This is a genomic window from Herbaspirillum sp. FG34 (assembly GCF_057809315.1).
The window spans coordinates 1-98,750 of record NZ_JBMDJS010000017.1; the positions used below are offsets into that span (position 1 = coordinate 1).

Consider the following 98,750-nt stretch of genomic DNA (forward strand, 5'->3'; position numbering starts at 1 on the left):
GGGGCGAACTATAGCAATGCCCTCCACACCACGCAAGCACTTTTTGAAAAATAATCGAAAATAATTTAGCAAGAGCGCTCCACGCGCTTTCACGATCCGCTCAAGGCCCTTTACCGGCGCCGGTTCCAGCCGATATGAAGAAATGCGAAATCATTCAGAAAAAAGGGCCGCCCTGACGGGCGGCCCTTTTTACAACCTCAAAAGAGAAGTGATCAAGCGTTCTTGAACACCGCTGGTCGCTTTTCCAGGAAGGCTTTCATGCCCTCCTTCTGATCTTCGGTCGCAAAGCAACTATAGAAGAGCGCCCTTTCATACTTCATCCCCTCCGACAAGGTCGTCTCATAGGCCCGGTTGACCGAGTCCTTCACCATCATGGCCACCTGCCGCGGCATCTCGGTAATGGTCACCGCTGCGGCCATGGCTTCATCCATCAGCTTGTCGGCCGGGACGATGCGCGAAACCAACCCGGCGCGCTCAGCCTCCTGGGCATCCATCATCCGGGCAGTCAGCGCCAGGTCCATGGCCTTGGACTTGGACACCGCCCGCGGCAGGCGCTGCGTACCGCCCGCCCCCGGGATGATCCCCAGCTTGATCTCCGGTTGGCCGAACTTGGCATTGTCGGCAGCGATGATGAAGTCACACATCATCGCCAGCTCACAGCCGCCACCCAGCGCATAACCCGCCACTGCCGCAATCACCGGCTTGCGGATGCGACGCAGGGTCTCCCAGTTGCGGGTGATGAATTCGCCGTTGAAGACATCCATATAGTCAAACCCGGCCATCACGCTGATATCGGCCCCGGCCGCAAAGGCCTTTTCGCTGCCGGTCACGATGATGCAGCCGATCTCGTCCTGAGCATCAAAGGCCAGCAAGGCCGTACCGAGCTCGCTCATCAGGTCGTCGCTGAGCGCATTGAGCGCCTTGGGACGGTTCAGGCGAATCAGGCCAACCTTGTCATGGGTCTCGACCAGGATGTTCTCAAAGCTCATAGTGGGTCTCCTTCTTATGAATGAATCGGCAATCCGTCCGGGCGTGGCAGCCACGGCACGGCAAAGCGCAAGAATAAGCCAAAAATAATGCGTCGGTCCGACCTGGCGCAATGACTGGCAAGAATTTCATGCGGGCAAGGCACCACGGGGCTATATTGGAGTCATCCCCTTGGCGCCACCGGCGCCTTCCCTATGTCTATAAAAGGAGGCCTTCATGTTCAAGACCATACTCGTGCCCACCGACGGCTCGGACCGCTCGGAAAAGGCCATTGCCACCGCCGTCGACTACGCCAGGAACAGCGGTGCCCGCATCATCGGCATCTCGGTGGCCGAGCCCTACCCCTTCTCGCCGCTGGCCGAAAGCTCGATGGCCATCGATCCCGCCTTGTATGAAGAAAACGTCAAGACCCTGGCCACACAGCACATCAAGCGCATCGAGGACGCCGCAGCGGCCGCTGGCGTACCCTGCCAGACCGAGATCGTGATGTCCTTCAATCCCGATGAAGAGATCATCAAGGCCGCGCAGCTCCATGGCTGCGACGCCATCTTCATGGCCTCCCATGGTCGCAGCGGACTGTCGCGCATCTTCCTGGGCAGCAAGACCCAAAAGGTACTGACCCACTCGACCATTCCGGTGCTGGTGCTGCGCTGATCCGGCCTCCCTCAGCAAGAAAAGCCTGATCCCTCGACAGGATCAGGCTTTTCTTTTGTTTTCTTGCCGAAGAGAAACCAGGAAAATCAGTTACCCCCGCGCGGCACCATGCCCTTGGGCAGCAACACCCACATCATGCCGCGCTGCTTCATGGCGCCGGCGCGATCCTCGGCTTCGTCGCCAAAGCCCCAGAAATAGTCAGCCCGCACCACGCCACGGATGGCACCACCCGTATCCTGGGCCACCACCAGGCGCTGCAACGGACGGTCACTGTTGGGCAAGGTGGTCGAGAGGAATACCGGCGCACCCAGCGGCACATGCTGCGGATCGATCGCAATCGAGCGCTGCGGCGTCAGCGGGATGCCTTGCGCGCCCTTGGGCCCCTTGGAGGGGTCCGGCAACTTCTCTTCCTTGAAGAAGACGTAGCTGGGGTTGGCATTGAGCAACTCTTCCTTGCGCGAGGGATTGGCGCGTACCCAGGCCTTGATGTTCTGGGCCGATGCCTGCGACAGCTCCATCTCGCCCTTGTCCACCAGATAGCGTCCGATCGACTTGTAGGGACGGCCATTCTGGTCCGCGTAAGCCAGGCGGATGGTCTCGCGCGACTCCGGCAGATAGACGCGGCCGGAACCCTGCACCTGCAGGAAGAAGGCCTCTACCGGATCATCCACCCAGACGATTTCCTTGCCGGCCAGACTATTACCCTGCATCAACTCGGCGCGGGTCGGGTAAGGCACGACCTTGCGTCCTACCACCTTGCCGCGCAGCCGCAGGTTCTTCAATTCGGGATAGACGCCGGCCATGTCGATGGTCAGCAGGTCGTCCGGCGCCTGGTACAGCGGGGTCTGATAAGGCCCGCTACGACGACGCGAACCACGCAGCAGCGGCTCGTAATAGCCGGTCACCAGTCCGGTATCGGTGCCATCGGGATTGAACAGTTGCCAGGGGGTGAAATAGGTCTCGAAATACTGGCGCAGGAAACCCAGGTCATTGGCATTGACCTGCTGGGCTGCGGCACAGGCTGCACGCCACTCAGGCTTGCGGATCATCACCGAGCAGGAGGACTGCACCGCCGGCCAGGCTTCGCGCAGGTCGTCGTTGTTCCAGCCGGGCAATTGTTCGAAGGTCGCGGCGCGCATGGCCGGCCCCGGCTGAGCGACCGGCCTGGGCGCAGGCTGGCCGGGGGGTGGCGTGGTCAGCGGGGTGGTCTGGCAGGCTGCCAGCAGGACGGCGACCGAGACCGCCATTGCGGGTACACTGAGGCGCCGCAGCGCCGAAAGCTTGGCAAAACGATTCAATGACATCGGAGACAAATTCATGTTGTGGTTGATCCTGGAGGCTTGCGCCGCCTTCTTCGCCCTGGTTTTCATCGTCTGGTGGACCATGTTCTCAGGTCGCAAGGAACACAATGGCCGCCCCGTCAGCGCCAGACAAAAAGAGCAGCAGAAACGACAGCAAGCGCGAGAGACGACAGACAACGACCCGCGCTGAAAAATCCGTCGCCCGGTTTCAGGAAGGAAAATTCAGTGCAAAGTGCGCGGCAGCGACAGCACGAACTCGGGAATGCGCACGTCGAACTGCTCGCCGTCCTCGGCCACGCAAAAATATTCACCATACATGCTGCCCTGGGGGGTCTTGAGCGAGGTCCCGCTGGTGTATTCGAACTGCTCCCCCGGCTGCAGGAAGGGCTGGTGCCCGACCACGCCCAGCCCGCGCACTTCCTGCACGTGGTTGTTGGCGTCGGTGATGACCCAGTGGCGCGAGATCAGTTGTGCCGGGACGGTACCGCTGTTGACGATGCTGATCGCATAGGCGAACACGTAGTGCGAACGCGATGGATCGGATTGTTCCTCCAGGTACTGGGTCTTGACCATCACCGTGAACTCATACGCTGCCATGGGATTTCCTGTGTTGTTGCCGTGTTGTGAAGGGAGTTGCCACCGCGCCTGCCCCTGGGGCATCCGCGCGACCACCCCGGATTGCACACGAATTCAGCAAGCAGCGCAAGCCGATGCGTTTCGTGTGATCCCCTGGAGGCTGGGTCGCCAGCTCATCGGCCGGTCCGGTGCGCAGCACAGCAAGGTAGAATAGCGGTTTTGCCGCCTCCGCGCCTGTGCCCGGAGGGCAAGCGTCGATTCAGCCATCCTTTCTTTACAGCCATGCCGACCTACCGTATCGCTCCCAGCATTCTCTCCGCCGATTTTGCCCGCCTGGGTGAAGAAGTCCGCAATGTCGTCGCCGCCGGCGCCGATTTCATCCACTTCGACGTGATGGACAACCACTATGTCCCCAACCTGACCATCGGCCCGCTGGTGTGCGAAGCCATCCGCCCGCACGTGCAGGTGCCCATCGACGTGCACCTGATGGTCAAGCCCGTGGACCGCATCATCCCCGACTTCGCCAAGGCCGGCGCCAACCTCATCACCTTCCACCCGGAAGCCTCCGAGCACATCGACCGCTCCCTGCAACTGATCCGCGACAACGGCTGCAAGGCCGGCCTGGTGTTCAACCCCGGCACACCGCTGCACTACCTGGACCACGTGATGGACAAGCTGGACATGGTCCTGATCATGTCCGTCAACCCCGGTTTCGGCGGCCAGTCCTTCATTCCGGAAGCCCTGAAGAAGATCGCCGAAGTGCGCCGTCGCATCGATGAATCCGGCCGCGACATCCTGCTGGAAGTCGATGGCGGCATCAAGGTCGAGAACATCGCCGCCGCCGCCCGCGCCGGTGCAGACACCTTTGTCGCCGGTTCGGCCATCTTCGGCAAACCGGACTACAAGGCCGTCATCGACGCCATGCGCGCCGAACTGGCCCAAGTCTGATCTCCCCCCTTCGCCAGACGCACAAACTACGAGGTTTCCAGGGCATATGAAGAATCTGACCAATATCAAGGCCGCCATCATCGACCTCGACGGTACCATGCTGGATACGGCGGCCGACTTCCATGTAGCGGTCAACCGCATGCGTGAAGAATTGGGACTGACGCCCCTGTCCCAGGAAACCATCGTCAACTTCGTCGGCAAGGGCACCGAGAACCTGATCCGCCGCGTGCTGGCCGTGGATTATGCCGAGGATGAGGCGGCGCAGTACTTCCAGCAGGCGCTCGATAGCTATACCGAGCACTACCTGGCCATCAACGGTGACTATTCCTCGCTCTACCCGGGCGTGGTCGAGGGCCTGCAAGCCCTGCGCGGCAAGGGCCTGCGCCTGGCCTGCGTGACCAACAAGCCGCTGGCCTTCGCCGTGCCGCTGCTGCAGAAGAAGGGCCTGCGCGACTTCTTCGAGATCGTCTATGGCGGCGATTCCTTCCCGAAGAAGAAGCCCGATCCCATGCCCTTGCTGAAGGTCTGTGAGGATTTCGCCCTGGCACCGGCACAGGTGGTGGCCATCGGCGACTCCAGCAACGATGCCCAGGCCGCCCGCGCGGCGGGATGCCGTGTCCTGAATGTTCCGTATGGATACAACCACGGTGAATCTATACACGACGTCGATTCGGATGGTATAGTTTCGACGCTTGTAGAAGCAGCGCAGCAAATCTCGGTGGACTGACACCCTGTCAGCTCACCGGTCGATAGACCGAAGATCCAACCGCGACCCCACATCAATGTTTCGCAACAACAAACGTACCGCTCAACCGACAGCCGCCCCTGAGGCCTGGCTGTGGCGACGCTGGCAATTCCAGGCTCTGTAAATGACGCCTGGACCTGGCCGCTCCTGCGCGCCGGGACGTTTGTTGTAGTACCCGCATCCCCCCGTATTTCCCTTAACGACACCGCTGACGAGAGTCCGCAGCTGTCCACGGTCATCGTGTGCATCGCGCATTGCGCCTGCGCACCGCCGGTGGGCAGGCCCGCGTACCCTACAATGGCGGTCTGGAGTGAAACATGACCGAACTCGAATTCAAATCGCTGGCCGCCGAAGGCTATAACCGCATCCCCCTGATCGCCGAAGCCTTCGCCGACCTGGAAACGCCGCTCACGCTCTATCTCAAGCTGGCCCAGAGCCACAACACCGGCAAGAACACCTTCCTGCTGGAGTCCGTGGTGGGGGGCGAGCGCTTCGGCCGCTATTCCTTCATCGGCCTGCCTGCCTCGACCAAGATCCGCTGCAGCGGCAAGCAGATCGAAGTGCTGAAGAATGACGTGGTGATCGAAACCGCCGAAGGCAATGCGCTGGAATTCATCGCCCAGTACCAGTCCCGCTTCAAGGTCGCCATCCGCCCCGGCATGCCGCGCTTCTGCGGCGGCCTGGCCGGCTACTTCGGCTATGACGCCGTGCGCTACATCGAAAAGCGCCTGGAAGACAGCGCGCCCAAGGACACCCTGGGCCTGCCCGACATCCAGTTGCTGCTGACCGAAGAGCTGGCCGTCATCGACAATCTCTCGGGCAAGCTCTACCTGATCGTCTACGCCGACCCCAGCCAGCCGGAAGCCTTCTCCCGTGGCCGCCAGCGCCTGCGCGACCTGCGCGCCATGCTGCGACGACCGGCCGATGCGCCCGTCACCACCGGTTCGGTGCGTACCGAGACCATCCGCGAATTCCCCAAGGACGAATATCTGAAAGCCGTGGCCCGCGCCAAGGAATACGTGATGGCCGGCGACCTGATGCAGGTGCAGATCGGCCAGCGTCTGAAGAAATCCTATGTGGATTCGCCGCTGATGCTGTACCGCGCACTGCGCTCGCTGAACCCCTCGCCTTACATGTACTTCTACAACTTCGGCGACATGCAGATCGTCGGCGCCTCGCCCGAAATTCTGGTGCGCAACGAATCCATCGGTGAAGGCCAGAAGAAGATCACCATCCGCCCGCTGGCCGGCACCCGCCCGCGCGGCTCCACCATCGAGCGCGATGAACAGCTGGCCCGCGAACTGCTGGCCGATCCCAAGGAAATCGCCGAACACGTGATGCTCATCGACCTGGCCCGCAACGACATCGGCCGCATCGCTACCACCGGCAGCGTCAAGGTCACCGACCAGATGGTGATCGAAAAATATTCCCACGTGCAGCACATCGTCTCCAACGTCGAGGGCATCCTGAAACCCGGCATGTCCAATCTGGATGTGCTCAAGGCCACCTTCCCCGCGGGTACCCTGTCGGGCGCCCCCAAGGTGCGCGCGATGGAAATCATCGATGAACTGGAACCGACCAAGCGCGGCATCTATGGTGGCGCCTGCGGCTATCTCTCCTTCGGCGGCGAGATGGATGTGGCCATTGCCATCCGTACCGGCGTCATCAAGGATGGCACGCTGTATGTGCAGGCCGCTGCCGGCATCGTGGCCGACTCGGTGCCGGAAATGGAATGGGAAGAAACCGAAAACAAGGCGCGTGCCGTGCTGCGCGCTGCTGAACAAGTGCAAGATGGCCTGGACGGAGAAATCTAAATGCTGCTGATGATCGACAACTACGACTCCTTCACCTACAACCTGGTGCAATACTTCGGCGAGCTGGGCGAAGAGGTGCTGACCATCCGCAATGACGAGATCACGCTGGATGACATCAAGAAGCTCAACCCCGAACGCATCTGCCTCTCCCCCGGCCCCTGCAGCCCGAAGGAAGCCGGCATCTGCGTGGATCTGCTCAAGGAATTTTCCGGCAAGCTGCCCATCCTGGGCGTCTGCCTGGGCCATCAGGCCATCGGTGAAGCCTTCGGCGGCAACATCATCCGCGCCAAGCAGGTCATGCACGGCAAGACTTCCAGGATCGCGCACACTGGCGTGGGCGTCTTCAAGGACCTGCCCACGCCTTACACGGTGATCCGCTACCACTCGCTGGCCATCGAACGCGCCACCCTGCCGGATTGTCTGGAAGTGACCGCCTGGACTGACGATGGCGAGATCATGGGCGTGCGCCACAAGGAGTTCGATCTGCAAGGCGTGCAGTTCCACCCCGAGTCCATCCTCTCCGAGCACGGCCACGCCCTGCTCAAGAACTTCCTGAGCGGCAGCGCCCACGGCTGAGACCATCACACAAGACGAGACACAACATGCCCATCACTCCGCAAGAAGCGCTGCTGCGCTGTATCGAACATCGCGAAATCTTCCACGATGAAATGCTGACCCTGTTCCGCCAGATCATGAGCGGCGAGATGTCGCCGGTGATGATCGCGGCCCTCACCATGGGCCTGCGCGTGAAGAAGGAAAGCATCGGCGAGATCGCCGCCGCCGCGCAGGTCATGCGCGAATTCGCTACCAAGGTGCCGATGGCCGACACCACCGGCCTGCTCGACATCGTCGGCACCGGCGGCGATGGCGCGCATACCTTCAATATCTCCACGGCTTCCATGTTCGTGGCCGCTGCCGCCGGTGCGCGCGTGGCCAAGCATGGCGGGCGCAGCGTATCGTCCTCGTCCGGCAGCGCCGACGTGCTCGAAGCCCTGGGGGCAGACATCAACCTGCAACCCGAGCAGGTGGCGCAATCGATCGCCCAGACCGGCATCGGATTCATGTTCGCCCCCAACCACCACGCCGCCATGAAGCACGCCGCGCCGGTTCGCAAGGAGCTGGGCGTGCGCACCATCTTCAACATCCTCGGTCCGCTGACCAATCCGGCCGGCGCACCCAATATCCTCATGGGCGTGTTCCACCCCGATCTGGTGGGCATCCAGGTACGCGTGCTGCAACGCCTGGGCGCACAGCATGCCATCGTGGTCTGGGGTCGAGACAACCTCGACGAAGTCACGCTGGGCGGCGCCACCATGGTGGGCGAACTGGTCAACGGCGAGATCCGCGAATATGAGATCCATCCGGAAGACTTTGGCCTGTCCATGTTTGCCAGCCGCAACTTGCAGGTCGGCAATGCCACCGAATCGAAGGAGAAGATCTTCGAAGCCCTGCGCGGGGAACCCGGTCCGGTGCACGACATCGTCGTCATCAATGCTGCCACCGCCCTGTACGCGGCAGGTGTGGCGCCCTCCATTGCCGAGGGGTTGGCCACTGCGCGCGCCACCATCGCCTCGGGCGCTGCCCGTGCCAAGCTGGACCAGTTCGTGCAGGTCACGCGCCAGCTCGGCGGCAAACACTGAAACCGACAAGGAGCCCCATGTCAGACATTCTCAACAAGATCCTCGACGTCAAGGCCGAGGAAGTGCGCCTGGCCAAGAAGCAGCGCGACCTCGCCAGCCTGCGCCGCGATGTGGAAACCGACAGCGAATTGCGCTCCGAACTGCGCAACTTCGAAGAGAGCCTGCGCGGCAAGATCGCCAGCGGTCAGGCCGGCGTGATTGCCGAAGTCAAGAAGGCCTCGCCCTCCAAGGGTGTAATCCGTCCCGACTTCAAGCCGGCCGAGATCGCCGTGAGCTATGCCGAACATGGCGCGGCCTGCCTGTCGGTACTGACCGATGAACAATTCTTCCAGGGCTCGCCGGACTACCTCAAGGCGGCGCGCGCCGCATGTGCCCTGCCGGTGCTGCGCAAGGATTTCATGATGGATCATTACCAGATCTATCAGGCCCGCTCCTGGGGGGCGGACGCCATCCTGCTGATCGTGGCCGCACTGGACCATGGCCTGATGGCCGACATGGAAGCCTGCGCCCATGAGCTGGGCATGAGCGTACTGGTGGAAGTCCATGACCAGGCCGAACTGGAAGCCGCCTTGAAACTGAAGACACGTCTGTTGGGCATCAACAACCGCAACCTGCGCACCTTCGAGACCACGCTGGACACCACCCTGAACCTGCTGCCGCGCATCCCCCCGGAAAAGCTGGTGGTCACCGAATCAGCCATCGCCACGCCTGACGACGTCAAGCGCATGCGCGACGCCGACGTGCATGCCTTCCTGGTCGGTGAAGCCTTCATGCGTGCGCCGGAGCCGGGCGTAGAGCTGGCACGCCTGTTCGCCTGATTGCCTCGCTCACGAAAAAACCTCGCCCGGTGCAAACCGGAGCGAGGTTTTTTTCGTCCTGAGCGTGACGGGCCCGGCAGCGATCAAGCCGAGAAACCACCATCGATCATCAGGTTGGCGCCGGTGATGTAGCCCGATTCCGGACCTGCCAGATAAGCCACGAAACTGGCAATTTCCTCAGCCTTGCCATAGCGCGGCAGTGCCATCAAGCCAGTCAGGGACGTAGCAAAGTCGCTGTTGGCCGGATTCATGTCGGTATCGACCGGACCGGGCTGGACATTGTTGACGGTGATGCCGCGCGGCCCCAGGTCGCGGGCCAAGCCCTTGGTCAAGCCGACCAACGCCGACTTGCTCATGGCATACACGGCGCCGCCGGCAAAGGGGATGCGGTCGGCGTTGGTGCTGCCAATGCTGATGACGCGGCCACCTTCGCCCATGTAGCGCACGGCCGCCTGGGTGGCCACGACGACACTGCGCACGTTCACGGCCAGGGTGCGGTCCAGGTCTTCCAGCTTGAAATCATCGATGGGGCCCATTGCCAGCACGCCGGCATTGTTGACCAGGATATCGAGGCGGCCGAAGGTCTCGGCGGCCAGGCGGATGGCTTGCTGCAGGGCGGTGGCATCCGAGCTGTCGGCCTGGATCGCCAGGGCGCGGCCACCGCCGGCTTCCACGCGGGAGACCAGGGCTTGCGCCTTCTCCGGCGAAGTGACATAGGTGAAGGCGACGGTGGCGCCTTCGGCGGCCAGGCGCTGCACGATGGCCGCGCCGATGCCGCGCGAACCGCCTTGCACGAAGGCAACCTTGGAGGCCAAGGTGGAGGCGGATGCGGCGGCGGTCTGGATTTGCTTGTTCATGATCTTGCTCCTTGAAAGTGATGGATTGGCCCCTTCGGCCTGCAGCGGGGTGCTGCTGTGTGCGTCCGGGTTGAAGCAAGTATCGGCGTTTGATTATGTGGCGACTAGCTGGCAATCCCTATCTTCTTTTTAAACCAATGGTTTAGAATCAAGTGATGGAAACCATGACCAGCATCGAATGCTTCGTCGCTGCAGCCCACGCCGGCAGCTTTTCAGCGGCGGCACGCCAGCTCGGACTGACCTCGGCGGCGGTGGGCAAGAACGTCGCACGGCTGGAGACTTCACTGGGCGTGCGACTGTTTCACCGCAGCACCCGCAAGCTCTCGCTGACCGAAGCGGGCGAACGCTTCCTGCAGGAAGTGGGGGGCGGCCTGCAAGCCATCCGCAGTGCCGTGGCCAATCTTGCCAGCGCCGGCGGGCAGCCGGCCGGCACGCTCAAGGTCAGCATGGGGACAGGTTTCGGGCGGCAATACATCGTGCCCTTGTTGGGAGAATTTCTGGGACGCTATCCGGGCATCCAGCCGGACTGGCATTTCGAGAACCGCTCGGTGGATCTCATCACCGAAGGCTTCGATGCCGCCATCGCCGGCGGCACCGAGTTGTCGCCGGGCGTGGTGGCGCGCGAGTTGGCCCCGGCGCATCGGGTGCTGCTGGCCTCGCCCGCCTACCTGGAGACACATCCCGCCTTGCGCTCGCCCGCCGACCTGGCCGAGCATGCGGGCATCCTGATCCGCTCGCCGCAGACGGGACGCGTGCGGCCCTTTTCGCTACGCGACCACGGCGGCCAGCAGGCCCCGGTGACGCTGCAGCAACGCATGACCATGAGCGATGCCAATGCGGCCTGCGAAGTGGCAGAAGCGGGTCTTGGCATCACGCTGGTGTCGATGCCGCATGCCCTGCTCTATCTGGACCGTGGCACGCTGGTGCGGGTACTGCCGGACTGGTACGTGGATACCGGCATGCTCTCGCTCTACTTCACCGCAGCGCGGCTGCTGCCGGCCAAGACGCGGGTATTCGTCGATTTCGTGGTCGAGCACTTCCGCCGCGAGCGCCTGGCGGAGCGCTTTTCGGCGCACCGCTGAAGGCGCGCCAGCGCAGTTCAGCGCTTGCCTTGCGCAGCGCGCATGCCGCCACCGATATTGCTGCCGGCGTCTCGTGCCAAGCCGCGATAGCCCATCACCGAGATCAATGTCACTACACCGGCCATCGCAAAGGCCCACTGGAAATCGCCCAGCGTGAAATGCGCGCCGCTGGCATCGATCTCCTCGCCCCGCAGCGCCGCCGCGATCCGCAAGGCCAGCGCACCGAAGGCGATGCCCATGCCGATGGTCATCTGCTGCGCCACGCTCCAGAGCGTGCTGGCCGAGGATTTGCGGGCATCGCTGATATCCGCATAGGCCAGCGTGGCCAAGGTAGAGAACTGCATCGAACGCGACAGGCCATAGCAGAAGATCACCCCCAGGATCACCGGCAGCGGCGTGCCTGGCGTGAGCAAGCCGCAGGCGATGATGAGGCAACCCGCCATCGCTGCGTTATTGACCGCCACGCTGCGAAAACCGAAGCGCTGCAGGATGCGCGTGGTGAACGCCTTCATGCCAAGGTTGCCGAGCGCAGTGGCCAGCAGCAGCAAACCCGATTGGAACGCCGTCAGGCCGAAACCGATCTGGAACATCAGCGGCATCAGGTAAGGCACCGCATCCACGCCGATACGCGTGAGCGAACCGGTCAGCACCGTCACCGAATAGGTCGGGATACGCAGGCTGGAAAAATCCAGCAGCGGATGTTCGATGCGCTGCATGTGGCGCCACGCACAGTAGCCGAGCATCACGCCCAGCGCCACGAAGCCGAGCGCCACCTTGATGTTGGATTCCATATGGCTGGCGATCTCGGTACCATACAGCAGCGAAGTCAGCGCCGCCCCCGAGAGCAGGAAACCGATCACATCCAGCGGCCGCTTGCTGTGACCATGTTCATTGCGCACCACCCGCATCACGGCAATGAAGGCAGCAATCCCGAACGGGACGTTCATCAGGAAGATCCAGTGCCACGACGCATAGGTGGTGATGAAGCCACCAATCGAAGGCCCCACTACCGGTGCCACGATCGCCGGCCAGGTGATGGTGGCGATGGCTTTCATCAGCCTGTCCTTGCCGGTGCTGCGCACCACGATCATGCGCCCGACCGGCACCATCATTGCTCCACCCAACCCTTGCAGCACACGCGCGGCGGTGAACTGCCACACATTCTGCGAGTAACCGCACAGCACGGATGCCAGCGTGAAGATGGCAATGGCCATGCCGAATACGGTGCGCGAACCGAAGCGATCGGCCACCCAGCCACTGATGGGAATGAAGACGGCCAGGGTCAGCATGTAAGCCGTCATGCCCAGGCTCAGTTCATTGGGTCCGACCCCGAAGGATTGCGCCATCTGCGGCAAGGCAGTGGCGATGATGGTGGTATCGAGATACTCCATGAAGAAGGTCGCCGCCACGATATAGGGCAGCATGCGCACACGTGCGTCGGACAGCTTGTTGTCGTTGGTTCCCACGTTCTCTGCCTCTGCTTTTCTGGTCGCCCATGCGAAACGCCGGCATATGCCGGCGCTTTGCTTGGAGAAATGATTTAACCCATTTATATCAATAGAATCTGAGCAGGTGCATCAACAACTGCACCACGATGATGCCGCCGATCAGCCCGCCACCGAAATACACGATCACGCCCAGCAGCATGTTGGTGCGGCGCTGTTCAGTCAGGAGCTTGCGGATCAGTTCGGTATTGTGCGACTGGCCTTCGCCTTCGGTATAGCGCGTCAGCGCCTGGTGCGCCAGGCGCGGCAGTTCGGGCAGCAGGCGGCTGTAGCGCGGCACTTCCACCTTGAGCTGTTCGACGAACCCGCGCCAGCCGATCTGCTCGCTCATCCAGCGTTCGAGATACGGCTTGGCTGTCTTCCACAGATCCAGGTCGGGATCGAGCTGGCGGCCCAGTCCTTCGACATTGAGCAGGGTCTTCTGCAGCAGCACCAGTTGCGGCTGCACTTCCACGTTGAAACGGCGCGAGGTCTGGAACAGGCGCAGCAACACCTGGCCGAAGGAAATGTCCTTCAGGGGACGATCGAAGATCGGTTCGCAGCAAGCACGTACTGCCGCTTCCAGCTCATCGACGCGGGTATCCTTGGGGGCCCAGCCGGATTCGATGTGGGCCTCGGCCACGCGCTTGTAGTCGCGACGGAAGAAGGCCAGGAAATTCTGCGACAGGTAATCCTTGTCGAAATCATTGAGCGTGCCGACGATGCCGAAGTCCAGCGCGATATAGCGACCAAAGCTCTCCGGCGCCACCGACACCAGGATGTTGCCGGGGTGCATGTCGGCATGGAAGAAGCCATCGCGAAACACCTGGGTGAAGAAAATCTCCACGCCATCGCGCGAGAGCTTGGACAGATCGACCCCTTCGGCGCGCAGGCGCTCGGTCTGCGAAATGGGGATGCCAATCATGCGCTCCATGACGATGACCGAAGGTGAACAATAATCCCAATACATCTCCGGCACCATCAACAACGTCGACTCGGCGAAGTTGCGGCGCAGCTGGCTGGCGTTGGCGGCCTCGCGCATGAGGTCCAGTTCATCGTGCAGATACTTGTCGAACTCACCCACCACTTCCTTGGCCTTCAGGCGGCGGCCATCGGCCCACAGGCGCTCCAGCCAGTCGGCGGCCACGTGCATCAGGCCGATGTCATGGTCGATGATGTCGCGCATGCCGGGGCGCAGCACCTTGACGGCAACTTGCTTGCCATCCTTCAAGGTGGCGAAGTGGACCTGGGCAATCGAGGCCGAGGCCACCGGAGTGCGCTCGAAGCTGGCGAAGAGCTGGTCCGGATGCGCACCCAGCGACTTCTCGATCTGCTTGATCGCCAATTCCGAATCGAAGGGCGGCACGCGGTCCTGCAACAGGGTCAGCTCATTGGCGATATCGGGCGGCATCAGGTCGCGCCGGGTCGAGAGCACCTGGCCGAACTTGATGAAGATGGGGCCGAGGTCTTCCAGCGCACGGCGCAAACGCTCACCGCGCGGCGCAGACAGATCGCGCCAGAAAAAGATGCGGTTGGTGATGCGGGCGATGCGCGGCGGCGCGAATTCGGAGGCGATGATTTCATCCAGACCATAGAGAATGGCCACACGGATGATCTTGAGCAGACGCAGGGAACGCAGCAGCATTTAACGACGCTCCAGTTTCTCGATGCGCTTGGACAGGCGTTCCAGGTCGTCACGCAGGCGCACGACATCGGCGGAAAAGTCCTGCAACTGGCGGGGGCGGATCAGCATCGGTTGTTCTTCCAGGAAATACTCGGCAAGGTTTTCGGTCAGCTTGCGGCCGCTGGTGCGGGCGGTCTCGAACAGGTCGCGCGCACCGGAGACGATGCGGGTGGCGGCGACATCGCCGAGCACGCGGGAGAGATCATCCTCGGCATCCCAGCGCAGCTTCTGGCTCAGTTGAGAAATCGCATTGGCGAAGTCGGCATCGCCTTCCAGCTTGACGTAGGAAACCGCGCGCTCGCGGTTGGCGGCAATGAGCGGCAGGTCGGAGAGCTTCAGGCGGATGGTGACATCGGCCACGGCAGCAGCCGGCACCTCCTGCAGGTAGCCGTCAGCGGTGACGCTCAAGCGCAGCTGCATGACACCGGTATCGATGCAGGCCACCTTGCCGGCATGGGTGATGAGCGTCTCGCGCGCCCACGGTTCCTGTGCCAGCAGGTGGTTGATCACTGCCGCGGCAGGTTTCATCGGATCGAGGCCGGAGGCAAGAGTGGACGGATCGGGCAGCACGGACATGGATTCCAGAATCGGGGTGGATCAGAGCGGGTCGAACTGACCCGGTTGACTGCGTTGGAGGGCAAGCAATTCCCCTCCACAAAAACAAAACCGCCCGCAAAAACCGGGCGGTTTCAAGTGTACCAGCTTGGCGCCCCGGCAAGGTCCGGGCACTGCAGCTTGCTTGATCCAGCGCGCCTTCGGCACACCTCAAACCTGCTGGATACCGGCCAGCACCCAACCACCGCTGCCGTTGAGCGGCTTGGAGAGGTTCCAGATCTCGGCGAAGGGTTCGGCCGAGGCATCCGGCGCTTCCTTGATGAGGCCCTGGAAGCGGACCGTGGCCAGGTAATCGAAGGCCATGGTCTCGATGCCCAGCAGTTGCGCATCGAGCTGCACGACATCGGTGGCATTGGGCGCGGCCCCCCGTTCGGTCAACTGCATGCGCAGTTCGGCGAACATCTCGGGCGTGGTGAACTCGCGGATATCGTTGACATCGGCGCGGTCCCAGGCGGCCTGCAGGCGAATGAAATAGGTCTTGGCATTGCGCACGAAGCCGGCCGTATCGAAGCCTTCCGGAATACCCCACTGCTGGATCTGTACCGGCTGGGCCGTCGCGCCGTAGCCGCTGCCTTGCAGGGCGGTGGGCGGCGGGTTGATGTCGCGCAGGCCGGAACCGATTTCCGGGGTGGCCCCGGCGGCGCTGCCGATGGGACTGACGCGCGGCATCGGTGCGGCATAGGCCGGATTGTTGTTCTGCGCCTCACGACCACGGGCGAACAGGCGGATCAGGAAGATCACCGCCGCGCACAGCAGCGCGATCGTCAAGAGCGAGCCCAACATGCCGCCGAGCGCGCCACCAATACCGAAGTGCGACATCAGCGCACCGAGACCGAAGCCCAGCAACGCACCGCCCAGCATATTGCGCCAGGGACTGGCGGGCCTGGGCATGGGCGCGCTTTGCGGTGTGGCGGCAGGCGCCGAAGGACGATAGGGTGTGGCCGACGGCTGGTTGTAGGAGGGAGAGGACGGCGCCGCCTGGCGTGAGTAATGGGAGGATTGCTTGCCGAAGGAACCGCCACCGCCCAGGCGCCGCGCCTCGGCGGGCGACATGATGAGCGACAGCGATGTGATCGACAACAGCAGTGCGAGCAGTATTTTTTTCATGGCCTTGCCTCTTGTGGATGATGCCGGAGCAACGGGCCGTCGAGGGAGAACGTATCCGCAGATCCGGAGCAATCATTGTCGCCGGGCAGAATTAAGCCAGCCTTAATGCTGCTGCGCCCAGCATTCATTACATCTTAATGCCCGTATGCAGCGCGGCCACACCGGCAGTCAGGTTGAAGTACTGCACGCGGTCCAGTCCGGCCTGTTCCATCATCTGCTTCAGGGTTTCCTGGTCGGGGTGCATGCGGATCGATTCAGCCAGGTAGCGATAGCTGTCGGCATCGTTGGCGACCTTCTTGCCCAGCCACGGCAGGACCGAGAAGGAATAGACGTCATAGGGTTTCTTGAGCGGCTCCCAGACCTTGGAGAATTCCAGCACCAGCAGCTTGCCGCCAGGTTTCAGTACGCGGCGCATTTCAGCCAGGGCGGCATCCTTGTGGGTCATGTTGCGCAGGCCGAAGGCCACCGAGACGCGGTCGAAATAATTGTCCGGGAAGGGCAGCTTCTCCGCATCGCACAGCATGGTGGGCGTGACGATGCCCTTGTTGAGCAGACGATCACGGCCCACGCGCAACATGGATTCATTGATGTCGGTGAGCCAGACTTCGCCGCTCGGACCGGCCTGCCTGGCGAAGACCTTGGAGAGGTCACCGGTGCCACCGGCGATGTCGAGCACCTTGAAGCCCGGACGCACGCCGGCCTGGGCGATGGTGAAGGCTTTCCAGATGCGGTGCAGGCCCGCCGACATGAAGTCGTTCATCACATCGTACTTGGCAGCGACGGAGTGGAACACTTCCGCGACCTTGCGGACCTTCTCTTCTTCTTTGACGGTTTCGTAACCGAAATGGGTGGTGTTGGTCATGGCTGGGCCTGTAACAATGAAGACGACATTATAAGAGACGGGCCCGCGCAGAGCTTGCCCTGGATCAGCAGGAGGCGCTACGGATCAGCGCAGTTCAGTGCGCATGGCCACAAGCATGGCCACCGCTGGCCTCGGGCTGATGATCGCGCCCGCTGTCGCGCGTGAAGCCGGCCGCTTCCAGCTTTTGCAGATAGGCTTCCCACATCGCGGCCTGGTCACGGCCGAGCTGGTAGAGGTAATCCCAGGTGAAGATGCCGCTGGCATGGCCGTCCGAGAACAGCGGTTTGACGCCGTAGTTGCCGACCGGTTCGATACCGTGGATCTCGACATCGCGCTTGCCGGTCTGCAGCACTTCCTGACCCGGCCCGTGGCCGCGCACTTCGGCCGAAGGCGAATAGACGCGCATCAGTTCGAAGGGCAGGGAAAACATCACGCCGTCATCGAACTCGACTTCGACCACGCGCGAGCGCTTGCGCACCTTGAAGGACACCGGAACCGGAGAAGACGGGGCGCTCATGGGCTCTCCCTTGAAATTCGTAAGAAGAAATGCAAACCCGGCCGGAGCTGTCCAGGCCGGGCTTGCGCAGTAGCTTGCAGATCAGGCCGTCAGACCTGCTGCATCGAGCTGCTGGCGCACCGCTTCGCGCAATTGCGGCAGCAGCGCGCGACGCGCGTCGAGGCTGACAGCATCGGCCGCACGGCGTGGCTCGGCCCAGACCGGGCTGGGGAAATGACGATCATCGGTAAAGCGCGGAATCACGTGCCAGTGCACGTGCGGCGTCATGTTGCCCAGCGTGGCCAGGTTGACCTTCTCGGGCTGCATCACTTCGCGCTGTGCGGCCTCGACCGCCCACACCGCATTGGCCATGCGGGTGCGCTGCGCCGGGGCGAGGTCGGTCATTTCCTTGACGTGCTCGCTGCAGATCACGCGGCAGAAGCCCGGGTAATCCGGCTCATCGACCAGCACTACCCGGAACTCGGGATGGCGCCACAGCACTTCGCCGCCGTCACCGGCGCACAGTTCGCAGGCAGGAATCTGGCTCATCGTCAGCGCCTCCGCTTACACCAGGATACGTTCGATGCCGCCATTGTTGGCGCGCTCGACGTATTCCGGCATCCAGTTCTCGCCCAGCAGATGACGCGCCATCTCGACCACGATGTAGTCGGCAGTGGTGCCGGCATCCTCGTTGTAGCGCGACAGGCCCTGGAAGCAGGACGGGCAGGAGGTCAAAATCTTGACGTCGCCGGTGAAGCCATCGGCGCGGACCTTGTCGCTGCCCTTCTTCATTTCCTCTTCCTTGCGGAAGCGGACCTGGGTCGAGACATCCGGACGCGAGACACCGAAGGTGCCCGACTCGCCGCAGCAGCGATCGTTCTTCTCGATCTTCTGCGCGTCCACCGTGGTGATGAGCGAGTTGACGGTCTTCAGCGGATCCTGCTGTTTCATCGGGCTGTGGCAGGGGTCGTGGTACATGTAGCGGGTACCGGTCACGCCTTCGAGCTTGACGCCCTTCTCCAGCAGATATTCGTGGATGTCGATGATGCGGCAGCCGGGGAAGATCTTTTCGAATTCATAGCCCTGCAACTGGTCGTAGCAGGTGCCGCAGGAGACCACGACGGTCTTGATGTCGAGGTAGTTCAGCGTATTGGCCATGCGATGGAACAGCACGCGGTTGTCGGTGATGATCTTCTCGCCCTTTTCGAAGTCGCCGGTGCCGCGTTGCGGATAACCGCAGCACAGGTAGCCCGGCGGCAGCACCGTCTGCACGCCCACGTTCCACAACATCGCTTGCGTGGCCAGACCGACCTGCGAGAACAAACGCTCCGAACCGCAACCCGGGAAGTAGAACACCGCCTCCGTATCGGCCGTGGTGGTCTTGGGATTGCGGATGATGGGGACGATCTTGTCATCCTCGATATCCAGCAAGGCGCGCGCGGTCTTCTTGGGCAGGTTGCCCGGCATCTTCTTGTTGATGAAGTGGATCACCTGCTCCTTGATCGGCGCCTTGCCGACGGTGGCTGCAGGTTTCTGGGTCTGCTTCTTGGCAAACTTCTTCAACAGGTCATTGCCCAGGCGCTGCGCCTTGAAGCCCCACTGCGTCATCACCTTGCGGGTGGCGTTGATGGTGGCCGGGTCGGTGGCGTTCAAGAAGAACATGGCCGCGTTGGTACCGGCATTGAAGGACTTCTTGCCCATCTTGCGCAAGAGGTTGCGCATGTTCATCGAGACATCGCCGAAGTCGATATCGACCGGGCAAGGCGTGACGCACTTGTGGCAGACAGTGCAGTGGTCGGCCACGTCTTCGAACTCTTCCCAATGCTTGATGGAGACGCCGCGACGGGTCTGCTCTTCGTAGAGGAAGGCTTCCACCAGCAACGAGGTCGCCAGGATCTTGTTGCGCGGCGAGTACAGCAGGTTGGCGCGCGGCACGTGGGTCGAGCAGACCGGCTTGCACTTGCCGCAACGCAGGCAGTCCTTGACGCTGCTGGCAATCGCACCGATGTCGCTCTGCTGCATGATCAGCGATTCGTGGCCCATCAAACCGAATGAAGGCGTGTAGGCGTTGGACAGGTCGGCTTCCATGCCGGGCAGGTTCAGGAGCTTGCCCTTGTTGAAGCGGCCTTCGGGGTCCACACGCTTCTTGTATTCGCGGAATTCGCCGATCTCGTCTTCGGTCAGGAATTCCAGCTTGGTGATGCCGATGCCGTGCTCGCCCGAGATGACGCCATTGAGCGAGCGGGCCAGCTTCATGATGCGCGCCACGGCGACGTGGGCATCCTGCAGCATCTCGTAATGATCGGAATTGACCGGGATGTTGGTGTGCACGTTGCCGTCACCCGCGTGCATGTGCAGCGCCACGAACACGCGGCCGCGCAGCACGCGCTTGTGGATGGCCTGGCATTCTTCGAGGATCAGCTTGAAGGCCGCGCCCGAGAAGATCTGGCGCAGTTGCGCACGCACTTCCTGCTTCCAGGAGATGCGCACGGTGCGGTCCTGCACCACGTGGAAGACGGCGGCTTCGGGCTGGTCGATCAGGCGCTGCTCGAACACCGGCAGCATCTTTTCCAGGCCCAGTGCGGCCAGTTCGCCCTTGGCTTCACCCAGTGGCTTGTCGAGATTGGCCAGCAAGTAGGACCAGCGCGCATGGGTCTGCTCCAGCAGGCTTTCGGCCTGGTGGACGCGGTCTTCCAGCATTTCGGCGGCGGGGATGTCGTCACCCTCGGCGTCATCGCTCTTGCCCAGCGGCAGGTTGCCCTTGACGAAGAAGCTGTCCAGTTCGGCCAGCAGTTGCAGCTTGTTCTTGATCGACAGTTCGATGTTGATGCGCTCGATGCCGTCGGTGTATTCGCCCATGCGGTTCAGCGGAATCACCACGTCTTCGTTGATCTTGAAGGCGTTGGTGTGCTTGGCGATGGCGGCGGTACGCGAGCGGTCCAGCCAGAATTTCTTGCGCGCTTCCGGGCTCACGGCGATGAAGCCTTCGCCCACGCGGTTGTTGGCCATGCGGATCACTTCCGAGGCGGCGGCCGCGACGGCGTTTTCGTCGTCACCCACGATGTCGCCGATGAGCACCATCTTGGGCAGCACGCCGCGCTTGGACTTGGTGGCATAGCCGACCGCGCGCAGGTAGCGCTCGTCCAAGTGTTCCAAGCCGGCCAGGATGGCGCCGCCCTTTTTGGTTTCGGCGTCCAGGTAATCCTTGATTTCGACGATCGAGGGAATCGCGTCGCGCGCCTGGCCGAAGAACTCCAGGCAGACCGTGCGGGTCTGCTTGGGCATCTTGTGCAGGATCCAGCGCGCCGAGGTGATCAGGCCATCGCAACCTTCCTTCTGCACGCCGGGCAGGCCCGAGAGGAACTTGTCGGTGACGTCCTTGCCCAGGCCTTCCTTGCGGAATTTCTTGCCGGAGATTTCCAGGATCTCGGTCTTGAAGACTTCGGTCTTCTGGCCCTTTTCGCCGGGATGCGACCACTCCAGCTTGAAGCGCGCCACTTCCACGTCGTGGATCTTGCCCAGGTTGTGGTCCAGGCGGGTCACTTCCAGCCAGTCGCCTTGCGGATCGACCATGCGCCAGCTGGCCAGGTTGTCCAGGGCGGTGCCCCACAGCACGGCCTTCTTGCCGCCGGCGTTCATGGCGACGTTGCCGCCGATGCAGGAGGCTTCAGCAGACGTCGGGTCCACGGCGAAGACGAAACCGGCCTTTTCAGCCGCATCCGAGACGCGCTTGGTGACCACGCCCGCGCCCGAATAGATCGTGGCGTAGGGCTTGTCCAGGCCGGGCAGCATGGTCATTTCGACCGCGCCCAGCTGTTCCAGCTTTTCGGTATTGATGACAGCCGACAGGGGCGTGAGCGGAATGGCGCCGCCGGTATAACCGGTGCCGCCGCCGCGCGGGATGATGGTCAGGCCCAGTTCGATACAGGCCTTGACCAGGCCGGCCATCTCGTCTTCGCTGTCCGGGGTCAGCACCACGAAGGGGTACTCGACGCGCCAGTCGGTAGCGTCAGTGACGTGCGAGACGCGCGAGAGGCCGTCGAACTTGATGTTGTCGCGGGCGGTATAGCGGCCCAGCACCTTGGTGGCGCGGCGGCGCAAATCGTAGGTCTGGCGGAATTCTTCGGCGAAATCGCCAATGGCCTTCTTGGCCGCCTTGAGCAAGGCTTCCACGCTGGCGCTGCGGCGCTGGGCCTCGGCGTCGCCGGATTCGGCCAGGTCGGTGGCCAGGCGGCGCTTGTCGACTTCGCCCAGGCGATGGTTCAGCGCCTCAATCAGGGCGGCGCGGCGCTTGGGGTTGTCCAGCAGGTCGTCCTGCAGGTAGGGATTGCGGCGGACCACCCAGATGTCGCCCAATACTTCATACAGCATGCGCGCCGAGCGACCGGTCTGGCGCTTGCCGCGCAGCTCGTCCAGCAGGGACCAGGAGGCTTCGCCCAACAACCGGATCACGATCTCGCGATCGGAGAAGGAAGTGTAGTTGTAAGGGATTTCGCGCAAGCGCGGGGTCGCGGCGCCATGCGGCGCGTCTGTAAGCAAAGCCTGGATCTGTGCGGGGGCGTTCATCGATGTATGAGGTAAATCTGCTGCCGGAGGTGCATTTTAGCCTATTGGCAAAACTCGCGATGCCCGGCCCCGGGTTTCGGCCAGGTCTGCAAAGCCCCGGGCGGCGATAGGCTCCCCCAATTGAATTTATAAATACAATCAATTTCTATAATTTGATTGTAAAAATCTATAATTCATCTCATCCACACAGCCATCAGGGACATGCCCTGACCCCATCCCCTCAAGGAGGACCCCATGTTGCAGACCCTGATGACCGAATTCCTGGAAAACCTGGCCCTCACCCTGGCCGACTATGCCCAATGCAAGGCCTGACCCGGGCCCGGACGACTTAGCAAGGAGATCACCATGCACACTGCCATTCTCAACGAAGATACCGGCCTGGCCATGAAGCTCAAGACCCGCCACCTGGCCGTGCTGGGCGTGACGGCGACCTTCCTGGCCATTCGCCTGGTCGAGAGCCTGGTCCCGACTTTGGCAGGATGATTCACCTGCCTGTCTGAAAACCGGCCGGGGCGCCCTTGCGGCGCCTTTTCCTTCATCTTTCTCGGAAATCTACGCCAACCAGGCCCCCAACTTGTGCCAGAACCCGTCCGGCACGTTCAGCAGCAGCCAGGTCATGAGCACATAGCGGATGAACTTGCCGATGGCCATATAGAACACCGAAGGCCAGAATGGCAGGCGCAGCCAGCCGGCCAGGGTGCAGATGGGGTCGCCGATGCCGGGCAGCCAGGCCAGCAGCATGGTCTTGGCACCGAAGCGTTCCAGCCAGTGGAACCAGCGCGAGGCGCGCTCCTTGGCGAAAGCCCGCTTGGCCCCATACCCCATCCAGTAATCGACGATGCCGCCCAGGGTGTTGCCGAAGGTTGCCACCAGAATCACCGGCCAGAACATCTCCGGACTGGCCTTGATGACGGCAAAGACCGCCGGTTCCGAACCCAGTGGCAGCAAGGTGGCCGAAATGAAGCTGATCAGGAATACCGAGGTCAGGCCCACAGTGGGAATGGCGAGGATGTTGAGCAGCCAGAGAACGGCGGATTCGATCATGCAGATGGCAGGTAGGTGGAGAACTGGCCGCAACCAGGGAGGAAACTTGCCATCCGTCAAGCCCGGTTGAATGGCGCAGGGTGCATTCTAGCTGGTGCCGCAGTGCTTGATTTCAAGAATGGGAGAAACATTCATATCTCTCCTCGAATCTTCCCTTGACCTTGCACGCTTGGCCTTGCCTGGCCCGGCTCCCTTATAATGCCCAGTTCCCCTGGCCCGGACCGGCGACCAGCCAGCCTGGCCCACGGGGAATCCCAAGCGGCTTACCCAGCCTTTATTTCCTTTACCTGATTGCGATATGACCGCGCCTGAACCCGCTGCTGCTCGCCTGACTTCACTTCATTGATGACCAACATGAGTAACGATTATCTGAAAAAGATCCTGACCGCCCGCGTCTACGACGTCGCCCAAGAAACCCCGCTGGAACTGGCGAATACGCTGTCGCAAAGGATTGATAATCGAATTTACTTCAAGCGTGAAGACATGCAGAGCGTGTTCAGCTTCAAGCTGCGCGGCGCGTACAACAAGATGGCCCACCTGAGTCCGCCGCAACTGAAGCGCGGCGTCATCTGCGCCTCGGCCGGCAACCACGCCCAGGGTGTGGCCCTTTCCGCAGCGCGCCTGGGTTGCCGGGCGGTGATCGTCATGCCCACCACCACCCCGCAGGTGAAGATCGATGCCGTCAAGGCGCGCGGCGGTGAAGTGGTGCTCTTCGGTGATTCCTTCACGGATGCCTACGAACACGCGCTGACGCTGGAAAAGAAACAGAAACTGACCTTCGTGCACCCCTTCGACGATCCCTACGTGATCGCCGGTCAGGGCACGGTGGGCATGGAAATCCTGCGCCAGCACCCGGAACCGATCCACGCCATCTTCGTGGCCATCGGCGGGGGCGGTCTGATCGCGGGCGTGGCCTCCTACGTCAAGGCGGTGCGCCCGGACATCAAGATCATCGGCGTGCAAACCACCGACTCCGACGCCATGGCGCGCAGCCTCAAGGCCGGTCGCCGGGTGGCACTGCCGGACGTGGGCCTGTTCTCGGATGGCACGGCCGTCAAGCTGGTGGGTGAAGAAACCTTCCGCATCGCCAGGGAGCTGGTGGACGAGATCATCATCGTCGACACCGATGCCGTCTGCACCGCCATCAAGGACATCTTCCAGGATACCCGCAGCATCGTCGAACCCGCCGGTGCACTGGCCGTGGCCGGTGCCAAGGCGTACGTGGAGCGCGCAAAGGCCAGCAAGAAGCCGATCAAGGGCGAATCCTTGATCACCATCGCCTGCGGCGCCAACATGAACTTCGACCGCCTGCGCTTCGTGGCCGAAATGGCCGACAACGGCGAGGCCCGTGAAGCGGTCTTCGCCGTCACCATTCCGGAAGAACGCGGCAGCTTCCGCCGCTTCTGCGAAACCGTGGGACCGCGCAACGTCACCGAGTTCAACTACCGCATCAGCGATGCCAGGGCAGCGCACGTCTTCGTCGGTATCCAGGTCTCGGCAGCGGACGAGGCCGGCAAGATCGCGCGCAATTTCGAGAAGGCCGGTTTTGGCGTGCTCGACCTGACCCATGATGAGCTGGCCAAGGTCCACATCCGTCACCTGGTGGGCGGCAAGAGTGAACTGGCGGGCGATGAGTTGCTTTATCGCTTCGAATTCCCGGAGCGTCCGGGCGCGCTGATGAAGTTCCTCTCCAGCATGAACCCGGGCTGGAACATCAGCCTGTTCCACTACCGCAACCAGGGCGGCGATGTCGGCCGCATCCTGATCGGCCTGCAAGTGCCCAAGAAGGAAATGAAGGAATTCCGCGCCTTCCTGGCCCAGTTGGGCTATCGCCACTGGGACGAAACCAAAAACCCGCTGTACAAGCTCTTCCTCGGCTGATCAACGCCGACGCCGCGCGCCCTGTCAACGGCGCGCGGCGGCAACATCACAGAACGTCACCCGCAGCACCGCAGGAGTATTCACATGGACCATACCACCCCGTCCGCATCCATCGTCGGCCATACGCCGGAAAGCTCGCCCCTGGGCAAGAGCTCGGCATATCCGACCCATTACGATCCCAGCCTGCTGTTTCCGATTGCGCGCGCGCCCAAGCGCGCCGAATTGCAGATCAGCGGTACCCTGCCCTTCTTCGGTGCCGACTTCTGGACCGCCTATGAAATCTCCTGGCTGAACCTGCGCGGCAAACCCCAGATTGCCATCGCCACTTTCATGGTGCCGGCCGATTCGCCCAACATCATCGAATCGAAGTCCTTCAAGCTCTATCTGAATTCATTCAATCAGGAACGTCTGGAAAGTGCCCAGCAGCTGGTTGAAAAGCTGCGCACCGATCTCTCGGCCGCCGCGGGTGCCAGCGTGCAGGTGACGCTGACGGAATCGTCGCAGTTCGGCCAGTTGCAGTTCGGCGAACTCTCGGGCCTGCTGCTGGACCGCCTCGATGTGGAAATCGAACCGACCACTACGGGCGCCCATCCCGATGGCAGCCTGCTGCGCGCCAATACAGAGGAAGCCACGGTGGAAGAGACGCTGGTGTCACACCTGCTCAAGTCCAACTGCCCGGTGACCAGCCAGCCCGATTGGGGCAGCGTGCAGATCCAGTACGTGGGCGCGCCCATCGACCAGGAGCGGCTGCTGAAGTACATCATCGGCTTCCGTGAGCACAATGAATTCCACGAGCAATGCGTGGAACGCATCTTCACCGACATCCTGCGCCACTGCAAACCGCAGAAGCTGGCGGTCTATGCCCGCTACACCCGGCGCGGCGGGCTGGACATCAACCCCTGGCGCAGCAATTTCTCCAGCGCCAAGCCGCCTTCGCAATTGCGCAACGCGCGCCAGTAAGGCCCCTGCTCGCAGCGGCCCGTACGCCGCACAGCGTCAGCAAATTGTTACCAGATCCTACCGGAGGCCAGATCGTCGTCTTTCGGCGATAGCGATGGCTCTTGTGATTTGGTAACATTTTGCTTTTCAGCAAGACGCATTTTGCGGGATATTTTTGCCATCCTGTCTGTCCATCCTTTGCGGATGAGCTGGTGAGCGACTCGCCTTTCCGGTCGCCCAGACTCGTCTTCATCCGTTCCTGCGTCATTTCCCGGTCGCCGCGTTTTTTGCATTTCCGTTCATCATAATCATGAAAATCACCCCCCAGCCCCGGCGCCAGGCCGCTTCCTTCACTTTTGGCGCGATGCTGCGTCAAGCGACGCTCCTGTGTGCCGCCACCCTGGCCGTGGCGCCTGCCGCCCACGCCGAAGGCAACCAGGACAGCCTCTGGCAACAAACCAAGGACCACGCCGCCAACATCTGGGACCAGGGCGATGGCGCCATCTACCTGTCCGGCGTGGCCCATCATGGCCGCAGCACCTATACCCGCGAGAAGCTCAATGAGCTCAACGAGCACGCCTGGGGCCTGGGCTATGGCAAGACCCTGCGCAACGAGCAGGGCAATGATGAATCCCTGTACGGCTTCGTCCTCAAGGATTCGCACCGTCATCCGCAATACATGGCCGGCTACGCCTATGAATGGGTGTTTCCGATCGCCAAGACCGGGCTGGAACTGGGCCTGGGCGGTACCGCCATGCTGATGAGCCGCCAGGATTACTTCCACAGCGTGCCCTTCCCGGTGCCGCTGCCGCTGGCTTCCATCGGCACCCGCAAGGGCAAGATCATGTTCGCCTACGTGCCGCGCCTGTCGGCCAACAAGAACAACGGCGACGTGCTGCTGATCTTCGGCCGCATCGAAATGTAAATCCAGCATGCGCCACCTGCGCGCCGGACAGCCTCATCGCAGCCCCGGCGCGCACTTCGTCACCAAGCATCACGGCATCCTGTCCATTGAGGCAGGTGTTGCCAACAATCATCGACCTTCAGTCAACAACTCGCGGCAATTCACGGTTCTCTGCCCGAAATCCCCTCCTGTTCAGCGCTTTCAAAGCCTTACGCCATCGGCAAAGAAGCCTATAATCCTGCTCAAAGCTTCAGTCCGTAGCAATTCCTTGAGCGTCATGACTAATCTCGCAAAAATCCTGTCTCCAGAAAACGTGGTTCTGGATCTGGAAGTCTCCAGCAAAAAAAGAGCTTTCGAACAAGCCGGCCTGACCTTCGAAAACAACAGCGGCATCGCCCGCTCCACCGTTTCCGAAAACCTGTTCGCACGAGAGCGTCTCGGTTCGACCGGACTGGGTCATGGCGTGGCCGTGCCGCACGGTCGCATCAAGGGCCTGAAGGCACCGCTGGCGTTGTTCATGCGCCTGGCCGCGCCGATTCCCTTCGAGTCGCCCGATGGCCAACCGGTCAAGCTGCTGGTGTTCCTGCTCATTCCTGACAATGTGACGCAGCAACATCTGGAAATCCTCTCGGAAATCGCCGAGATGTTTTCCGATGATGCCTTCCGCAACGAACTGACCATCGAGTCCGATCCCGCCGTGGTGCATGCCCGCATCGTGACCTGGCAGACTTCGATGGAAAAAGCCGGCTGAGGTCGACGCAGCCCCGCTGCATCCCCCCGGCGGCCTTGCCGCATCCCACCCTGTCTGCAGATCCGGATCTCCATGCCCAACTATTCCGCGTTGTCGATTCAGCAGTTATACGAAGAAAACCGAGAGTCCCTGCAACTGGGCTGGTTTGCTGGTTTCCCCGGCGGCGAACGGCTGATCTCGGGCGATGCCGTCTCGGCCTCGGACCAGGTCGGCCACCTCAACCTGATCCACCCGGGTCGCCTGCAAGTCTTCGGCCATCAGGAAATCGAGTACTACAACCGTCTGTCCAACACCTCGCGCGCCTACCAGACGGCCGAGCTGGTGGCCGGCGAACCGCCTGCCTTCATCATCGCGCAGGGCCTGTCGACCCCGCCCGATATCCTGGCGGTATGCGACGAAAAGAGCATCCCGCTGTTTTCCACGCCGCTGCCCGCGGCACAGGTGATCGACTACCTGCGCGTGTATCTGTCCAAGAAACTGGCGCAGCAGATCACCATGCACGGCGTGTTCATGGATGTGCTCGGTGTGGGCGTGCTCATCACCGGGGAATCCGGCCTGGGCAAGAGCGAACTGGGGCTGGAACTGATTTCACGCAGCCATGGCCTGGTGGCCGATGATGCGGTGGAGTTCGCCCGCATCGCCCCCAACATGATCGAGGGTCGTTGTCCGCCGTTGCTGGCCAATCTGCTGGAAGTGCGCGGTCTGGGCCTCCTGGACATCAAGGCCATCTTTGGCGAGACCGCCGTGCGTCGCAAGATGCGCCTGAAGTTGATCGTGCACCTGGTCCGCCGCAGCACGCTGGAAGAAAACTACGAACGCCTGCCGCTGGATGCGCAATACGAAGAAGTGCTGGGCCTGCCCATCCGCAAGGTGGTCATTCCGGTTGCGGCCGGCCGCAACATCGCGGTGCTACTGGAAGCTGCCGTGCGCAATACCATCCTGCAACTGCGCGGCATCGATACCTTGAAGGAATTCATCGAACGCCAGCGCCGCGCCATGAACGGCGAATAAGCCGCCCCCCGGAAATGCCCGCCCGACGGGCATTTCCCGCCAACCGAGAAAAATTGTCCGGCGCGTTTGTCATCTTCCTGTCGCCACGCATGCACGGACGATGCGTTATGATGGGCGCCATGCGAATCGTTCTTATCACCGGCATTTCCGGCTCCGGCAAATCGGTAGCACTGCACGTGCTGGAAGACGCCGGCTATTTCTGTGTCGACAACCTGCCGCCCTCGCTGCTGTGCGACCTGGTGCGCACCCGCATCCGGGAAGGCGCCAGCATGCTGGCCGTGGCCACCGATGCGCGCAGTGCCGACTCCCTGGCCACCCTGCGCACTGACATCGAGCAGTTGCGCGCCGATGGTCACGATGTCAAGGTGGTCTTCCTGACAGCCTCCGACGAAACCCTCATCACCCGCTTCTCCGAGACCCGCCGCAGCCATCCGCTGTCGCATCGCCTGGTGCCGGGCCGCAATCCGGCCGATCGCCTGACTCTGACCGAGTGCATCGCGGTGGAAAAGGAAATGCTGGGCGACCTGCAAAACATCGGCCTGGTGATGGATACCTCGCAGCTCAGTTCCAACAAGCTGCGCCGCTGGATCAAGGAACTGGTGGATCTGGAACGCTCGCCGCTGACGCTGTTGATCGAATCCTTCGCCTTCAAGCACGGCCTGCCGCTGGATGCCGACCTGGTCTTCGACGTGCGCATGCTGCCCAACCCGCACTACGACGCCGAGCTGCGCCCGCTGACCGGGCGCGATGCACCGGTGATCGACTTCCTGGCCGCCGACCCGGAGGTGGCCGACATGTTCAACGACATCCGCGGCTTCGTCGAAAAGTGGCTGCCCTCCTTCAAGAATGACAACCGCAGCTATCTCACGGTCGCCATCGGCTGTACCGGTGGCCAGCATCGCTCGGTCTATCTGGCCGAACAACTGGCCAGTCACTTCCGCGCCACTGAACAGGTGGTGTGCAGGCATCGGCAACTGAACTGACAGGAGCGAGCTGCTGAACTGTCAGCAGCTCGACACTGAAGTGTCAGGTAGCGGGAGCACGACTGTCAGGTGAACTGTTCAGGTAGTGGCCAGGAGATCATCCGACCGCAAGACCCCCAGCAAGAGTTTCTTGACCGGCGCCGGCAAGGGCGCACCGGCCAGCTTGCGCGCCGGGTACCACACCAGGCCGCGCTCGGCGATGCCATGGCTACGGTGCTTCAGAGCCACCTGGAAGGGTGCGACATGCAGCTTGAAGTGCGTGAAGACGTGCGAGAACGGTTGCAGCTTGCGGCAGCCGTCCAGTTCACCGTAGGGCGCCACCAGCGTGCGCACGGCGGTGTCGAAGTGTTCGGCATTGCCCACGCCGATTTCCGGCAGGGACAGCAGTCCGCCCCAGATACCGCTGTCGGGGCGCTGCTCCAGCAACACGTCTTCTCCCTGGGTGATGACCAGCATCACCGTTTCCTTTTCCGGCACGGCCTTCTTCGGTTTGCTCACCGGCAGTTCGCTCACGCGGTCCTCGGCCAGCGCCACGCAGCGTGTGGCCAGCGGGCAGCGCGGGCAGGCCGGCTTGCCGCGCACGCACAGGGTCGCGCCCAGGTCCATCAGACCCTGGGTGTAGGACTCGATATGCTCATCTGGCAGCAGTGCCACGGCACGCAGCCAGAGCTGGTCTTCGATGGGCTTGGCACCGGGATAGCCATCGATGCCGAACACCCGCGCAAAGACGCGCTTGACGTTGCCATCGAGGATGGCCGCGCGCCGACCATAGGAAAAGGCAGCGATGGCCGCCGCCGTCGAGCGACCGATGCCGGGCAGGTCGGCCAGCAGGTCGGGATCGTCGGGAAAGCGTCCACCGTATTCGGCCACCACGCGCTGCGCACACTTGTGCAAGTTGCGCGCGCGGGTGTAGTAGCCCAGGCCGCTCCAGAGCGCCATCACGTCTTCGGACGGTGCGGCAGCCAGTGTGAAGACATCCGGGCAGCGTTCCAGGAACCGCTGGTAATAGGCAATGACGGCAGCCACCTGGGTCTGCTGCAACATGATCTCGGAGAGCCACACGCGATAGGCATCGCGCGTGTTCTGCCAAGGCAGCTTGTGACGGCCATGCTGCTTCTGCCAGGCGATGACTGCCGCCGAAAAGGAGGGGTCTTCATATTCTGCGGCGGCGGATTGGCCGGCAGCCGCCTGCTTGCGGCGCGCTTGGACGAGTCCCTTCATTTCTGGCAACTCACGCAATAAAAGGTGGAGCGCTGGCCCTGCTTGATCTGGCGGATCGGCGCAGCGCAGATGCGGCAGGGTTCGCCGGTACGGTTGTAGACGAAATAATTCTGCTGGAAGTAGCCCGACTGCCCGTTGACCGCGATGAAGTCGCGCAGCGTGCTGCCGCCCTGCTCGATGGCCGCCGCCAGCGTCTCGCGGATGGCCTCGGCCAGACGTTCGTAGCGCACCAGGCTGATCTTGCCGGCAGGCGTCTTGGGATGGATGCGCGCCTTGAAGAGACTTTCGGAAGCGTAGATATTGCCCACGCCGACCACGATGTCGCCGGCCAGCAGCACCTGCTTGATGGGGGCGCTGCGTCCGCGCGTCTGATTGAACAGTGCGCGGGCGCTGAACTGCTCTTCCAGCGGCTCCACACCCAGGCCGCGTAGCAGCAGGTGCTCCTCGATGTCGCCCTCGGCCAGGTCGTGCCAGAGGATGGCGCCGAAGCGGCGCGGATCGGTCATGCGCATGACCTGGCCGCCGACTTCGAGATCGAAGTGGTCATGCTTTTGCGGTGCGATGCCCGGCGGCAGGATGCGCAGATGGCCGGACATGCCCAGATGCACGATGAGCGTGCCATGGTCGAAATGGATCAGCAGATACTTGCCGCGCCGGCCGGTGCTGCGGATCACGCGCCCGGCCAGGAGGGCATGCAGTCCCGCAGGGAAGGGCCAGCGCAGGCCGGTATGGCGCAGCACGACGCCGCTGACGGTCCGCCCCTCCAGATGGGGGGCGACCCCGCGGCGGGTGACTTCGACTTCTGGTAATTCAGGCATGGGCTTGCGGATCGCGGTGATCCCGAGGACGAGCAGGAAGCTGCATATGATAATGCACTTGTCGAAATCAAGACCTGAAGCCTCCTGTGCAATCTGCGTGCAAGCTGTGTGCAGAAGCTTGTCAAAGATGGATTACACTGCGCTATCGGCGCGGTCAGCAACGCCACGGTTGTTGCGCGTAAAATCGAACCTCTTCGAATCGTCAGGATGACATCTTGAAAAAAACCATCGCCCTCCTCACCAGTTCCCTGCTGCTGACTGCCTGTTCAAGCTTCCAGCAGCCCGGCGACAAGGAGACCCCCCAGGCGGCCCAGGACCAGAAGACGGCTTCGGCCAAGGCTGCCCATCGCAAGAAGGCGGCCAAGGCCAAGGTCCAGCCGCAGGAAGACGCGCTGCCCGCCGTAGCGCTGAGCGAGGACATCCTCTACAAAGTGCTGACCGCCGAGATCGCCTTCCAGCGCGGTCAGTGGCAATCGGCCTACGTGACCATGCTGGCGGCCGCCCAGCAGACGCGCGACCCGCGCCTGGCCAAGCGCGCCGCCGAAATGGCCGTGGCCGCGCGCCAGCCCAGCGAAGCCCTGGTGGCCGTGCGCCTGTGGACCGAACTGGCCCCGCATTCGGATGAAGCCCTGCAAAATTACCTGGGGCTGATCATGCTCTCGGACAGCATCGACGAGATCGAGCCGCTGCTGAACCAGCGCCTGGCCGACGCCGCCCCGCAGGCGCGCGGCCCGATGCTGCTGCAGATCCAGCGCCTGCTGTCCCGCGCCAAGGACAAACAGGCCGGTTACACCATCCTGCAAAACATCAGCAAGCCCTACGGCGATCTGATGGAAACCCACCTGGCCCTGGCCCAGGGCGCCTTCAGCATGGGCGATGGCAGCACCGCCCAGCGCGAAGCCGCTGCCGCCATGAAGATCAAGCCCGATTCGGAACTGGCCGTGCTCACCGCCGCCCAGGTCGCCTCCAACAACAAGGATGCGACCAGGCTGGTGACGGACTTCCTGCGCAAGTATCCCGATGCCCGCGAAGTGCGGGTCGCCTATGCGCGCAGCCTGGTCGAGCAGAAGGACTACAAGAAGGCCCGCAGCCAGTTCGAGACCCTGTTGAAGGAAGACAGCGAAGACGCCACCACCCTGTTCGCCCTGGGTGTGCTCTCGGCCCAGACCGATCAGTTGAAGGATGCCGAATACTATCTGCAGCGCTACCTGCAAGTACTCTCGGCCCAGCCCGAGGAAGACCGCGACCCCAGCCAGGCGCTGCTGCTGCTCTCGCGCATCGCCGAGGAGCGGCGTGACCTGGATTCGGCCCTGCGCTATCTGGACCAGGCCGAACCGGGAACCGATGGCTATGTCAACATCCAGGTGCGACGCGCCCAGTTGCTGGCCCGCAAGAACGACATCGAAGGCGCCCGCAAGGCGCTGGAAGATGCCCAGGCCGAATCGACCAACGACGGCGAGCAATTGCAGCTGATGCTGGCCGAGTCCAGCCTCTTGCGCGATGCCAACCGCAACCAGGAAGCGGCCGACGTGCTCAAGGCCGGCCTGCAGCGCTTCCCCAACAATACCGACCTGCTCTATGACTATTCCATGGTCCTGGAAAAGCTGGGCCAGTACGACGAGATGGAAAAGCAGCTGCGCCGCGTCATGCAGCTGGCACCGGGCAACCAGCATGCCTACAATGCCCTGGGCTACTCGCTGGCCGATCGCAACATCCGTCTGCCCGAAGCGCTGGAGCTGATCCAGAAGGCCGCCGACCTGGCACCGGACGATGCCTTCATCGCCGACAGCCTGGGCTGGGTGCTGTTCCGCCTGGGCCGCATGCAGGAGGCCGAGACCCAGATGCGCCACGCCTATGCCTTGCGGGCGGATGTGGAGATCGGCGTGCACCTGGGTGAAGTCCTGTGGACCAATGGCAAGCAGGACGAAGCACGCAAGATTTGGCGCGAAGTCAGCCTCAAGGAACCTGGCAATGAAGTCCTGAAAAGCACGCTGGCGCGTCTGAATGTGAAGTTATGAGCAAAACACGCGCTTTCCAGAGGGGGGCTGCCCTCTGTCTGGTCGCTCTGCTGGGCGGTTGCGCCACGGTATCCCGGGATGCGGTCTCCCCTGGCGCGACCGCACCGGCCTACCAGAGCAGCATCGAGATCGATGGCCGTATCTCGGTACAGTACGAACAGGATGAGCGTCCGCAATCCCTGCATGGCAGCTTCTTCTGGAAGCAGACCCCGCGGGAGCTGAACTTGGAGATGTTCTCGCCGCTGGGCCAGACGGTGGCCACCATCAACGTCAAGCCCGGCATCGCCACGCTGGTGCAGTCGGGCCGAGCACCGCAGGTGGCCGCCGATGTGGATGCGCTGGCCGCGCAATCGCTGGGCTGGCCGCTGCCGGTCTCCGGCATGCGCCAGTGGCTGCAGGGCAGCGGCATCGATGCCAACGGCAAGCCCTTCGTGGCCAGGGCGGGCGAGAACGACGCCAGCTTCACCACCCGTGATGGCTGGCGCGTCACCTATGCCAACTGGGAAAGCGATGCCGCCAGCGGCCAGACGCGGCCCAAGCGCATCGACCTGACCCGTAATACCACGCAGGCCGGCAAGGTGGCGATCCGCATCGCCATCGACGGCTGGAAGAAACCCTGAGAGCCCTGAGCCCCAGCCCTTCATCCAGCCCGCTCCTCAACTGAAGAATCCGTACCAAGCATGACCACCACCCTCACCGCCTGCCCGGCGCCGGCCAAGCTCAACCTGTTCCTGCACGTGACCGGTCGTCGTGCGGACGGCTATCACCTGCTGCAATCGGCCTTCCAGCTCATCGACCGTTGCGACACGCTCGACTTCAGTCTGCGTGAGGATGGGCAGATCCGCCGTACCAATGAGGTCGCCGGCGTGCCCGAGCAATCCGACCTGGTCATCCGCGCCGCGCACCTGCTGCGCCAGGCCAGCGGCCAGCCGCACCTGGGCGCCGACATCACGGTGCACAAGCTGCTGCCCATGGGCGGCGGTGTCGGTGGCGGTTCTTCCGATGCGGCCACGACGCTGCTGGTCTTGAATCATCTATGGAAATGCGGCTACAATCGCGCCTCGCTGATGGAGATGGGCTTGAAGCTGGGTGCCGATGTTCCCTTCTTCCTGTTCGGTCGCAATGCTTTCGCCGAAGGTGTGGGCGAAGAATTGTCGGCACTGCGTACGGCAGAGTGCTGGTATGTGGTGATCGAGCCGGGCGTATCTGTTCCAACTTCGATAATTTTTTCTTCAAAGTTGTTGACAAGGGATACGCAACCCGTCAGAATAACGGACTTTCCTGATGCGACGAAACAAGTTGCTTCCAGCTTCGGGAAGAACGATCTGGAAATGGTGGCAAGTGCACATTTCCCCGAAGTGGCAGCGGCAGTCGAGTGGCTGGGCAAATTCGGGAGTGCAAGGATGACCGGATCTGGCGCCTGTGTGTTTTGTGCATTCGAACACGAACATGAGGCAGACGAAGTGCTCAAGCAGTTGCCTTCGCGCTGGATCGGCTGGAAAGCCAAAGCGATGCAGGAACATCCTCTCGCCCATTTAGTGCAGTCGTGATAAAGAATTGAAATTGAGAATTGGTTTGACGAAGACGCAGCGCCTGATGATGAGCGCGCCGGCACGGCAAACAGCAAGTTGCGTAGGGGAATCGCCAAGCTGGTTAAGGCACCGGATTTTGATTCCGGCATTCCAAGGTTCGAATCCTTGTTCCCCTGCCATTTAATTCGGACAGGCCTTTCATTGAGGCCCGGGTCCAGTCAGAAAAATAAGCCGTCAATGTGAGACCGAACAAGTCAAGCATTGTCGGCTTTTCGACTTTTTAACGATTGCATTCAGGGATACCCACATGGCACTTGAGAACCTGATGGTTTTTACGGGCAACGCCAACCCCGAACTGGCGCGCGGCGTCGCTGAGAAACTCGGTATCCCGCTGGGCAAGGCCAACGTTTCCAAGTTCTCCGACGGCGAAGTCATGGTCGAGATCAATGAAAACGTTCGCGGCAAGGACGTCTTCGTGCTGCAGTCCACCTGCGCACCGACCAATGACAACCTGATGGAAATCATGATCATGGTCGACGCCTTGAAGCGCGCATCGGCCGGTCGCATCACTGCCGCCATCCCCTACTTCGGCTATGCCCGCCAGGACCGCCGCCCGCGTTCGGCGCGGGTTGCCATCTCGGCCAAGGTCGTGGCCAACATGCTGCAGGAAGCCGGCGTCGAGCGCGTCCTGATCATGGATCTGCACGCAGACCAGATCCAGGGCTTCTTCGATATCCCGGTGGACAACATCTACGCCTCGCCGATCCTGCTGGGTGACCTGGTCAACAAGAACTACGACGACCTGCTGGTCGTTTCGCCCGACGTGGGCGGCGTGGTGCGCGCCCGTGCGCTGGCCAAGCGTCTGAACTGCGACCTGGCCATCATCGACAAGCGTCGTCCCAAGGCCAACGTCTCCGAAGTGATGAACATCATCGGTGAAGTCGAAGGCCGCAACTGCGTCATCATGGATGACATGGTCGATACCGCCGGCACCCTGACCAAGGCTGCTGAAGTGTTGAAGGAACGCGGTGCCAAGAAGGTCGTGGCTTACTGTACACACCCGGTGCTGTCGGGTCCGGCGATCGAGCGCATTGCCAATTCGCCGCTGGATGAACTGGTCGTTACCGACACCATTCCGCTCTCGCCTGCTGCACGCGGCTGCCCGAAGGTGCGTCAGCTGACCTGCGCCGACCTGCTGGCCGAGACCTTCAAGCGCATCACCAAGGGTGACTCGGTGATGTCGCTGTTTGCTGAATAAGATTTTGCATTCGCCTCGCTGCGTTTTTTCGTAGCGAGGTTTTTTCGTATTCCCTGGTCGCGGGGAATATTCATCTCACGGGGCAACCGTCCATGGAATGATTCCACGACGAGCTCCGCCAACATTGGAGTTATCAAATGAAAGTCATCGCCTTTCCGCGTAATGAACAGGGCACCGGAGCGAGCCGCCGCCTGCGTCGCGCGGGTCAAACCCCGGGTATCGTCTACGGTGGCACCGCTGCCCCGACCAACATCGCTGTTGACCACAACGCGCTGTACCACGCCCTGAAGAAGGAAACCTTCCACTCGTCCATCCTGGACCTGGAAATCGACGGCAAGGTCGAGCAAGTGCTGCTGCGTGACTTCCAAGTCCACGCGTTCAAGCAACTGGTCCTGCACGTTGACTTCCAACGCGTGGATGCTTCCCAGAAGCTGCACACCAAGGTGCCCCTGCACTTCGTGAACGCTGAAATCTCGCCGGCCGTCAAGCTGCACGCCGGCATCATCAGCCACGTCGCGGCCGAACTGGACGTGACCTGCCTGCCGAAGAACCTGCCTGAGTTCATCGAAGTCGACCTGGCCAAGCTGGACGTCGGTCAATCGATCCACCTGGCTGACCTGAAGCTGCCCAACGGCGTGACCGCCGTGACCCAGGAAAACCTGACCATCGCCACCGCCACCGTGCCGGCTGGTCAAGTGGCCGCTGAAGGTGAAGCTGCTGCAGGCGGCGCTGAAGAAGCCAAGTAATTCGCTTTTTCCGCTGCAAGAAAAAACCCGCCAATTTGCGTTGGCGGGTTTTTTTCGTCTGGCGTGATGGCGACAGGCATCGTCGCATCCAATCAGCGGCCCTTCAGGGTCAGCCAGGCCTTGCGCAGACGCAGCACCGCCACCGGCTTGCCCAGCATCTTGAGGCTGACCTGCGGCGCGCTATCGGACTTGAGCCTGACGCTGAACTCCATGAGTTCATCACGACGGAAGGCGTGGACACGTACGGTGTCGTTCAGGCGATAACGGGCCAGCAAACCGTCAGGTCCCGAGGCCGGTACGCGCAGGCCATCGATGGCCACCAGCTTGTCGCCCGCCGACAGTCCGGCCTGCATCGCCGGCCCGCCTTCATACACGGCGGCCAGCTTGGCATCGCCCCCTTCCTTGCCGATACGCGCACCGAGCCATGGTCTGGCATCGGCCGGCAGGCTGGCTTCATAGGCCACGCCGAAGGCAGGCAGCAGATCCTCCAGCGGCACGTCCTCGGTGCCATGGATGTGGCGGTCATGGAAGCGCTTCAGATCGGCACCGCTCAACTCCTCCATCAGGGCCAGAATCTCATCTTCCGGAACACCCTGCGCCTTGCCGTTGTAGAAGTCGCGCCCATAACGCGCCCACAGGCCGCGCATCACATCATCCAGCGAGCGTCGCCCACGGGTCTGGCTACGAATGCTCAGGTCCAGCCCCAATGCCACCAGCGAACCCTTGGTGTAGTAGCTGACGACGGAATTGCTGGCATTCTCATCCTGGCGGTAATACTTCACCCAGGCATCGAAACTGGACTCGGCCACGCTCTGCTTCTTGCGCCCGGTCCCGCGCAACACGCCGGTGACGGTCTTGCCGAGCAGCTTGAGGTAATTGTCGATATCGATGACACCGGTGCGCACCAGGAACAGATCGTCGTAATAACTGGTGAAACCCTCGAAGAGCCACAGCAGCGAAGTATAGTTTTCCTGGCGCAGGTCGTAGGGAGCGAACACTGCGGGCTTGATGCGCTTGACGTTCCAGGTGTGGAAATACTCATGGCTGCACAGGCCGAGGTAAGTGCGGTAGCCATCGGTCTGCTCCGGCTTGCCCTTGACCGGCAGGTCGGCGCGCGAGCAGATCAGTGCGGTCGATGCACGGTGCTCAAGACCGCCGTAGCCATCGCCCACGGCCAGCGTCATGAAGACGTAGCGATCCATGGGCGCACGCTTGCTGCGCGGCTCGAAGAAGGCGATCTGGGCCTCGCAGATCTTCTTGAGGTCGTCGCACAGGCGAGCCATGTCGAGATTGGGGACGCGGCCCGTGATGACCACATCATGTGGCACGCCATGGGCCTGGAAGGTGGCCAATGCGAAGTCACCGATTTCTACCGGATGATCGATCAGTGCATCGTAGTTCGGTGCGACGTAAGTCCCGAAACCATAGCGCTTGGCCTTGAGTTCCGGCATGGCCGTGGCCACGCGCCAGCGCTTGAAGTCCTCCCCTTCCGGACGGACGATATCGACCACCTGCTCACCATCCTCGAAACCATGCGCGGCCAGAAAGACGCTGGTGCCATTGAAGAAGCCATGCGTACGGTCCAGGTGGGCCGTGCGCACCGACAAGTCCCAGGCATACACCTGATAGTGCAGCGTGAGCGCGCCCTTGCAGGGGGCGGCTTGCCAGGTGTGCTTGTCCAGCTTCTTCACTGCCACCTTGCGGCCATTGGATTGACCACGCAGTTGCACAATGTTCTTGCCGAACTCGCGGATCATGTAGCTGCCCGGAATCCAGGCCGGCAGCGAGAACAGCTGCCCGTCGGCGGCCGGCGCATCGACCGTGATGCTGACGTCGTAAAGGTGGGAAGCTGGATCGAGGGACGTGATGCTATAACGGATCGGAGTTGCCATTGCGATGTGCGTAGGAGTGGTGCCGACGTGCGGCGATGGGCCATTTTACACGCGCCGCCGCACCGCATGGGACGCTGGCCGGGGGACGAAAAAAAACCCGGACCGACTTGCGTCGTTCCGGGTCCAGAGTCACACAAACTTTCCGCACTACTTTTTAAACCATATAAACCATATAAATCATATAAAACATATAAATCATATGAAACATCCGGCGCGCATCGCCGGGGCAGCCAAGCGCATCAGCGCGGCAGCAGCGAAGAACCCATCAGGAACTCATCGACTGCACGTGCGCACTGGCGGCCTTCGCGGATCGCCCACACCACCAGCGACTGGCCACGACGCATGTCACCGGCCGCAAAGACCTTGTCCACCGAAGTCTTGTAGCAGCCTTCGCCATCGGTAGTGGCCTTGGCATTGCCGCGCGCATCCTTCTCGACGCCGAAGGCATCCAGTACCTGCTGCACCGGCGAGACGAAGCCCATGGCCAGCAGCACCAGGTCAGCCTTGATCTCGAATTCCGAATCGGGTACTTCGACCATCTTGCCGTCCTTGAACTCGACACGTGCGGCGATCAGCTTCTCGACCTTGCCGCCCTTGCCTTCCAGGCGCTTGGTGGTCACTGCGAAGTCACGTGCGCAACCTTCCTCGTGGGAGGAAGAGGTACGCAGCTTGATCGGCCAGTAAGGCCAGACCAGCGGCTTGTTTTCGGACTCCGGCGGTTGCGGCATCAGTTCGAACTGGGTCACCGAGGCAGCACCATGACGGTTGGAGGTACCGACGCAATCGGAGCCGGTGTCGCCACCGCCGATGACGACCACGTTCTTGCCGGTGGCCATGATCTGGCTCTTGAGCTTGTCGCCGGCATTGACCTTGTTCTGCAGCGGCAGGAAATCCATGGCGAAATGCACGCCCTTCAGTTCGCGGCCCGGCACCGGCAGGTCACGCGGGGACTCTGCACCACCGGCGATGACGACGGCATCGAATTCCTTCTTCAGTTCTTCGGGAGTGACGGATTCCTTGGACCAGTTGTTGACGGTCTCGGGGAATTCCTTGCCGACGAAAACGCCGGTACGGAAGCTCACGCCTTCGGCCTTCATCTGTTCCACGCGCAGGTCGATGTGCGACTTTTCCATCTTGAAGTCGGGGATGCCATAACGCAGCAGGCCGCCGACGCGGTCATTCTTTTCGAACACGGTCACGTCGTGACCGGCGCGCGCCAGTTGCTGGGCAGCGGCCAGGCCGGCAGGACCGGAGCCGACCACGGCAACTTTCTTGCCGGTCTTGACCGCAGCAGGTTGCGGCACGACCCAGCCGTTTTCCCAGCCCTTGTCGATGATGAAGTGCTCGATCGACTTGATGCCCACGGCGTCGTTGTTGATGCCCAGGGTGCAGGCGGCTTCGCAGGGTGCCGGGCAGATGCGGCCGGTGAACTCGGGGAAGTTGTTGGTCTGGTGCAGGGTGTCCAGGGCTTCCTTGTAGTTGCCGCGATAAACCAGGTCATTCCAGTCGGGAATGATGTTGTTGACCGGGCAGCCGTTGTTGCAGAAGGGGATGCCGCAGTCCATGCAGCGCGCGCCCTGGATCTTGGCGTCGGCGTCGCTGAGGTGCAGGACGAATTCCTTGTAATGCTTGGTACGCGCGGCAGGTGCCTCGCTGGCCTCTTTCAGGCGCTGGTACTCCATGAAACCGGTTGCTTTTCCCATTTTCCTCTCACATTCTCGCTAAGGATGCGGCGGGCTGCGCTCTCACTCTCGGTGGCGCCACGCCCGCCGGCGTGCTTGATTGATTAGTCCGATCACTGCCTGAAGATCAGGCGGCGACCTTTTCCTTCTTCGTTTCGGCAGCGGCGGCCAGTTCGGCCAGCGCACGCTTGTACTCGGTCGGGAACACCTTGACGAACTTGGCGCGCGACGCTGCCCAGTTATCCAGCAGGTAGCGCGCACGCGTGCTGCCGGTGTACTTGAAGTGGCGTTCAATCAAGCCGCGCAGGATGGCTTCGTCGGTCTGGCGTTCGCCACCACGCAGCAGGCTGTGCCAGATGTTGCGGCCCAGGGTCTGCTCCTGTTCGGTGTCGGACAAGACCTTTTCCAGGCTGACCATGGCGGTATTGCACTTGCCGGCGAAGTCACCTTCCGGGTCATACACGTAGGCGATACCACCCGACATACCGGCAGCGAAGTTGCGGCCGGTATTGCCCAGCACCACCACGGTGCCACCGGTCATGTATTCGCAACCGTGGTCGCCCGTGCCTTCCACCACCGCAGTGGCGCCGGAGTTGCGCACGGCGAAACGCTCGCCGGCCACGCCGTTGATGAAGGCTTCACCACTGATGGCGCCGTACAGGACGGTATTGCCGGAGATCATGTTGTCCACGGCACGGCCACGGAACTCGGTGTTGGGACGCACGATGATGCGGCCACCCGACAAGCCCTTGCCGACGTAGTCGTTGCCTTCGCCGACCAGGTCCAGGGTCACGCCCTTGGCCAGGAAGGCGCCAGCGGACTGGCCTGCGGTGCCTTGCAGCTGGATGTGGATGGTGTCGTCCGGCAGGCCTTCGTCGCCGTAACGCTTGGCCACTTCACCCGAGAGCATGGCGCCGACGGTGCGGTTGAGGTTCTTGATCGGGGAGATGAAGGAAACCTTCTCGCCCTTCTCCAGCGCGATCTTCGCTTGTGCGATCAGCTTGTGGTCCAGCGCCTTGTCCAGACCGTGGTCTTGCACGTCGGTGTGGTACACCGGCAGCTTCGACTCGGGCTGATGGAAGATGCGGCTGAAGTCCAGGCCCTTGGCCTTCCAGTGCGCGATTGCCTTGGAACGGTCCAGCAGGTCGGCACGGCCGATCAGGTCATCGAACTTGCGGATGCCCAGTTGCGCCATGATCTGGCGCGCTTCTTCAGCGATGAAGAAGAAGAAGTTGACCACGTGTTCCGGCTTGCCGGAGAACTTGGCACGCAGCACCGGATCTTGCGTGGCCACGCCCACCGGGCAGGTGTTCAGGTGGCACTTGCGCATCATGATGCAGCCTTCGACCACCAGCGGTGCGGTGGCGAAACCGAATTCGTCCGCGCCCAGCATGGCGCCGATGACGACGTCGCGGCCGGTCTTCATCTGGCCGTCAGCCTGCACGCGGATACGGTTGCGCAGGCCGTTCAGGACCAGGGTCTGCTGAGTTTCGGCCAGGCCCAGTTCCCACGGGGAACCGGCATGCTTGATCGAGGACAGCGGCGAAGCACCGGTACCGCCATCGTGACCGGCGATGACCACGTGATCCGACTTGGCCTTGGCCACGCCGGCAGCGACGGTACCGACACCCACTTCGGAGACCAGCTTGACCGAGATGGAAGCGCGCGGGTTGACGTTCTTCAGGTCGTGGATCAGCTGGGCCAGATCCTCGATGGAGTAGATGTCATGGTGCGGCGGCGGCGAGATCAGACCCACGCCCGGCACCGACACGCGCAGCTTGGCGATGTATTCCGAGACCTTGTGGCCGGGCAGCTGGCCGCCTTCGCCGGGCTTGGCGCCCTGGGCCATCTTGATCTGGATCTGGTCGGCCGAGATCAGGTATTCGGCGGACACGCCGAAACGGCCCGACGCCACCTGCTTGATGCGCGAACGCAGCGAGTCGCCTTCTTGCAGCGGGATGTCGACTTCGATGTGTTCCTTGCCGATTTCCGACGCCAGGGTCGCACCTTGCTTGATGGGGATGCCCTTCAACTCGTTGCGATAACGGTTGACGTCTTCACCACCTTCGCCGGTGTTGGACTTGCCACCGATACGGTTCATGGCGATGGCCAGCGTGGCGTGGGCTTCGGTCGAGATCGAGCCCAGCGACATGGCGCCGGTGGCAAAACGCTTGACGATTTCCTTGGCCGGTTCCACTTCATCGATCGAGATCGCCTTGGACGGGTCGATCTTGAACTCGAACAGGCCGCGTAGCGTCATGTGGCGCTTGGACTGGTCGTTGATGATCTGGGCGTATTCCTTGTAGGTGTTGTAGCTGTTCGAACGGGTCGAATGCTGCAGTTTGGCGATCGCATCCGGAGTCCACATGTGCTCTTCGCCACGGATACGGAAGGCGTATTCGCCACCGGCATCCAGTGCGTTGGCCAGCACCGGGTCGGCGCTGAAGGCAGCGGTATGCAGGCGCAGCGCTTCTTCGGCCACTTCGAACACGCCGATGCCTTCGACGTTGGAGGCGGTACCCTTGAAGTACTTGTCCACCAGGGCCTTGGACAGGCCGATGGCTTCGAAGATCTGCGCGCCGCAGTAGGACATGTAGGTCGAGATGCCCATCTTGGACATGACCTTCAGCAAGCCCTTGCCGACTGCCTTCTGGAAGTTGTAGATGGCCTTCTCAGGCGAGAGGTCGCCCGGCAGACCCTTGGCCAGATCGGCCAGCGTATCCATCGCCAGGTACGGGTGGATCGCTTCGGCGCCATAGCCTGCCAGCAGGGCGAAGTGGTGCGTTTCGCGGGCCGAGCCGGTTTCCACCACCAGGCCGGTGGAGGTACGCAGGCCCTTGCTGACCAGGTGCTGGTGGATGGCCGAAGTGGCCAGCAGTGCCGGGATCGGCAGCTGGTCGGCATCGACCTTGCGGTCCGAGATGATCAGGATGTTGTGGCCCGACTTGACCGCATCGACGGCCTTGGCGCACAGCGAGGCCAGGCGGGCTTCGATGCCTTCCTTGCCCCAGGCGACCGGATAGCAGATGTTCAGTTCGTAGGACTTGAACTTGCCGCCGCTGTGCGCGCTGATGTTGCGCAGCTTGGCGATATCGTCATAGTCCAGCACCGGCTGCGACACTTCCAGGCGCATCGGCGGGTTGATGTTGTTGGTGTCCAGCAGGTTGGGCTTGGGACCGATGAAGGACACCAGCGACATGACCAGCGCTTCGCGGATCGGGTCGATCGGCGGGTTGGTCACCTGCGCGAACAGCTGGCGGAAGTAGTTGTAGAGCGGCTTGTTCTTGTTGGACATGACCGCCAGCGGCGAGTCATTGCCCATGGAGCCGATGGCTTCCTCGCCACCGCTGGCCATGGGGGCCATCAGGAACTTGACGTCTTCCTGGGTGTAGCCGAAGACCTGCTGCAGGTCCAGCAGCTTCAGGGACGAGGACGGCTGGCGCGGCTCTTCCTTCAACTCATCGAGCTTGACGCGCACCGAGTTGATCCACTGCTTGTAGGGCTTGGCGTTGGCGTAGGTGTCCTTCAATTCCTTGTCGTCGATGATGCGGCCGGCGTCCAGGTCGATCAGGAACATCTTGCCCGGCTGCAGGCGCCACTTCTGGATGATCTTGGACTCGGGAATCGGCAGCACGCCGGATTCGGAAGCCATCACCACCAGGTCGTCATCGGTGACGATGTAGCGGGCCGGACGCAGGCCGTTGCGGTCCAGGGTGCCGCCGATGTGGCGACCGTCGGTGAAGGCCAGCGCAGCGGGGCCGTCCCACGGTTCCATCATGGCGGCGTGGTATTCGTAGAAGGCGCGGCGGTTGTCGTCCATCGAGGTGTGGTTTTCCCAGGCTTCGGGGACCATCATCATCATCGCCTGCGGCAGCGGATAGCCGGCCATGACCAGCAGTTCCAGCGCGTTGTCGAAGCTGGCGGTGTCGGACTGGCCTTCATAGATCAGCGGGAACAGCTTCTTCAGGTCCGAACCCAGCACGGCAGACTGCATCACGCCTTCGCGGGCGCGCATCCAGTTGAAGTTGCCCTTGACGGTGTTGATTTCACCGTTGTGGGCGATCAGGCGGTACGGGTGGGCCAACGGCCATTCCGGGAAGGTGTTGGTGGAGAAGCGCTGGTGCACCAGGGCCAGCGCGGAGACGCAGCGCTCGTCCTGCAGATCCTTGTAGTACACGCCGACCTGGTCGGCCAGCAGCAGGCCCTTGTAGACCACGGTGCGGGCCGACATCGAGGGCACGAAGAATTCCTTGCCGTGCAACAGGTTCAGCGCCTGGATGGCGTGGCCGGACGACTTGCGGATCACGTACAGCTTGCGTTCCAGCGCATCGGTGACCATCACGTCCGGACCACGGCCGATGAAGATCTGGCGGATCACCGGCTCTTTTTCGCGCACGGTGGGCGACATCGGCATGTCGCGGTCCACCGGCACATCGCGCCAGCCCAGCACGATCTGGCCTTCGGCCAGCACCGCGCGTTCGATTTCCTGTTCACAGGCAATGCGGGAAGCGTTTTCCTTGGGCAGGAAGATCATGCCCACGCCGTATTCACCGGGCGGCGGCAGGTCCACGCCCTGCCTGGCCATCTCTTCACGGTAATACTGGTCGGGGATCTGGATCAGGATACCGGCACCGTCGCCCATCAACGCGTCGGCACCGACGGCGCCCCGGTGATCCAGGTTCTTCAGGATGAGCAAACCCTGGTCAACGATGGAATGAGTTTTCTTGCCCTTGATGTGGGCGATGAAACCGACGCCACAGGCGTCATGTTCATTTGCTGGGTCGTAAAGGCCTTGCGCGTGCATAACGGAACTCCACCACATTGACAGTAAGGATTTGAAGAATAGTGCACTGCACCCAATAGTTCAATGAAAATAATTAGGGTCTGAGTGCAATTTAAATCCACAATATTTTCAGGATTTTTAAATTGGGGACATAGTAAAGGAAAGCGAATTCAAGTCGTTGATTCAAAAGACTTATTTTTTAAAATTCACGATTCTTGCTACGCGGATACTTCATCTGCCTCGCCCGCAATACGAACAGTGGCGGGACGTCCCCGCTTGGCCGGGCTGACGCGCCGGTGCGTCTGGCGCTCCAGGGACTGCTTGAAATCCTCCGATCCCAGCGCCCAACCCTTGAGCGTGGCATCGGTGATGCGCTCCACTTCGGCGCGCGCCAGTCCCTCTTCGGTGAGCTGGCGATAGGCGATCTCGCGATCGAAGGGAGTATTGCCAATCGACCAATACTGAGGATGATCGGTGATCAACCCATCCTGCCTGGCGCCGATATGGTGCATGTAGCTGGACCACGGATACTCCCCGGGACTGGCCACCAGGCCCTTGCGCACGGGGTTGAGCTCGATGTAGCGGCAGACCGCCAGCAGGTAGAGCTCGGCGTCGATGACGGTGGCGCGGTAGCGCCCCTGCCACAGCGTGCCGCTGCGTCCATGCTTCTGGTTGAAATACGGGACATAGTGGCGCCCTATCCATTGCATCATCCGTGCCAGGCCCTGGTCGTCGGAGGGCGTCGCCAGCAGGTGCAGGTGGTCGGGCATGAGCACATAGGCGTGCACCGCCACCTTGAATTGCCTGGCGGCCTCCTTGAGCCAGCCCAGGAAGGCCACATGGTCATCCGCATCGCGGAAGACCACCAGGCCATCATGGCCGCGCTGGATGATGTGATGGGGTTGGTGCGGAACGACGAGTCGGGGAAGGCGGGCCATGGCAGACGCTGCAAACCGGTGAATGGAGCGGACATTCTAATGCACTCCGTCCCCAATAAACGCATGATGCTCAATTGGCATCGATGGAAGAATGCTTCATGCGCGCATAAAAAAACCGGCCAGATTGCTCCAGCCGGTCAAGCCCCACGTTGAATTTCTTGCAAGACGCAATCAGTTCGCGATCTTTTCCTTGCCCTTGTCCTTGCTCAGGACCAGGCTGGCGATGATGGAAACCACCAGGATGGCACCGACGATGGACAGCGACACCAGCACCGGCACGTGGAACCAGTAGGAGGCCAGCATCTTGCCGCCGACGAACAACAGCACCAGGGCCAGGCCGTACTTGAGCAGGTGGAAGCGCTCTGCCGAATCGGCCAGCAGGAAGTACAGCGCCCGCAAGCCCATGATGGCGAACATGTTCGAGGTGAAGACGATGAACGGATCCTTGGTGATGGCGAAGATGGCCGGGATACTGTCGACAGCAAAGATCACATCGGAAATCTCGATCAGCAGCAGCACCAGCATCAGCGGGGTGAAATAGCGCACGCCATTGATGCGGGTGGTGAACTTCTCGCCGTCATAATCGTTGCTGATCTTCATGTGGCCACGCAGCCAGCGCAGCAAGGGGTTGTCGCCCAGGTCGGCTTCCTTGTCGGCAAAGATGAGCATCTTCACGCCGGTAAAGACCAGGAAGGCACCGAACACATACAGGATCCAACTGAACTGCGCGATCATCCAGGCACCCAGCAGGATCATCACGGCGCGCATGACGATGGCACCGATCACACCGTAGAGCAGCACGCGACGCTGCATTTCAGGCGGCACGGCGAAATAGCTGAAGATCATCAGGAACACGAAGATGTTGTCCACCGACAGCGCCTTCTCGATCAGGTAGCCGGAGAGGAACTCGGCGCCCTTCTGGTTGGCAAACTCGCGGCCCACGTTGGCATCGAGATACCACCACATCAGGCCGGCGAAGATGAAGGCCAGCGACACCCATACCACCGACCAGCCCAGCGCCTCCCTGGGGGAAACCCGGTGGGCATTGCGCCCGCCCAGGGCGAACATGTCCACCGCCAGCATCCCCAGCACGAAGACGATGAAACCTATCCACATGGGCAGGCTTGCGAAACTTTCTACACCGTTCACGTCAGACCTCTCTCTTCTTGTTCACCGCCCGATGGCGGCTTCAGTTATCGGTTTCGGGAAAAAATCTTCAATCAAAGTCGAAGATTTCGCCCAGGAAGCCCTTTTTCTTGCGCTTGTATTCATATCCATGCCCGCCGTGCCCGAAGCGGGCATCGTGGGCGGGCGGCGGCGGCGTGTGCATCGGCGCCCGCGCAGCCGGCTGGGCAAGCGCTGCGCCGGCCTGGCTGGCAGCGGAACGCTCGATCAGCTTGTCCAGCTCGCCGCGGTCCAGCCACACGCCCCGGCATTGCGGGCAGTAATCGATCTCGATGCCCTGACGTTCCGAAATCAGCAGGTTGTGAGATGTACAGACGGGACATTTCATCAGGCTTCTCCTTCTTCCAGTGTTGGCAACGATGCCCGGCACGGCGACAACTCCCAACCGCACCTGACAAGGCGCTACTTTAGGCCAAACCGGAATGAATGAAAATTCGAATATTTTGAGATAATTCTTCGGGAAAACCGAAGTATCGACAACACCCCGGAACCAGGACGCATCCCATGGCCAGTCTAAACTACAAGCATCTCCACTACTTCTGGACCGTCGCCAAGACCGGCGGTGTAGCGCGCGCCAGCGAGCGCCTGCACCTGACGGCGCAGACCATCAGCGGCCAGATCGGCCTGTTCGAGCAATCGCTGGGCTACAAGCTCTTCAAGCGGGTCGGACGGCGGCTGGAACTCAATGACGAAGGCCGCATGGTGTTCGATTACGCCGAACGCATCTTCAGCCTGGGCGAGGAGCTGGAAGAAGCGCTGCGCCTGCGCCCCGGTGGACGCACCCTGCAATTGCGCGTGGGCGTGGCCGATGCAGTCCCCAAGGCGATCGCCTACCTGCTGCTGGAAAGTGCGCTGGCGATGCAGGATCCGATCCGCATCATCTGCCGCGAAGGCAAGCTCGACGTCCTGCTGGCCGACCTGGCCATCCACAAGCTGGACATCATCATCGCCGACAGTCCCATGCCGCCCAATGTGGACGTGCGCGGCTACCATCACCTGCTGGGCGAATGCGATACCAGCTTCTTCGCCACACCCGAGCTGGCGCGGCGCTACCGCAAGGGCTTTCCGCGCAGCCTGGAGGGTGCGCCCTTCCTGATGCCGGGCGAAGATGCAGCGGTACGGCCACGCCTGCTGCGCTGGTTCGAAAAGGAAGGCATACGCCCCCAGATCACGGGTGAATTTGACGATGGCGCCCTGCTGCTGGCCTTCGGCGACGCTGGTGCGGGCATCTTCGCCGCCCCCACGGCCATCGCCGGGCAGATCCGCAAGCAGTACGGACTGCTGGAAATCGGCAAGACCGAGGCCATCCGCGAACAGTTCTATGCGATCTCGGTCGAGCGCAGGCTGAGCCATCCCGCCGTGCTGGCGATCCAGTCAGCCGCACGCGGCAACCTGATCGTGGGCAGCACCCCGCCTCGCCCCACCGGCAGGCGCAAGAATGATCCATGATGCCGCCCGGTATCACGGACGATACGACGACGGACAGAGAGCAAAATATATGCACCATAGTGCATATCAAAACCCTCCCGCTTGCCGAGCTAAAGTTCAGGCTGGCGATGTCGTAAATGACGGGAAATGCAGTGTTCGGAATGGGAGAAAAAGCGCGGGGACAAAAGAAAAACCCCACGTCCCTTGCGAGCCGTGGGGTAAATCCCATTCTCGGGGGGGAGAATGGAGGGGGAACTTCAATATAGGGAAATAGCCCAGCCGTCGCAGCCGTTTTTACAAATCGTTACACCCTCTTCATATGCTGCATCAGCGAACATATTTGGTGCAAGAAACTACATATTAGACCAATGCGACATGAATTCAATATATCAAACACTTGCCGCAAGTAAAGCCCGCAAGGCCAGAAAGGCGGCAGAGCCGCGTTCCCGCCGACTGACCAGGTAAGTGGTGACGCGACCATCGCGGCCCAGCGAATGCGTGGCAAAACCGTGCGGCTCCATCTGCATGGCGATCACCGAGCGCGGCACCACGGCCACCCCGGCGCCTGCCGCCACGCAGGCCAGAATGGCGTGATAGGACGCCAGTTCCAGCGTGCGCACCGGTGCCAGGTCACGGCTGCGGCCATGGCTGGCGAACCAGGTTTCGGCATGGCGGCGGTAGGCGCAGCCTTGCTCGAAGACGATGAGGGTATCGAGCATCACATCCTCTGGCGAGCGCACCCGCCGATGGCTGCGCGGCGTCACCAGCAGCAGTTCTTCCTTGTAGAGCGGGGTGGCCGAGAAGGCCGGATCATCGATGGGCCCGGCCACCAGCGCGGCATCGAGCTTGCAGGCGCGCACCCCGGCGATGAGCACGTCGGTCGGACCGGTGGAGAGCTCCAGCCGCACCTCCGGCCAGCGCTGGTGAAACTCGGCCAGGGGTGCCGGCAGGCGGCTGGCCGCCGTGCTTTCCATGGAACCGATGCGCAGGCGTCCGCGCGGATTCTGGGGCGCTACCACCTCGCGCGCCTCCTGCACCAGGTCCAGGATGCGTTCGGCGTAGTCCAGCAATGCTTCCCCGGCCGCCGTGAGCACCAGGCGGCGGCGGTCCCGCACGAACAGCGGCATCCCGACGGACTCTTCCAGCTGCTTGATGCGCGTGGTGACATTGGATTGCACGCGATTGAGCCGCTCGGCGGCACGGGTCACGCCGCCCTCGGCGACGACGGTGCGAAAGATTTCCAGTTCGGCCAGTTCCATGGGATGCTCCGGGCGAGGTTCTCGATGGATGTTCTTGAATCAAGATGAAGTCATCCCGATTATTCATTTTTTGGAATGACCGAAAGACGATAGCATAGACCCCTGTTCACCTCCATGTCTTTGCACCTGCCCATGACCCAGCCCGCCGCCACCCGCCCCGCCACCTCCCTCCATGCGCTGGCCTGGAAAGTCTGCCTGTCCGGCATGGTGGCGCTATCGGTGGCGATGGGCATCGGCCGCTTCGCCTTCACGCCCCTGCTGCCGATGATGCTGCATGAGGGCAGTCTTTCGCTGCAGATGGGCGGCTGGCTGGCCACGGCCAACTATCTTGGCTACTTCGCCGGTGCCATGCTGTGTGCCTTCCATCGCAGCAAGCGCGGCGTGGCCATGCTGCGTGCCGGTCTGGTGGTGACCATCCTGCTCACGCTGGGCATGGGTGTGCTGCATCAGGACTGGGCCTGGCTGTGGATGCGTTTTCTCTCGGGCGTGGCCAGCGCCTATGTGTTCGTCTACACCGCCGGCTGGTGCCTGCAACAGCTCACGCAACTGGGCCGCCCCGAACTGGGCGGCGTGATCTTCTGCGGCCCCGGCCTGGGCATTGCACTGACCGGCCTGCTCTCGGGCCCGATGATCGCTGCCGGCTGGCTGGCCGCCGGTGGCTGGATCGCCTTCGGCGTAATCGCGCTGGGTCTCACGGCACTGGTGTGGAAGGCCTTCAGCTTCGATGCCGGGCATGGTCTCAATGTGCATCCCCATGACGGCCCTGCGGCCCATGCGTCGGCACCCGAATCGCCCAGCCAGAAGCGTGAAGTGCTGATCCAGGTGATTGCCTACGGCATCGCCGGATTCGGCTACATCATCACCGCGACCTTCCTGCCGGTGATCGCGCGCCAGGCGCTGCCGGGCTCGGCGTGGCCGGATTACTTCTGGCCCATCTTCGGGCTGTCGGTCGCCGCCGGGGCCTTCAGCGCCACCCGGCTATCGGTGCAGGGTGACCAGCGCCTGCTGCTGACCGGAGCCTACCTGATGCAGGCCGCAGGGGTACTGGTCTCCATCCTCTTCCCCAGCGCACCCGGCTTTGCGCTGAGCTGCCTGCTGCTGGGCCTGCCCTTCACGGCCATCACGCTGTTTGGCATGCGCGAGGCACGCCGCCTGCGCCGCGAGCAGGCCAGCAGCCTGATGGCCCTGATGACCGCCGCCTATGGCATCGGCCAGATCGCAGGTCCGCCGCTGGCTACGGCCCTGGTGCACGGCAGCGGCTCCTTCACGCCCTCGCTGTGCGTGGCGGCGCTGACCCTGCTGATCGGCGCCGGACTCTACTATCGCCTGACGATCACGCATCGGCTGCCGCGCTGATCTTCCTGTACCGCCAGGCAAAAACGCCCGCGACATCTTCTGTCGCGGGCGTTGTCGCTGGTAACGCAAGCGCTGGCGACGGCGTGGCGATCAGCGGAACGCCGGCTCCGCAAAACTGCGCAGCTTGCGGCTATGCAGCTGTTCGATGCCGTTGTTGCGCAAGAGCTCCAGTGCCCGTATGCCGATCTGCAAGTGCTGCGCCACCCGCTGCTCGTAGAAGGTATTGGCCATGCCGGGCAACTTGATTTCGCCATGCAGCGGCTTGTCGGAGACGCACAGCAGCGTGCCATAGGGCACCCGGAAGCGGAAGCCGTTGGCCGCCACCGTGGCGCTTTCCATGTCCAGCGCGATGGCGCGGCTCTGCGAGAAGCGCAGCAGCGGCATGCGATGGTCGCGCAGCTCCCAGTTGCGGTCATCGACCGAAGCCACCGTCCCGGTGCGCATGATGCGCTTCAACTCATAGCCATCCAGCCGCGTGATGCTGGCCACCGCATCCTGCAAGGCCAGCTGCACTTCGGCCAAGGCGGGGATGGGCACCCACAGCGGCAGGTCATCATCGAGCACGTGATCATCGCGCACATAGGCATGGGCCAGCACGTAATCGCCCATGCGCTGCGAAGCCGACAGTCCGGCGCAGTGACCCAGCATCAGCCAGCCATGCGGACGCAGCACCGCCACGTGGTCGGTAACCGTCTTGGCATTGGACGGACCCACGCCGATGTTGACCAGGGTGATGCCGCTGCCATCGGCGCGCTGCAGGTGATAGGCCGGCATCTGCGGCTGCCGTGCCGGTGCCACCCCGGAAACTGGCCTGGTCACTGTACCGGTCTGGTTGGCACTCCAGGTGGTGACATTACCGGGCTCGACGAAGGCAGTGTACTGGCGGCGATAGGCCAGCTCGTCCGGATCGTCGGTCGGCTCCATCAGGCGTCGGCCCAGGCGCACGAATTCATCGACATAGAAGGCATAGTTGGTGAAGAGCACGTAGCGCTGGAACTGATCTGGCGAGGTCGCCGTATAGTGGCGCAGGCGATGCAGCGAGTAATCGATGCGCGGACCGGTGAACAGCGCCAGCGGATGCGGTCCTTCGCGCCAGGCGCCGTTGTCCACTTCATAGGTGCCATTGGCGATGCGGTCATCCATGGTTGCCAGATCGGGCAGATCGAACCAGTCGGGCAGCGTGCGCAGATGTTCCGGATCGAGACTGCCCTCCACGTGGATCCCCTCGGGGAAGGCAAAGTGCACCGGGATCGGCAGCTCGCTTACGCCCACTTCCAGCGGTACGTCATGGTTCTGCAGCACCAGCTTGAACTGCGCGAGCAGGTACTGATGAAACAGCTGGGGGCGCGTGAGCGTGGTCTCGTAACAGCCGGGGCCGGCCACGAAACCGAAGGACTGGCGGGTATCGGTGTGGGTGGATTTCTCGGTGGTGATGCGCACGAAGGGATAACAGGCACGGACCCGCTGCGGCATTGCCTGGCCGCTGGAAAACTGGCGGAAGGCATCGCGCAGGATGGCCGTGTTGTGCTCGTAGATCGCCAGCACGCGCGCATAGGCGGCTTCGGGGTTGGTGAATTTTTCTGTGGCAAACATCATGATTCTCCATCATTGCCGCGCGCCGCAACGGTCTGAAAGCCAATGCGCGGCAGCGGCGCGGCCGGTTGGACCGGTCATTCATCGAAATGGGTTCTGCTTGTGCGCAGCACCATCTTACCTGAGAGCGCAGGATTCCATGCGGCCTTCCCATCCCGGGATCAGGCAGGACAATGTCGCGCTTGTCCGGCTTTGCCGCTCGCGGATTCGGTGATATCGTCCAGCTTCTTCCGCGCGATTTACTTATTTTTTCCTCTGCACTGGCCGCCCCTCGCGCCTGCTTCCCGCGCCGCCCCGGCAGGGGTGTCAGCGCGCCGTCAGTTGCGAGTCGATTTTCTTCCTTCGCTTGCTGTCAAGTCATAAAAACGCACCAAATGTGCGTAAAACACTGCCGCAAAGCCGCTAGCCATGCGGCCTTCTCATCCGATAAAAAAACCTTTGATTGCCACGCGAGCTGGTGCTATCGTGTCGGCGCTTTTGCGGGGATGACATCGCGCGGCAAGACGTGAGACATCTTTGCAGGGCATCCCATAAAACTAATAAAAAAATAATTCAACTACTCGTTCAGAGGCACACATGTTCATCAAAAAAATCTTCCAGCAAATGCTGGTCCTGCTCTGCCTGGCCGCAGCCGCTGCCGCGCAAGCACAACAACTCCCCAACGTCGTCATCCTGGCCACCGGCGGCACCATCGCCGGCACTGGCGCCACCAGCACCACTACCGTCGGCTACACCGCAGCCAAGGTCGGCGTGGATGCGCTCATCGCCGCCGTTCCCGAGCTGAAGAAGGTCGCCAACGTGCGCGGCGAGCAGGTCATGCAGATCGCCAGCGAGAACATGAACAACGACGCCTGGCTCAAGCTGGCCAAGCGCGTCAACACCCTGCTGGCGCAGAGTGACGTGGACGGCATCGTCATCACCCACGGCACCGACACCATCGAAGAGACCGCCTACTTCCTGGACCTGGTGGTCAAGAGCCGTAAGCCGGTGGTGATCGTGGGTGCGATGCGTCCCTCCACCGCCATCAGCGCTGACGGCCCGATCAACCTGTACAACGCCGTGCTGCTGGCCGGCTCCAAGGAAGCCGTCGGCAAGGGCGTGCTGGTGACCCTGAACGACCAGATCAACGCTGGCCGTGAAGTGACCAAGACCAACACCTCCACCACGGACACCTTCAAGACGCCGGAACTGGGCTTCCTGGGCTACATCCAGGGCAGCAAGCCTTACTTCTATCGCCAGTCCACCCGCAAGAACACGGTCGACACGCCCTTCGACATCATGAACCTGGACAAGCTGCCGCAAGTGGACATCGTCTACGGCTACGCCAACATGAATCCGATCGCGCTCAACGCCTTCGTGGCCGCTGGCGCACAGGGCATCATCCACGCCGGCGTGGGTGACGGCAGCCTGAACAACACCGTGGTGCCGTCGCTGACCGAAGCCCGCAAGAAGGGCGTGGTGATCGTACGTTCCAGCCGCGTCGGCCAGGGCATCGTGGCGCGCAACGGCGAAGCCGACGACGACAAGCTGGACTTCGTGGTCTCCGACACGCTCAACCCGCAGAAGGCGCGCATCCTGCTGATGCTGGCCCTGACCAAGACCACCGACACCAAGGAAATCCAGAAGATGTTCTGGGAATACTGATCGGCGCGGACGGGCAGATCCTGCCCGCCGCAATGCGTATCCCTGTATCCCTTCAAGCCCGCTGCTCCTGCAGCGGGCTTTTTCATGGGCGGAACCAAGCCGGTTCGCACCGACTCTGTAGAGTTCGCCCCTCCCCGCGAGCGCCTCACAGGAGAACACCGCATGCCCAGCCGCCGTCATTTCCTCGCCGCCGCCAGTGCCGCCTCGGCGCTGGCCGCCCTCGGCCTCTCACCGCGCGCGCTGGCGGCGCAGGGCTTGCGCCTGGGTCGCGCGCAGCCGTTTTCCTTCGACACGCTCATCGCCCGCGCACGCGACATGGCCCGCACCCCCTATCAGGCCCCGCCCGCCGCACCGGCTGCGGTGCTGGACCGCATTGACTACGAGGCGCATGGCCAGATCCGTTTCAAGACCGCAGATGCGCTCTTCGCCCAGGGGCCCGGCGCGTTTCCGGTGACCTTCTTCCATCTCGGCAAGTTCTTCCGTGTACCGGTACGGATGTTCATCCTTGCTGGTCAGGGCGATGGCACTGTACCGGTCCAGTCCCGTGAAGTGTCTTACCGCGATGACTACTTCGACATGCCCGCCGACAGCCCCGCCCACCAGTTGCCGCCCGACAGCGGCTTTGCCGGTTTCCGTTTCCAGGAGAGTCGCCTGGCCGACCAGCAGCTCAAGGACTGGCGCAGCAATGACTGGGTGGCCTTCCTCGGCGCCTCTTATTTCCGTGCCATCGGGGATCTGTACCAGTACGGTCTGTCGGCGCGCGGCATCGCCATCGATGTGGCCCAGGCCGACCGGCCCGAGCAATTTCCCGACTTCACGCAATTCTTCTTTGAGCCCGGCACCGCCGGCAGTGATACGGTGGTGGTGTACGCCCTGCTCGATGGCCCCAGCATCACCGGCGCCTATCGCTTCGCCATGCAGCGCAAGCAGGGCGGCGGCGTGAACATGGAGATCGACAAGTCCCTGTTCCTGCGCCGCGACGTAGCGCGACTGGGCCTGGCACCGGCCACCTCGATGTACTGGTTTTCGGAGACCGTGAAGGGTACCGGCGCGGACTGGCGGCCGGAGGTGCATGACTCGGACGGACTGGCGATCTGGAATGGCGCGGGCGAACACCTGTGGCGACCGCTCAACAATCCGCCGCGCACGGTGTCATCGGCCTTCAGCGACCGGCACCTGCGCGGCTTCGGCCTGCTGCAGCGGGACCGCGACTTTGATCATTACCTCGACGGCGTGCACTACGAACGCCGCCCCAGCCTGTGGGTGGAACCCCTGGGCGACTGGGGCGAGGGCGAAGTCCAGTTGATCGAGCTGCGCACCGATGACGAAATCCACGACAACATCGTCGCCATGTGGGTGCCCAAGGCGCCAGCGCGGGCGGGCGATGCGTATCGCCTGCGCTATCGTCTCTACTGGCAGCACGACGAACCCTTCCCGACCCCGCTGGCGCGCTGCGTAGCCACGCGCCTGGGGCGCGGCGGCCAGCCGGGCCAACCGCGCCCGCCGCAGGTACGCAAGTTCATGGTCGAGTTCAAGGGCCCGCCGCTGGCTGCCCTGCCCTTTGGGGTGAAGCCGGAAGCGGTCATCACGGCCTCGCGCGGCAGCATTTCCTATGTCTATACCGAAGCCCTGCCCAATGGCGTGCCCGGCCACTGGCGCGCGCAGTTCGATCTTGCGGCCAGCGGCGAGGAGCCGGTCGAACTGCGCCTGTTCCTGCGCCATCAGGGCCAGGCGCTGAGTGAAACCTGGTTGTTCCAATACCATCCGTTTGCCGCACGGGAAGTCTATTGAAGTGCGGCGGAAAAGATTTTTTGCGGGGTGAGGAAAAAATGTTTGTACTTTTTTGAAAAGCTCCTTATAATCTCGTTCTTTCGCGGCTGTAGCTCAGCTGGATAGAGTACTTGGCTACGAACCAAGGGGTCGTGGGTTCGATTCCTGCCAGCCGCACCATATGTAGTAAAAAAAGGGTCCATCGCAAGATGGGCCCTTTTTTGTTTTCTGCTGTCGGAAACGGAGCGAGCAACGCAGACCGGCTCCGCAGCTCATCCACGAAACACGCAGCCGCTACGGCGGCGCCCCGGCCCCGCCACCAGCACGAACAGCAAGGGCACGAACAGCACCGCCAGCAGCGTGGCGCTGATCATGCCGCCGAAGACGCCCGTGCCGATGGCACGCTGCGTCTCGGCGCTGGCGCCGGAGGCCAACATCAGCGGTACCACGCCCAGGGCAAAGGCCAGCGAGGTCATGAGGATGGGACGCAGCCGTAGCACCGCCGCCTTGATCGCCGCCTCCACCAGGCCGGCGCCTTCGACATGCAGCTGGCGCGCGAACTCGACGATCAGGATGGCATTCTTCGCCGATAGCCCGATGACGGTAATCATGCCGACCTTGAAGAAGACGTCATCGGGCATCTCCCGCAACATCACGGCAGCCACCGCGCCGACCAGGCCCAGCGGCACCGCCAGCATGACCGACAGGGGAATGCGCCAGCTCTCATACAAGGCCGCCAGCACCAGAAACACCACCAGCATCGACAAGGCCATGAGCATCGGCGCCTGCGCCGCCGACAGGCGTTCCTGCAACGACTGCCCGGTCCATGCCACGGCAAAGCCGGGCGGCAACTGGCGGGCCAGATGCTCCATCTCGGCCATGGCATCGCCACTGGCCACGCCCGCTGCGGCACTGCCGGAAATGCGCACCGCCGGGAAGCCCTGGTAGCGCTGCAATTGCGTAGGCACCACCTGCCAGGACGCCTGCACCAGCTCGGACAGCGGCACCATGCCGCCGCTCTGGTTGCGCACATGCAGCTTCATCACGTCCTCGATCTGCATACGGGAACGGGCCTGGGCCTGGATGATGACCTGCTGCATGCGACCGTCATTGGGGAAATCATTTACATAAAGAGAACCCACCGCCGCCGAGAGCGTATCGCTGATGCTGGCGAACGACACCCCGAGTGCGGCCGCCTTCTGGCGATCCACCTCAAGATGCAGGCTGGCGCCCGAAGGCAGGCCATCCGAATAGACGCCGGTGAGCTTGTCGCTGTTTGCAGCCAGCGCCAGCAGTTGCGCCTCGGCCGCCTTGAGCGCGGCATATCCCTGATTGGCACGATCCTGCAGACGCATGGCAAAGCCGGAAGAATTGCCCAGTTCCTCGATGGCCGGTGGCAGCAGGCTCATCACCATGCCGTCCACGCCCTTCTCCATGGCCGCCTGCGCATGCTGGGCCTCGATCGCTGCGGTGGAACCCTTGCGCTCCTTCCAGTCCTTCAGTTCGGTGAAGGCCATCGCCGCATTGGGACCGGAACCGGAGAAACCGAAACCCAGCACTGACAGGTTGGCACCGATATCCTGGCGCGTTTTCAGATAGCGTTCGAACTGATCCACCGCGCGCGCGGTGCGCTCGGTGGTGGCATCGGCCGGCAGTTGGAAGCTGGTCATGAAATAGCCCTGATCTTCCTCCGGCAGGAAAGCCGAGGGCAGCGCCCGCAAACCCAGCACCAGCAACAGCGACAGCGCCCCATAGAGCAGCATCATGCGCAGCCCGCGCGCGATCACGCGGCCCAGCAGCGATTCGTAGCGGCGCGTCAGGCGTGCAAAGGCACGGTTGAAGGCTCCGAAGAAGCCGCGCTTGTCGTGATGGCCGGGATGACGGTATAGCGCACGTTCTGCAGGAACAGGTACATCACCAGGAACACCAGCACCATGGCCTCGATCAGGGTCTGCACCACTTTCTGGATCGAGATCTTGACGAAGGGGGCCGTGTTGTAAGGCAACGAAAACTGCATGCCCTGCGGCAGGCCGGGACGCAGTTCTTCCATGCGCGCCTGGATCGCCGCGGCCGTTCGTACCGCGTTGGCACCGGGCGAGAGCTGTACGGCGGCCACGCCCGCAGGCTTGCCGTCTTCACGGTTGGAGAAGGCATAGGATTGCGCACCCAGTTCGACCCGGGCTACATCGCCCAGCAGTACGCGCGAACCATCAGGCTTGGCCTTGAGTACGATGGCAGCGAACTGGTCCGGTGACTGCAACTGTCCTTGTACTGTCAGGGGAACGGCGATCTGCTGGCCCGGTACAGTTGGCGTATCACCCAGGCGTCCGGGAGCGATCTGTGCGTTCTGCTGGCTGATCGCTGTACTGATATCTGTTACGGTCAAGCCGAAGGCATTGAGCTTGAAGGGATCAATCCAGATGCGCATGGCCTGTTCGGCACCGAACAGTTGCACGCGGCCTACGCCATCCACGCGGCGCAGTTCTTCGACGATGTTGCGGGCCAGATAATCGTTGAGACGAATTTCATCATAGCGGCCATCCGTCGAGGTCAGGCTGACCATGAGCAGAAAGCCCGAGGCCGCCGACTCCACGCTCACGCCGTTCTGCCGCACCGCCTGTGGCAGGCGGGCTTCGATGGCCTTGAGCTTGTTCTGTACGTCGACCTGGGCCAGTTCCGGATCGGTACCCGGCTTGAAGGTCACGGTGATCTGGGCACTGCCCGAGGTGTCGGCCGAGGATTCGAAATAGAGCAGGTTCTTCACGCCCGAGAGCTCGCGCTCGATCAGGCTGATGACGCCATCGTTCATGGTCTGCGGCGTAGCCCCCGGGTAGGTGGCGCTGATCGTCACGCTCGGTGGGGCCACCGAGGGATAGCGGGCAATGGGCAGGCGGCTCATGGCAATCACGCCGAAGAGCACGATGAACAGCGCGACCACCCAGGCAAAGACGGGGCGGTCGATAAAGAAGCGAGGCATGCAGAAACTCCATCGGGGATACACGCGAGACACGTCGGTGGCTGGCACAGCCCGCGTTTTTTGCCGCACGGGCTGCCCGACAGTACAATCGCGAGCGAAGGCGGAGTCTGGGCCATGCGCGTGAGGTTTGCGCGGTACAACGATGGAGTTTTGATGGAGAAGGCAAGCATGACGGCAATCCCCGCGAAAGCCGGCGAGGCCGCACCGGCCAGCGGTGCACTGGTGCTCATTGCCGAGGACGCGCCCGAGATCGCCGAGATCCTGGCGGCCTACCTGGCCCGCAGCGGCATGCGCAGCGTGCATGCCGCCGATGGCGCGCGGGCGCTGGAGCTGCATCTTTCGCTCAAGCCGGACCTGGTGCTGCTGGATATCCAGATGCCGCAGGTCAACGGCTGGCAGGTGCTGGCGCAGATCCGGCAGCGCGACAACACGCCGGTCATCCTGCTCACCGCGCTCGACCAGGACGTGGACAAGCTCACGGGCCTGCGTATCGGCGCCGATGATTACGTGGTCAAGCCCTTCAATCCGGCCGAGGTGGTGGCGCGCGTGGAAGCGGTGCTGCGACGCAGCCTGCCGCGCGAGGAAAGGGAAGACCGGCGCATCCTGCGGGTGCCTCCGTTCGTGATCGACTTCGAACAGCACGAGGTGGTGGCCGAGATCGATGGCGTGCGCCACACGCTGGTGCTGACGCTGACCGAATTCAAGCTGCTGGCGCAACTGGCGCGCGCGCCGCGCCGCGTGTTCAGCCGCGCTGAACTGCTGGCCACCTGCCTGCCCGAGGGCGATACCCTGGAACGCACCGTGGACAGCCATGTCAGCAAGTTGCGCAAGAAACTGGAAGACCTGAACATAGGCGGCATTCCGGTGAGCATTCGCGGGGTCGGCTACCGCTTCCAGCAGGGCAGTTGAGTGACATCGCAACGAGGCCAGCCATGAAACCCGGCATCGATCTCCTGACGCTCTGGCGCGGCAAGGGCCTGGCGCGCCAGATCATCAGCTCCATCGCCATCCTGGCGCTGAGCATCATGCTCATGGTGCTGCTGGGCTCCTACGCCTTCTATTCGACTCTGTTCATCTTCCTGCCCACGGCGGCTTCGGCGCCGGATAGCTGGCTGCCCTCGCCGGTCGAATGGGGCTGGATCGTGGCGACCACGCTCATCGGCGTGGCCATCGCGGTGTGGGTAGCGATGCGCCTGTCGCGCCGTATCCTCACGCCCCTGAACTCGGTGGCCACCAGTCTGCGCCGGGTGGCGCAGGGCGACCTGGCCGCGCGCGCGGCGGCGGACCGGCAACCGCTGGATGAAGCCTCGCAACTCATCAGCGACTTCAATGCCATGGCCGAACGCCTGGAGCGGGTACAGCAGGAACGCATCTTCTGGAACGCCGCCATCGCGCACGAGCTGCGCACCCCGGTGACGATTCTGCGCGGTCGTCTGCAGGGCCTGGCCGATGGCGTGTTCCAGCCCGATCCGGCACTCTTTGCCAGCCTGCTGGTGCAGGTGGAAGGACTGGGCCGGCTCATCGAGGACCTGCGCATCGTCGGTCTGGCCGAGAACGGTCACCTGCGCATCCAGTTGCAGCAGAGCGATCTGCGCCAGGAAATCATGACGGTACTCAAGGCCTGCGAGTCGGCACTGCAAGAAAAGGGCTTCACCCTCACCCTCGACCTCCGTGCGCACGCCTCGCTCTGCGACCCGGTGCGCATTCGCCAGGCGCTGCTGGCGTTGCTGGAAAACGCCCTGCAACATGCCACCCCTGGTCCCCTGCGCATCACCACCTCGGATCTGGATGGCCAGCACTGCCTGCAGGTGGAAGACAGCGGGCCGGGGCTGGCAGCCGCCGATGCGCAGCGCATCTTCGATGCCTTCCAGCGCGGGCCGCGCGAGGACCAGGTCGCCGCCAAAGGCAGCGGGCTGGGACTGGCGGTGGTCCGCGCCATTGCCAGCGCACATGGCGGCACGGCCGATTGCATGGCCTCCTCCCTGGGCGGTGCCTGCTTCCGGTTGCGCTGGCCGAGATGAAACGAGCGGTCGCGGAAAATCGCCAGAAGCTTCATCCTCGCGCAGACCGGGCGCCTGACCTGCCCGCATTGTCGGCACCCGCCTGAACGCTGCTTCATATCGCCCTCCAGCCCCCTCCCGGTGGGCACGGGCGCGGCCCCGCTAGTACGTCGCCAGCGCGCCTGGGACCGCCCTGGTCTTGAACGCCCCGACCAGTTCGCTGAGCTTGTGCGCCTGTCCCTGCATCGACTCGGCGGCGGCCGATGCCTGCTCCACCAGGGCGGCATTCTGCTGGGTCACGTCATCCATCTGGCTGATCGCCTGCTGCACCTGCTCCACGCCGGCAGACTGCTCCTGGCTGGCCGAACTGATGTCGGCAATGATCTCGTTGACCCGCTGCACGCTGCTGACCACTTCGTCCATGGTGCTGCCGGCCTGGTTGACCAGGGTGCTGCCTGCATCGACCTTGCTGACCGAGTCGTCGATGAGTTCCTTGATTTCCTTGGCGGCCGCCGCCGAGCGTTGCGCCAGGCTGCGCACCTCGCTGGCCACCACCGCAAAGCCGCGCCCCTGCTCGCCGGCACGGGCCGCTTCGACGGCCGCGTTCAGGGCCAGGATGTTGGTCTGGAAGGCGATGCCATCGATCACGCCGATGATGTCGACGATCTTCCTCGACGAGGCATTGATGGCCCCCATCGTCTCCACCACCTGGGAAACCACGACCCCGCCGCGCTGTGCCACCGCTGAGGCGGCGCTGGCCAGTTCACTGGCCAGCCGGGCGTTGCCGGCGTTTTGCTTGACGGTCGAGGTGATCTCTTCCATCGAGGAGGCGGTCTCTTCCAGCGAACTGGCTTGCTGCTCGGTGCGGGTGGACAGGTCCAGCGTGCCGGCAGCGATCTCGGTGGCCGAATTGTCGATGCGGTAGGCGCCGTCGCGCACATCGGTGACGATGGTCTGCAGGCCGGCCTGCATGCTGCGCAGCGCGTCCAGCAATTCGCCGGTCTCGCCCCGGATGTTGTCCTGGATCTCGGCGGTCAGGTCGCCCTGCGCCACCTGACGCGCCACCATGGCGGCATGCGCCAGCGGATCCCGGATGGCCTTGTAGACCAGCATGAGCGTACAGGCCAGCACCACCAGCGCCACGCCGATGAGGGTGTAGAAGATCATGGCCATCCTTGCCGAATGGGCTTGGGCCTGCTCGACCTGCGCCAGGGTGCGTGCATCGAGCATGGCAAAGAACTGGTCGACCGGGCGCATGATCCTGGCCTTGTTGACGTGATAGGCATGGTCGTGCATGAGCTGGCGCGCCTGTGCCAGGTCGGGTTCAGCGCGCCTGGTGAAGTTGCCCTGTGCATCTTCGTAGAGGCCCTTGACCATGTTCATGGCCACGGTCTCGGTCTTGACCAGGGCGTCCGAATTGGCCTTGGCCTCGGCCAGCTTTGCCAGCTCGGCCTCGGAGAAGCCGGCCTGGCGCATCAGGTCCAGCAAGGCCACGCTACGGCTACTGTCGGGGCGCGGCGGCTTGCCGTCGGCCGCCACGAAATCCCAATAGATGCGGCCATAGTGTTCGGGACGGGGCCGGGTGCCGTTGCGAATGGCCAGGATCGCTTCGTATTGCTTTTCGTAGGAGGGATCGCCAGTGACGACATAGGTCCGCGCCAGGCGGGTCAGATCGTCCGAACTCTGGCGCAGCTCGGTGGCCAGCTGGAAGGATGCGTAGCGGCTTTCATTGGCCGCATTGAGCTTGGCGTCACTGCGCTCCAGCGCCATGGCCACGAGCGCGATGGCCAGCATGAGGGCACTGATGACGGCGGTGAGCAGGATGAAGATCTGGCGGATGGTGAAGCGCCCTATGAGAGAAATGTACATGAAAGCTCCGTAGAAAAGTGTGAGCGCAATCGGAACGGGGCAGCCACCAGCGTTCCGAATTGATCTTGCCGAGATTTATTGCATATTTACCTAAATCAATTAATTTGATGAACAATTACAATAAAATGCCTAAATCGGTTTTTTAAATATATTTGGCGACTCAGAGAAATTCAATGATGAGCTCGGTGTTTTTTGCCTGAAAAGAACAAGGATTTTCCTGATTGACGCCGCTGCCACGGGACGCCACAAAGCCGGGCGGGCGGCCTGCCAGAGAAGGCGCGGAGGGGAATAGTGGAAGGAAGCTGTGCTGGCGCATGGTTCAAGTGCACAGGGATGTGTATATTTTGATCTCGTACCTGCGCAGGCAGGCAAAACCACGACAAGAACACCACAAGAACACGGGGCGCTACCGGTCCAGCCGGACCAAGGGGGATGAGATGTGGAGAAACATCGTGAGGAGGGCGGCCTTGCTCGTCTTCCTGCTGCCGCGGACGATTGCGCCCGCTGGCGCCGAAGAGCTCAGGCCGGTGACGCTGGGATTGAGTGCATGGCTGACGCAACCCATTGTGCAGAGTGCCTGGCATGGGGCTGAGCTGGCCATCGAGGATGCCAATGCCTTGGCGGCCAGGAAGAAATCTTCCTATCGTTTCCGCCTGCTGGCCCAGGATGATCAGGGGACCGCCAATTTCGGGGTCAACGTTGCCCGTTACTTCATCAAGGAAAAAGTCGCCGGCGTCATCGGCCCATGGAGCAGCGATGCGGCCATGGCTGCGGCCGAACTCTACGAGGCGGCCCGCGTCCCGCAGATCGGCTTTACGGCCGGCACCAGCCAGTGGACCAGCCAGGGCCACCGCATGCCGTTCCGGGTGGTCGGCGGTACCGCCGACGTGGGCGCGACGATGGCCGAGGTGGTGGTCAACACGCTGAAAGGGAAACGGATCTTCGTGATCCACAACGACTCGGCCTACAGCAATGCACTTACCGATGAACTGACGACCCGCCTGGTCAACCATCCTGCACTGACGACCACCCGCTATCTGGTCGGGCGCCGCAGCACCGACTTCAACGCCGCCATCAAGGCCGCCAGCCAGTTTCAGGCCGATGTGATCGTGTTCCTGGCACTGTTTCCGCAGGCGTCGGCTTTTGTGGAGGAGGTCCGGCGCGCCGGGCTGCAGGCCCGGATGCTGCTGGTGGGCGGCGCATCCACGCTGTCATTCGGCCAGGCCGCCCTGCCACAGGCGTATGTATTGGAATATGAACTGGCGCCCGAACATTGCCCGCGCTGGAAACGCTTTACCCAGGCGTATGTGAATCGGTTCAGGGAGGCGCCCAGTCCCTACTCCTACTATGCCTATGACGCCGCCAGCATGCTGGCCGCAGCCATCCTGCAGAACAACTCGACCGATGGCGAACGGATCGCCGCCAGCTTGCGCGGCATGCGCCATGCGGGCCTGAGCGGGCCGATCAGTTTTACGGCCAGCGGCGCCAAGGCGGCGCCGCGCTTCAGGCTGTATCGGTATGAGTATCAGAACAAGGGACAGTGGCACCAGGTGAGCGTATTTCCACACCGGGCGGGGCTCAACGAGAAATGTCAGTGAGCGGGACCTGCAAAGTAAAAGGCCCGCTCCCAAGGGGAGCGAGCCTGTCGACTGTCGGGTGCCAGAAAACGAGGGCCGTTCAGAACGGGATATCGTCATCCATATCCGAGAAGTTCGCTGCCGGGCGCTGGGCCGGCTGCTGGCGCGGTGCGCCGCCAGCTGCTGCACCACCGCCGGCGCTCTGGCGCGGCGCACCGCCGCCGTAGCTGCCACCACCGCCGCCACCGCCATAACCACCTTCATCCATGCCGCCACCGCCGCCGCCGGCACCCTGACGGCCGCCCAGCATCTGCATGGTGTCCGCGATGATTTCGGTGGTATAGCGCTCCACGCCTTCCTTGTCCTGCCACTTGCGGGTCTGCAGGCGGCCTTCGACGTAGATCTGCGAACCTTTCTTCAGGTACTGGCCGGCGATTTCAGCCAGCTTGCGGTAGAAGGTGATGCGGTGCCATTCGGTGAGTTCCTTCTTTTCGCCGGTGTTCTTGTCCTTCCAGCTTTCGGTCGTGGCGACGGCGATGTTGGTGACGGCTTCGCCGTTGGGCATGTAGCGCGTTTCCGGATCGCGCCCGAGATTGCCGACGATGATGACTTTGTTGACCGATGCCATTGTTTCTCCTGAATACGTTTAGGCTGTTGCACCCGCCGCCTGCGCAGCGCGGCGCGGCAGGTTTTTCATGTTAGCCGCGATTATAAGCCAGGTCAGCGTGAGGGCGGCTGAGAGAAGGAATACGGCGGAATTCCCCACATTTTGTTTGAGCCAGCCGCCCAGCGCCCCGCCGCAGGACAGTCCCAGCGCCTGCAAGGTGTTGTAGACGCCCAGCGCCGCGCCCTTGGCTGCCGGCGGCGCAATGCGCGACACCAGCGAAGGCTGGGCCGCCTCCAGAATATTGAAGGCCACGAAGAACAGGAACAGCAGCGCCACCAGCATCCACACCCGCGCCAGGGGATGCGAGAGCACCGCCCAGAAGCCCAGCTGCACCAGCAGCATCAGGCTGATGGCGCCGACGAAAACTGGCTTCATGCGGCCATATTTCTCGGCCACGATGATGGGGGGCAGCATCAGCACGAAGGAGGCCAGGACCACCGGCAGATAGATCTTCCAGTGTTCCCCCAGCGGTATGCCGGCCAGTTGCACCAGGGCCGCCGGCACCACCATGAACATGGCGACCTGGGTCAGGTGCAGCGTGAAGACGCCGAAATTGAGCCGCAGCAGTTCGGCATGGCGCAAGACCTCGGCAAGGGGAACGCGGCGCGCCTGCATCATCGGCGCGGCCGGGACCACCCAGATCACCACGGCAATGGCGATGAGCGAAAGCACGCCCGTCAGGCCGAAGATGCCGCCCATGCCGATGGACTTGTAGAGCAGCGGCGAGGCCACCATCGAGACGGCAAAGGTCACCCCGATGGAAGCGCCCACCATGGCCATGGCCTTGGTGCGATGTTCCTCCCGGGTGGAATCGGCGATGAAGGCAGTGATGGCCGCCGAAATCGCCCCCGAGCCCTGCAACGCACGGCCAATCAGCAACCACAGCACATTGTGCGCACCAGCGGCCACGAAGGACCCCAGGGCGAACAGCAGCAGGCCGATGACGATGATGCGCTTGCGTCCGTAGCGGTCGGAGGCGATGCCGTAGGGAATCTGCCCGCAGGCCTGAGCCAGGCCGTAGATGCCCAGGGCGATGCCGACCAGGGTGTCGCTGTCGCCGCCGGGCAGGCTGTGTGCGTGCACCGCAAACACCGGAAGGACCAGGAACAGGCCAAGCATGCGCAAGGAAAAAATGGAGGCAAGAGAAACGCTGGCGCGCACCTCGGCGCGCGACATGCCGGATTTTTCAGGCTGTGCGGTGGAACGGGTGTGGTGGGACATACGGTTCGTGGCTGGCGTTGGCGGCGCCCGGCTCGACATGGGAGCCGGACTGCGAGGCAAAAGCATTATGGTAACAGGATAGTCCCGCCCACCGGCAGCAGCGCAAGGCCGATTCATTCCCGGCTGGCGGGATTGATGTACTTTCATGTCCTGCATCCATCGCCGAAAACCTGCCGCTTGCGATTTCCTGCGGCATTGGCGCTACACGTCCGGGCTTGTTGCAGTGTCGCGCTTTTAATCTGCCGATCCATGCCCACATGCGTTTTCTGCCGCTGCAGCCCTGCCTGCCGGCCCTTCGCAGTCCTGTTATAGTTACATGTTGTCCCATCGCTGCTCCGCACAAGGCGTCATCGCATGCGGGGGCAGGCAACCCCTAGCTGAAGGCATCCATGGAAGAAATTCGCATTCGCGGCGCGCGCACGCACAATCTCAAGAATATCAACCTAGACCTCCCCCGCAACAAGCTCATCGTCATCACCGGTCTGTCCGGTTCGGGCAAGTCCTCGCTGGCCTTCGATACGCTGTATGCCGAGGGGCAACGCCGCTACGTGGAGTCGCTGTCAGCCTATGCGCGCCAGTTCCTGCAGCTGATGGAAAAACCCGATGTGGACATGATCGAAGGTCTGTCCCCGGCCATCTCCATCGAACAGAAGGCGACCTCGCACAACCCGCGCTCCACCGTGGGCACCGTCACCGAGATCCACGATTACCTGCGCCTGCTGTACGCCCGCGTCGGTACGCCCTACTGCCCCGACCATCCCGAGCATCCCCTGGAGGCGCAGTCGGTCTCGCAGATGGTCGATGCCGTGCTGGCCCTGCCGGAAGACACCAAGCTGATGATCATGGCCCCCGTGGTGGCCAACCGCAAGGGCGAGCATGCCGACCTGTTCGAGGAGATGCAGGCCCAGGGCTTCGTGCGCTTCCGCATCCAGAGCGGCACCGGCACGGCCAAGGTCTATGAAGTCGACGAGCTGCCCAAGCTGAAGAAGACCGAGAAGCACACCATCGACGTCGTCATCGACCGCGTCAAGGTCAAGGCGGAGATCAAGCAGCGCCTGGCCGAAAGCTTCGAAACCGCGCTGCGCCTGGCCGATGGCCGGGCCATTGCGCTGGAAATGGACAGCGGCAAGGAACACCTGTATTCCAACAAGTTCGCCTGCCCCATCTGCGGCTATTCGCTGCAGGAGCTGGAGCCGCGCCTGTTCTCCTTCAACAACCCGATGGGTGCCTGCCCCGAATGCGATGGCCTGGGCCATATCGAGTTCTTCGATCCCAAGCGCATCGTCGCCTTCCCCAACCTGTCGCTGGCCTCGGGCGCCATCAAGGGCTGGGACCGCCGCAACCAGTTCTACTTCCAGATGCTCACCAGCATCGCCGCCTTCTATGATTTCGACCTCGATGTGCCCTTCGAGCAGCTCGACGACAAGGCACAGCAAGTGGTGCTGTACGGCTCGGGCCGCCAGACCATTCCGTTCGCCTACGTCAACGAGCGTGGTCGCACCGTGGTCAAGGAGCATACCTTCGAAGGCGTGGTCAACAACCTGCAGCGCCGCTATCGCGAAACCGATTCGATGGCGGTCAAGGAAGAGCTGGCCAAGTTCATCAACGAGAAGCAGTGCCCGTCCTGCCACGGCGCGCGCCTGCGGGTGGAAGCGCGCTATGTGAAGGTGGGCAGCGGCAAGCAGCAGCGTGCCATCTACGAAGTCGCCGCCACGCCGCTGCGCGAGACCCTGTCCTTCTTCGAGACCTTGAAGCTGACCGGCGCCAAGAAGGAAATCGCCGACCGCATCATCAAGGAAATCGTCTCGCGCCTGACCTTCCTCAACAACGTCGGTCTCGATTACCTCTCGCTGGAACGCAGCGCCGACACGCTCTCGGGCGGCGAAGCCCAGCGTATCCGCCTGGCCTCGCAGATCGGCTCGGGCCTGACCGGCGTGATGTATGTGCTCGATGAACCCTCCATCGGCCTGCACCAGCGCGACAATGATCGCTTGATCGAAACCCTCAAGCACCTGCGCGACATCGGCAATACCGTGCTGGTGGTGGAGCACGACGAAGACGCCATCCGCACCGCCGACTACGTGGTCGACATGGGCATCGGCGCGGGCGTGCATGGCGGCGACGTGATCGCCCATGGTTCGCTGCCGGACATCCTCAAGAACAAGAAGTCGCTGACCGCCAAGTACCTCAACGGCTCGCTGGAAATCGCCGTGCCCAAGAAGCGCACGCCCTGCGATGAATCGCGCATGCTGACCATCACCGGTGCCACCGGCAACAACCTCAAGAATGTCGATCTGGAACTGCCGGTGGGTCTCTTGACCTGCGTGACCGGGGTATCCGGTTCAGGCAAGTCGACGCTGGTCAATGACACGCTGTACCTGTCGGCAGCACGCCACCTGTACGGTTCGCAGACCGAACCGGCCGAGCACGAAGCCATCGGCGGACTGGAACACTTCGACAAGGTGATCGCGGTGGACCAGGCACCCATCGGCCGCACCCCGCGCTCCAACCCGGCCACCTACACGGGCCTGTTCACGCCGATCCGCGACCTGTTCGCCACCGTGCCGATGGCCAAGGAACGCGGCTACAGCGCCGGGCGCTTCTCCTTCAACGTCAAGGGTGGCCGCTGCGAAGCCTGCCAGGGCGATGGCGTGATCAAGGTGGAAATGCACTTCCTGCCGGACGTGTACGTGCCCTGCGATGTCTGCCACGGCAAGCGCTACAACCGCGAAACACTGGAAGTGCAATACAAGGGCAAGAACATCACCGAGATCCTCGACATGACGGTGGAAGACGCGCACGAATTCTTCAAACCCGTGCCGCTGATCGCGCGCAAGCTGCAGACCCTGCTCGATGTGGGCCTGGGCTACATCAAGCTGGGCCAGAGCGCGACCACCCTCTCGGGGGGCGAGGCGCAGCGCGTGAAGTTGTCGCTGGAACTGTCCAAGCGCGATACCGGCCGCACGCTCTACATCCTGGATGAACCGACCACCGGCCTGCACTTCCACGATATCGACCTGCTGCTCAAGGTGATCCATCGCCTGCGCGACCAGGGCAATACGGTGACCATCATCGAGCACAATCTGGACGTCATCAAGACCGCCGACTGGATCATCGACCTCGGTCCCGAAGGGGGGGCCGGCGGTGGCCGCATCGTCGCCGCAGGCACGCCTGAGGACGTGGCCAAGAATCCTGCCAGCGTCACCGGCAAGTACCTGGGCCCGCTGCTGAAGAAGAAGTCGAAGTAAAAAAGAAGTCCGGAATTGCGCCCGCGCAAACGATACAGAAATGGCGCGCATCTGTATCTTGCGCTGCGCCGGCCATGGCATACAGTCATGCACCTGGTCGCCATCCGGCGCACAATGAAGGCTGGCCCGTCCGTCATGGACGGGCGGCCGTGCAACCCCGAAAGTCCATCATGTCGAACCCGCTGTCACCCGCCCAGGTCGCCTTCTTCCGCGAACAGGGCTATCTCCTGCTCAAGGGCATGGTCCCTGACGCCCTGCGCGAGCGCCTGCTCGCCGTCACCCAGGATCATCTGCAACGTGCCGTCGCCCCGCTGGAGTATGAGGCCGAGGTCGGCTACGAAGGCGCTCCCGTTTCGCTGGAAGCCGAAGGAGGCCGTACCGCCCGCCGATTGCGCGCAGCCTGGCAGCGGGATCCGGTGTACCGCGAATGGGCTGCCGATGCGCAACTGGTGGCCATGCTGCATCAACTGTTCGAGGAACCGGTGTGCCTCACCCTGGCGCATCACAACTGCATCATGACCAAGCATCCGGCCTTCGGCACCGCCACCGGCTGGCATCGCGACATCCGCTACTGGTCCTTCCCGCGCAATGACCTGATTTCGGTGTGGCTGGCGCTAGGCGCGGAAACACCGGAAAACGGCGCACTCAAGTTCATCCCCGGTTCACACAAGCTCAAGCTGCAGCCGCAACAGATGGACGAACTCGATTTCCTGCGCCCGGACGTGCCGGCCAACCAGGCCCTGTTTGCACAAGGGATCGCGCTGTCACTGGAGCCCGGTGACGTCGTGCTGTTCCATAGCGGCCTGTTCCATGCCGCCGGACGCAACGATAGCGAACAGGTCAAGTGTTCGGCCGTGTTCGCCTATCACGGCAAGAGCAACCCGCCCTTGCCGGGCACCCGTTCGGCGGCGTCCGAGGATGTGGCCCTGGACAGTTGATACGACTGTACTGGTTGAAAATTGATCACTGTACCGGCAAGGTTGGAAAACCTTGCCGGTACGGTAAGACGCTGTAACAGGTCTGTCAGCGAAGCAGCAAGCCACCCGTACCCGGCAAGGCGACCGCTGCCGGTGCCGCCCCCGTGACAGCCGTACGTGATGCCAGCGTCGGCGATGCCGCTGCGCCGGTCACTACCGCACCTCCCAAGCGGAACACGCTGACCGCCTCGGTCAGCCGTGCCGCCTGTTCCTGCATCGACTGGGCCGCCGCTGCGGCCTGCTCCACCAAGGCGGCGTTCTGCTGCGTGGTCTCATCCATCTGGGTGATGGCGTTGTTGACTTCCTCGATGCCCTGGCTCTGCTCCTGTCCGGCCGCACTGATGTCGGTGACCACTTCGCTCACGCGCTGCACGCTCCTGACGACCTCATCGATGGTCTGGCCGGCCTGCGCCACCAGCGCGCTGCCACTGCCCACGCGGGTCACCGAATCATCGATCAAGACCTTGATCTCCTTGGCGGCCGCTGCCGAACGCTGGGCCAGCGAGCGCACTTCCGAAGCCACCACCGCAAACCCGCGCCCCTGCTCACCGGCTCGCGCCGCTTCCACGGCGGCATTCAAGGCCAGGATGTTGGTCTGGAAGGCGATGCCATCGATCACGCTGATGATGTCGACGATCTTGCTGGACGAGTGGTTGATGGAACTCATGGTATCGACCACCTGACGCACCACTTCCCCGCCGCGCACCGCCACTGCGGAGGCGGACTGCGCCAGTTCCTTGGCCTGTTGGGCGTTGTCGGCGTTGTGGCGCACGGTGGAGGTCAGTTGCTCCATGGCGGAGGCGGTTTCTTCCAGTGCACCGGCCTGCTGCTCGGTGCGCGAGGAGAGGTCGAGATTGCCCTGTGCGATCTCGCTGGAGGCCGTGGCGATGGTGTCCGTACTCAGACGTACCTGGCCCACGATGCCCTGCAGGTTTTCGTTCATCTGCCGCAGCGCCTGCATCAGCTGGCCTGTTTCATCCTGGCTGTGTACCTCGATCTGCTGCGTGAGATCGCCCGCTGCCACCGCCTGCGCCACCTTCACGGCCCGCTGCAGGGGACGTGAAATGGCCCGTACCAGCAGTACGCCCATGAGCAGTGCCACGATCAGACCGGCGCCCATGGTCACGCCCATCACGACCAGCAAGGTCTGGTAGCGCTGCTGTGCCTGTTCATGCAGCTCGCGGCCCACGGTGCGCTGCAAGTCCATCAGTTGTGCCAGTGTGGCGTGCGCATCGGTATAGAGCTTGAGCATGGCGCCACCAGACAGTTCGATGGCCCCCTGGAAATCGCGGTTGCGCAAGGCATCGGCGGCGGCCTTGACGCCATCGGTGGCGAACTTCCGACGCTGGGGTATGAGCTTCTCCAGCAGTGCGCGCTCATCACTGTTGAGCTGGGTGTCTTGATATTGCTTGAGGACGGCGTCGTTGGCCTTGAGGGCTTTCTCGATCTTGTCCATGTTGGCGTCGATGTCGCCGGAGTCGCCCGCGATGGAGGTGGAGATGCCGTTGCGCGCCGCATCCAGTGCGGCCGACATGCGCTCCAGTTGAGAGAAGGCGACCAGTCGGTCTTCATAGAGCGAGCGCATCTGGGCATTGGTCGAGCGCAGACCGACCAGGCCCACTACGCCCGAGGCGACCAGCAGCAGCGCCAGAAAACCGATGACGAAAATCAGGCGTGCCCTGATGGTGAGTTTGCTGAACATGTTCCTCCCGGACTTCACTTTTGTTTTCTCTACAACGGATTCATTGTGTGGACCCGTAGTCCTGATGCGTGCAGGGAAGCGATATGGTCGCTTCCCTGCCGCCCGGAAACACTAGCATTTCCCGTACCAGGGGAACAGGTGTGCGAAGGCGCAAGTGAATATTTATTTTTGGCAGGCTGGAATGATGAGCTGACCTGCTGAAGTCCGCCGGATCGGCTATTTGCTGAGCAGGCGCTTTTCGGCCCGCAGGATGCTTTCGGAACTGCCGCGCAGCACCACGATGTCGCCCGCCATCAGAACGGTATTCTCGGCGGATTCCAGGCGTTGCTTTCCGCGCCGCAACATGGCGACTTCGGCACCGCATTGGGTGGGCAGGTCGATCTCGGCCAGGGTATGACCGACTGCACTGGCACCGCCGATCAGCGTCACCGATTGCAGACGCACGTTCATGCCCACGCCATCGGCCTCGGCGTCCGACATGCCGTGGAAATAACCACGCAGCGAGGCGTAACGTTCATCGCGCGCATCCTGCACCCGGTGCACCACCCGGCGCAGCGGAACACCCAGCATCACCAGTGCGTGCGAGGCCAGCATGAGGCTGCCTTCCAGTGCTTCCGGCACGACTTCGGTGGCCCCCGCGGCCAGCAGTTTTTCCAGGTCGGCATCGTCGTGGCTGCGCACGATGACGGGCAACTCGGGCTCCAGTTCGTGGGCGTGATGCAGGACCTTCAGCGCCGAGGGCGTGCTGGCATAGGTCACCACCAGCGCCGCCGCGCGGTGGATGCCGGCAGCGACCAGGCTCTCGCGCCGTGCCGCATCGCCGTAGGAGACATTGGCGCCCCCGTTGCGGGCGTCCTGCACCAGTTCCGGGTCCATCTCCAGCGCATGATAGGCAATACCCTCCTCTTCCAGCAGGCGCGCCAGGCTTTGGCCACTGCGGCCGAAGCCGGCGATGATCACGTGCTTCTGCACACCCATGGTGCGGGTCGCCAGTTGCGTCAGGGCCAGCGATTGCAACATCCATTCATTGGCGGAGAACTTCATGACGATGGCATCGGACTTGGCCAGGATGAAGGGCGTGGCCAGCATCGACAGCACCATCGCCGCCAGGATCACCTGAATGAGCATGGGATCGACCAGCTTGAGACCACCGGCCTGGCTCAACAGCACGAAGCCGAATTCCCCCGCCTGCGCCAGGCCCAGGCCCACGCGCAGCGCCACGCCGGTGGTCGAACCGAACAGGCGCGCCAGTCCGGCGATGAGGGCGAACTTGAGCAGCACCGGTCCGGTCAGCAGGAGCAGCACCAGGAACCAGTGATCGACCAGCGTACGCACATTGAGCAACATGCCGATGGTGATGAAGAACAGGCCCAGCAGCACATCGCGGAAGGACTTGATGTCTTCTTCCACCTGGTGCTTGAACTCGGTCTCGGAAATGAGCATGCCGGCGATGAAAGCGCCCAGGGCCAGCGACAGGCCGGCCTTCTCGGTGATCCATGCCGCACCCAGCGTAATCAACAGCAGGTTGAGCATGAACAATTCCTGCGAGCGCCGCTTGACCACGATGCGGAACCAGCCGCGCATGAGCTTGCTGCCGAAGAACAGCAGCAGCGCCAGCACCACCAGCGCCTTGCCCACCGCCCAGCCCAGCGTGACCATGATGTTGCCGGAATTGTTGGCCAGCGCCGGGACCACGATGAGCAACGGCACCAGCGCCAGGTCCTGGAACAGCAGCACGCCGAGGATGCGGCGACCGTGTTCGGTTTCCAGTTCCAGCCGTTCGGTCAGCAGCTTGGAGACGATGGCCGTGGAGGACATGGTCAGCGCCCCGCCCAGCGCGAAGGCCGCCTGCCAGCTCACGTTGGCGAACTGCGGCAACACCATCGCCGCCCCCCAGCCCAGCAGCATGGTGGTGGCGATGGTCGCGGCCACCTGCGCCACGCCCAGGCCGAAGACGATGTGGCGCATGGCCGAGAGCTTGGAGAGCGAAAACTCCAGCCCGATGGAAAACATCAGAAATACCACGCCGAATTCGGCCAGGGCATGGGTGGTTTCATTGTCCTCGGCAAAGGCCAGACCGTGCGGGCCGATGATGATGCCCACGACCAGGTAGCCCAGCATGGGCGGCAGCTGCATCATGCGGAAGGCGACCACGCCGAGCACCGCCGCAGCCAGAAGGAAAAGGGTCAGTTCCAGTCCGGAAAACATTGCTGTTGGGTTTCTTGTCAAAAGCCGCCGCAGACGGCGGGGTTCGATGTGAATAAATTGGCAACGCACCAGCAAATGGCAGTTCATCCAGCCAGCGTGCAGAGTGAAGGAAAATACCGGGCGGCGACCAGAAGAAACGCCGTAGAATTCATACGTGTAGCGCCACAACAGCAGAGTTATTCACTACCGCAGAGTACCCTCTGCCCCTGTTGCGATGCCATTCGCCATCCCCGTCCTGGCCGGGAATCCCCCGTGGCTGCGGTGCTGCGGTGCGACGCAACGCGGCGCTTGGCATCAAATCCGGCAGCATTCCCTTACATCTGGCAAGTTTTTTGCTTTGCTAATTCGTTTATACTTCGGTTATGAGTGTAACCGATGACAAAACCACGCCTGCATCTTTTTCGGCCGGGGCTGCCCGTCGCGCCATCGACCTGGCACGCCAGACCCTGCAGATCGAAGCCGATGCCATCCTGGCACTGAAAGACCGCCTGCGCGACGACAGCGCCGAGCCATTGGCGCGGGCCGTGCAAGCCGTGCTGCAATGCGAAGGCCGCGCCGTCGTCTCGGGGATCGGCAAATCCGGCCACATCGGCCGCAAGATGGCCGCCACGCTGGCCTCTACCGGTACCCCCGCGCTCTTCATGCACCCGGCCGAGGCCGCACATGGTGACCTGGGCATGGTGACGGCACGTGATGTCTTCATCGCCATTTCCAATTCCGGCGAAACGGCCGAGCTGCTGGCCATCGTTCCCATCATCAAGCGCATGGGCACGGTGATCATCGCCATGACCGGCAACGACGACTCCTCCCTGGCCAGGCTGGCCGCCGTGCACCTCAACGTCGGCGTGGCCAAGGAAGCCTGTACCCTCAACCTGGCCCCGACGGCCAGCACCACGGCTACCCTGGCCATGGGCGATGCGCTGGCGGTGTCGCTGCTGGACGCACGCGGTTTCGTCGAGGAGGATTTTGCCCGCTCCCACCCCGGTGGTGCGCTGGGCCGGCGCCTGCTGACCCACGTGCGCGACGTCATGCGCAGCGGCGAAGCGATTCCCGCCGTGCGTCCGGATGTGTCGCTCTCGGCCGCGCTGATGGAAATCACGCGCAAGGGCATGGCCATGACCGCCGTGGTCGATGAGCAATTCCGGCCCATCGGCGTGTTCACCGATGGCGACCTGCGCCGTCTGCTGGAGCGCGGTACGGACTTCACCAGATTCCGTATCGCCGATGTCATGCACGCCCATCCGCAGACCGTCCAGCAGGACCAACTGGCGGTGGACGCGGTGCAGCTCATGGAACAGTTCCGCATCAACCAGCTGCTGGTCACCGATGCGGACGGCGTGCTCACGGGCGCGCTGCACATCCACGACCTGACTCGCGCCAAGGTGATCTGATGAACGCGCCAGCCTTCGCCAGCACCCTGCCCGCTGCTGCACTCGCCAAGGCGGCCGCGATCCGCCTGATGATCTTCGACGTCGACGGGGTACTGACCGATGCCGGTCTGTACTACGGCGACGAGGGGGAAGTCTTCAAGCGCTTCAACGCCCTCGACGGCCACGGCATCAAGATGATGCAGCAGTACGGTACTGCCGCCGCCATCATCACCGCGCGCCAGTCTCCCTACGTGTTGCGCCGTGCGCGCGACCTGGGCATTGCCCATGTGTTCCAGGGCATCCATGACAAGCGCCAGGCCTTCGAGCAATTGCTGCAGCAAGTACAGCTCACCCCGCAGGAGTGCGGCTACCTGGGTGACGACATCATCGACCTGCCGGTGCTGACCCGCGTGGGTTTCAAGGCCTGCGTGGCCAACGGTCATCGTGAGGTGAAATCGCGCAGCGACTATGTCACGCAGGCCGCCGGCGGCCATGGCGCGGTGCGCGAGATCTGCGACCTGGTGCTGGCCGCACAAGGCAACTACGAGGCGGCGCTGGCGCCGTACCTGGCATGAGCGGGCGCAGCGGCGAACGCCAGGCCGAACGCATCCGCCTGGCGGTGATCCTGGTGATCCTGATCGCGGCGGCCCTGGGCAGCTTCTGGGTCATGCAGGTCATGCGCGCCTCCGGCGACCAGCAGCCGGCGCAGCGTCCGCGCGGCAAACCCGACTACTATCTGGAAAACTTCAGCTACGTGAAGATGGGTCCGACCGGCCTGCCGCGCTATGACGTTTCCGGCGTCAAGATGGTGCACTTCCCCAGCGATGACTCCTTCGAGATCACCAAGCCGGTGGTGCACAACCTGGACCAGAATCAGGCGCCCATGCAGCTCTATTCGGATACCGCACGGGTCACCGACGACCAGACCCAGATCCACATGTACGGCAATGCCAATGCAATCCGCGCGCCCTACAAGGGCCGCGAAGAAATGCACCTGGTCTCGCAATACCTGCTGCTGTTACCCGATGATGAAATCGTCAAGACCGACAAGCCGGTCGCCATGACCATGGGGACCACGCGCCTCAATGGGGTGGGCATGGTGGCCAACAATGCGACGCAGGTGGTGCAGCTGCTCGGCAATGTACGCGGCTATTACGAGCCCGCACCGAAGAAACGCTAAGCCGGTTCAGTCCGGCACAAGAACGCCAAGAATCGAACAGACAGGAAACCAATGAAACGCTCACTCTTACTGCCGATGCTGATGCTGGCTGCCGTGTGCGGTGTGGCCAACGCCGAGAAGGCGGACTCCACCAAGCCCACCAACATCGAGGCAGACCAGATGGTCTATGACGACGTGCGCCAGGTGAAGACCTTCACCGGCAACGTCGTGATGACACGTGGCACCCTGATCATCAAGGCCGGCCGCGTGGTATTGACGACCGATCAGTACGGTTATGAAAATGCGGTGCTGTATGCCGCGCCTGGTGCGCTGGCAACCTTCCGCCAGAAGCGTGACGGCGGCCCCAATCTGTGGATCGAAGGCCAGGCCGAGCGCATCGAGTATTCGGAGCAGACGGAAGTGTCCAAGCTGTTCCAGCGCGCCCACATCCAGCGCATGGACGGCGACCGCATCACCGATGAAGTCAACGGCGAATTCATTTCCTATGACAGCCGCGCCGAATTCTATTCGGTCAACAACACTGCCAGCGGCCAGAGCAAGCCGGGCGCGGGCCGCATCACGGCCGTGATCCAGCCCAAGAACCCGCCGCCGGCCACGGACGCCCAGCCCGCAGCACCGGCCCAGCCGGCAGCGCGTCGTCAGAACGGAAAGGACCAGTAAGGATGGTAGCCAGTTCGCTGGTCGTTCGCGGCCTGAAGAAAAGTTACGGCGCGCGCCAGGTGGTGCGCGATGTCTCGATGGAAGTGCGCAGCGGCGAAGTGGTCGGCCTGCTCGGCCCCAATGGTGCCGGCAAGACCACCTCGTTCTACATGATCGTGGGGCTGGTACCCTCCGATGGCGGCGAGATCGACCTGGATGGCGCGCCCATTTCGCGCATGCCCATTCACAAGCGCGCCACCATGGGCCTGTCCTACCTGCCGCAGGAAGCCTCGGTGTTTCGCAAGCTGACGGTGGAAGACAACATCCGCGCCGTGCTGGAGCTGCGCCAGGAAGACGGCAAGCCGCTCTCGCGCGATGAAATCGAGGGCCGCCTCAACAACCTGCTGCACGAACTTCAAATCGAAAAGCTGCGCGAAAGCCAGGCCCTGTCACTGTCGGGCGGTGAGCGCCGACGCGTCGAGATCGCTCGCGCGCTGGCCACCGATCCGCGCTTCGTGCTGCTCGATGAACCGTTTGCCGGTATCGACCCGATTGCGGTGATCGAGATCCAGCGTATCGTGCGCTTCCTCAAGGAGCGCGGCATCGGCGTGCTCATCACCGACCACAACGTGCGCGAGACGCTGGGCATCTGCGATCGCGCCTACATCATCAACCAGGGCACGGTGCTGGCCAGCGGCAATCCGGAAGAGATCATTGCCAACGAGTCGGTACGCCGCGTCTATCTGGGCGAGCACTTCCGCATGTAAGCAGCACAGTCGCCCTACGTATCGAGCATCACCGACACCCAGGCATCACGCAACGACAGGCACAGCAACCCGCGGGCCACGCCGCTTTCAGAAAGACAGATGAAACAGTCGCTCCAGTTACGTACCTCGCAGCACCTCGCATTGACGCCGCAACTGCAGCAGTCGATCAGGCTGCTGCAACTGTCGACGCTGGAACTGCACCAGGAACTGGAACAGATCCTCTCCGACAATCCCCTGCTGGAGCGTCTCGATGACGCTCTCGACAATTCGGTGCGTCTGCTGGCCGACGGTGCCGTCTCCAGTTCGCCTTCCAGTGGCGTGGCCGACACCCCTCATGAAAACAGCGGCGAAGCGACGCCCGCTGCCAGCGATGGCGATTCCAGCTTCGAGTACCAGGACAACAATCCGGACACCGGTGTCACCGGTGATGCCGACTGGAGCTTCGATGACGTCGCCCGCAGCGGCAAGTCACCCGATGACGACGATGCCCGCCCGCAGCTGGAAGCCCATGAACTGACCCTGCGCGAACACCTGCTGGAACAGATCCGCGTGACTGCGCGCACCCTGCGCGATCGTGCGCTGCTGGAACTGCTCACCGATGCGCTCGACGAGAGCGGCTATCTGGAAGAACCGCTGGAGGACATCCTCGCGCGCCTGCCTGAAGAGCTGGGTATCGACATGGAAGAGCTGTCGATTTCGCTCAAGCTGCTGCAGAGCCTGGACCCGGCCGGCGTGGGCGCGCGCAGTGCCGGCGAATGCCTGGCCTTGCAGATCCGCCGCCTGCCCAAGATCCCCTTTGTCACGCGCAAGCTGGCGCTGAGGATCGTTGAGGATTACCTGCCGCTGTTCGCCCAGCGCGACTTCAACAAGATCAAGAAGGCCCTCGATTGTGACGACGAAGACCTGCGTGAAGCCCAGGCCGTGATCCGCCAGTGCCGTCCGCATCCGGGTGCCGAATTCGCGCGTGACGCCTCGGACTACGTGGTGCCGGACGTGATTGTCAAGCAGACAAAGAACGGCTGGCAGGTCATGCTCAACCATGAGGTCATGCCCAAGCTGCGCGTCAATGCGATGTACGCCAGTGCCTTGAAGCAGGCCAAGGGCGAAGGTTCGCTGTCCTCGCAGTTGCAGGAAGCCAAGTGGCTCATCAAGAACATGCGGCAACGTTTCGATACGATTTTGCGCGTCGCGCAGGCTATTGTGGAACGTCAAAGAAACTTCTTTTCCCATGGTGCAGTGGCCATGCGCCCCCTTGTGCTGCGTGAAATTGCTGATACACTGGGTCTACACGAGAGCACCATCTCTCGCGTGACGACTCAGAAATACATGCTCACTCCGCATGGTATGTTTGAGTTGAAATACTTCTTCGGTAGCCACGTCGCGACTGAAACCGGAGGCGAAGCTTCCTCCACCGCGATACGGGCGCTGATCAAACAGTTGATAGGAGCCGAAAACCCGCAGACCCCATTATCCGATAGCAAGATTGCGGATATGCTGGCAGAACAAGGCATGGTGGTCGCGCGACGCACAGTCGCCAAATACCGCGAAGTGTTGAAGATTCCGCCAGTCAATCTCCGCAAGTCCCTCTGAGTTTTTCCTCAGTTTTTCTGCAGTACCGTTGCTGTGTTCAGGCAAGCATCCCGACTGATGCCCACGCCATCCGACACGAAGACCGTGCCCGTGGTACAGCTGCAGCAGGATCGATTGCACGAACCTCCAGTGACTTCACGATAGGAGTCTTGTATGAATCTGACCATCAGTGGACACCACCTCGAACTGACCCCCGCCATCCGGGAATACGTGCAAAGCAAGCTCTCGCGTATCAAGCGCCATTTCGACAACGTGATCGACGTCAGCGTGATCCTGAGCGTAGATAAACTCACAGAAAAGGAAAAGCGCCAAAAAGCGGAAATCAACGTCCACATCAAGGGGAAGGATCTACATGCGGAAAGCATCGCACACGACCTCTACGCTGCCATTGACACCCTGATCGACAAGCTCGATCGCCAGGTCATCAAGCACAAGGACAAGTTGCAGGAGCATCACTCCACTGCCAAGCGCCTGCCGGACGACACGCCCGAGGATGCGGTAGCCGGAGCGGCATAAGCCAGGACACCAACGGCAAGCCACCTCGCAGCCTGCAGGGCTGCTGAGAAAGCCAGCCGGATTTCACGAGGAAGGGGCGCGCAAGCGCCCTTTTTCATTGGGGCCACAGCATCTAGCGATGCCTGTGGAAAAAATATAAATCATTACGCCGGGCAACTTCCCGGCAAAACCGCAGTGAACATTGTTCATCGCTCTGCTTGAATGTCTTGCGCAGCACCCTCATCTGCTACCCAGAGCAAACTGCATACGGTATAAATCATTTCCTTGATGCAATTTCCCGCCGGCTCGGACGGACGAATGGCGTGCTGCCGATTTCAACGCGCCTGCCGGCTTTTCCCTATAATGTCGGGCAATCCCATTTTTAAAGGCACAGCCATGAGCGACGTCCAATCCTGGATCAAAGAAACCGTGACCCAAAACCCTGTGGTGCTGTTCATGAAGGGCACTGCACAGTTCCCGCAATGCGGCTTTTCCGGCAAGGCCATCCAGCTGCTCAAGGCCAGCGGCGCCGAGAACATCGTCACCGTCAACGTGCTGGAAAGCCCCGACGTGCGCCAGGGCATCAAGGAATACTCGAACTGGCCGACCATTCCCCAGCTGTACGTGAAGGGTGAATTCGTCGGTGGCTCCGACATCATGAGCGAGATGTACGCCTCGGGCGAGCTGCAGACCCTGATCAAGGGCTGAGTCTGCCCTGCCCTGTAGAGCGCGCATGAGTGCTTCTTCCAGTCAGCCCCGCCAGCGCCTGATCGTTGCGATCACCGGGGCCACCGGGGCCATCTATGGTGTCCGGCTGCTGGAACACCTGCGCAAGCATGGTCAGGTCGAGACGCATCTGATGGTCTCCGAAGCCGGCGTGCTCAATCTGCATCAGGAACTGGACATGCGGCGCAAGGATGTGGAAGCGCTGGCCGATGTGGTGCACAACGTGCGCGATGTCGGCGCGTGCATCGCCAGTGGCTCGTTCGCCTCTGCCGGCATGGTGGTGGCGCCCTGTTCGATGAAGACCCTGGCCGCCGTGGCGCATGGCCTCTCCGACAATCTCATCACCCGTGCAGCCGATGTGGTGCTCAAGGAACGCCGCCGACTGGTGCTGATGGTGCGCGAGACCCCGTTCAATCTGGCCCATCTGCGCAACATGACGTCGGTCACGGAAATGGGCGGCGTGATCTTCCCGCCCCTGCCCGGCTTCTACCAGCGCCCTGCGTCCATGGAAGAAATGGTGGATCACACGCTGGGGCGCGTGCTGGACATGTTCGGGATTTCCATGCAGTTGACGCCGGAGTGGCAGGGCATGAAGGGCAATCCGGGCTGACGCTCTTCGTGTCCCGCAACATCTCTTCCGACGCCGGATTGCAAATATCTCAGATTGGCGTGGGTCCTGCGCTGTTCATCGGCTAGAGGATCAAGCCTTTCACCGCTTCAGAAAAATGGCCGCAGCTCATCACTGCGGCCATTTCTTCATCTGGCAAAGGAAAGCCGGCTCAACCCCGCCCGATATAGGGCATCTTGGTCGCCATCACGGTCATGAACTGCACATTGGCCTCCAGCGGCAGGCTGTCCATGTAGAGGATGGCCCGGGCCACGTGTTCGGCATCCATGGTCGGCTCGACCTTGGTGGAGCCGTCGGCCTGCAGCGTCCCCTTCTTCATCAGGGTGGTCATGTCGGTGGAGGCATTGCCGATATCGATCTGGCCGCAGGCGATGTCATAGGCGCGGCCATCCAGCGAGGTGGCCTTGGTCAGACCCGTGATGGCGTGCTTGGTCGCGGTATAGGATGCCGAGAACGGACGCGGTGCATGCGCCGAAATCGAACCATTGTTGATGATGCGGCCACCGCGCGGCGACTGCTCCTTCATGATGCGGAAGGCTTCCTGGGTGCAGAGGAAAACCCCGGTCAGGTTGATGTCCACGGCCGCCTTCCACTGCTCCACGCTCAGTTCTTCCAGCGACACCGGCGGGGCGAAGATGCCGGCATTGTTGAACAGCATGTCCAGCCGCCCGAAGCGTTCGCGCGTCCTGGCGAAGAGCTGCTTCACCGACGCCGGATCAGTCACGTCGGCCGCCACCACCAGCGCATGGGCAGCGTGTTCAGCGGCCAGCCTGACCGTCTCTTCCAGCGCCTCCTGGCGACGTCCGGCCAGCGTCACGCCATAGCCTTCGCGCAGCAGCGCCAGGGTGATCTGCCGGCCGATGCCGGAACCTGCGCCGGTCACCAGCGCAATACGTTTGGGTGCAGCCATCGTGTGTACTCCTCACTCACGGTATGTCATGGACGATGCGCATCACGGCGCAATAAAAAACCGCCCGTGATGCACGGGCGGTTTTCACTATAGCAAACACGGGGTCGCGCCAGATGAGAGATTTTCAATCCGGCGGCCCGGCATTCATCTGTTGCCTCTCACGCTTCATACCGTGGAAGACAGGGGCTTGCCGGTATCGATACCCAAGGTCCGCGCCGCGTCTTCCAAGCGCGCACGATCCTCCCCCCACACTTCACACAAGGCCGTATACGCAATCCAGCGCGCATCGATCTCGAAGAAGTCACGCAGATTCACCCGCGTATCGCTGCGACCAAACCCGTCCGTACCCAAGGTCACATACGGCGCCGGCACGAACGCGCGGATGCTCTCGGGCAAGCTGCGGATGTAATCGCTCACCGCGATCACCGGCGCTGCGCTGCCTTGCAATTGCGCCGTTACATAGGGCTGGGCCGGGCTGGCCGACAGGCGCTGTGCACGTTGCGCCGCCACGCCATCACGTGCCAGCTCGGTATAGCTGGTCACGCTCCACACCTCGGCCTCGATCTGCCAGTGCTGCTGCAGCAGCGCCGCTGCGGCCACGGCCTCCTTGAGAATGGGGCCCGAGCCCAGCAAGCGCACCTGCGCACCCGCCTTGCTACCCAGGCAGTACAAACCGCGCAGGATCCCCTCCTGCACGCCGTCCGGCAGACTTGGCTGAGCCTCGTTCTCGTTGGTGACAGTGATGTAGTAGAACACGTCATCACCGCGTTCCATCATGCGGCGCATGCCCTCATCCAGGATCACCGCCAGCTCATACGCATAGGCCGGGTCGTACGAAACACAGTTGGGAATCGACGCTGCCGTCACCAGGCTGTTGCCATCCTGATGCTGCAGGCCCTCGCCGCCCAGTGTGGTGCGCCCCGAGGTAGCCCCGATCAGGAAGCCGCGCGCCCGCTGGTCTGCAGCGGCCCAGATCAGATCGCCGATGCGCTGGAAACCGAACATCGAGTAGTAGATGTAGAAGGGCAGCATCGGCGTGCCATGCACCGAGTAGGCAGTGGCCGCTGCGGTCCAGGAAGAAATCGCGCCGGCCTCGGTGATGCCCTCCTCCAGAATCTGTCCATCTTTCGCTTCGCGATAGTAGAGGATGGACCCGATATCCTCCGGCTCATACAACTGCCCTTGCGACGAATAGATGCCGACCTGACGGAACAGGTTGGCCATGCCGAAGGTGCGCGCCTCATCGGCCACGATGGGCACGACATACTGGCCGAAATCCTTGTCCTTCAACAGATTGCCGAGCTGACGCACCAGCGCCATGGTGGAGGACATCTCCTTGCCGTCGGCCTCCAGCGCGAACCGGGCGTGCGCCTCCAGCGGCGGCACCGAGCGCCCTGCCTGCCCGGCCTGGCGGCGCGGCAGATAGCCGCCGAGCGCGGCGCGACGGGCATGCAGGTGCTTCATCTCCGGACTGTCATCGGCCGGCTTGTAGAAGGCCAGCTCACGGCATTGATCATCAGTGAGCGGCAGCTTGAAGCGGTCGCGGAACTGCAGCAGGCTTTCTTCATCCAGCTTCTTCTGCTGGTGTGTGGTCATCTTGCCTTCGCCCGCCGCGCCCATGCCGTAGCCCTTCTTGGTCTGCGCCAGAATCACCGTGGGCTGGCCACGATGGCTGGCCGCCGCCTGGTAAGCCGAGAAGATCTTCTTCATGTCATGGCCACCGCGACGCAGGCGATTGATTTCCTCATCGGTGAGGGTGGCGCCGATGGCGCGCGTGCCCGGCGTCTGGCCGAAGAAATGCTGGCGATTGAAAGCACCATCATTGGCGGCGAAGGTCTGCAACTGCCCGTCCACCGTACGATTCAAGGCATCGACCAGTTCGCCGTCCCGGTCACGCGCAAACAACCCGTCCCAGTCCGAGCCCCACAAGAGCTTGATGACGTTCCAGCCGGCACCGGCGAACAGCGTCTCCAGTTCATCGACGATATGACCATTGCCGCGCACCGGCCCATCGAGCCGCTGCAGGTTGCAGTTGACCACGAAGATCAGATTGTCCAGCTTCTCGCGCGAGGCCAGCGAGAGCGCGGCCAGCGATTCGGGCTCGTCCATCTCGCCATCGCCGAAGACGCCCCACACCTTGCGCCCCTGGTCCTGCAACAGGCCGCGATGCTCCATGTAGCGCAAAAAGCGCGCCTGGTAGATGGCATTGATGGGGCCGATGCCCATGGAACCGGTCGGGAACTGCCAGAACTGCGGCATCAGCCAGGGATGCGGATAGGACGACAAACCCTGGCGCCCCACCCGCTTGGCCTCGATCTCGCGCCGGTAGTAGGCCAGATCCTCTTCGGCGAGGGCGCCTTCGAGGAAGGCCCGCGCATAGATGCCGGGCGCGGAGTGCGGCTGGAAGTAGACGACATCGCCCGCGAATTGCGCATCGCGGGCGCGGAAGAAGTGGTTGAAGCCGACCTCGAAGAGGTCCGCCGCCGAGGCATAGCTGGCGATATGCCCGCCCAGTTCGCCATAGGCGCGGTTGGCGCGCACCACCATGGCCAGTGCGTTCCAGCGCATGATGCTGGCAATGCGCTCCTCAATGGCCTGGGCATCGGAGCCACCAGGGAAGGGCGGCTCCTGTTCCGGGCGGATCGTGTTGACGTAAGGGGTATTGCGCGCATCGCGCCAGTTCACGCCCCATTGCTGAGCCGCTGCCGACAGCCGCGAAAGCAGGAAGCGCGCGCGTTCCGGACCGGCCTCGGCCAGCACGCTGTGCAGCGCTTGCAGCCACTCCTGGGTTTCCTGGGTGTCGAGGTCGATATCGCGGGCAATATCGCTGTCGCTGGGGCGGGACATGTCCACTTCCTGTTCTCCTGTCTGGGTGCGCCGGGCCGGGTGCATCACTGCTCTATGCAAAGAGACGAAAAGCCGGTAAAACACAGGCCGCGCCATCCGTCTCCGAGCACCCGACGCCTTTTCGGCCTTGTTGTCGTTGAGGGCTACTGTGATCGAAGCACCGGACTACGATACGCCCTATGTCCCGGCATGAGTCACTTAAGATGGGAAGTTGCCGTACAATATTCAGCATCCAGTGCTGCGAAACTGAAACTGACAGAATTAAATTTCGATAATGGAACTCGACACCACCGATTTGCGCATCCTGAACATCCTGCAGGAGAACAGTTCGATCAGCAATCTGGAGCTGGCCAGCCGCATCAACCTCTCCCCCTCGCCGACTTTGGCCCGTGTGAAGCGTCTGGAGACCGAAGGCATCATCTCCCGCTATGTAGCGCTGGCCGATCCGCACCTGCTGGGCCTGAAGGTGAACGTTTTTGTCAAAGTCATCCTGGAGCGCCAGGGTGCCGAAGCGCTGGCCCAGTTCGAGACGGCGGTGAGTGCCTTCGATGAGGTCATGGAAGTCTATCTGATGACCGGCGACGAGGATTACCTGCTGCGCATCGTGGTGCCCGACCTGCTGACGCTGGAGCATTTCATCGTCGATCACCTGACCAAGATCCCCGGCATCAAGAACATCCGCTCCAGCTTCGCCCTCAAGCAGATCAAGTACAAGACCGCCCTGCCCACGCCCAAGATCAAGACGCGGCGATAGGCGCTACGGCGCACATGAAAAAAGGGCCTTGCGGCCCTTTGCTGTTTGCTGCGCCCCACCTTGCCTCACTCAGTGCGACCGTCCGCCGCGCGGCAAGCCATCCTCCTGGCGCCGCTGCGGATGCGCGGGCTCGCCTGCCAGCGCATCCTGCACCGCGGCCTCGGCCAGCGGTGCGGCTGCCTCGCTGACATCGCACCAGCGCTCCACCATCGCTACCACGCAACGCGCATAGTGTTCTCCATCGACCGGCTTGGGCAGGTATTCGGTCGCACCGGCCTCCAGTGCCGCACGTTCGCCCTCGGTCTCGTGGGAAGGAAAGACCACCACCGGGGCAGCAGCCAGATGCTTGCTCGCGCGCAACTCGCGCAAAAGCTGCAGGCCGTCGCCGCACTCCATCTCGGACTCCAGCAGAATCAGGCTGGGCGCGCCGCCATCGCTCTGGCGGCGCCCCTGCAGCAGGCAGCGACGCGCCGTCGCCAGGTCCGGGCAGGACCGGAAGAGGCAATGCAGTCCCGCACGCCACAAGGCGAAGCGCGCCAGCTCGGCGGCCTCCTGGCTGGGGTCGATCATGATGATGCTGGGGAAATTCATGCTGCGAGAGAACATCCTGTCAGAGTACACAAGCCGACAATGGCTACAGCACACGTTTTACAGGACTGGCGCGGCGCCCGGCATCGGGAAATTCCTGACTGCGCCAGACAAGAGGGAGACAGACGGTCAGGATTTCCCCGATCGCCGACAGTAGCAAGAATGACTACAGTGACAGGCTCGATGATCCGCTCCAGCAGGATCTGCCCATCTGTACAGCCAGGAAGCCCCGCCGATGTTGCCGTTTGCCAAAGTCCGAGTCCCCGTCCCCACCGCCTTGCTGGGCATGGTCGAGCTGTATGTCAGCGCCTGCACCCGCAGCACCGGCCAGCGCGCCGATGCCCTGCACGACTGGGCCAGCCTGCAGGCCACGCCGCGCAAGGTGCTGGAATGGTTTGCCAGCTCCGGCTTTGCGCCCGGTGGAGAAAAGAGCGCGCTGGCCCGCTTCCAGCCCTGTCCCAAGCGCCTGGTCAGCCTCGACCAGCTCAAACATCGGGTACCGCCGCCGCTGGCGATACCACGCTTCTGGCAGCTCGACGACAGCAACTACGGCTTCGATGCCGGCCCGCACCTGCCCTATTGGCTCGCCGTGAACAATGCTTCCTTCGTGCCGCTGCTGGTGCCCGCGCACCAGATGGCACACTTCTCGCACGCCCTGGTGGCGTGAAGTCTTCTTCCCGTTTCCCCCTCGCTGCATTGCCTATTTCAAGGGCAGGTAGATATCCGTGAGCAACTCGCCCGGTGGTGTATCGGGCAAGAGATTGAGATAGTGGAAGTACAGCGGGAAATCGCGCAACTCCTCACCACTCTCCGGCAGCCACTGGCGATACAGCGGATAGATGCTCTCTCCCAGGCGTTCATGCGCGCCCGCATGACGCACACGCGCGCAGCGCCCGCCCGGGATCAGGGAACTCACCACGGCTTGCGCATTGCCCGGCACCTGTGCGTCCACTTCGCCGCAGATGCCGAAGCGGAATTGCTCCGGGGGCGTGGTGTCGGGATTATCCCAGGCCAGACCGAAGGTACGGCTGCGCTCCACCGGCGACAGGCCGGACGCCTTGCGCCATTCGATGAAGCGCGCCACGCTGGCGTTGAGCTGGTTGACGGGGCCGCGATGCGCCAGCAGGGCGATACGGATGGGTTCGACGTCGACGATTTCTACTTGCACTTGCACTTTCCTTTCAGGGATGCGGAAGACGAAACGCTCGTTCCATGAAGGCCAGTCCGGTGCGCGCCGAAACTGCGAAGGCGACTGGCCGAAGACACTTCTGAAAGCGCGCGTGAAGGATTCCGGATTTTCGAAACCGGCTTCGAGGGCGATGTCGATGATGCGCCGCTTTGGCTGAAAGGCCAGTTGATGGCTGGCATGCTTCAGACGCATCAGCAGGATGTAGCGCGCCACCCCGACGCCGGTGAAGTCAGCAAACTGCCGCTGGAAATGGAACCGTGAAAAATGGGCGACCGCCGCCAGTTGCTCCATCTCCAGCGGGCCATGGAGATGCGCCTCGATATGATCGAGCACACGTTCGAAGCGGGCTTGATAGCGGGCCTGGCTGGTCTTTTGGCGGTCGTCGTTCATCGGGTCCTCGGTTCACGGGACATACTGTGCAAGAAAGAGCGGAACAAATCCTGACCGAAATTGCGCATCGTGAAGAGGCCTCAAGCTCTGGCCCTCTGACAGGTCGCCATGTTAAAACACTGGCTTGGTCGCACTCTGCCTTTTTCTCCATGCCTTCCGCTGTTCTCTTGATGCTCGCCATCTGCAGCGTCTGGCTGCCCTCCCTGAGGCTGCCGGGCCGCTGGACCCTTGCACCGTGGCTGCCGCTGCTGACACTGGCCGTGGCCATGGGCCTGCAGGATGGCCGACTCGATGCCGGCGCCGCCACAGGCATCGTCCTGCTGGGCGTCACCGCCCTGGGAACGACCCATGCGTCCAACGCATGGCAACGCCGCAGTCTGCTGGCGCTGAGTTTGCTGCTGGCCCTGCTGCTGGCACTGCATCGCTGGCCGGGCTTCCACAATGTGCTGGTGCTGCCGTCAGCGGCCATGACTGCCGATGCACGGCCCTTCATGCTCTTTGCCAATCTCGACAAAGGGAGCGCCGGACTGCTGTTGCTGGCACTGCTGGCGCCACGCTGCCATGCGTGGCGGGAATGGCGGGAGATGCTCTGCAAGACGCTGCTGCCGGGTGCCGTGACGATCGCGCTCGTGATGGGAGCGGCTTGTGTGGCGGGCCTGGTCAGGCCCGCACTGAAGTGGCCGGACTTTACCGTGGAGTTCCTGACCATCAATCTGCTGTTGACGGTGGTGGCAGAGGAAGCCTTCTTCCGTGGCGTCATCCAGCATCGGCTGCAAAGCGCCTTGCTGCACATCCGCGGCGGGACAGGGCTGGCAATGACGGCCTCCGCGCTGCTCTTCGGTGCAGCCCATCTTGGCGGCGGCCTGAGCTATGCGGTCATGGCCGGGATGGCCGGTCTCGGTTATGCGTGGGTCTTCCGGCGCACCGGACGTCTGGAGGCGCCGATCCTGCTGCACTTCATGCTCAATGCCGTGCATTTCCTCGGATTCACCTATCCCGCACTGGCCTGATGCGCGCCACCCTCAGGGCGCAATCCACTGCCCTTGCCATGGCACCTGCCCACGTTCAAAACGCGCGCGGCGATGCTGGTTCGGTGTGAGGTCCAGCCATTCGATGCGCTCCAGCCGCACTTCCACCAGGGCAAAATTTTCGAAGCCATCGCCCCTGTCCTGCTCCCGCACATGCCCCTCTTCGGGCTGAGCAATCGGTGTGCCGGGTGCATGCGGGGTCTTGTACAGGATCAGCGTATGCGGCCTGGACCCGGTCCACATGCCCCGAATGCGCGTGGCATCCTGCACCACCTGCGCCACGCCGTTCAGGCGCAGTTGCAGATGACGATCCAGGTCAACCGCCAGCATCGCCACGCGGCCATCGGCACGGAGCTCGGCCAGCTTCGGTGAACGCAGATCGGTGTGAAAGCACAGCGTCCCGGCAGAGATATTGGCCTCGCGCAAGACGATGGAACGCAACTGGGGCGCACCGTCCAGGCCCACAGTGGCCAGTTGCCAGATGGTAAACGGGGAACGTGCGGGACTGGCACCGCGGCACAATTCGTCCCAGATCAGGGTGTGGAGTTCGGGCAGGTTCATGCCGCCATTGTAGAGCCTCGCGCGCAGGCGGGTGCGTGCTGCGGATGCCGTCGGGACCATGCTCCGGCAATGACGACGCCCGCTTGCGCGGGCGTTCCGGATTGTGGCTGCAACGGGGCGCCAACGCTTCAGAATGCGCCGACGTAATTCTCCGCCAGTGCCGTCGACAGTGCGCGCGAATTGACCACGTTCTCCAGCTCGGCGCGCTGGATCTGGCGCTGGAAGGGCGAGGCATCCTCGAAGGTATGCAGCATGCTGGTCATCCACCAGGAGAAATACTCGGCGCGCCAGATGCGTTTCAAGGCCTGCTCGGTATAGGACGAGAGCCCTTGCTCGCTGTTGGTGCGATAGAACTCCTCGATGCCCTGGGCCAGGCGCCTGACGTCGCCCACGGCCAGATTCAGCCCCTTGGCTCCGGTGGGCGGCACGATGTGGGCCGCATCACCAGCCAGGAACAAGCGGCCATGCTGCATCGGCGTGGAGACGAAACTGCGCATGCCGATGATGCCCTTCTGGAAGATCTTGCCCTCCTTGACACGCCAGCCATCGCCGTTTTCCAGGCGGGTATGGAATTCATTCCAGATGCGGTCATCGCTCCAGTTGTCCACGCTGTCCTTGGGATCGCACTGAAAATACAGACGCTGTACCGTCGGCGAGCGTGTGCTGACGAGCACGAAACCACGATCGTGCTGCGCATAGATCAGCTCATCCGAAGAGGGCGGTGCTTCCACCAGCACACCGAACCAGCCGAAGGGATAGATGCGCTGGTAGTCCTGGCGTTTGCCCTCGGGAATGGCCGGGCGCGAGACACCATGGAAGCCGTCGCAACCGGCCACGAAATCGGCCTCCAGCGTATGCTGCTCACCCGCGTGCATGAAGCGTACGCGCGGCTTGCTGGTCTCGATGCCTTCGATGCTGGTGCCGCTCACACCGAACAGCAACTGCCCCTGCGCAGCCAGGCGGGCGGCCACCAGGTCCTTGATGACTTCATGCTGGGCATAGACGGTAATGGCCTGGCCGGTCAGCTCGGTAAGGTCAATGCGGTGGCGACGCCCTCCAAAGGCCAGCTCGATACCGTGATGCAGCGCGCCTTCGCGCTTCATGCGCTCGCCCACGCCGGTCTCGGTGAGGATATCCATCGTGCCTTGTTCCAGCACGCCGGCACGGATGGTGGATTCGATGTCTTCGCGGCTGCGCGTTTCCAGCACGACTGATTCGATGCCCTTCAGATGCAGCAGATGGGACAGCAACAAACCGGCCGGGCCGGCGCCGATGATGGCGACTTGGGTACGCATGGTGGAGGTCTCCGTGTAAAGGTCAGGCACCGTTTTCGTTGCAGGCGCACCGTGGCGCGCGCCCGAAGCGGGTGGCATGTCATCTGTTCTTGTTCTTGATGTGAGAGCGATCTTAGACGGCGGTGGACGAATAAAAAATGGATGATCCCGCCAATTACTTGTACTATTTTTACAGAGCACAATCACAACGCTTGATCGCGACGTAGAAGATGGAGACCCTATGCCCTTGCCCCGAAGCAAACCCCGCACCGCCGACGTACCGCAATTTTCCTTGTATGGCGAGGCTTCCCGGCAGGAGGACGCAGAGTCTGTCCATATCGAACTGATCGAGACACGCAGCCGTGTGCATGACTGGCATATTGCACCGCACACGCATGCCGGGCTTTTTCAGGTACTTTTTTTAATGTCCGGTCATGTCAGCGCGCTGATGGAAGAGGAAGTCTGGGAGGCCGACGGACCGGTGGTCATTACCATTCATCCCTCGCTGGTACACGGTTTCGATTTTTCGGAACAGGCGATCGGCTTCGTACTCACGGTCGATCCGCACGTCGTGTTTTCGGCCGGCGGCAGCGAGGCGCATGGAGAATTGTTCTCGCCCTTGTTCCTGCGACCGATGGCCATCGAACTGGCGCGTGTGCCGGAGCTGCGAGAACGCATGGAAACCCTGCTGCGCCTGCTCATCGCCGAGTCCGCTGCGCCCCGCACCGGTCACACGCTGATGCTGGAATGGCTGGCGCGCAGCGTCATGCTGCTGCTGGTGCGACTGGAAGCGGATCATCGCTCGGCGGAGTTGTCCGGACGCGGCGACTTTGAATTGTTCACGCGCTTTCGTGCGTTGGTGGAGCAGCATTTCAAGCAGCAGTGGCAGGTGGCGGTGTATGCCGACAAGTTGCGCATCACCCCCAGCCGGCTCAATCGCCTGTGCCTGAAGCTGGCCGGGCATTCAGCCTTCGACCTGGCGCAGCAGCGCTTGATTCTGGAGGCTTGTCGCAAGCTGACCTATGTGCCTTCGGGGATTTCGACGATTGCCTATGAACTGGGCTTTCAGGATCCGGCGTACTTCAGCCGGCTCTTCAAACGGCACATGGGCGTGACGCCCAAGCAATATCGGCGTACGCACGTGGAGCAATGAGTATTTCGCATGCCGTTTCCGGCAATGGCGCAAAAACAAAAACCGGTGCGCCATCTTTGAAATTCAGCCACGCCTCACAGCAGCGCCCCCAGCTCCACCTGTATCTTCAACATGGCCGGCAAGCAGCGCTCCACCATGTCTTCCAGCTTCATGCGGGCCGCATGCACGCTGATATTCATCGCCGCCACCACCTCACCGCGGAAGTTGCGCACCGGTACGGCCATGGTGCGCAGGCCCAGTTCCAGTTCCTGGTCCACCAGCGCATAACCCTGCGCGCGGGCGCGGGCGATTTCCAGTCCCAATCGTTCGACATCGGTGATGGTATGGGCGGTAATGGCCTCCGGCTGGGCACGCGCGAGGATGGCATCGAGCTGCGCCGGGGCCAGGTTGGCCAGCAGGATGCGGCCATTGGCGGTGCAGTAGGCCGGCACCCGCGTACCGGGCTGCAGAGTGGTCGAGACCAGTTGCCCGGCGCTGACCGCGGCCACGCACACCAGCTGGTCATGATCGAGCACCCCGCAGGAAGCCGCCTCGCCCAGCGAATAGGCCAGCCGGTACAGCAGCGGCTGCACGATGCGCGGCAGCCGCGCCGAATGCAGATAGGACTGTCCCAGCCGCAGCACCATCGGCGTGAGCGAGAACGTCTTGTTGTCGTGCCGCATGTAGCCCAGGTGCGCAAGCGTGATCAGATAGCGACGGGCGGCGGCGCGGGTCAGGCCGGTCAGTTGCGCCACCTCGGCGATGGTCAGGCGCGAACGCTCCTGGTCGAAGGCTTCGATGACCTGCAAGCCTTTTTCCAGCCCTGCCACCAGGTCACGCTTGAGGGGGCCGTCTTCGCTCGCCTCCGGCTCGTCATCGATTGGCTGTTGCTGCATGGATTCCCCGCCCTGTGGATAAAACAAGCTGATCTCTACCGTTTTCCCGTGGATGCAGAAAATCGGCCATTTGTGCGATTCTCGCACAAAGCGGGCGCATGGCGAATATGCTGCGCTGCGTTGGCCTTGAGAGCGGTGTCGGGCTTGCCTACTATCTGTCCACACCCAAGCACGGCGCGCCAATCGCCCATTCCGGTAGGCAAGGAATTCGAGGACGACGCCGCATTCATCCCCGTCGACCTGAGGAGACCTCATGCAATTCGATGCCATCGAACCCGGAGTCTATCCGGAACTGATCTATCCCCCCTACAAGTCCACCGTCAAGCGCGGCCCTACGCAAGCACCGCTGCGCGTGCGCGACGAGACCGCCACCGGCACCAATCTGTTCGCCTCGCCCCGGCTGATCCTGCCGCACGACATGGACCTGACCGCGCAGGGCAAGGGCGAGCCGCTGGGCGAGAAGATCGTCGTCACCGGTCGCGTGCTGGACGAAGATGGCAAGCCGGTGCGCAACTCCCTGCTGGAAGTCTGGCAATGCAATGCAGCCGGGCGCTACTTCCACAAGAAGGACCAGCACGATGCGCCGCTGGATCCCAACTTCACCGGTTTTGGAAAGATGCTCACCGATGACAATGGCCGCTATCGTTTCGTCACCATCAAGCCCGGTCCGTATCCCTGGGGCAATCACCACAAGGCCTGGCGTCCGGCGCACATCCACTTCTCCCTGTTCGGCAACATCTATGCGCAGCGTCTGGTGACGCAGATGTATTTTCCCAGCGATCCGCTGTTCGCCTACGATCCGATCTTCCAGAGCATCCCTGATGAGGCTGCCCGCCAGCGCCTGATCTCGCGCTTCTCGCTGGAGGAGACGGTCGATGACAAGATGCTGGGCTATGAATTCGACATCGTCCTGCGCGGCCGCAACGCCACGCCCATGGGCATCTGAACACAAGGCAGGAGACCACATGAGCAACATCACCACTTCGCAAACCATCGGCCCCTTCCCGCACGAAGCCTGGGCCTGGGCCGTGGAACTGACCTCTCGCGTAGAGAGCAGTGCACCGCAGGTCAAGATCAGCGGCGCCATTCTCGATGGCGATGGCGTTCCCATCAATGACGCCTGGGCCGAAGCCTGGCTGCCGGGCAGCGCTGCGTCAGAAACTTCACATGCCATTCCCGGATATCGCCGCGTGCCCACCAATGAGGAGGGCGGGTTCACATTTTCGATTTCGCAGCCCCAGGCGCCAGCTGGCAAGCCGGTTGCTTACGTGACCGTGTTTGCGCGCGGCCTGGTCAAGCACCAGTTCACGGCCGTCTTCCTGGAGGACGACCCGGCGCTGGCGCAATCGGCCCTGCTGGAGCAGGTCCCGGCCGACCGTCGTGACACCCTGATTGCCCGCAAGCAGCCTGACGGCAGCTACCTGTGGAATATCCACATGCAGGGTGCGCGCGAGACGGTATTCTTCGACTACATCTGAACGCCCTCTTCGGCGTGACGAGCATGGGGATCCGCAAGCATCTGCTTGCCGGATCCCGCTTGCGTTGGATCGCGCCGCAAGGGCAAGCACTGGAGACTTCATGAGCGTTTCGATCTTCGACAGCTTCCTCACCACTTCGGACATGATTGCGGTGTTCGACGACCAGGCGGTGGTACAAGCCATGCTGCGCTTCGAACAGGTTCTGGCCGAGGCCGAAGCCGCCGAGGGCATCATCCCCGAGGCCGCCGCGCGTGCCATTGCCAGCGTCTGCCGCGCCCCGCTCTACGACATCAACGCCCTCATCGTAGCCGGTCGGCGCGCCGGTGCGCTGGCCATTCCGCTGGTCAAGGAATTGCAACGCACGGTCGCCCTCTACAGCGAAGAAGCCGCCACCCACGTGCACTGGGGCAGCACCAGCCAGGATGTGCTGGATACGGCCATGGTGCTGGTCACGCGTGAAGCCTTGCGGCTGGTCGATGGCGAACTGGATCAGCTGGCGCGCCGCCTGCTGGACTTGTCGCAATCCCATCTGGATACACCGGTGCTGGCGCGCACGCTGATGCAGCCGGCGCAGGTGACCAGTCTGGGCTTCAAGTTCTGCAACTGGGCCGCGCCCCTGTTGCGTTCGCGCGCGCAATTGCAGGCGCTGGCCGGGCGCGCCTTGCAACTGCAACTGGGCGGTGCGGTCGGTACGCTGGCGGTGCTGGGTGACAAAGGGCCAGCGGTGGCGGCACGCATGGCTGCGGCCCTCGATTTGAAGACCCCCGAGGCGGCCTGGCATACCCAGCGTGACGAGTGGATACGCCTGGGTACCGAGATGGCGGTGCTGGCGGGCAGCCTGGGCAAGATCGCCACCGACCTGTCACTGATGGCACAGGGCGAGATTGCCGAACTGGCCGAGCCCTCCGGCAATGGTCGTGGCGGGTCGTCGGCGATGCCGCACAAGCGCAATCCGGTGTCGTCCATGATCGCCCTGGCCGCTGCTACCCGAGCGCCACAGCAAGCCGCCGCGCTGCTGGGTGCGATGTCGCAGCAGCATGAACGCGGGCTGGGCAACTGGCAGGCCGAACTGGCCGAATGGCCGGGGCTCTTCCTTGGTGTGCACGGTGCACTGCGCGCGCTCAATGATGCCTTTGCCGGGCTGGTCATTGATGAGGCGCGCATGCTGCGCAACATCGATGCCTTGCAGGGTCTGGTGTTTGCCGAGTCGGCCTCGATTGCGCTGGCTGGCGTCATCGGTCGCCCACGGGCACATAGTCTGCTGGAACAACTCACGCGCAAGGCTGTAGCCGATGGCGCGCAGCTGGTTGACGTGCTGGTCGATGCCGTAGAGGGCGATGCGCAGTTGCGCCAGGAAATCGACCTGGGCATGTTGCGTGGCCTGTTCGATCCGGTGCAAGCCACCCGCCCTGCGCGCCGCATTGCCGAAGGGCGGCTTGAACACTTGCGCGCCCAGCTGGCGCACTGATCTGCTGAATTCTCCACCTCCACCCATCACACCGAGACAAAGAGAGCACCACATGAGCTACGATCCGCTGGACCATGATTTCGAGCGCGGCATGCGCAATCGCCGCAGTGTATTGGGCGACCAATGGGTTGACCGTTCGGTGGCCAATGCCACCAATTTCAACGCCGACTTTCAGAACCTGATCACGCGTTTTGCGTGGAACGAGATCTGGGGTCGTCCCGGGCTGGACCACAAGACACGCCGCATCATCGTGCTGGCCATCACCATTGCGCTGGGGCGCTGGGAAGAATTCGAACTGCACGTACGCGCCGGGCTGACCGGTGATGCGACCACGCGGCTCAGCCCGGACGAGATGAAGGAAGTCATGATTCAGGCGGCGGTCTATGCGGGTGTGCCGGCGGGCAATACGGCTTTCACGCATGCGCAGAAAATCCTGCGTGAAGTGGGTGAGCAGATCGGTTATGCCGTGGTACCGCAGGCGCCTGCTGGCAGCGTGCATCCGGGTGTGGGGCACGAGGGCCGCACCGTTTCGTCACCGGCCTTGCATTACACCTTGCGCGAACCCCGCAATGGCAAGGCGCCGCGTCATACAGTGGTGCTCTCGCATGCGCTGGGTACCGACCTGATGATGTGGGACGGGCTGGCCAATCTGCTGGCGGCCGATTGTCGGGTGATTGCTTACGATCATCGTGGGCATGGCAGTTCGGAGAAGATCGATGGGCTCTACAGCATGGCGGATCTGGCCGATGATGCGGCCCGTTTGTTGCGCGAGCTGGATACAGGGCCGGTGGTGTGGGTCGGTTTGTCCATGGGCGGCATGGTCGGGCAGGAGCTGGCCTTGCGGCATCCGGGGCTGGTGCGATCGCTGGTGTTGGCCAATACCACGTCTGCCTATCCTGAGGCGGCGCGCGAGGTTTGGCAGCAGCGGATTGCTACCGTGCGGGCTCAAGGGATCGAAGTGATTGCCGATGCGGTCATGGGGCGGTATTTCCACGAGGGCTTCCGTGCTGCACAAGCGGCCACTGTTGCGCGCTATCGGCATCGGCTGGTCACGACCGATGCGGTGGGGTATGTGGGGTGCTGTCATGCTGTCGGGACTGTCGATACTTCTTCCCGGTTGGGGGCTATTCACGTGCCTGCCCTCGTGATTGCGGGGGAACTGGATCAGGGGACGCCGGTGGCCATGGCGCAGGCGCTGGTGGATGGGATTGCTGGTGCACGGCTGGAGGTCATTACAGAAGCCTCGCATGTCAGTGCTGTTGAGCAGCCGGCTGTGTTTGCTGAATTGGTTTGTGGGTTTATTGATGGGCTTTGATGCTGTTTTGCTGTTTTGCTGTTTTGCTGTTTTGCTGTTTTGATGATTTACGGTTTTGGGTAGTCTGCACGGGCCTCTTTCCTGCGCTCTAGCTTAATGCTTATCTTTCTCCGGTCGGGAGGACGCGCCGGGGGGCAGAAGCACTGCTTCTGCCGGCAGCCGCTCACTTTTCTTGTCTCGCCAAGAAAAGTAAGCAAAAGAAGGCGA

General features: G+C 62.6%; 83 protein-coding genes, 2 tRNA genes and 1 pseudogene. 50 read left to right on the forward strand and 36 right to left on the reverse strand.

What is annotated here, in order from left to right:
• Nucleotides 1–212: 212 nt before the first annotated feature.
• Nucleotides 213–989, reverse strand: a complete 777-nt coding sequence (locus ACODSZ_RS18685) for an enoyl-CoA hydratase (RefSeq protein ID WP_008331990.1) — start codon at nucleotides 987–989, stop codon at nucleotides 213–215.
• Between the two features lie 214 nt (nucleotides 990–1,203).
• Between ACODSZ_RS18685 and ACODSZ_RS18690 the strand changes: the two genes are divergently transcribed.
• On the forward strand, nucleotides 1,204–1,641 hold the full coding sequence (locus tag ACODSZ_RS18690) for a universal stress protein (RefSeq protein WP_175344364.1): 438 nt from the start codon (nucleotides 1,204–1,206) through the stop codon (nucleotides 1,639–1,641).
• Between the two features lie 86 nt (nucleotides 1,642–1,727).
• Here the strand turns inward: ACODSZ_RS18690 and mltA are convergent, their stop codons facing one another.
• Nucleotides 1,728–2,960, reverse strand: coding sequence for a murein transglycosylase A (mltA, locus tag ACODSZ_RS18695; protein WP_241822191.1), 1,233 nt, complete (start codon nucleotides 2,958–2,960; stop codon nucleotides 1,728–1,730).
• Between mltA and ACODSZ_RS18700 the strand changes: the two genes are divergently transcribed.
• Complete coding sequence (locus tag ACODSZ_RS18700) at nucleotides 2,923–3,132, forward strand: hypothetical protein (protein ID WP_488928250.1); 210 nt, start codon at nucleotides 2,923–2,925, stop codon at nucleotides 3,130–3,132. The genes mltA and ACODSZ_RS18700 overlap by 38 nt on opposite strands.
• Nucleotides 3,133–3,164: 32 nt before the next feature.
• On the opposite strand, the gene apaG is transcribed toward ACODSZ_RS18700, so the two are convergent.
• On the reverse strand, nucleotides 3,165–3,539 hold the full coding sequence (gene apaG / locus ACODSZ_RS18705; RefSeq protein ID WP_488928251.1) for a Co2+/Mg2+ efflux protein ApaG: 375 nt from the start codon (nucleotides 3,537–3,539) through the stop codon (nucleotides 3,165–3,167).
• 261 nt (nucleotides 3,540–3,800) lie between these two features.
• Between apaG and rpe the strand changes: the two genes are divergently transcribed.
• The 6 genes from rpe to trpC all read left to right on the forward strand — a co-directional run bounded on the left by rpe (nucleotide 3,801) and on the right by trpC (nucleotide 9,483).
• Nucleotides 3,801–4,466 (forward strand): ribulose-phosphate 3-epimerase, encoded by a 666-nt coding sequence (gene rpe / locus ACODSZ_RS18710; protein ID WP_006465098.1) that lies wholly within the window; start codon nucleotides 3,801–3,803, stop codon nucleotides 4,464–4,466.
• 46 nt (nucleotides 4,467–4,512) lie between these two features.
• The gene (locus ACODSZ_RS18715; protein WP_488928252.1) at nucleotides 4,513–5,193 is read left to right on the forward strand and encodes a phosphoglycolate phosphatase; all 681 of its coding nucleotides are present in this window, start codon (nucleotides 4,513–4,515) and stop codon (nucleotides 5,191–5,193) included.
• Between the two features lie 335 nt (nucleotides 5,194–5,528).
• Nucleotides 5,529–7,025, forward strand: a complete 1,497-nt coding sequence (trpE, locus tag ACODSZ_RS18720) for an anthranilate synthase component I (RefSeq protein WP_008332005.1) — start codon at nucleotides 5,529–5,531, stop codon at nucleotides 7,023–7,025.
• Complete coding sequence (locus tag ACODSZ_RS18725) at nucleotides 7,026–7,601, forward strand: aminodeoxychorismate/anthranilate synthase component II (protein ID WP_488928253.1); 576 nt, start codon at nucleotides 7,026–7,028, stop codon at nucleotides 7,599–7,601.
• A gap of 26 nt (nucleotides 7,602–7,627) precedes the next feature.
• Nucleotides 7,628–8,665, forward strand: coding sequence for an anthranilate phosphoribosyltransferase (gene trpD / locus ACODSZ_RS18730; RefSeq protein WP_488928254.1), 1,038 nt, complete (start codon nucleotides 7,628–7,630; stop codon nucleotides 8,663–8,665).
• 17 nt (nucleotides 8,666–8,682) lie between these two features.
• Nucleotides 8,683–9,483, forward strand: a complete 801-nt coding sequence (trpC, locus tag ACODSZ_RS18735) for an indole-3-glycerol phosphate synthase TrpC (protein ID WP_175344367.1) — start codon at nucleotides 8,683–8,685, stop codon at nucleotides 9,481–9,483.
• 83 nt (nucleotides 9,484–9,566) lie between these two features.
• On the opposite strand, the gene ACODSZ_RS18740 is transcribed toward trpC, so the two are convergent.
• Entirely contained in the window at nucleotides 9,567–10,340 is a 774-nt protein-coding gene (locus ACODSZ_RS18740) for a 3-oxoacyl-ACP reductase family protein (RefSeq protein ID WP_488928255.1), read from the reverse strand.
• Nucleotides 10,341–10,495: 155 nt separating this feature from the next.
• Here ACODSZ_RS18740 and ACODSZ_RS18745 point away from each other — a divergent pair, with 155 nt between their 5' ends.
• Nucleotides 10,496–11,422 carry a LysR family transcriptional regulator gene (locus ACODSZ_RS18745; protein WP_154134150.1) on the forward strand — a complete coding sequence of 309 codons (927 nt, stop codon included), beginning with the start codon at nucleotides 10,496–10,498 and terminating at the stop codon, nucleotides 11,420–11,422.
• Nucleotides 11,423–11,439: 17 nt separating this feature from the next.
• Here ACODSZ_RS18745 and ACODSZ_RS18750 read toward each other — a convergent pair whose 3' ends face one another.
• The 8 genes from ACODSZ_RS18750 to ACODSZ_RS18785 form a co-directional block, all read right to left on the reverse strand.
• Nucleotides 11,440–12,888, reverse strand: a complete 1,449-nt coding sequence (locus tag ACODSZ_RS18750) for an MFS transporter (RefSeq protein WP_488928256.1) — start codon at nucleotides 12,886–12,888, stop codon at nucleotides 11,440–11,442.
• Nucleotides 12,889–12,976: 88 nt separating this feature from the next.
• Nucleotides 12,977–14,551 carry a ubiquinone biosynthesis regulatory protein kinase UbiB gene (gene ubiB / locus ACODSZ_RS18755; protein WP_488928257.1) on the reverse strand — a complete coding sequence of 525 codons (1,575 nt, stop codon included), beginning with the start codon at nucleotides 14,549–14,551 and terminating at the stop codon, nucleotides 12,977–12,979.
• Nucleotides 14,552–15,166, reverse strand: coding sequence for a ubiquinone biosynthesis accessory factor UbiJ (locus ACODSZ_RS18760; protein WP_241822190.1), 615 nt, complete (start codon nucleotides 15,164–15,166; stop codon nucleotides 14,552–14,554).
• A 189-nt stretch (nucleotides 15,167–15,355) separates the two neighbouring features.
• Nucleotides 15,356–16,312, reverse strand: a complete 957-nt coding sequence (locus ACODSZ_RS18765) for a Tim44 domain-containing protein (protein ID WP_008332014.1) — start codon at nucleotides 16,310–16,312, stop codon at nucleotides 15,356–15,358.
• A gap of 127 nt (nucleotides 16,313–16,439) precedes the next feature.
• On the reverse strand, nucleotides 16,440–17,174 hold the full coding sequence (gene ubiE / locus ACODSZ_RS18770; RefSeq protein ID WP_008332016.1) for a bifunctional demethylmenaquinone methyltransferase/2-methoxy-6-polyprenyl-1,4-benzoquinol methylase UbiE: 735 nt from the start codon (nucleotides 17,172–17,174) through the stop codon (nucleotides 16,440–16,442).
• Nucleotides 17,175–17,268: 94 nt separating this feature from the next.
• Nucleotides 17,269–17,691, reverse strand: coding sequence for a gamma-butyrobetaine hydroxylase family protein (locus ACODSZ_RS18775; protein WP_008332017.1), 423 nt, complete (start codon nucleotides 17,689–17,691; stop codon nucleotides 17,269–17,271).
• A gap of 81 nt (nucleotides 17,692–17,772) precedes the next feature.
• Entirely contained in the window at nucleotides 17,773–18,219 is a 447-nt protein-coding gene (locus ACODSZ_RS18780; protein ID WP_488928258.1) for an HIT family protein, read from the reverse strand.
• Between the two features lie 15 nt (nucleotides 18,220–18,234).
• Nucleotides 18,235–22,236 (reverse strand): DUF3683 domain-containing protein, encoded by a 4,002-nt coding sequence (locus ACODSZ_RS18785; protein ID WP_175344373.1) that lies wholly within the window; start codon nucleotides 22,234–22,236, stop codon nucleotides 18,235–18,237.
• Nucleotides 22,237–22,581: 345 nt separating this feature from the next.
• Here ACODSZ_RS18785 and ACODSZ_RS18790 point away from each other — a divergent pair, with 345 nt between their 5' ends.
• Nucleotides 22,582–22,719 carry a hypothetical protein gene (locus ACODSZ_RS18790; protein WP_175344374.1) on the forward strand — a complete coding sequence of 46 codons (138 nt, stop codon included), beginning with the start codon at nucleotides 22,582–22,584 and terminating at the stop codon, nucleotides 22,717–22,719.
• Nucleotides 22,720–22,788: 69 nt separating this feature from the next.
• Here the strand turns inward: ACODSZ_RS18790 and ACODSZ_RS18795 are convergent, their stop codons facing one another.
• Complete coding sequence (locus ACODSZ_RS18795; protein WP_488928259.1) at nucleotides 22,789–23,280, reverse strand: YqaA family protein; 492 nt, start codon at nucleotides 23,278–23,280, stop codon at nucleotides 22,789–22,791.
• 345 nt (nucleotides 23,281–23,625) lie between these two features.
• On the opposite strand from ACODSZ_RS18795, the gene ilvA reads away from it, so the two are divergent.
• The 6 genes from ilvA (at nucleotide 23,626) to rapZ (ending at nucleotide 29,749) form a co-directional block, all read left to right on the forward strand.
• Nucleotides 23,626–25,161, forward strand: a complete 1,536-nt coding sequence (ilvA, locus tag ACODSZ_RS18800; RefSeq protein ID WP_008332027.1) for a threonine ammonia-lyase, biosynthetic — start codon at nucleotides 23,626–23,628, stop codon at nucleotides 25,159–25,161.
• An 84-nt stretch (nucleotides 25,162–25,245) separates the two neighbouring features.
• Complete coding sequence (queF, locus tag ACODSZ_RS18805) at nucleotides 25,246–26,121, forward strand: NADPH-dependent 7-cyano-7-deazaguanine reductase QueF (protein ID WP_008332029.1); 876 nt, start codon at nucleotides 25,246–25,248, stop codon at nucleotides 26,119–26,121.
• 289 nt (nucleotides 26,122–26,410) lie between these two features.
• On the forward strand, nucleotides 26,411–27,025 hold the full coding sequence (locus tag ACODSZ_RS18810; protein WP_175344376.1) for a hypothetical protein: 615 nt from the start codon (nucleotides 26,411–26,413) through the stop codon (nucleotides 27,023–27,025).
• 256 nt (nucleotides 27,026–27,281) lie between these two features.
• Nucleotides 27,282–27,755: a PTS sugar transporter subunit IIA gene (locus tag ACODSZ_RS18815; protein ID WP_008332033.1), complete on the forward strand. Its 474-nt coding sequence runs from the start codon at nucleotides 27,282–27,284 to the stop codon at nucleotides 27,753–27,755.
• A gap of 72 nt (nucleotides 27,756–27,827) precedes the next feature.
• Nucleotides 27,828–28,766: an HPr(Ser) kinase/phosphatase gene (gene hprK, locus ACODSZ_RS18820; RefSeq protein WP_008332035.1), complete on the forward strand. Its 939-nt coding sequence runs from the start codon at nucleotides 27,828–27,830 to the stop codon at nucleotides 28,764–28,766.
• 119 nt (nucleotides 28,767–28,885) lie between these two features.
• Complete coding sequence (gene rapZ, locus ACODSZ_RS18825) at nucleotides 28,886–29,749, forward strand: RNase adapter RapZ (RefSeq protein ID WP_488928260.1); 864 nt, start codon at nucleotides 28,886–28,888, stop codon at nucleotides 29,747–29,749.
• Nucleotides 29,750–29,827: 78 nt separating this feature from the next.
• Here the strand turns inward: rapZ and mutY are convergent, their stop codons facing one another.
• Together mutY and mutM are read right to left on the reverse strand one after the other, a co-directional pair.
• Complete coding sequence (gene mutY / locus ACODSZ_RS18830) at nucleotides 29,828–30,970, reverse strand: A/G-specific adenine glycosylase (RefSeq protein WP_488928261.1); 1,143 nt, start codon at nucleotides 30,968–30,970, stop codon at nucleotides 29,828–29,830.
• Nucleotides 30,967–31,788 carry a bifunctional DNA-formamidopyrimidine glycosylase/DNA-(apurinic or apyrimidinic site) lyase gene (gene mutM, locus ACODSZ_RS18835; RefSeq protein WP_175344378.1) on the reverse strand — a complete coding sequence of 274 codons (822 nt, stop codon included), beginning with the start codon at nucleotides 31,786–31,788 and terminating at the stop codon, nucleotides 30,967–30,969. The genes mutY and mutM overlap by 4 nt, the downstream gene beginning before the upstream one ends.
• Nucleotides 31,789–32,003: 215 nt before the next feature.
• Here mutM and ACODSZ_RS18840 point away from each other — a divergent pair, with 215 nt between their 5' ends.
• From ACODSZ_RS18840 to ACODSZ_RS18865, 6 genes are all read left to right on the forward strand, one after another.
• Nucleotides 32,004–33,806 (forward strand): tetratricopeptide repeat protein, encoded by a 1,803-nt coding sequence (locus ACODSZ_RS18840; protein ID WP_488928262.1) that lies wholly within the window; start codon nucleotides 32,004–32,006, stop codon nucleotides 33,804–33,806.
• Nucleotides 33,803–34,426 (forward strand): lipoprotein insertase outer membrane protein LolB, encoded by a 624-nt coding sequence (gene lolB / locus ACODSZ_RS18845; RefSeq protein WP_488928263.1) that lies wholly within the window; start codon nucleotides 33,803–33,805, stop codon nucleotides 34,424–34,426. Before ACODSZ_RS18840 ends, lolB begins: the two co-directional genes overlap by 4 nt.
• 60 nt (nucleotides 34,427–34,486) lie before the next feature.
• Complete coding sequence (gene ispE / locus ACODSZ_RS18850) at nucleotides 34,487–35,356, forward strand: 4-(cytidine 5'-diphospho)-2-C-methyl-D-erythritol kinase (protein WP_488928264.1); 870 nt, start codon at nucleotides 34,487–34,489, stop codon at nucleotides 35,354–35,356.
• 84 nt (nucleotides 35,357–35,440) lie between these two features.
• Nucleotides 35,441–35,517: transfer RNA gene (locus tag ACODSZ_RS18855), tRNA-Gln, on the forward strand.
• Between the two features lie 128 nt (nucleotides 35,518–35,645).
• Nucleotides 35,646–36,596 carry a ribose-phosphate pyrophosphokinase gene (locus ACODSZ_RS18860; RefSeq protein ID WP_175344381.1) on the forward strand — a complete coding sequence of 317 codons (951 nt, stop codon included), beginning with the start codon at nucleotides 35,646–35,648 and terminating at the stop codon, nucleotides 36,594–36,596.
• A 137-nt stretch (nucleotides 36,597–36,733) separates the two neighbouring features.
• On the forward strand, nucleotides 36,734–37,342 hold the full coding sequence (locus ACODSZ_RS18865; RefSeq protein ID WP_488928265.1) for a 50S ribosomal protein L25/general stress protein Ctc: 609 nt from the start codon (nucleotides 36,734–36,736) through the stop codon (nucleotides 37,340–37,342).
• Between the two features lie 92 nt (nucleotides 37,343–37,434).
• Here ACODSZ_RS18865 and ACODSZ_RS18870 read toward each other — a convergent pair whose 3' ends face one another.
• From ACODSZ_RS18870 to ACODSZ_RS18895, 6 genes are all read right to left on the reverse strand, one after another.
• Complete coding sequence (locus tag ACODSZ_RS18870; RefSeq protein WP_488928266.1) at nucleotides 37,435–39,234, reverse strand: M61 family metallopeptidase; 1,800 nt, start codon at nucleotides 39,232–39,234, stop codon at nucleotides 37,435–37,437.
• A 239-nt stretch (nucleotides 39,235–39,473) separates the two neighbouring features.
• On the reverse strand, nucleotides 39,474–40,937 hold the full coding sequence (locus ACODSZ_RS18875; protein WP_121045824.1) for a glutamate synthase subunit beta: 1,464 nt from the start codon (nucleotides 40,935–40,937) through the stop codon (nucleotides 39,474–39,476).
• A gap of 106 nt (nucleotides 40,938–41,043) precedes the next feature.
• A complete protein-coding gene (locus ACODSZ_RS18880) occupies nucleotides 41,044–45,720 on the reverse strand; it encodes a glutamate synthase-related protein (protein WP_488928267.1) in 4,677 nt (1,558 codons plus the stop codon).
• Nucleotides 45,721–45,917: 197 nt separating this feature from the next.
• The gene (locus ACODSZ_RS18885; RefSeq protein WP_488928268.1) at nucleotides 45,918–46,637 is read right to left on the reverse strand and encodes an REP-associated tyrosine transposase; all 720 of its coding nucleotides are present in this window, start codon (nucleotides 46,635–46,637) and stop codon (nucleotides 45,918–45,920) included.
• A gap of 171 nt (nucleotides 46,638–46,808) precedes the next feature.
• Nucleotides 46,809–47,786, reverse strand: a complete 978-nt coding sequence (locus ACODSZ_RS18890) for a TerC family protein (RefSeq protein ID WP_299535003.1) — start codon at nucleotides 47,784–47,786, stop codon at nucleotides 46,809–46,811.
• A gap of 67 nt (nucleotides 47,787–47,853) precedes the next feature.
• On the reverse strand, nucleotides 47,854–48,150 hold the full coding sequence (locus tag ACODSZ_RS18895; protein ID WP_008332064.1) for a TFIIB-type zinc ribbon-containing protein: 297 nt from the start codon (nucleotides 48,148–48,150) through the stop codon (nucleotides 47,854–47,856).
• A gap of 176 nt (nucleotides 48,151–48,326) precedes the next feature.
• On the opposite strand from ACODSZ_RS18895, the gene nhaR reads away from it, so the two are divergent.
• Nucleotides 48,327–49,271 (forward strand): transcriptional activator NhaR, encoded by a 945-nt coding sequence (gene nhaR / locus ACODSZ_RS18900; protein ID WP_488928269.1) that lies wholly within the window; start codon nucleotides 48,327–48,329, stop codon nucleotides 49,269–49,271.
• Between the two features lie 368 nt (nucleotides 49,272–49,639).
• On the opposite strand, the gene ACODSZ_RS18905 is transcribed toward nhaR, so the two are convergent.
• A complete protein-coding gene (locus tag ACODSZ_RS18905) occupies nucleotides 49,640–50,509 on the reverse strand; it encodes a LysR substrate-binding domain-containing protein (protein ID WP_488928270.1) in 870 nt (289 codons plus the stop codon).
• Nucleotides 50,510–50,641: 132 nt separating this feature from the next.
• Here ACODSZ_RS18905 and ACODSZ_RS18910 point away from each other — a divergent pair, with 132 nt between their 5' ends.
• Nucleotides 50,642–51,865, forward strand: a complete 1,224-nt coding sequence (locus ACODSZ_RS18910) for a YbfB/YjiJ family MFS transporter (RefSeq protein WP_175344388.1) — start codon at nucleotides 50,642–50,644, stop codon at nucleotides 51,863–51,865.
• Nucleotides 51,866–51,955: 90 nt separating this feature from the next.
• On the opposite strand, the gene ACODSZ_RS18915 is transcribed toward ACODSZ_RS18910, so the two are convergent.
• Nucleotides 51,956–53,458 (reverse strand): AMP nucleosidase, encoded by a 1,503-nt coding sequence (locus ACODSZ_RS18915; RefSeq protein WP_034351263.1) that lies wholly within the window; start codon nucleotides 53,456–53,458, stop codon nucleotides 51,956–51,958.
• Between the two features lie 173 nt (nucleotides 53,459–53,631).
• Between ACODSZ_RS18915 and ACODSZ_RS18920 the strand changes: the two genes are divergently transcribed.
• The 4 genes from ACODSZ_RS18920 to ACODSZ_RS18935 all read left to right on the forward strand — a co-directional run bounded on the left by ACODSZ_RS18920 (nucleotide 53,632) and on the right by ACODSZ_RS18935 (nucleotide 57,052).
• Nucleotides 53,632–53,967, forward strand: coding sequence for a hypothetical protein (locus ACODSZ_RS18920; RefSeq protein WP_488928271.1), 336 nt, complete (start codon nucleotides 53,632–53,634; stop codon nucleotides 53,965–53,967).
• 67 nt (nucleotides 53,968–54,034) lie between these two features.
• Nucleotides 54,035–55,102, forward strand: coding sequence for a type II asparaginase (locus ACODSZ_RS18925; RefSeq protein WP_008332076.1), 1,068 nt, complete (start codon nucleotides 54,035–54,037; stop codon nucleotides 55,100–55,102).
• Between the two features lie 162 nt (nucleotides 55,103–55,264).
• Nucleotides 55,265–56,893 carry an OpgD/OpgG family glucan biosynthesis protein gene (locus tag ACODSZ_RS18930; protein WP_008332077.1) on the forward strand — a complete coding sequence of 543 codons (1,629 nt, stop codon included), beginning with the start codon at nucleotides 55,265–55,267 and terminating at the stop codon, nucleotides 56,891–56,893.
• 82 nt (nucleotides 56,894–56,975) lie between these two features.
• Nucleotides 56,976–57,052 (forward strand) — tRNA-Arg (locus tag ACODSZ_RS18935).
• Nucleotides 57,053–57,144: 92 nt separating this feature from the next.
• Here ACODSZ_RS18935 and ACODSZ_RS18940 read toward each other — a convergent pair.
• Nucleotides 57,145–59,849 (reverse strand): annotated as a pseudogene (locus ACODSZ_RS18940) (efflux RND transporter permease subunit).
• A gap of 168 nt (nucleotides 59,850–60,017) precedes the next feature.
• Between ACODSZ_RS18940 and ACODSZ_RS18945 the strand changes: the two are divergent.
• Together ACODSZ_RS18945 and ACODSZ_RS18950 are read left to right on the forward strand one after the other, a co-directional pair.
• Complete coding sequence (locus tag ACODSZ_RS18945) at nucleotides 60,018–60,758, forward strand: response regulator (RefSeq protein WP_175344391.1); 741 nt, start codon at nucleotides 60,018–60,020, stop codon at nucleotides 60,756–60,758.
• Nucleotides 60,759–60,781: 23 nt separating this feature from the next.
• Nucleotides 60,782–61,870 carry an ATP-binding protein gene (locus tag ACODSZ_RS18950; RefSeq protein ID WP_488928272.1) on the forward strand — a complete coding sequence of 363 codons (1,089 nt, stop codon included), beginning with the start codon at nucleotides 60,782–60,784 and terminating at the stop codon, nucleotides 61,868–61,870.
• 141 nt (nucleotides 61,871–62,011) lie between these two features.
• Here ACODSZ_RS18950 and ACODSZ_RS18955 read toward each other — a convergent pair whose 3' ends face one another.
• Nucleotides 62,012–63,718, reverse strand: coding sequence for a methyl-accepting chemotaxis protein (locus tag ACODSZ_RS18955; protein ID WP_488928273.1), 1,707 nt, complete (start codon nucleotides 63,716–63,718; stop codon nucleotides 62,012–62,014).
• Between the two features lie 467 nt (nucleotides 63,719–64,185).
• On the opposite strand from ACODSZ_RS18955, the gene ACODSZ_RS18960 reads away from it, so the two are divergent.
• Nucleotides 64,186–65,316: a branched-chain amino acid ABC transporter substrate-binding protein gene (locus ACODSZ_RS18960; protein WP_249777021.1), complete on the forward strand. Its 1,131-nt coding sequence runs from the start codon at nucleotides 64,186–64,188 to the stop codon at nucleotides 65,314–65,316.
• Nucleotides 65,317–65,395: 79 nt separating this feature from the next.
• Here the strand turns inward: ACODSZ_RS18960 and ssb are convergent, their stop codons facing one another.
• Nucleotides 65,396–65,923: a single-stranded DNA-binding protein gene (ssb, locus tag ACODSZ_RS18965; RefSeq protein ID WP_175344395.1), complete on the reverse strand. Its 528-nt coding sequence runs from the start codon at nucleotides 65,921–65,923 to the stop codon at nucleotides 65,396–65,398.
• Nucleotides 65,924–65,941: 18 nt separating this feature from the next.
• Nucleotides 65,942–67,183, reverse strand: a complete 1,242-nt coding sequence (locus tag ACODSZ_RS18970; protein WP_488928274.1) for an MFS transporter — start codon at nucleotides 67,181–67,183, stop codon at nucleotides 65,942–65,944.
• Nucleotides 67,184–67,572: 389 nt separating this feature from the next.
• Here ACODSZ_RS18970 and uvrA point away from each other — a divergent pair, with 389 nt between their 5' ends.
• Nucleotides 67,573–70,431 (forward strand): excinuclease ABC subunit UvrA, encoded by a 2,859-nt coding sequence (uvrA, locus tag ACODSZ_RS18975; RefSeq protein ID WP_008332131.1) that lies wholly within the window; start codon nucleotides 67,573–67,575, stop codon nucleotides 70,429–70,431.
• A gap of 170 nt (nucleotides 70,432–70,601) precedes the next feature.
• Nucleotides 70,602–71,369, forward strand: coding sequence for a phytanoyl-CoA dioxygenase family protein (locus ACODSZ_RS18980; protein WP_008332133.1), 768 nt, complete (start codon nucleotides 70,602–70,604; stop codon nucleotides 71,367–71,369).
• Between the two features lie 85 nt (nucleotides 71,370–71,454).
• Here ACODSZ_RS18980 and ACODSZ_RS18985 read toward each other — a convergent pair whose 3' ends face one another.
• Both ACODSZ_RS18985 and ACODSZ_RS18990 read right to left on the reverse strand, forming a co-directional pair.
• A complete protein-coding gene (locus ACODSZ_RS18985; RefSeq protein ID WP_175344396.1) occupies nucleotides 71,455–73,110 on the reverse strand; it encodes a methyl-accepting chemotaxis protein in 1,656 nt (551 codons plus the stop codon).
• Nucleotides 73,111–73,326: 216 nt separating this feature from the next.
• Nucleotides 73,327–75,318 carry a monovalent cation:proton antiporter family protein gene (locus ACODSZ_RS18990; protein WP_175344397.1) on the reverse strand — a complete coding sequence of 664 codons (1,992 nt, stop codon included), beginning with the start codon at nucleotides 75,316–75,318 and terminating at the stop codon, nucleotides 73,327–73,329.
• A 362-nt stretch (nucleotides 75,319–75,680) separates the two neighbouring features.
• On the opposite strand from ACODSZ_RS18990, the gene ACODSZ_RS18995 reads away from it, so the two are divergent.
• The 9 genes from ACODSZ_RS18995 (at nucleotide 75,681) to ACODSZ_RS19035 (ending at nucleotide 82,695) form a co-directional block, all read left to right on the forward strand.
• Complete coding sequence (locus ACODSZ_RS18995) at nucleotides 75,681–76,709, forward strand: KpsF/GutQ family sugar-phosphate isomerase (protein WP_008332137.1); 1,029 nt, start codon at nucleotides 75,681–75,683, stop codon at nucleotides 76,707–76,709.
• Entirely contained in the window at nucleotides 76,709–77,263 is a 555-nt protein-coding gene (locus ACODSZ_RS19000) for a KdsC family phosphatase (RefSeq protein WP_299535043.1), read from the forward strand. Before ACODSZ_RS18995 ends, ACODSZ_RS19000 begins: the two co-directional genes overlap by 1 nt.
• Complete coding sequence (gene lptC, locus ACODSZ_RS19005; protein ID WP_008332140.1) at nucleotides 77,260–77,868, forward strand: LPS export ABC transporter periplasmic protein LptC; 609 nt, start codon at nucleotides 77,260–77,262, stop codon at nucleotides 77,866–77,868. The genes ACODSZ_RS19000 and lptC overlap by 4 nt, the downstream gene beginning before the upstream one ends.
• 51 nt (nucleotides 77,869–77,919) lie before the next feature.
• Nucleotides 77,920–78,528 carry a lipopolysaccharide transport periplasmic protein LptA gene (lptA, locus tag ACODSZ_RS19010; RefSeq protein WP_008332141.1) on the forward strand — a complete coding sequence of 203 codons (609 nt, stop codon included), beginning with the start codon at nucleotides 77,920–77,922 and terminating at the stop codon, nucleotides 78,526–78,528.
• A 2-nt stretch (nucleotides 78,529–78,530) separates the two neighbouring features.
• Nucleotides 78,531–79,274, forward strand: coding sequence for an LPS export ABC transporter ATP-binding protein (gene lptB / locus ACODSZ_RS19015; RefSeq protein ID WP_008332143.1), 744 nt, complete (start codon nucleotides 78,531–78,533; stop codon nucleotides 79,272–79,274).
• 99 nt (nucleotides 79,275–79,373) lie between these two features.
• The gene (locus ACODSZ_RS19020; RefSeq protein WP_008332145.1) at nucleotides 79,374–80,864 is read left to right on the forward strand and encodes an RNA polymerase factor sigma-54; all 1,491 of its coding nucleotides are present in this window, start codon (nucleotides 79,374–79,376) and stop codon (nucleotides 80,862–80,864) included.
• A gap of 153 nt (nucleotides 80,865–81,017) precedes the next feature.
• Nucleotides 81,018–81,380 carry a ribosome hibernation-promoting factor, HPF/YfiA family gene (gene hpf, locus ACODSZ_RS19025; protein ID WP_488928275.1) on the forward strand — a complete coding sequence of 121 codons (363 nt, stop codon included), beginning with the start codon at nucleotides 81,018–81,020 and terminating at the stop codon, nucleotides 81,378–81,380.
• Nucleotides 81,381–81,755: 375 nt separating this feature from the next.
• Nucleotides 81,756–82,067, forward strand: a complete 312-nt coding sequence (grxD, locus tag ACODSZ_RS19030) for a Grx4 family monothiol glutaredoxin (protein ID WP_008332149.1) — start codon at nucleotides 81,756–81,758, stop codon at nucleotides 82,065–82,067.
• Between the two features lie 25 nt (nucleotides 82,068–82,092).
• Nucleotides 82,093–82,695 (forward strand): UbiX family flavin prenyltransferase, encoded by a 603-nt coding sequence (locus ACODSZ_RS19035; protein WP_175344399.1) that lies wholly within the window; start codon nucleotides 82,093–82,095, stop codon nucleotides 82,693–82,695.
• 169 nt (nucleotides 82,696–82,864) lie between these two features.
• Here the strand turns inward: ACODSZ_RS19035 and ACODSZ_RS19040 are convergent, their stop codons facing one another.
• Both ACODSZ_RS19040 and mdeB read right to left on the reverse strand, forming a co-directional pair.
• On the reverse strand, nucleotides 82,865–83,623 hold the full coding sequence (locus tag ACODSZ_RS19040) for an SDR family oxidoreductase (RefSeq protein WP_175344400.1): 759 nt from the start codon (nucleotides 83,621–83,623) through the stop codon (nucleotides 82,865–82,867).
• A gap of 165 nt (nucleotides 83,624–83,788) precedes the next feature.
• A complete protein-coding gene (gene mdeB / locus ACODSZ_RS19045) occupies nucleotides 83,789–86,470 on the reverse strand; it encodes an alpha-ketoglutarate dehydrogenase (RefSeq protein ID WP_488928276.1) in 2,682 nt (893 codons plus the stop codon).
• Between the two features lie 274 nt (nucleotides 86,471–86,744).
• On the opposite strand from mdeB, the gene ACODSZ_RS19050 reads away from it, so the two are divergent.
• Nucleotides 86,745–87,224 carry an Lrp/AsnC family transcriptional regulator gene (locus ACODSZ_RS19050; protein ID WP_006461679.1) on the forward strand — a complete coding sequence of 160 codons (480 nt, stop codon included), beginning with the start codon at nucleotides 86,745–86,747 and terminating at the stop codon, nucleotides 87,222–87,224.
• Between the two features lie 69 nt (nucleotides 87,225–87,293).
• Here ACODSZ_RS19050 and ACODSZ_RS19055 read toward each other — a convergent pair whose 3' ends face one another.
• Nucleotides 87,294–87,815, reverse strand: a complete 522-nt coding sequence (locus ACODSZ_RS19055; protein ID WP_175344402.1) for a response regulator — start codon at nucleotides 87,813–87,815, stop codon at nucleotides 87,294–87,296.
• A gap of 232 nt (nucleotides 87,816–88,047) precedes the next feature.
• Between ACODSZ_RS19055 and ACODSZ_RS19060 the strand changes: the two genes are divergently transcribed.
• A complete protein-coding gene (locus ACODSZ_RS19060) occupies nucleotides 88,048–88,479 on the forward strand; it encodes a hypothetical protein (RefSeq protein WP_488928277.1) in 432 nt (143 codons plus the stop codon).
• Between the two features lie 33 nt (nucleotides 88,480–88,512).
• Here ACODSZ_RS19060 and ACODSZ_RS19065 read toward each other — a convergent pair whose 3' ends face one another.
• Entirely contained in the window at nucleotides 88,513–89,391 is an 879-nt protein-coding gene (locus tag ACODSZ_RS19065) for an AraC family transcriptional regulator (RefSeq protein ID WP_175344404.1), read from the reverse strand.
• 170 nt (nucleotides 89,392–89,561) lie between these two features.
• Between ACODSZ_RS19065 and ACODSZ_RS19070 the strand changes: the two genes are divergently transcribed.
• Entirely contained in the window at nucleotides 89,562–90,401 is an 840-nt protein-coding gene (locus tag ACODSZ_RS19070; protein ID WP_488928278.1) for a CPBP family intramembrane glutamic endopeptidase, read from the forward strand.
• 12 nt (nucleotides 90,402–90,413) lie between these two features.
• Here the strand turns inward: ACODSZ_RS19070 and ACODSZ_RS19075 are convergent, their stop codons facing one another.
• The gene (locus ACODSZ_RS19075) at nucleotides 90,414–91,040 is read right to left on the reverse strand and encodes a pyridoxamine 5'-phosphate oxidase family protein (RefSeq protein WP_299535076.1); all 627 of its coding nucleotides are present in this window, start codon (nucleotides 91,038–91,040) and stop codon (nucleotides 90,414–90,416) included.
• A 68-nt stretch (nucleotides 91,041–91,108) separates the two neighbouring features.
• Nucleotides 91,109–92,275: a 4-hydroxybenzoate 3-monooxygenase gene (locus ACODSZ_RS19080; RefSeq protein ID WP_299535079.1), complete on the reverse strand. Its 1,167-nt coding sequence runs from the start codon at nucleotides 92,273–92,275 to the stop codon at nucleotides 91,109–91,111.
• Between the two features lie 220 nt (nucleotides 92,276–92,495).
• Between ACODSZ_RS19080 and ACODSZ_RS19085 the strand changes: the two genes are divergently transcribed.
• Nucleotides 92,496–93,407, forward strand: a complete 912-nt coding sequence (locus tag ACODSZ_RS19085; protein WP_008332168.1) for a helix-turn-helix domain-containing protein — start codon at nucleotides 92,496–92,498, stop codon at nucleotides 93,405–93,407.
• Nucleotides 93,408–93,481: 74 nt separating this feature from the next.
• Here ACODSZ_RS19085 and ACODSZ_RS19090 read toward each other — a convergent pair whose 3' ends face one another.
• Nucleotides 93,482–94,282, reverse strand: coding sequence for an IclR family transcriptional regulator domain-containing protein (locus tag ACODSZ_RS19090; RefSeq protein WP_488928279.1), 801 nt, complete (start codon nucleotides 94,280–94,282; stop codon nucleotides 93,482–93,484).
• A gap of 253 nt (nucleotides 94,283–94,535) precedes the next feature.
• Between ACODSZ_RS19090 and pcaH the strand changes: the two genes are divergently transcribed.
• The 4 genes from pcaH (at nucleotide 94,536) to pcaCD (ending at nucleotide 98,543) form a co-directional block, all read left to right on the forward strand.
• The gene (gene pcaH / locus ACODSZ_RS19095; RefSeq protein ID WP_008332170.1) at nucleotides 94,536–95,228 is read left to right on the forward strand and encodes a protocatechuate 3,4-dioxygenase subunit beta; all 693 of its coding nucleotides are present in this window, start codon (nucleotides 94,536–94,538) and stop codon (nucleotides 95,226–95,228) included.
• 19 nt (nucleotides 95,229–95,247) lie between these two features.
• Nucleotides 95,248–95,760 carry a peptidase associated/transthyretin-like domain-containing protein gene (locus ACODSZ_RS19100; protein ID WP_008332171.1) on the forward strand — a complete coding sequence of 171 codons (513 nt, stop codon included), beginning with the start codon at nucleotides 95,248–95,250 and terminating at the stop codon, nucleotides 95,758–95,760.
• A gap of 100 nt (nucleotides 95,761–95,860) precedes the next feature.
• Entirely contained in the window at nucleotides 95,861–97,228 is a 1,368-nt protein-coding gene (gene pcaB / locus ACODSZ_RS19105) for a 3-carboxy-cis,cis-muconate cycloisomerase (protein ID WP_008332173.1), read from the forward strand.
• 52 nt (nucleotides 97,229–97,280) lie between these two features.
• The gene (gene pcaCD / locus ACODSZ_RS19110; protein WP_008332174.1) at nucleotides 97,281–98,543 is read left to right on the forward strand and encodes a bifunctional 4-carboxymuconolactone decarboxylase/3-oxoadipate enol-lactonase PcaCD; all 1,263 of its coding nucleotides are present in this window, start codon (nucleotides 97,281–97,283) and stop codon (nucleotides 98,541–98,543) included.
• The last annotated feature ends 207 nt before the right edge of the window (nucleotides 98,544–98,750 follow it).

Bases quoted from the DNA above. Each gene is read 5' to 3' on its own strand.
- ACODSZ_RS18685 (WP_008331990.1), bottom strand. From the start codon at position 989: ATGAGCTTTGAGAACATCCTGGTCGAGACCCATGACAAGGTTGGCCTG.
- ACODSZ_RS18690 (WP_175344364.1), top strand. From the start codon at position 1,204: ATGTTCAAGACCATACTCGTGCCCACCGACGGCTCGGACCGCTCGGAA.
- mltA (WP_241822191.1), bottom strand. From the start codon at position 2,960: ATGAATTTGTCTCCGATGTCATTGAATCGTTTTGCCAAGCTTTCGGCG.
- apaG (WP_488928251.1), bottom strand. From the start codon at position 3,539: ATGGCAGCGTATGAGTTCACGGTGATGGTCAAGACCCAGTACCTGGAG.
- rpe (WP_006465098.1), top strand. From the start codon at position 3,801: ATGCCGACCTACCGTATCGCTCCCAGCATTCTCTCCGCCGATTTTGCC.
- ACODSZ_RS18715 (WP_488928252.1), top strand. From the start codon at position 4,513: ATGAAGAATCTGACCAATATCAAGGCCGCCATCATCGACCTCGACGGT.
- trpE (WP_008332005.1), top strand. From the start codon at position 5,529: ATGACCGAACTCGAATTCAAATCGCTGGCCGCCGAAGGCTATAACCGC.
- ACODSZ_RS18725 (WP_488928253.1), top strand. From the start codon at position 7,026: ATGCTGCTGATGATCGACAACTACGACTCCTTCACCTACAACCTGGTG.
- trpD (WP_488928254.1), top strand. From the start codon at position 7,628: ATGCCCATCACTCCGCAAGAAGCGCTGCTGCGCTGTATCGAACATCGC.
- trpC (WP_175344367.1), top strand. From the start codon at position 8,683: ATGTCAGACATTCTCAACAAGATCCTCGACGTCAAGGCCGAGGAAGTG.
- ACODSZ_RS18740 (WP_488928255.1), bottom strand. From the start codon at position 10,340: ATGAACAAGCAAATCCAGACCGCCGCCGCATCCGCCTCCACCTTGGCC.
- ACODSZ_RS18745 (WP_154134150.1), top strand. From the start codon at position 10,496: ATGGAAACCATGACCAGCATCGAATGCTTCGTCGCTGCAGCCCACGCC.
- ubiB (WP_488928257.1), bottom strand. From the start codon at position 14,551: ATGCTGCTGCGTTCCCTGCGTCTGCTCAAGATCATCCGTGTGGCCATT.
- ACODSZ_RS18760 (WP_241822190.1), bottom strand. From the start codon at position 15,166: ATGTCCGTGCTGCCCGATCCGTCCACTCTTGCCTCCGGCCTCGATCCG.
- ACODSZ_RS18765 (WP_008332014.1), bottom strand. From the start codon at position 16,312: ATGAAAAAAATACTGCTCGCACTGCTGTTGTCGATCACATCGCTGTCG.
- ubiE (WP_008332016.1), bottom strand. From the start codon at position 17,174: ATGACCAACACCACCCATTTCGGTTACGAAACCGTCAAAGAAGAAGAG.
- ACODSZ_RS18775 (WP_008332017.1), bottom strand. From the start codon at position 17,691: ATGAGCGCCCCGTCTTCTCCGGTTCCGGTGTCCTTCAAGGTGCGCAAG.
- ACODSZ_RS18780 (WP_488928258.1), bottom strand. From the start codon at position 18,219: ATGAGCCAGATTCCTGCCTGCGAACTGTGCGCCGGTGACGGCGGCGAA.
- ACODSZ_RS18785 (WP_175344373.1), bottom strand. From the start codon at position 22,236: ATGAACGCCCCCGCACAGATCCAGGCTTTGCTTACAGACGCGCCGCAT.
- ACODSZ_RS18790 (WP_175344374.1), top strand. From the start codon at position 22,582: ATGCACACTGCCATTCTCAACGAAGATACCGGCCTGGCCATGAAGCTC.
- ACODSZ_RS18795 (WP_488928259.1), bottom strand. From the start codon at position 23,280: ATGATCGAATCCGCCGTTCTCTGGCTGCTCAACATCCTCGCCATTCCC.
- ilvA (WP_008332027.1), top strand. From the start codon at position 23,626: ATGACCAACATGAGTAACGATTATCTGAAAAAGATCCTGACCGCCCGC.
- queF (WP_008332029.1), top strand. From the start codon at position 25,246: ATGGACCATACCACCCCGTCCGCATCCATCGTCGGCCATACGCCGGAA.
- ACODSZ_RS18810 (WP_175344376.1), top strand. From the start codon at position 26,411: ATGAAAATCACCCCCCAGCCCCGGCGCCAGGCCGCTTCCTTCACTTTT.
- ACODSZ_RS18815 (WP_008332033.1), top strand. From the start codon at position 27,282: ATGACTAATCTCGCAAAAATCCTGTCTCCAGAAAACGTGGTTCTGGAT.
- hprK (WP_008332035.1), top strand. From the start codon at position 27,828: ATGCCCAACTATTCCGCGTTGTCGATTCAGCAGTTATACGAAGAAAAC.
- rapZ (WP_488928260.1), top strand. From the start codon at position 28,886: ATGCGAATCGTTCTTATCACCGGCATTTCCGGCTCCGGCAAATCGGTA.
- mutY (WP_488928261.1), bottom strand. From the start codon at position 30,970: ATGAAGGGACTCGTCCAAGCGCGCCGCAAGCAGGCGGCTGCCGGCCAA.
- mutM (WP_175344378.1), bottom strand. From the start codon at position 31,788: ATGCCTGAATTACCAGAAGTCGAAGTCACCCGCCGCGGGGTCGCCCCC.
- lolB (WP_488928263.1), top strand. From the start codon at position 33,803: ATGAGCAAAACACGCGCTTTCCAGAGGGGGGCTGCCCTCTGTCTGGTC.
- ispE (WP_488928264.1), top strand. From the start codon at position 34,487: ATGACCACCACCCTCACCGCCTGCCCGGCGCCGGCCAAGCTCAACCTG.
- ACODSZ_RS18860 (WP_175344381.1), top strand. From the start codon at position 35,646: ATGGCACTTGAGAACCTGATGGTTTTTACGGGCAACGCCAACCCCGAA.
- ACODSZ_RS18865 (WP_488928265.1), top strand. From the start codon at position 36,734: ATGAAAGTCATCGCCTTTCCGCGTAATGAACAGGGCACCGGAGCGAGC.
- ACODSZ_RS18870 (WP_488928266.1), bottom strand. From the start codon at position 39,234: ATGGCAACTCCGATCCGTTATAGCATCACGTCCCTCGATCCAGCTTCC.
- ACODSZ_RS18875 (WP_121045824.1), bottom strand. From the start codon at position 40,937: ATGGGAAAAGCAACCGGTTTCATGGAGTACCAGCGCCTGAAAGAGGCC.
- ACODSZ_RS18880 (WP_488928267.1), bottom strand. From the start codon at position 45,720: ATGCACGCGCAAGGCCTTTACGACCCAGCAAATGAACATGACGCCTGT.
- ACODSZ_RS18885 (WP_488928268.1), bottom strand. From the start codon at position 46,637: ATGGCCCGCCTTCCCCGACTCGTCGTTCCGCACCAACCCCATCACATC.
- ACODSZ_RS18895 (WP_008332064.1), bottom strand. From the start codon at position 48,150: ATGAAATGTCCCGTCTGTACATCTCACAACCTGCTGATTTCGGAACGT.
- nhaR (WP_488928269.1), top strand. From the start codon at position 48,327: ATGGCCAGTCTAAACTACAAGCATCTCCACTACTTCTGGACCGTCGCC.
- ACODSZ_RS18905 (WP_488928270.1), bottom strand. From the start codon at position 50,509: ATGGAACTGGCCGAACTGGAAATCTTTCGCACCGTCGTCGCCGAGGGC.
- ACODSZ_RS18910 (WP_175344388.1), top strand. From the start codon at position 50,642: ATGACCCAGCCCGCCGCCACCCGCCCCGCCACCTCCCTCCATGCGCTG.
- ACODSZ_RS18915 (WP_034351263.1), bottom strand. From the start codon at position 53,458: ATGTTTGCCACAGAAAAATTCACCAACCCCGAAGCCGCCTATGCGCGC.
- ACODSZ_RS18920 (WP_488928271.1), top strand. From the start codon at position 53,632: ATGTCGCGCTTGTCCGGCTTTGCCGCTCGCGGATTCGGTGATATCGTC.
- ACODSZ_RS18925 (WP_008332076.1), top strand. From the start codon at position 54,035: ATGTTCATCAAAAAAATCTTCCAGCAAATGCTGGTCCTGCTCTGCCTG.
- ACODSZ_RS18930 (WP_008332077.1), top strand. From the start codon at position 55,265: ATGCCCAGCCGCCGTCATTTCCTCGCCGCCGCCAGTGCCGCCTCGGCG.
- ACODSZ_RS18945 (WP_175344391.1), top strand. From the start codon at position 60,018: ATGACGGCAATCCCCGCGAAAGCCGGCGAGGCCGCACCGGCCAGCGGT.
- ACODSZ_RS18950 (WP_488928272.1), top strand. From the start codon at position 60,782: ATGAAACCCGGCATCGATCTCCTGACGCTCTGGCGCGGCAAGGGCCTG.
- ACODSZ_RS18955 (WP_488928273.1), bottom strand. From the start codon at position 63,718: ATGTACATTTCTCTCATAGGGCGCTTCACCATCCGCCAGATCTTCATC.
- ssb (WP_175344395.1), bottom strand. From the start codon at position 65,923: ATGGCATCGGTCAACAAAGTCATCATCGTCGGCAATCTCGGGCGCGAT.
- ACODSZ_RS18970 (WP_488928274.1), bottom strand. From the start codon at position 67,183: ATGTCCCACCACACCCGTTCCACCGCACAGCCTGAAAAATCCGGCATG.
- uvrA (WP_008332131.1), top strand. From the start codon at position 67,573: ATGGAAGAAATTCGCATTCGCGGCGCGCGCACGCACAATCTCAAGAAT.
- ACODSZ_RS18980 (WP_008332133.1), top strand. From the start codon at position 70,602: ATGTCGAACCCGCTGTCACCCGCCCAGGTCGCCTTCTTCCGCGAACAG.
- ACODSZ_RS18985 (WP_175344396.1), bottom strand. From the start codon at position 73,110: ATGTTCAGCAAACTCACCATCAGGGCACGCCTGATTTTCGTCATCGGT.
- ACODSZ_RS18990 (WP_175344397.1), bottom strand. From the start codon at position 75,318: ATGTTTTCCGGACTGGAACTGACCCTTTTCCTTCTGGCTGCGGCGGTG.
- ACODSZ_RS18995 (WP_008332137.1), top strand. From the start codon at position 75,681: ATGAGTGTAACCGATGACAAAACCACGCCTGCATCTTTTTCGGCCGGG.
- ACODSZ_RS19000 (WP_299535043.1), top strand. From the start codon at position 76,709: ATGAACGCGCCAGCCTTCGCCAGCACCCTGCCCGCTGCTGCACTCGCC.
- lptC (WP_008332140.1), top strand. From the start codon at position 77,260: ATGAGCGGGCGCAGCGGCGAACGCCAGGCCGAACGCATCCGCCTGGCG.
- lptA (WP_008332141.1), top strand. From the start codon at position 77,920: ATGAAACGCTCACTCTTACTGCCGATGCTGATGCTGGCTGCCGTGTGC.
- lptB (WP_008332143.1), top strand. From the start codon at position 78,531: ATGGTAGCCAGTTCGCTGGTCGTTCGCGGCCTGAAGAAAAGTTACGGC.
- ACODSZ_RS19020 (WP_008332145.1), top strand. From the start codon at position 79,374: ATGAAACAGTCGCTCCAGTTACGTACCTCGCAGCACCTCGCATTGACG.
- hpf (WP_488928275.1), top strand. From the start codon at position 81,018: ATGAATCTGACCATCAGTGGACACCACCTCGAACTGACCCCCGCCATC.
- grxD (WP_008332149.1), top strand. From the start codon at position 81,756: ATGAGCGACGTCCAATCCTGGATCAAAGAAACCGTGACCCAAAACCCT.
- ACODSZ_RS19035 (WP_175344399.1), top strand. From the start codon at position 82,093: ATGAGTGCTTCTTCCAGTCAGCCCCGCCAGCGCCTGATCGTTGCGATC.
- ACODSZ_RS19040 (WP_175344400.1), bottom strand. From the start codon at position 83,623: ATGGCTGCACCCAAACGTATTGCGCTGGTGACCGGCGCAGGTTCCGGC.
- mdeB (WP_488928276.1), bottom strand. From the start codon at position 86,470: ATGTCCCGCCCCAGCGACAGCGATATTGCCCGCGATATCGACCTCGAC.
- ACODSZ_RS19050 (WP_006461679.1), top strand. From the start codon at position 86,745: ATGGAACTCGACACCACCGATTTGCGCATCCTGAACATCCTGCAGGAG.
- ACODSZ_RS19055 (WP_175344402.1), bottom strand. From the start codon at position 87,815: ATGAATTTCCCCAGCATCATCATGATCGACCCCAGCCAGGAGGCCGCC.
- ACODSZ_RS19060 (WP_488928277.1), top strand. From the start codon at position 88,048: ATGTTGCCGTTTGCCAAAGTCCGAGTCCCCGTCCCCACCGCCTTGCTG.
- ACODSZ_RS19065 (WP_175344404.1), bottom strand. From the start codon at position 89,391: ATGAACGACGACCGCCAAAAGACCAGCCAGGCCCGCTATCAAGCCCGC.
- ACODSZ_RS19070 (WP_488928278.1), top strand. From the start codon at position 89,562: ATGCTCGCCATCTGCAGCGTCTGGCTGCCCTCCCTGAGGCTGCCGGGC.
- ACODSZ_RS19075 (WP_299535076.1), bottom strand. From the start codon at position 91,040: ATGGTCCCGACGGCATCCGCAGCACGCACCCGCCTGCGCGCGAGGCTC.
- ACODSZ_RS19080 (WP_299535079.1), bottom strand. From the start codon at position 92,275: ATGCGTACCCAAGTCGCCATCATCGGCGCCGGCCCGGCCGGTTTGTTG.
- ACODSZ_RS19085 (WP_008332168.1), top strand. From the start codon at position 92,496: ATGCCCTTGCCCCGAAGCAAACCCCGCACCGCCGACGTACCGCAATTT.
- ACODSZ_RS19090 (WP_488928279.1), bottom strand. From the start codon at position 94,282: ATGCAGCAACAGCCAATCGATGACGAGCCGGAGGCGAGCGAAGACGGC.
- pcaH (WP_008332170.1), top strand. From the start codon at position 94,536: ATGCAATTCGATGCCATCGAACCCGGAGTCTATCCGGAACTGATCTAT.
- ACODSZ_RS19100 (WP_008332171.1), top strand. From the start codon at position 95,248: ATGAGCAACATCACCACTTCGCAAACCATCGGCCCCTTCCCGCACGAA.
- pcaB (WP_008332173.1), top strand. From the start codon at position 95,861: ATGAGCGTTTCGATCTTCGACAGCTTCCTCACCACTTCGGACATGATT.
- pcaCD (WP_008332174.1), top strand. From the start codon at position 97,281: ATGAGCTACGATCCGCTGGACCATGATTTCGAGCGCGGCATGCGCAAT.